Origin of the sequence: Enterovibrio norvegicus FF-33 (genome assembly GCF_000286835.2) — a bacterium.
In the GTDB taxonomy this organism is placed as follows: domain Bacteria; phylum Pseudomonadota; class Gammaproteobacteria; order Enterobacterales; family Vibrionaceae; genus Enterovibrio; species Enterovibrio norvegicus_A.
Map to the genome: position 1 here is coordinate 230,686 of NZ_AJYD02000038.1, position 100,660 is coordinate 331,345.

55 protein-coding genes (1 of these 55 cut by a window edge) are annotated in these 100,660 nt (G+C 46.0%); 36 read left to right on the forward strand and 19 right to left on the reverse strand.

The features are described from left to right. Together A1OO_RS09475 and A1OO_RS09485 are read right to left on the reverse strand one after the other, a co-directional pair. On the reverse strand, positions 1-102 hold the 5' portion of the coding sequence (locus A1OO_RS09475; RefSeq protein ID WP_017002861.1) for a hypothetical protein. Its footprint begins 738 nt before the window's first position; the window shows 102 of its 840 coding nt (coding positions 1-102); the start codon lies at positions 100-102; the stop codon falls past the left edge of the window. 227 nt (positions 103-329) lie between these two features. Beyond that, entirely contained in the window at positions 330-722 is a 393-nt protein-coding gene (locus A1OO_RS09485; protein WP_017002863.1) for a hypothetical protein, read from the reverse strand. Positions 723-1,099: 377 nt separating this feature from the next. On the opposite strand from A1OO_RS09485, the gene A1OO_RS09495 reads away from it, so the two are divergent. The 6 genes from A1OO_RS09495 (at position 1,100) to A1OO_RS09520 (ending at position 6,321) form a co-directional block, all read left to right on the forward strand. Next, on the forward strand, positions 1,100-1,759 hold the full coding sequence (locus A1OO_RS09495) for a helix-turn-helix domain-containing protein (RefSeq protein WP_017002865.1): 660 nt from the start codon (positions 1,100-1,102) through the stop codon (positions 1,757-1,759). A 184-nt stretch (positions 1,760-1,943) separates the two neighbouring features. Next, positions 1,944-2,321, forward strand: a complete 378-nt coding sequence (locus A1OO_RS09500; RefSeq protein ID WP_017002866.1) for a hypothetical protein — start codon at positions 1,944-1,946, stop codon at positions 2,319-2,321. 15 nt (positions 2,322-2,336) lie between these two features. Next, positions 2,337-3,215 (forward strand): RecT family recombinase, encoded by an 879-nt coding sequence (locus A1OO_RS09505; protein WP_017002867.1) that lies wholly within the window; start codon positions 2,337-2,339, stop codon positions 3,213-3,215. Beyond that, a complete protein-coding gene (locus A1OO_RS09510; protein ID WP_017002868.1) occupies positions 3,212-4,765 on the forward strand; it encodes a YqaJ viral recombinase family protein in 1,554 nt (517 codons plus the stop codon). The genes A1OO_RS09505 and A1OO_RS09510 overlap by 4 nt, the downstream gene beginning before the upstream one ends. A gap of 163 nt (positions 4,766-4,928) precedes the next feature. Further along, complete coding sequence (locus A1OO_RS09515) at positions 4,929-5,168, forward strand: excisionase (protein ID WP_017002869.1); 240 nt, start codon at positions 4,929-4,931, stop codon at positions 5,166-5,168. Next, on the forward strand, positions 5,158-6,321 hold the full coding sequence (locus tag A1OO_RS09520) for a phage integrase Arm DNA-binding domain-containing protein (RefSeq protein ID WP_017002870.1): 1,164 nt from the start codon (positions 5,158-5,160) through the stop codon (positions 6,319-6,321). Before A1OO_RS09515 ends, A1OO_RS09520 begins: the two co-directional genes overlap by 11 nt. A gap of 302 nt (positions 6,322-6,623) precedes the next feature. Here A1OO_RS09520 and A1OO_RS09530 read toward each other — a convergent pair whose 3' ends face one another. The 6 genes from A1OO_RS09530 to A1OO_RS09555 form a co-directional block, all read right to left on the reverse strand. Continuing rightward, positions 6,624-6,860: a hypothetical protein gene (locus A1OO_RS09530; protein ID WP_026023793.1), complete on the reverse strand. Its 237-nt coding sequence runs from the start codon at positions 6,858-6,860 to the stop codon at positions 6,624-6,626. Between the two features lie 13 nt (positions 6,861-6,873). Further along, positions 6,874-7,197, reverse strand: a complete 324-nt coding sequence (locus tag A1OO_RS09535) for a hypothetical protein (RefSeq protein ID WP_017002872.1) — start codon at positions 7,195-7,197, stop codon at positions 6,874-6,876. A 141-nt stretch (positions 7,198-7,338) separates the two neighbouring features. After that, the gene (locus A1OO_RS09540; protein WP_016962209.1) at positions 7,339-8,214 is read right to left on the reverse strand and encodes an aldo/keto reductase; all 876 of its coding nucleotides are present in this window, start codon (positions 8,212-8,214) and stop codon (positions 7,339-7,341) included. A 275-nt stretch (positions 8,215-8,489) separates the two neighbouring features. After that, entirely contained in the window at positions 8,490-9,608 is a 1,119-nt protein-coding gene (locus A1OO_RS09545) for a lipocalin-like domain-containing protein (RefSeq protein ID WP_017002873.1), read from the reverse strand. Continuing rightward, positions 9,608-12,067: an ABC transporter permease gene (locus tag A1OO_RS09550; RefSeq protein WP_017002874.1), complete on the reverse strand. Its 2,460-nt coding sequence runs from the start codon at positions 12,065-12,067 to the stop codon at positions 9,608-9,610. The genes A1OO_RS09545 and A1OO_RS09550 overlap by 1 nt, the downstream gene beginning before the upstream one ends. Continuing rightward, entirely contained in the window at positions 12,048-12,719 is a 672-nt protein-coding gene (locus A1OO_RS09555; RefSeq protein ID WP_016962212.1) for an ABC transporter ATP-binding protein, read from the reverse strand. The genes A1OO_RS09550 and A1OO_RS09555 overlap by 20 nt, the downstream gene beginning before the upstream one ends. A gap of 350 nt (positions 12,720-13,069) precedes the next feature. Between A1OO_RS09555 and A1OO_RS09560 the strand changes: the two genes are divergently transcribed. Next, positions 13,070-14,533: a DUF2867 domain-containing protein gene (locus A1OO_RS09560; RefSeq protein ID WP_017002875.1), complete on the forward strand. Its 1,464-nt coding sequence runs from the start codon at positions 13,070-13,072 to the stop codon at positions 14,531-14,533. A 61-nt stretch (positions 14,534-14,594) separates the two neighbouring features. Here A1OO_RS09560 and A1OO_RS09565 read toward each other — a convergent pair whose 3' ends face one another. The 3 genes from A1OO_RS09565 to rsuA all read right to left on the reverse strand — a co-directional run bounded on the left by A1OO_RS09565 (position 14,595) and on the right by rsuA (position 17,502). Further along, positions 14,595-15,248, reverse strand: a complete 654-nt coding sequence (locus A1OO_RS09565; RefSeq protein ID WP_016962214.1) for a DUF2913 family protein — start codon at positions 15,246-15,248, stop codon at positions 14,595-14,597. Positions 15,249-15,252: 4 nt separating this feature from the next. Next, positions 15,253-16,452, reverse strand: a complete 1,200-nt coding sequence (locus A1OO_RS09570) for a Bcr/CflA family multidrug efflux MFS transporter (RefSeq protein ID WP_016962215.1) — start codon at positions 16,450-16,452, stop codon at positions 15,253-15,255. 345 nt (positions 16,453-16,797) lie between these two features. After that, entirely contained in the window at positions 16,798-17,502 is a 705-nt protein-coding gene (gene rsuA / locus A1OO_RS09575) for a 16S rRNA pseudouridine(516) synthase RsuA (RefSeq protein ID WP_017002876.1), read from the reverse strand. A 231-nt stretch (positions 17,503-17,733) separates the two neighbouring features. Here rsuA and A1OO_RS09580 point away from each other — a divergent pair, with 231 nt between their 5' ends. The 3 genes from A1OO_RS09580 to rplY all read left to right on the forward strand — a co-directional run bounded on the left by A1OO_RS09580 (position 17,734) and on the right by rplY (position 20,541). Then, on the forward strand, positions 17,734-18,201 hold the full coding sequence (locus A1OO_RS09580; RefSeq protein ID WP_016962217.1) for a GNAT family N-acetyltransferase: 468 nt from the start codon (positions 17,734-17,736) through the stop codon (positions 18,199-18,201). A gap of 74 nt (positions 18,202-18,275) precedes the next feature. Beyond that, positions 18,276-20,051, forward strand: coding sequence for a DEAD/DEAH box helicase (locus A1OO_RS09585; RefSeq protein ID WP_016962218.1), 1,776 nt, complete (start codon positions 18,276-18,278; stop codon positions 20,049-20,051). Between the two features lie 211 nt (positions 20,052-20,262). Beyond that, entirely contained in the window at positions 20,263-20,541 is a 279-nt protein-coding gene (gene rplY, locus A1OO_RS09590; protein WP_016962219.1) for a 50S ribosomal protein L25, read from the forward strand. A gap of 185 nt (positions 20,542-20,726) precedes the next feature. Here rplY and A1OO_RS09595 read toward each other — a convergent pair whose 3' ends face one another. Then, on the reverse strand, positions 20,727-20,990 hold the full coding sequence (locus A1OO_RS09595; protein WP_017002877.1) for a DUF1289 domain-containing protein: 264 nt from the start codon (positions 20,988-20,990) through the stop codon (positions 20,727-20,729). 309 nt (positions 20,991-21,299) lie between these two features. Between A1OO_RS09595 and A1OO_RS09600 the strand changes: the two genes are divergently transcribed. After that, entirely contained in the window at positions 21,300-21,611 is a 312-nt protein-coding gene (locus tag A1OO_RS09600) for a hypothetical protein (protein WP_017002878.1), read from the forward strand. Between the two features lie 63 nt (positions 21,612-21,674). Here the strand turns inward: A1OO_RS09600 and A1OO_RS09605 are convergent, their stop codons facing one another. Next, entirely contained in the window at positions 21,675-24,038 is a 2,364-nt protein-coding gene (locus tag A1OO_RS09605) for a DNA polymerase II (RefSeq protein WP_026023794.1), read from the reverse strand. Between the two features lie 182 nt (positions 24,039-24,220). Between A1OO_RS09605 and A1OO_RS09610 the strand changes: the two genes are divergently transcribed. The 6 genes from A1OO_RS09610 to A1OO_RS09635 all read left to right on the forward strand — a co-directional run bounded on the left by A1OO_RS09610 (position 24,221) and on the right by A1OO_RS09635 (position 31,508). Further along, positions 24,221-24,955 carry a winged helix-turn-helix domain-containing protein gene (locus A1OO_RS09610; RefSeq protein WP_016962225.1) on the forward strand — a complete coding sequence of 245 codons (735 nt, stop codon included), beginning with the start codon at positions 24,221-24,223 and terminating at the stop codon, positions 24,953-24,955. 8 nt (positions 24,956-24,963) lie between these two features. Beyond that, complete coding sequence (locus A1OO_RS09615) at positions 24,964-27,516, forward strand: hybrid sensor histidine kinase/response regulator (RefSeq protein WP_017002880.1); 2,553 nt, start codon at positions 24,964-24,966, stop codon at positions 27,514-27,516. 100 nt (positions 27,517-27,616) lie between these two features. Further along, positions 27,617-28,654 carry a sugar ABC transporter substrate-binding protein gene (locus A1OO_RS09620; protein WP_016962227.1) on the forward strand — a complete coding sequence of 346 codons (1,038 nt, stop codon included), beginning with the start codon at positions 27,617-27,619 and terminating at the stop codon, positions 28,652-28,654. Between the two features lie 75 nt (positions 28,655-28,729). After that, positions 28,730-29,785 (forward strand): ABC transporter permease, encoded by a 1,056-nt coding sequence (locus tag A1OO_RS09625; RefSeq protein WP_016962228.1) that lies wholly within the window; start codon positions 28,730-28,732, stop codon positions 29,783-29,785. Continuing rightward, positions 29,782-30,597: an ATP-binding cassette domain-containing protein gene (locus A1OO_RS09630; RefSeq protein ID WP_016962229.1), complete on the forward strand. Its 816-nt coding sequence runs from the start codon at positions 29,782-29,784 to the stop codon at positions 30,595-30,597. Before A1OO_RS09625 ends, A1OO_RS09630 begins: the two co-directional genes overlap by 4 nt. Then, positions 30,594-31,508, forward strand: coding sequence for a substrate-binding domain-containing protein (locus A1OO_RS09635; protein ID WP_017002882.1), 915 nt, complete (start codon positions 30,594-30,596; stop codon positions 31,506-31,508). The genes A1OO_RS09630 and A1OO_RS09635 overlap by 4 nt, the downstream gene beginning before the upstream one ends. Positions 31,509-31,675: 167 nt before the next feature. Here the strand turns inward: A1OO_RS09635 and A1OO_RS09640 are convergent, their stop codons facing one another. Continuing rightward, positions 31,676-32,584, reverse strand: a complete 909-nt coding sequence (locus A1OO_RS09640) for a DMT family transporter (protein WP_017002884.1) — start codon at positions 32,582-32,584, stop codon at positions 31,676-31,678. Positions 32,585-32,797: 213 nt separating this feature from the next. On the opposite strand from A1OO_RS09640, the gene A1OO_RS09645 reads away from it, so the two are divergent. Continuing rightward, positions 32,798-33,487 carry a DUF2786 domain-containing protein gene (locus A1OO_RS09645; protein WP_016962233.1) on the forward strand — a complete coding sequence of 230 codons (690 nt, stop codon included), beginning with the start codon at positions 32,798-32,800 and terminating at the stop codon, positions 33,485-33,487. Between the two features lie 317 nt (positions 33,488-33,804). Then, positions 33,805-34,791, forward strand: coding sequence for an OmpA family protein (locus A1OO_RS09650; protein ID WP_016962234.1), 987 nt, complete (start codon positions 33,805-33,807; stop codon positions 34,789-34,791). A 75-nt stretch (positions 34,792-34,866) separates the two neighbouring features. On the opposite strand, the gene A1OO_RS09655 is transcribed toward A1OO_RS09650, so the two are convergent. Beyond that, positions 34,867-35,433: a gamma-glutamylcyclotransferase family protein gene (locus A1OO_RS09655; protein WP_016962235.1), complete on the reverse strand. Its 567-nt coding sequence runs from the start codon at positions 35,431-35,433 to the stop codon at positions 34,867-34,869. Positions 35,434-35,728: 295 nt separating this feature from the next. Between A1OO_RS09655 and A1OO_RS09665 the strand changes: the two genes are divergently transcribed. From A1OO_RS09665 to A1OO_RS23265, 3 genes are all read left to right on the forward strand, one after another. Next, positions 35,729-37,219 carry a carboxypeptidase M32 gene (locus tag A1OO_RS09665; protein WP_017002888.1) on the forward strand — a complete coding sequence of 497 codons (1,491 nt, stop codon included), beginning with the start codon at positions 35,729-35,731 and terminating at the stop codon, positions 37,217-37,219. A 706-nt stretch (positions 37,220-37,925) separates the two neighbouring features. After that, complete coding sequence (locus A1OO_RS09670) at positions 37,926-39,728, forward strand: DCC1-like thiol-disulfide oxidoreductase family protein (protein WP_017002889.1); 1,803 nt, start codon at positions 37,926-37,928, stop codon at positions 39,726-39,728. An 89-nt stretch (positions 39,729-39,817) separates the two neighbouring features. Further along, positions 39,818-39,973 (forward strand): hypothetical protein, encoded by a 156-nt coding sequence (locus tag A1OO_RS23265; RefSeq protein ID WP_347230845.1) that lies wholly within the window; start codon positions 39,818-39,820, stop codon positions 39,971-39,973. 12 nt (positions 39,974-39,985) lie between these two features. On the opposite strand, the gene A1OO_RS09675 is transcribed toward A1OO_RS23265, so the two are convergent. Then, a complete protein-coding gene (locus tag A1OO_RS09675; RefSeq protein WP_017002890.1) occupies positions 39,986-41,239 on the reverse strand; it encodes a Y-family DNA polymerase in 1,254 nt (417 codons plus the stop codon). Continuing rightward, positions 41,227-41,634, reverse strand: coding sequence for a LexA family protein (locus A1OO_RS09680; RefSeq protein ID WP_017002891.1), 408 nt, complete (start codon positions 41,632-41,634; stop codon positions 41,227-41,229). Before A1OO_RS09680 ends, A1OO_RS09675 begins: the two co-directional genes overlap by 13 nt. A gap of 167 nt (positions 41,635-41,801) precedes the next feature. On the opposite strand from A1OO_RS09680, the gene A1OO_RS09685 reads away from it, so the two are divergent. Then, positions 41,802-42,086, forward strand: a complete 285-nt coding sequence (locus tag A1OO_RS09685; protein ID WP_241819082.1) for a hypothetical protein — start codon at positions 41,802-41,804, stop codon at positions 42,084-42,086. Between the two features lie 48 nt (positions 42,087-42,134). Here A1OO_RS09685 and A1OO_RS09690 read toward each other — a convergent pair whose 3' ends face one another. Further along, positions 42,135-43,052, reverse strand: a complete 918-nt coding sequence (locus A1OO_RS09690; protein WP_016962272.1) for a mechanosensitive ion channel family protein — start codon at positions 43,050-43,052, stop codon at positions 42,135-42,137. A gap of 242 nt (positions 43,053-43,294) precedes the next feature. On the opposite strand from A1OO_RS09690, the gene A1OO_RS09695 reads away from it, so the two are divergent. The 12 genes from A1OO_RS09695 to A1OO_RS09750 all read left to right on the forward strand — a co-directional run bounded on the left by A1OO_RS09695 (position 43,295) and on the right by A1OO_RS09750 (position 93,225). Continuing rightward, complete coding sequence (locus A1OO_RS09695; protein ID WP_016962270.1) at positions 43,295-44,161, forward strand: urea carboxylase-associated family protein; 867 nt, start codon at positions 43,295-43,297, stop codon at positions 44,159-44,161. A 1,129-nt stretch (positions 44,162-45,290) separates the two neighbouring features. After that, positions 45,291-51,656 carry a non-ribosomal peptide synthetase gene (locus A1OO_RS09700; protein ID WP_017002893.1) on the forward strand — a complete coding sequence of 2,122 codons (6,366 nt, stop codon included), beginning with the start codon at positions 45,291-45,293 and terminating at the stop codon, positions 51,654-51,656. 53 nt (positions 51,657-51,709) lie between these two features. Further along, entirely contained in the window at positions 51,710-61,633 is a 9,924-nt protein-coding gene (locus A1OO_RS09705) for a non-ribosomal peptide synthetase (protein ID WP_017002894.1), read from the forward strand. A gap of 2 nt (positions 61,634-61,635) precedes the next feature. Beyond that, a complete protein-coding gene (locus A1OO_RS09710; RefSeq protein ID WP_017002895.1) occupies positions 61,636-62,889 on the forward strand; it encodes an MFS transporter in 1,254 nt (417 codons plus the stop codon). A 33-nt stretch (positions 62,890-62,922) separates the two neighbouring features. Continuing rightward, on the forward strand, positions 62,923-63,807 hold the full coding sequence (locus A1OO_RS09715; protein WP_016962258.1) for a CPBP family intramembrane glutamic endopeptidase: 885 nt from the start codon (positions 62,923-62,925) through the stop codon (positions 63,805-63,807). An 11-nt stretch (positions 63,808-63,818) separates the two neighbouring features. Continuing rightward, complete coding sequence (locus A1OO_RS09720; RefSeq protein ID WP_016962257.1) at positions 63,819-64,667, forward strand: CPBP family intramembrane glutamic endopeptidase; 849 nt, start codon at positions 63,819-63,821, stop codon at positions 64,665-64,667. Positions 64,668-64,724: 57 nt separating this feature from the next. Continuing rightward, positions 64,725-82,346 carry a non-ribosomal peptide synthetase gene (locus tag A1OO_RS09725; protein ID WP_017002896.1) on the forward strand — a complete coding sequence of 5,874 codons (17,622 nt, stop codon included), beginning with the start codon at positions 64,725-64,727 and terminating at the stop codon, positions 82,344-82,346. A 21-nt stretch (positions 82,347-82,367) separates the two neighbouring features. Next, positions 82,368-87,227, forward strand: a complete 4,860-nt coding sequence (locus tag A1OO_RS09730; RefSeq protein WP_017002897.1) for an HAD-IIIC family phosphatase — start codon at positions 82,368-82,370, stop codon at positions 87,225-87,227. A gap of 30 nt (positions 87,228-87,257) precedes the next feature. Further along, entirely contained in the window at positions 87,258-88,043 is a 786-nt protein-coding gene (locus A1OO_RS09735) for a thioesterase II family protein (RefSeq protein ID WP_017002898.1), read from the forward strand. Next, complete coding sequence (locus A1OO_RS09740; protein ID WP_026023796.1) at positions 88,018-88,779, forward strand: 4'-phosphopantetheinyl transferase family protein; 762 nt, start codon at positions 88,018-88,020, stop codon at positions 88,777-88,779. The genes A1OO_RS09735 and A1OO_RS09740 overlap by 26 nt, the downstream gene beginning before the upstream one ends. A 254-nt stretch (positions 88,780-89,033) precedes the next feature. Next, the gene (locus A1OO_RS09745; RefSeq protein ID WP_017002900.1) at positions 89,034-90,305 is read left to right on the forward strand and encodes an acyl-homoserine-lactone synthase; all 1,272 of its coding nucleotides are present in this window, start codon (positions 89,034-89,036) and stop codon (positions 90,303-90,305) included. Next, a complete protein-coding gene (locus tag A1OO_RS09750; RefSeq protein ID WP_017002901.1) occupies positions 90,298-93,225 on the forward strand; it encodes a hybrid sensor histidine kinase/response regulator in 2,928 nt (975 codons plus the stop codon). The genes A1OO_RS09745 and A1OO_RS09750 overlap by 8 nt, the downstream gene beginning before the upstream one ends. A gap of 56 nt (positions 93,226-93,281) precedes the next feature. Here the strand turns inward: A1OO_RS09750 and A1OO_RS09755 are convergent, their stop codons facing one another. Beyond that, positions 93,282-95,237 carry a RecQ family ATP-dependent DNA helicase gene (locus tag A1OO_RS09755; RefSeq protein WP_017002902.1) on the reverse strand — a complete coding sequence of 652 codons (1,956 nt, stop codon included), beginning with the start codon at positions 95,235-95,237 and terminating at the stop codon, positions 93,282-93,284. A 1,005-nt stretch (positions 95,238-96,242) separates the two neighbouring features. Here A1OO_RS09755 and A1OO_RS23430 point away from each other — a divergent pair. After that, positions 96,243-100,660 (forward strand): S8 family serine peptidase (locus tag A1OO_RS23430; RefSeq protein WP_017002903.1); only part of this gene is annotated, 4,418 nt, incomplete at its 3' end.

A 100,660-nucleotide genomic window follows, 5' to 3' on the forward strand; every position in this document is an offset into this window, starting at 1 on the left:
CGACAACATACCCATCGCTTGAAAAGACAATTGCCCATCGGCATATACTTGATTGCTAATTACTGTGAAGTTTTGGGCACGTTTCGCCCTTACGATACTCATCAATGAAGTCCATCATGTTCAGGTCTGTATGTATCCTCAGGCCCCAAAATTTCAGGGTCTCCCATCACCTGTAGATTGAACGAACAACGCACTTGATCAGGCCGAAGACCGCGACGCTGCGCGATCTTCTTAATGACCAAATCACAAAACTCGTTGCTCCACTTTAATTCTTCTGCGGAGCACTCGCCCCGCTCCAACTTAGCCCATAGAAGATTCACGGATGCCTCCTATTTATTCTCCAACATGAGCGAAACTGAAGGCTTCACGAGACAATACTCACCTTCAATGGGTTCTTCCGGTCGTGGAGCGCGTGCATGGATTTCAGAAAAGAAGTCGAGCGAAGGAAGGGATTGTTCGGACCAGGCAGCCATAACCTCGCTACACAATTGTTCATCCGTAGAGAGAAGATCAATGATGGCGTCTATCAGCAGGACGTTGGATAGCACAGCTTTTGGTTGCCCCAGTTTTTGGGAAACAAGCGCCAATAGGTCCGACTCGTGCTCAGTGAATCGGACCTTAACCTGAGAATCACGAACCTGATCAATCGATAAACCAGGCTTACCGATCAAACGGTTTTGCTCCAAGCGGTCAAGCCGCTTCTGAATATACGGATTTGTCATTAGCTATTTCCTCAGAAGTGACCGTTTGGTCATCGGTTGGCTTCACTAAATTAAGTCCCAGGGCCTTCTCATCTTTTCCAAAAGCGCTAGGGTCATAGGTATAGGGGATTTGACTAGAGATATGACACAGCAAATGAACATATTCAGGTATGCCTCTGCTACGCCATTTAAGGACAGCTGTTCTACTAACACTGAACGTCGTAGCGACTTTCTGAACGCCGCCCAGCGATTTAACAATCAGGTCTACGGTAAGCATAATTTGATACCTCCCGTCACAAATGATTACACTTAGAACATTATTCTGCAAGTATCAAATTGTTCTTAAAGTGTCGAGAAAGGAGTTATCATGGATATATAGCTAACAAAAAGAGTCACTTATGAAGACAGAATTGGCATCTCGATTAATCCAGCGACGTAAGGACCATGAACTAACTCAGCACGATCTTGCATCTTTATCAGGTGTTAGCCGGATGGGTATAGCGAAAATCGAGTCTGGCAGAACCCTGAATGCGAGAGCAGACACCTTGTTCTATATCGCGAGAGCGTTGAAATGCGACCCTATATGGTTGCTAAATGGTGAGGGCTCGCCTGATTTTAATGCCAATTCATCAAATGATTTCCGTCCAGGTCTTGCCATTGAGCAACGGGTTCCTGAAATCTCTTGGGAAGAAGCCAAAACATGGTCTGACACCCACAGTCTTAATGATAAGCAGAGCTATCCACTCCACCCATCTCCTGTAAAATGTTCGCCAGGAGCTTATGCTTTAAGAGTTAAAAACGAGTCGATGAAACCTAGGTTTGATCTGGACGATCTTATTTTTGTCGACCCTACAATGACACAACCTATAGATGGGAAATATGTTGTTTTATCAACAGATAAAAGCTCCCAAGCCACGTTTAAACAGGTGCAAATTATCGACTCTCAAGTGATGTTGAAATCACTCAATCCCGATTTCCCACCTGATATGCGCTTCACAAGGCTTGAGCATGAATCACAAGTAATCGGCACGCTTGTGAGTCATGTAAAACCAGTCTAGCTAAAAACATTTATCTACACAAAGCTCGGATTCCCGGGCTTTTTTTGTGTCTCAGCCGAGAAAATGTGAAAAAAGTTATCATGATTTATTTGACAAAGTAATGTGACAGTAATTATCTTTTGATTACTAAAAGAACAATTTATTTAGTTCTAAAAGTAGCTAAGTCACTTACAAGGAGATTGTCATGTACACGCCATCTGATAACTACTTGAACAACGCAGAAGCTAAAGAATCACGCCGCTTATCAAAACAAGACGCACGTGAAGAAGCCCTCAACACATTCATGCAAGAAGGCAAAGAGCACCTCCTCCGTTCCCGCGAATTCGCTGGCCTGAAATTTCGCGACTTCGCCACCTACTTTTTTGCTGACTTCCATGAAGGGAAAAGCGCTGACCGGCTCGTGTTAGTCCTCTGCCATTTAGAGTCCAACAAGGGTTTGGATTCTGTCCGCAACTTACTCACTTACGAAGAAATCATGGACCAAGCCATGAGTGCCTTCTTACAGCGAAACATCAACATCATCACATCAGCTTTCGATGCTGAACAGCATCAAGCAGCTTAACGAGGTAGCTTTCTCATGACTGATCTTATGACAGCAGAACAAAGCACCGTCGTTGCCCGTCCTGACTCGTGGATGAATACTGACACCCTCACCCACCTTTGCCGCCTAGCGGAAATGATGGCTGGCAGCAAAGTGACCGTCCCAAATCACCTCGCAGGCAATAACGGCGACTGTTTGGCGGTGTGCATGCAAGCGATGCAATGGGGAATGAACCCGTTCGCCGTCGCCCAAAAGACGCACCTCGTACAAGGCAACTTGGGTTATGAAGCGCAGCTGGTAAACGCCGTCATCACTGCGATGGCCCCGACTAAAGACCGACTCGAGTTCGAATTCTTTGGTCCCTGGGAACGCGTGATCGGCAAGTTCAAAATGGAAAACAGCCCGAAAGGTGCGCGTTACGCCAAGCAAAACTGGACGGACAAAGACGAAGAAGGCGTTGGGGTGAAAGTGTATTCCACGCTTCGCGGCGAAGACAAACCGCGTTCCATCGATATCTTACTGATGCAATGCTGGCCGCGTAACTCGACACAATGGGCGACCGATCCGCAACAACAAATCACCTATGTCGCCGTTAAGAAGTGGGCCCGTCGTTACTGCCCCGATGTCATTTTGGGTGTGTATACCCCCGATGAGCTGGAAAACAGCAATGTCGCTTTGGTTGAGCGCGACATTACGCCTGCTGAGCCAAAGACAGATGCAGAGCTAATCGAAGAAAAACCCGCCTACCCCGAAGACCAGTTCAACATCAATTTCAAAAAGTGGGCAATCGCGATTCAGAGCGGAAAGAAAACCGCCGAGCAAATCATCACCACGGTTGAAACCAAAGGCCGACTGAATGACGTCCAAAAGACCGCGATCCGTAACGTCACCATCAATGAGGAGAAATCAGCATGAATGTCGTCCAAGCAATTCAAGGTTCAAAAGAATGGCATGAACTACGCGCATTGCATTTCAATGCCTCAGAAGCCCCCGTCATGATGGGAGACAGCAAGTACCAATCTCGTGGGGCGCTACTACGCGAAAAAGCCACGGGTGAAACCAAAGACGTCAGCCCCGCACAACAACGCATCTTTGATAAAGGTCATGCTGCGGAAGAAGGCGCCAGGCCGCTTGCGGAAGTGATCATTGGTGAAGAGCTCTACCCCACCACGGCGACACGCATGGTTGAGGGTTTACCGCTTCTCGCCTCCTTTGATGGTATTACCGTACTTGATGACATTGTCTTTGAGCACAAACTACTGAACGCCAAGTTGGTTGAACGCGTGAAGGCCAATGACTTAGAGCCACATTACTTCTGGCAGATCGAGCAACAACTCTTGGTGTCCGAAGCTGAGCGCGTCATTTTCGTGTGCAGTGACGGGACCGAAGATAACTTTCACTATTGTGAGTACATCTCTCTCCCTGAACGTCGCGACGCACTCATCGCAGGATGGGCGCAATTCGCAAAAGATTTATCGCAGTACCAAGTGAACGATGTTGCGGTTGTCGAGCCAGAACCTGTGCTGGGTTTGCCGACGATCACTTACCGCATGGACGGTCTCTCTTTAACGTCCAACCTCGACGCCTTTAAAACGGCAGCGATGGCGCTGGTAGAAGAGTCAAAAAAGCCCATCGAAACCGAACAAGATTTTGCCGACGCGGAATCGCAAGTGAAGATCTTCAAAGACACGGAAGACAAACTCAAAGCCCTTCAAGAACAAGTACAAGGTGAAGTGGTAGACGTCGACACCTTCGTCAAAGATCTCAAGTTCATCGGTGAGCACATTCGCCAGGCTCGCCTTGCGACAGATAAGCAGGTGCAAGCCCGTAAGGATGAGATCCGCCAACGCATCCAAGACAAGGCCAACGCGACGATCGCGGCCCATGTCAAAGCGCTCGGGTCTGAAGTTAACGCCCCGCTCCCTGCCCTGTCTGTTTCGGTTCAACACGCCATGAAAGGTAAGAAGAGCCGGACCAGTTTGCAGGATGCGGCAGACACCGCCATTGCAAAGGCAAAAATTGAGGCTGATGCTTTGGCAAAAGTGGCACGCGCTAACGCGGCCAATCTCAACACGCTCGCGAACAGCCATCTGTTTTTGTTCAACGACTGGGAGCAAATTGCGTTCAAAGCCAATGAGGATTTTACCGCGTTGGTCAAAGCGCGGATTTCAGACCACGTCGCCAACCAGAAAAACCGTCAGGATGAGGAGCAGAGCCATGCAAACCAAAAGACTGAGGCGAAATCGCTACAAGCAGAAAAGAGTCCAGGCCAAGCCGCGACACCTCCACGACGAAAAGCGATGGTGGCTGAACAGCTAGACGAAGGCATGGTGTCGATCTCGATGCGCGAATACAAACACCTTCTCGAACGAAACAGTCTGCTGACAGCCCTTGAGCAACAAGGGGTCGATAACTGGGAGGGTTACAGCGAAGCAATGTCTCTCATCCCTGACAAAGCGGCGTAGACAAAGCCAATCCTGGCCCCTTCTAAAAACCGAATGGTTCGCTATCTTCAATCATGGAGGTAGTCATCCGCCCTAAGGTATTTCCAGTTAGCATGGTTTTTAGATTTGTAGCTACCCGCGTCTACTTTCTTTTGCTAAGAATTGAACATCTTCGGAGGCTCAAATGAACGAATATCAATTTATCCGTCTGTCTGATTGGGCTGCTATCACCTTTCCTGGAGAGCAATATTCTCCAGCTACAATGTCTCGATGGGTGAAAACACACCAAATCAAACCCTGTCCTGTCAAAGTGGGCGGCCGCTGGATGGTTCAAAAAGATGCCCGTTTCATCGGTCTTTCTGCCGCCAATGAAGGCCCTTATTCAGACCCAATGGTTGAAAGGATCATGAACTATGGCCGCTAGACCGAGAACGCACGCCATCGATGTACCTAGTCTTTATCAGAAGCTTGATAAGCGCACTGGCAAAGTCTACTACCAATACAGAGACCAGCGCACAGGACGCTTCCACGGATTGGGTACTGATAAGAAACAGGCGATAAAAATTGCTAAAGAGCTTAACGACCGTATCGCCAAACAACTGATCGATCACTACCAGAATATCCTTGACGAAAATGCCCCTAAAGTGGCTAGGCAAGGTATCAGTATCAAAAGTTGGTGCCAGCGATACATGAAGCTACAGCGCGAAAGGAAATCAATTGGAGAAGTATCAGAGAATACCGTTAAACAACGCGGTTACTGCGTAAAGGTGCTCGAGGATCGCTTTGGTCAAACCGGCATTAAAGACATCGATACGAAGTCGCTTGCCAAGATCATTGATGAGTACAAAGCCCAAGGCAAAATGCACATGGCCGCACGCCTTCGTTCAACCTGGATAGACATGTTCAAAGAAGCCTTGCATGCCGGTGAAATCGAAGGCGGCGTGAACCCAGCTTCAGCGACGAGGACACCACGATTGAAAGTGGCGCGTAATCGACTCACCAAAGACGACTGGCCTGCTCTCGTCGCATCGGCCAATAAGCAGATCTTTCCTTATGCCATCAATTCGCTGTATCTCGGCTTAACAACCGGCCTTAGGCGGCAAGACTTGTGTGAACTGAGATTCGCTGACGTCAAAGACGGTCATCTGCTAGTCAGCGTCAATAAAAGCCGAGGCAGAACCAAACTCGCATTTCCGTTGTGGCTCACCAACCCGCTCATTGGTATGTCCTTAGGCGAGATCATTGAGCAATGCCGCGCTTCTGGTGTGGTCAGTCGTTATCTTCTTCACTTATCGACCAAGTATGCGCCAACCAGAAAAGGCAGCCCTGTCAGCGCCATGTCTCTGAGTAAATCCTTCCTGAAAATTCGTGATGAGAGTGGTCTCGTTTGGGATGAAGGTTCCGCACCGAGTTTTCATGAACTCCGCTCACTTGCTGAGCGCACCTATTCAGAATTGGGATACGACACCCAAGTGCTGCTCGGTCACAAGAGTCGGAAAATGACTGACAAGTATCACGACGAGCGAGGCAGTGAATACGTGTTTATAAAAGCCCCCAAGCAAAACGTGACACCGTAATGCATAACTCATTTTTAGGCATGCCACACTCTATTCACCCAGAATTCGCTGTCGTTTTGGAGGGAAAGTTTTGGAGGGATTTTGGGGAAAGCATTTTGAGAAAGTGGGCGGGAATATCTACCAACAATCCAAAAGTGACAATCTTCGACCTATATATGCAGAAAAACATGAGAGAAAAATCAGAATTTAAGTTAGGCACTATTTATATAATTCAGTTAGATAAGATCACTAACCTTCCTTTATAAACGAAAAAGCGCCGACAAATGCCAGCGCCTTTTAAAACCAACACCTAAGTGGGCAAATTACTTCGCAATATTGAAGAAAGCACCATCTTTACACGTAAACGTATAGTATTTCTCGCGCTCCATGTACTTCTCGAAGCCTTTACCTTCACAGTAGGTGGCGTTCAGGTCTGTCGAAATGTTCAATCGACTGTCAACAACACGTTGATCAGGGTTTGGCATAGATTCTGCCGTTTCAATCGAAGAGCAACCTGCCATTGACGCGGCAATGACCGCCATCACCATTATTTTTTTCATTGTTATTCTCGCTTTATAAAACGTAATTGGAACCATCGCTACAAGAGAGTTTCACTTCGCCAGCTTCGCTCGACACAAAATCACGAATGCCCATGCTTGAACAATACACCCTGTCCATTTCGACTATGTCATCCAGAGAAATGTCACCACGAATGATGTATGAACTTCCGCTATGACACATTACACGCAGGCCATCAACGGTTTGTGAAAACGCTTTGGCGCTGTCGCTATGACAAAGCTTTATCGCTGCTTCAATACGTTCGTCTACAGGATCCGGTGACGAAGTGCAGGCCGCAAGCGACAAAGCAAACCCTAAGGTTAGAATTGGCTTAATCATTAGACTATTTCCATGTTTACTTTATTGTCCGCCGTGACGACATCACAACATATTCAACACATTAGCACAGCCTAACTGACGGATGTACCCCTACATCCTATATATCCCTGAGTAACGTTAAGATCGGGGTTAAGCGCTCTCTTATATAGGAAGAAGCAACTGAAGGTTAGACTTAAGCCTTTCTGGCGTTGACGCTGCCGTGACGGGTGTTATGCCGTAATCAGCAATGGTTTTCAACACCAGGGCTGAAGGCGTTGAACCATTCCCTTCAGCTTGCGCTTGAATGTCGTCAAGCATGGCGCAATTCAACAAGTTGTCGTAATTCTCTGGCAGATCGTCTGCGGAGAATTCGTAGCATCCATCCAGTAAAGGGCTGTAGCCAATAATCTCTGGTTTAACAGCCAGTCGCTTCAATGCGCCAAAAAGATGTTCATTGAGGATCACTTGCGGACCAAAATCTGCGCCTGCGTTTGGTGAAATAATCGAGTATCGATATTGAGCATAATCGAAAGGCCTAAGTTGATGTTGTTCAATCACATCAACGAGCTCTAACACCCGCGATTCTTTATAGTTTGAAATGCCCAACTGTCTGACAATCCCCTCGTCCACCAAGGATGACAGTGTTTTCCAAGTATCGAGTAATGGCACGTTTAAGTCATCCACGTGCGCGTACAACACATCAAGATAATCGGTGTTGAGTCGTGTTAGTGTTTTGTCCAATGAGCGTTTGATATTGTCGGGAGAAAGACCGTCTAATTTGTCATAAGTGAATCCATCGACGGATTGAGCCCCTATTTTCGTCATCACCTCTACACGCTTTCTGTCTTTGCCTTGCAGCCATTGCCCTAATACGGTTTCGCTTTCGTCCCCTTTCCCATCGGGGTGCCAACACGCATAGTTATTGGCAGTATCTAAGCGACTGCCCCCCATTTCCAGAAAAGCATCAAGAACCGCGAAGCTGTCGTCTTTATTGGTGTAGGTACCGAATTTTGCCGTACCTAAAATAATGGGAAACATTCTGCCACATCCTCCACAGCCCATACTCACAGTGAACATTGAGATAGGCATGTTGCACTATTGTTAAATTTCCTTATAACAATAGCCTTTGTCTGTGTTTACAACCATTGAACGAGTCGATATTCATTCTAATCTCCGTCTAAAACAACAGATAAACGCGATAAAGAGTGATATTCAGATGATGATGAAGTGGTTAAATATGAGGGATGAACTGTGCGATTCTTGAGATCAGATATTGGAAGATAAGTGCGCCCCGCTTAGCGCACACCTGCATGCTAATAGCCCGTTGCTTCCATGAACCCGACGCCTGTCGAAGAGCCCAATACATTAATGGGGCCTTCCCAGTATGGAAAGGCGAACGGCAACCAATTGTTAGCGTTCACCGGAGACGTGGTTATTGTCATGTCTACGTCCGCTATCTGAATTTGCCACTCGGTTGGCAAATGGCGCCCGGTAGGCATTTTTGAGAACGACGTAGGCACCATGTTGATGTCATCATGATCCAAAGTACGCGTACTGCCATCAGCGGCAGTTAGTGAGCCAAAACGATACGGTCCCTGCTCACTTCGTACCTGTACCACCATCAACGACTGGCCATCGTCCAACTGGAGTGAAAACCAATCCCAGCCTCGCTGATCATCACTTAGGGCTTGTGTGCTCCACTCGCGATCTACCCAGCCTTTTCCGCTGACCTCGATATTCTCGCCATTAATGGTCACTGTGCCCTCAAATACCACAGCAGGAACACTGAAGTAGTAAGAAGCAACATCTTTTGTCGCATGCTTTCGGCTATAACCTTGGTCGCCTTGCATGATTTCAGCTTGGCTCTGAACCATATTAAGATCAAAACTGAAATCATCGTCTTGTGCGGTGAGCTCTGCAGGAAAAGGGGCGGCTGTTTGACTGCGCCATTCCCAGTTATCGAGCCAAGCATTGAACGGTTTGCTGGTCACACCTGTTTGACCAATGCCCCCTCGCGCAAATCGCTCAGCGGCAAACGTCTCAGTTTTTGTCGTCAATACCGCATGGGCCATAAACACATGTGTATTATCCCATCTATCGCCTTGCTGTGCTGACAGCGCCGTGCGAAACAATGTCCACTGGACACCGTATTGGTTACCTTGCTTGTCACTTACGTTCGCGGTGACATACCACCATTCTTGTCTAAAATCGTCATGCTTGCCGTAGTCAGTTGGAAATGACAGACGACGCCCCGGTTTAACCGTTGAAAAACCGTCGCCGTCGCTCGCCACCAGCATATCAACCGCCAAACTATTTGGCACGTCGTCATGAAGGAGTACAGAGCCAAACAATGCCAGTACACACAGTAAAACCACCGAACTCCAGCCGATGATTGTCAGCATAAAAGGTTGAGGTTTATCATCATCCCGCATTACTGTGCGTCCCTGAATGAGAGAATGGCAGACCGCTTGATGAGGCGCCAAACTGGCCACCCTCCAGCGACGAGAAGCGTTAACAACGCCCCGCCAAGTGTGGTCATATAACTAAACGGAAAATAGGACACTGACATTGTCCAGCCAAATGAATACTTCAGCACAATGTTGATCAATACCTCTGCGATAAGCAGACCCAATGGCAAGGCAAACAACGCAGAGAACAAGCCAATTAACATTAACTGGCCGCCACCTAAGAACGCCAATTCTCGGCCAGAAATCCCCATGTATCGTAGAAGCGAGTATTGACGCTGTCGTGACAGTTCGGTGGCTAGCGTGGAGAAGAATAGGCCACAAATAGCGATGATCAATGTCAGGGTACATAGCGTGTCCGTGACAAGGAACGTTCTATCGAAAATACGCATGGCCCTTGCCAAAATTTCACGCTGATTACTTACCTGCGTTTCCTGCAACCCAAATTGGTTTCGCATGTTTTCGACCAACTGTGTTTCATCAACACCGTCTTTAAGCAGCGCTGCAACGCCAACCCGCCCTTCTTCATGCATCCAAGGAATTAGTGACGATCGGTTTGAAATCATCACTTGGCTGTATGGGTTACCGTAATCAAAATAAATACCTGCAACCTTCCAACCGTCACCAAATGGCGTTGGCAAGTTAATGCTATCGCCAGGGTGAACATCGAATTTCATCGCCAACGATTCACTCAACAGAATTCGTTTACTTTGATGCAGATGAGCCCAGTAATCCGGTATTGCTACTTTCAGTGCAAGCGCTTCACGTTCTTCCTTGCTGGTGCCAATGGAGTAAATTTCTACTACACCTTGAGCGGTATCAATTTCATGTCGCCACTGCACCAAGCTTTGATCAACATCCTCTTGGGCTTCAAGCCACTCAGACAGTTGTTCTGCGACCACTTTATCGGGGCGGATATAGATATCAGCAGCTAGACGTTGCTGTAACCAGCCTTCAGTTGTACTCCGAAAGCTGCCCACCATGGTTTCCATACCAATATTGGTCGCAATGGCCATCATAAATGCCATGGCAGCAATACCACGATAAGTGAGGCTTGCTGATGCATCCGACAAGAACCAACGTAGTCGGGCAATCTTGATTTTTTCAGAGATCAGCACGAAGGTTTTCCACATCAAAAATGGCAACAACAAACCGCCACTGATGAGGATTAAGGCTATTAGCGTAAAACCTTGAGCCTGACTTTGAGGGGCACTATAAACCCCTATAGCCACGACGATGAAAATGGCAGCAACAATGGCTTGCCAACGGAATTCAGCGTTGGAAAAACGCACCAATGACATACGCTTAGAAAGACGAGCAGGCGGCGTGGTTAGCAAGCGATATAACGGCCAGCCTGAGGCCAGAATGAAGCCGCAAACACCGAGAAGGAAGCTATAGAAGCCCCACTCCCATTGCCAATTCAATGTGAGGTCAACGTTAGCACCATAAAGATCGCTCAGTGTCGTTGCAACGGTGGGGATAAGCTTTTGAGCAAGAAATAATCCAACAATGTTACCGCTGATCAAGCCCAGCATTAGCCAAACGAGCATTTCCCCGGCAACGACCCAAGCCAGTGATTTTCTACCAACACCTAGTTGGCGCATAATGCCAACCAAAGGCTGACGCTGTGCCATCGACAACGATATTGCTTGATAGAATATAAACAAACCCACCACGAATGCTAACAAGCCCATGGCAAACAAATTAAGGTGGAACGCCCGCGTTAATGGACCAAGCTCGGCGGTTTCGGTACGAGAGAGCGTCATGGTTGGCGGCAAGAATTCACGCAACTCATCACGCTTGGCTTTGTCCATTTCACCGCAGTAAATCAGCGCAAAACCCGAGTGATCAGATAACTGGCGAATAACCGAGATATCACCCAAAAGCCGTGTACCTGCACCGATTTGGCCGCCGTCCATCATTTTAAGGGGGCCAATTTCCTTGCCGTCTTGCAAGACCAGCTTCTGGCCTTCAGTCCAACCAAAGTGATTCGCCAATTCACGGCTTACCCATTGCACGCCCATTCCTTCAGTAAGAGGTAAGGTACTCAAGGAAGACGTTGGATTGGCGGCATTGAAAGCAAACATCGCAATGGTATCGACACCCATTAGTTGAATGTCTTGGTCATCCTCTGTGGACGTTCTATGAAGATCGACGGGGACACATTGATTAAACCCTTCTTTTCGCATTGAAATGTAGAGTTGTTCATCAATGCGTTTTCCACGCTCACGGTGATGCAACACATACGGGAAAGGATTGGTAAAAAGGTTAGCGCCTTTTTTGTAACTGGTCTGTGCATGCTGGTTTATCGACATGACGCCCACCAACAAAGCGACGCCTAGGGTTAGCCCTAGCCATACCAATAAAACCTGAAACGGATGACGGCGATAATGCCCTATGAGTGCTTTAGCTACGGGTACGTACATTCAACACGCCCCCTTGCAGCGTGACACGCTGCCCTAAATAATCCGCCACTTTTTCACTGTGGGTGACCACCAATAACGTGCAATCCAGTGTTTTGGTAAGAGTCGTAAGAAGGCGCATTACTGCATCGGCGTTGCGTTCATCCAAGCTGCCGGTAGGTTCATCAGCCAGCAAAATTTTAGGTTCCATGTACAAAGCACGGGCTATTGCCGCGCGTTGCTGCTGACCACCGGAGATTTCTTCAGGATAACGCCCCAACAAGGGCATAAGATCTAGCGCTGAAATGATTTGACGCCAAAGACTGTCGTCTTCATGCAGGCCTTTTAATTGACGACAAAAGCGAATGTTATCCGCTACCGTCAAGGTAGGAAGAAGGTTGTATTGTTGGAATACCATACCGATGTAGTGACGCCGGTAACGTGTACGTTCGCTTTCTGACAAAGCATGAATGGCTGCGTTATCAATCCAGACTTGTCCCGAGTCGGGGTTGTCTAAGCCACCAATCAGGTTAAGCAAGGTACTTTTCCCCGATCCACTTTCGCCCATCAGCGCAACTTGGTCGTTGTTCGCTAAAGACAACTCAGCGCCTTGCAAAACAGGATGGAACTCTCCCCCATCAAGGTATCCTTTGCAAAGTCCAAAAAGCTCTAACATTTAAACCCCTAACAATGTCCATTTATCGACACACGGACGAGACCCGCAACGATTGGTCAAGCAATTTACCCCAATATCAATCGTCAAGAAAGTTATTTGAATCAAGTGCTCACTTTGACAAACAAACTCTCACACAGATCGAACAGTTTCATTCAACATTCTTTCAATGCCCCTTCCTGCCTGCGTTTAGGGCAATGAAGCGCTGCCACGTCTCGTTTGCGAGGCAATTGAATGATATGGTTATTTCCCTGACACTTCTCTGACATTACCGAGTAACAAAGGGGATTCGTCACTTCTCATATCAAGTGAGAAATATTTTTTGACATTCCAACACTAAGACTAGGGGTAGCATGCAAGCGGTCACGGGAAAAATTCTGGTTCTTGGTGCAACGGGATACATTGGCCGTCATTTAGTCTCGGCACTACTCAGTCAACAATACCCTGTTGTAGCAACAAGTCGTGATTTATCGAGTCTGCAAAATATTCCATGGTCTGGGCACCCCAATCTCGAACTGCATCAAGTAGACCTGCATGATAGCGGCGATCTTTCATCGGTATTAAGCGACGTATCTACCGTGTTTTATCTGGTACACGGCATGGCATCTGGCTCTGATTTTTATCAGTATGAGTTAGACATGGCGCACCACATGTCACGTGCCGTCAGTAAAAGTGATGTTGAGCGGGTGATTTACCTCGGTGCGACCCAGCCAGACAACGTATCATCCAGTCACCTTGCCGCGCGAAAAGCGACGGGAAACATACTCAGAGACTCAGGCAAACAAGTTATTGAACTTCGGGCGGGGATCATAATTGGTTCAGGCTCTGCGGCATTTGAAGTAATGCGAGATATTGTCTCTCACCTCCCTGTCGTCACGGCTCCTGCATCGATTCGTTCAGCATCATGCCCTATTGCGCTCGAAACCATGATTGGTTATCTGACCAAGCTGGTATCTCTTCCCGTTGATGGCTCTCCGACATTTGATGCCCGAGGGCCTGAAACTATCAGCTACGAAGATCAAATGCGCCGATTTGCGCGTATCATTAATAAACGCGTCGCCATCTTCAAAGTGCCTCTTTTGACGCCACGTATTGCGACGCATTGGTTGAGCTTAGTCACCACAGTTCCCAAACCCATCGCCCAGTCATTAATACAAGGCTTAGAGTACGACTTGGTGCCAACTGGCGAAGACATATCTTCCCTCATTCCTTCCCCGCAAATCAGCTTCGAGCGCGCCGTCGAATCTGCATTAGCCGAAGAAAGCGATGTGGTGAGAAACGATCTCTGGGGATTCGACCCTGATGCTGTTGCTCGCTGGCACAAAGGTTATGGCTACTACCCAAAACAAGCAGGATTCACTGTCGACACGGATGCATCTGCACACACTTTATGGCAAAAAATCTGCAATGTAGGCGGCGATGAAGGCTATTTCTTTGGGGATGCCTTATGGACGCTGCGCGCTTACATGGATGCTGCCATTGGCGGTGATGCCCTCAAAAAACGACGCCCTGATGGTGAAACGCTAAAAACTGGCGACTACATCGACAGCTGGAAGGTCATCAAGTGCGAAGAGAATCGTCACTTATCACTGTTGTTTGGCATGAAAGCTCCCGGACTTGGCAGACTCGAATTTACGATTGTCGATCACGGGGAACATCGAAGCTTGGATATTCGTGCGTGGTGGCACCCTGCCGGTTTTAGCGGCTTGCTTTACTGGTTCGCCATGATGCCCGCCCACCTGTTTATCTTTCGCGGTATGGCGTTTGCGTTAGCAAAGAAAAGCGGCGCAAAGGTGACAACACCTTCACGCCGCTAATTAAGCCTTTTCTAGTTTCTAGTTTCTAGTTTCTAGTTTCTAGTTTCTAGTTTCTACAAGATTAAGGCTTCAAGCTTTCTGGCAACACCACTAAACAATCGGCCTGATTTCGAGGCCAGATCTTATATTCACCGTGGTATTTGATGATCGATTTGTAATCGGTCACCTTAGTGGCGAGCAAGCCGTTAGCCAAAAAGGCTTCAATGAACCAAGCTTCTGGACCGCGGACATAGAGGCTCATCGGCTTCACTAGCTCCCCTGCTTCGTTGAAGCTTTTTTCCACTGCAGCACTATTTGCCACAAAGGAATGCTGCCCATCAGAAATGACCCGCATCTTGCGGCTTATCTCTTGATCGGTATGCACCATCCAATCATTCTTTTCCAGCTCGGTAAGCAAATCATCAAACTGAGCAATCGTGACAGCAACATGCTCATCGCCATCAGGAAATTGATGATGATATACCGAAGCAATATGCAGCATTTGGCCTTTAAGATTGGCGTGTTTACCCATACTGCGACCTTGCTGAACCCAACGCGTCAGATCTTTCAGCACAACGTTGTCAAAACGCTGTTTCTTGATCGACTGCGCCACCCAGCGACAAAGAAAAGAATCTTCACTCACTGGGTTGTTTTGTATTTTTCCTGCCGCTTTCGCGTCGTTAAGTTCGCTTAACGCTGAATCCACTACGGATTTGATTTCTTTTATGTAACTCATGTTCTTATTTTTTCGCTAAACCCCAGTAAAACAGGGCGGATAAAATCGCACATGCAGCCATAGCACCGGTCATGGGCCACGCTGAATGCACAGGAATGGAGGCGACTATACCACCAACAATAGTACCGATACCAAATCTCATTGTGCCTGCTAATGAAGAGGCTGTACCCGCCAACTCAGGGTAAGCACTCAGCACACAGGCCATGGAATTACTGCCAACAATGGAAATCGTACCGACAAAGAGCATTACCGGAATCACTGTTCCCCATAAGCCCAAACCGAAAACCTGACCGACGATCAACCCAATGCCAGCGAAGAGTTGGATCATCAAACCGATTTTCAGCATATTCTCGCTGCCCACTTTGCGCACAAACTTGCCATTCAGCATGGTAAACAGAATCAAGCACACCACGTTAAGGCCAAACAGGTAACCGAAGTTTTGGGTGCTGACACCGTAGTAATCGATGTAGACAAAAGAACCTGCCGTTAAAAAAGAGAACATGCCTGCAAACGAAAAACCAGAAGCCACGATGTAGCCAACAGATTGCTTGGTGCGCAGAATTTTCGCGTAATTACGCAAGGTCGAACCGATACGTAGCGGCGGGCGGCGATCAAGCGCCAACGTTTCAGGGATCATTGTCACCACGAGCACAATCACCAGTGCGGCGAAACCTGCCAGTACCCAAAAAATCGAACGCCATCCAAACCAAACCGCCAGATATCCCCCCATCATAGGCGCGGCCAAAGGTGCAACCGTCATGACCAAGGTAATAAACGACATGGTGCGGGCGAAATCTTCTTTATCGAACATGTCGCGAACCAGCGCTTGAATCACGACTGCAGCAGCAGCGCCACAGAAACCTTGCGCAGCACGAATATAAGTCAGAGTTTCAATATCAGTGGCGTTGGCACTCACCACTGCGCCGATCAAGAACATGATGACGCCGACGATCAATACGGGACGACGACCATAACTGTCTGAAATTGGGCCGTGAATCAACTGCCCCAGAGCAAAACCCGCGGTATACGCCGCGAGTGTACGCTGAACAAGCCCCGGCGCGACACCCAACTCCCTCGCGATATCAGGCATGGCGGGTAAATACATATCGATAGCCAACGGCGTCAACGCCGCAATCGCGCCAAGGACGAGGATCAAAAGAAAGGTCAGCTGTTGAGCTGGCTGATGTACCGCATTCGTTGTCATGTACGCCTTAGAAAGAAAAGGTGAAGAAAAAAGATGCACAGTTCAAAACTGTGTCTGGCTCACATAATAGCACTATGATTAATTCCCTTGAGGAAATAATGACTTTCTATTCAGACACAAACGGAATCGCTAGTAAATTGCAGATAATTAAGCATAAAAATTCATCATGACAATAAAATATCTCGTCTATCGGCTTGTAGCATCTATACATGAGACTTCACCGTCGGGAAACCGAGCACAAAAAAACGCCGCGGAACAAATGCCCGCGGCGTTTTCAATCAAGATGGTTTAGTTGAAGGTGCTGACTAGCGCACTTCTCGTCTAAGACATCCGATTTCGATATGATTATTTGCGAGGCATAAAGAGTGCGATTTCTTCTGCGGTTAGTGCACGGTATTGCCCAGGCTCCAGTGAATCGTCTAGCACTAATTCACCCACTGATTCACGGTGAAGGCCGACGACTCTATTGCCGACAGCAGCAAACATACGCTTCACTTGATGGTATTTACCTTCGTGAATCGTCAGTAGTGCTTCCTTCTCGCTCACTTGCTCTAGCTGTGCTGGTAGCGTGTCTGTTTTTTCTCCACGAAGCAGAAGACCTTCAGAGAACACATCCGCCGTCTCTTCTGAAATCGGATCATCCAGCACAACACGATACACTTTATCGCACTTGTGTTTAGGCGATGTCACACGGTGAGACCATTGACCGTCATCAGTCAGCAGAAGCAAGCCTGTTGTGTCACAATCTAGGCGACCTGCAATGTGCAATTTATCCGCACCGACTTCGTCTACTAGGATAAACACGGTCGGGTTATGCCCGTCTTCATGAGAGCACACATAGCCTTCAGGCTTGTTCATCATGATGTAACGCGGGCCAGACAAATGCAGTGAAGCGCCATCGAATTCGACATCAGCATCTTCTGCAATTTTCAATGAGCCGCTCTTAACGATGTCACCATTAACTGTCACGCGTTTTTCTTTGAGTAATCTTGTTGCTTGGGTGCGGGTAACACCTACCGTTTCACAAAGAAATTTGTCTAGCCTGATCATTGTATTTTGTCCGTGATGTTCTCGATGGGCGCATTATAGGAAGTTCACGTTAAAGGTACAGCGAAAAACGTTTTATCAATCTCATATTGAACCGATGAAATTGCACTCTCGTTTCTCATGTCTATAACTAAGAGATGGCGAACTTAACAAATTCGTTACAGTCTAATCCTGTGCCCTTGGATTTATGATTATAATCTCGCACTGGTTAACATGTTGATTAGGGAAGCATTTATGAATATTACGCTGCAATCACCTTCCATAGAGTCAATGCCGCGTCTCCTCGAACTATCAAAGCAACTGCATGATCACGAGGCACTTTCTTTTGATGTGGCACATGTGACGTCTGCGTTCAATTTCTTGATTGCCCATCCCGCACATGGCGATGTGTTTCTCATCGAGCTTGATAAAAGTGAGGAACAAGAGGCGATCGGCTTTGTTGTGCTTTGCTACAGCTTTAGCATTGAACTGGGTGGACGCATCGCAGTCATCGACCAGATATACTTGTCACATGATTGGCGACGCCAAGGGGTGGGTTCTCATGTCCTACCCAATATCGAATCTCATGCACAAGCGAGAGATTGTCACGCAGTCATTCTTGAAGTAAACATCGGCAATAGCGGCGCACGTGAGTTCTATGAACAATTCGATTACATGCCTCGACGTCAACACTGCTTAATGACCAAGCGATTGTTGCGCTAATGAACTCGCCCGCTAGCTAATTATTCTGTGCCTCGCTACACTGGGCGGCCTTAAACGGCTGCCTTATTGATCGCATGTATACCCTTCGACCTTACCAAGCAGACACGGTGAAAGCCGTCGTTCACTATTTCCGTCGCCATTCTACGCCCGCCGTTGCTGTACTGCCTACTGGCGCGGGTAAAAGCTTGGTCATCGCCGAGCTAGCAAAGCTTGCCCGAGGGCGAGTATTGGTGCTAGCCCACGTTAAAGAGTTGGTGGAGCAAAACCACGAAAAATACGAAGGGTACGGCCTAAAAGGCGGTATTTTCTCAGCCGGCTTAGGCCGCAAAGAAAGCGCAGATAAAGTCGTGTTCGCCTCGGTGCAATCCATGGTGCGAAATCTTGACGAATTCAACGATCAGTTTTCCTTGCTCGTTATCGACGAATGTCACCGTGTGCCAGACAACGCAGACAGCAGTTACCGCAAAGTTATCTCTCATCTACAGCAGGTTAACCCCGGCATTAAAGTGCTTGGTTTGACCGCAACGCCCTATCGCCTCGGCATGGGTTGGATTTATCAGTTTCATACCGCAGGTCGTGTGCGAAGTGAAAAGCCGCGCTTCTTCCATGACTGTATTTTTGAACTTCCGATCCGATTTTTGCTTGATGAAGGCTTTCTCACTGAAGCCAAGGTGCTGGATGCGCCCGTACTGAGTTATGACTTCTCGCAGCTCAAAGCCTCAACGACAGGGTTTTACAAAGAAGCTGACTTAGACCGTGTTATCGAAAATGCCCCTCGCGCGACGCCACAGATCGTCGATCAAGTCATGCAATACGCGAAAGACCGTCACGGCGTGATGATTTTCGCCGCCACGGTGAGACACGCTCAGGAAATTCTTGGACTTTTGCCACCCGCTGAATCCGCGCTGGTGATTGGCGAAACCGCGCTGGACGAACGAGACAGCATTATCCAGCGCTTTAAAAAGCGAGAAATAAAATATCTGGTTAACGTATCGGTGCTGACTACAGGATTTGATGCGCCGCATGTTGACCTGATCGCCATTTTACGACCAACTGAATCAGTTAGCCTGTATCAGCAAATTGCAGGCCGAGGCTTAAGACTCTCCCCAGGCAAGAAGGATTGCCTGATATTAGATTACGCTGGCAATGTTTACGATTTGTATCAGCCTGAAATTGGCGACCCTAAACCTGACAGCGACAGTGAAATCGTCACGGTTCCCTGCCCCGCATGCGGCTTCAATAACAATTTCTGGGGTAAACTAGACGACAATGCATTTCTGATTGAGCACTACGGACGTCGTTGCCAGGGCTTTTTTGAAGACGAGGATGGCGAACGAGAAATCTGTGGTTATCGTTTTCGCGCCAAGTATTGCAGCGAATGTGGCGCAGACAATGACATTGCTGCTCGTCGCTGCCATCAGTGCGACCATACCCTTGTCGACCCTGACAAAAAGCTACGAGATGCATTAAAGCTCAAAGACGCCATGATCATGGCATGCGCCGACATGCGCTTGGAAGCGGGTAAAAACAAATTCGACAAGCCACAACTTAAAGTGACTTTTGTGGGACACGACGGCGCCGAGATCCACGAAGTCTGGCCGCTTTCCACTAAACGACAGAAAGATGATTTTCTCGCAAAATTCATCAACCCGCATTTGGTTGACCGTCATCGCCCGTTTACCGATACCGCGCCTTCCAAGGTTGTCAGAGCTGAGCATCGCTTACGATTGCCAGATTTTGTCGTGGCGAGGAAGAACGGTCGATTCTGGGCGATCCGCGATAAAATCTTCGACCTCGACCAATTTGCGTCACAGCAAGAAGTGAGCGACATGATCAACAGCGCAGCGTGAAACAACGTGGAACCAAAACTTGTAAATTGATTGCCATAACGTGCATAACGAACAGTAATCACTCAACGAGCCACCAAATGACGTATAACGTCCTAGTTTCACTTGTGATCCCACTATCTGGGTGGTAGTATCCGCGCTCGATTTACTCGTATCTAGATTGGTCGCATTCTGGATACATATTCTCAACTCTCTATTTTAAAGAGTATATATTATGAAATTCGAAGCAGTAGTACGTACTGAGCAGGGTAAGGGTGCGAGCCGCCGCCTGCGTTTGACTGACCACTTCCCAGCTGTAGTTTACGGTGGCGAAGCCGCTCCAGTTGCTATCTCTCTTGAGCACGCTAAAGTGATCACTCAGATGGATAAGCCTGAGTTCTACGAAGCGATTACTCTAGTAATCGACGGTCAAGAAGTGAACGTTAAGCCACAAGACATCCAACGTCACCCGTTCAAACCAAAAGTTATGCACATGGATTTCATCCGCGTATAATTGCTTTTGCAGTTTGACGGCTCTTCGCTTCGCTAAGAAGTGAATGAGACGAAAAAAAGCGCCGACTATCGGCGCTTTTTTTGTGTCTGTTATTTTAGGTATTATTCTTTCAATGCCAAACTTGGCTAATATTCATCACCAAGCTCACCTATTTCCAATCTTTCTGGTTCTAGTCGCTTTTGGTTTTAGTCTTCATCACCAAACAAGGATTGTTGAGGATTGGTTTCTTCGACAGCTTGCATGGCTTCTTTCGCCAATTTCGCCTTTATAACACGCGTATAGCGCTGCTTACATAACCGCACGACATTGCGTCGCTGTTCGCTGCTAAAGTCATTCCAATGGAAACGCTCATCCCTGCTGCGTAAGCAACCTTTGCAATACCCCTTATTGTTCACCTGACAAACACCAATACAGGGGCTGGGCACCGTAAAAAAATCAAGTTGCTCCAACTTTGCACCTCATTGCCGTTAAGCTATTCATTTCATTCAAGCGACTTTCCGATCGAAAAGCAAATTTCAGCAGATATCAAACGGGATCAAGTAACAGAGTGAGTAATCGTTCCATGCGAATACCGCCCGCTACATTCACTTATCTACCTCTTTTTATGACAACCACATAGTAGGTGAATTCACCTACATAAAAGAAATATCATTGCGTTTAGTGGTCTGAATTTGTTACTTTTACCACATAACCTTTCGGGTTATCGTCATGAATCGGAATAAGTGACGAGAAGAAATGAGTAATAAAAAGGAGTAGTTATGTCGTTTTTTGTACCCGCTGCAGAATCCCAAGAACACGCAGAATCTATTTATACTGCGATAGCCAAGCATATTGATGCTCCCATCAACGACGCACGTATTGCAGCCCTGACATGGAAACATGAAGGTCAGGAAGTCATTGCCAAGGTAGGACAGGCCCTGCCAACGTGTTTTGGCTCAGACGATGAAGTTATTCTCGCCATATTTGACTGTGGTGATGTATTTAAAGTCTGCACCCCAAACCGTGGTGCGGTCTGTTTTGACCCAGTAGTCGCTTCACGCACCAACGTTTCGAACGTTGATCTCTTCTAGTACCGACGAATTTTCCAATAAAAATACCGGGGAATACCCCGGCATTTTTTCTCTGGATAAAACTTAGAACAACCCCAACTGTGGCATCGACAAGGCATCAAAGCTCTTGCCGACAAACGGTAAAATACCGTCTGCAATAGGTTTTAACTGCTTATCAACGTAATGCTGGTAATCATATTGGCTAACCAACGCTTCTAATGGCTCAGGGCCATTTAGCGTGATCACATACTCAATCCAACCGCCATGCTGGTATTGCAGCGCTCGACCGAGTTTTTCATTCACAGCATCGGCCTTACGGGCGGCTCTTACATGCGGCGGAACATTTTTCTCGTAATCAGACAGCTTGCGACGCAGCCTCTTTCGGTAAATCAACTTTTCATTATTGTGACCGCGTAACGTATCTTCGACCATGGTACGAACATAATCATCAATGTCTTCACCATCGAAAACCCGTTGATACAAGGTCTGCTGAAACTCCTGCGCCAGCGGCGTCCAGTCGGTTCTGACTGTTTCTAACCCTTTGTAAACAATGTGTCGCTCACCTTGCTTGTCGACCAAGCCGGCATAACGCTTTTTGCTGCCGGTATCTTGGCCTCGAATCGTCGGCATCAAAAACTTCTGATAATGCGTTTCATACTCAATTTCGAGCGCCGAAGGGATCTGATATTCATCCAGAAGGTGCTGATCCCACCACTGATTGATATGTGCCACCAGCGATTGCCCTACTGCGTCCGCTTCTTCGTGACTGTATTGACGCCCTAACGACACAAAGGTCGAATCAGTATCGCCATAAATAACGTTGTAGCCTTTCGCTTCAATCAAATCACGTGTCAGCTTCATGATTTCATGCCCGCGCATAGTGATTGACGACGCTAAACGGTGGTCGAAGAAACGACAACCCGATGAGCCCAGCACACCATAAAAAGAGTTCATGATGATTTTTATTGCCTGCGAAAATGCTTTTTCGCCCTGCCGTTTGGCTTCATCGCGCGCTTTCCAAAGGTTTTCAATCATGGCAGGAAGAAAGTGCGTCTCACGGTGGAAAACACCACCACGAAAACCCGGCACAGTCAGGCTTGGATCGTCCTGTTTCAGCCCTTCGATCAAACCCAGCGGGTCAATCAAAAACGTACGGATAATCGACGGGTACAGCGATTTGAAATCGAGCACCAGCACAGAGTCATACAAGCCAGGCTTACTGTCCATGACATAACCGCCGGGGCTGGCAATCCAGTTTTCACTGGTCAGTGTAGGCGCGACATAGCCAGCTCGGTGCAACCTAGGCATATACAGGTTGGTAAACGCTGCAACCGAGCCGCCAATGCGATCTAGCTCAATGCCAGTTAGGCGGGTGCGTTGGATCAGAAACTCCATCAAATGGGTGTCCGCAAAAATACGATTCACCAACACACAATCTTGTAAGTTATATTTCGCCAATGCGGGCTTGTCGTCCCGAAACATGCGATTGATTGAATCCATACGATCATAGGGATTATCAATCGCTTTCCCTTCACCAAACATTTCTCGCGACACCGACTCCAACGACCAAGAACGAAAACTGTATGTCGCCGTTTTCAAACCATCAATGCCGTCAATCACCACCCTTCCCGGTAACGTAATAAAGCCTTGGCGACTGTTGTTGGAATCACGCCAATGCGCTTTTTCAGCACCTCGGCCCAAGCGCAAATCGATTTTGTTAAATGCCGCGCGTTTAATCAGTAAGCGAAAATCGAAATCGACAACGCTCCAACCCACGATCACATCGGGATCAAAGCGAATAAACCATGCATTAAGAGCTTTCAATAGCTCGAGTTCGTTATCGACCCAGTCAATCCAAGGCATCTCTTCTGCATCATCAGGTGTTGGTCCAACCATGATGACGCGGCTGTCCATCTCACCGTCTAAGCCAATGGAATACAAAACGCCCTTTTCAGAACACTCAATATCCAATGAAACACGCGACAATGAGGTCGAATAGTCAGACGCTTTGGCTTTCACATTACGGTATTCGACAAAACCATTTTTCTGCTTTGCTGTACCCGTAAAGGTTAACCCGCCGCAAATAAAGCGCTCCATCAAGTAACGGTCGGTTAATCGCACGTCTGCTTCATAGGGTTCAAACTCTTCGGCTTGCAACAATCGACTCGCGCGAGTGGCATCAGAAATGGTATTGAAGTAGAACCCCGTCATCTCACGATGCAGAAAATCACACAACGCGAGTGCTTTGCAGTGAAAACGAAAGGCAGCCTCGGTCAGAGTTTGTTGCGCTGCGGACACCCGTTCGTTAGCAACAAAGAAAACTGGTTTCTCGCCTGTTATCACCAATTTTGCAGGGCCAGTATTTGTCTGCACCCAAAAAACAAGTTCGGTGACATCACCGATATCTCGGCCATGGCGGCTGATGATGAATCCTTCTTGATATTGCAAGGCGGCCTCAGAGGTTAAATTGACGCTGGCAGTATACCCAAACTCGAGCATCATCCGTTAGGTATGCTTTCGCAGACAAAGCACTGTTGAGGCCACACTCTTGGTCGCTCCTCCTTCCTTTGAACTTGTTATTGCTAGACTCATTATCTATTGATAGAAATACCAACACTCAAGGATGAACCATGAATAGTCGCGTCTCTCACATTGTGGTCGTTGATGATGAACATGATGTTAGGACAGTTTTGACCGATGCATTACGCCAAATAGGTTACACCGTCACGCCCGTATCCACTGGTGATGAGCTCTACGCGGCAGACAATGTCGATCTTGCTGTTATTGACCTGCGCCTTAACAACGAAGATGGTCTTCAACTTGCCCGGCAACTTCGCGAAAACAGTGACATACCGATCATGATGTTGACGGGGAAAGGCGACGAAACAGACAGAATCATCGGCCTCGAAGTGGCTGCTGATGACTACATGATGAAGCCGTTTAATCTTCGTGAGTTCACGGCCCGCATTAATGCGCTTTTACGTCGAAGTCAAAACGCCGGCACAAAACGAGTGTCCGTTGAAACAAACGAAACGGTTTACCAGTTTGACGATTGGACGTTATATCTCTCGCGGCGATTGCTTCAGCATGCCGATGGGCGCACACCAGATCTCACTTATGGCGAGTTTTCGTTGCTAGAAGCCTTTATCTCCTCACCGCAGCGGGTATTGACGAGGGAACATTTGATGGAACGAACCCATGGCTATGATTCTGACTCTCTCGATCGCACCATAGACGTGCTTGTGGTGCGTCTTCGCCGCAAAATCGAATCCAACCCTCGAATCCCTCGACTCATCAAGACCGAACGCGGATTGGGGTATTGCTTCGATGCTTCCGTCACCAAACTCGTTCCACAACCTCACTGAGCCATCCCATGAACGGAAACAGCATTCGCCCTCACTTAATGTTGACGCTTTCAGTCTTGCTTGCGCTGACCACACTCATGGCTGGCTTTTCTTTGTTCACGCTGTGGCAGAACCAATATCTGCTCGACAGAGTCACACAAACTACGCTCGCAGATACTCAGACCGCATTGAATTTATCCCAAGGTGTTGCCCAGATTGCCGCGTTGGCACCTTATACGGCCGCTTCAGCAAGGCCTCACCAAATCCAAAACGAGAAGAAACAACTTCAAGCGAGGGCAGCGACGTTAAACGACGACGCCCTAAAGCTCACCACACCTTCATACGCCCACGAGTTGGGTCAGCGCATTGGCGAAGTTGACGTGACCCTGCAAAAACTCATGTCGAACGTTGAGCGAGAATTGTATATCCGAGAAGATTTGATGGCACAGCAGTTTGCACTTGATGAGCTAGACGCCTACCCATTTGGCGCCCTTTTTATTCACGCTTTTGCGAAAGATCCTACCCGCATTTCGCAAGGCTGGATTGACCAAATCACCAATATGCTAACGAGTGACCCAGTCGCAAACGAACGAATCGCCCATGATGTAATGCCTGTTTTAGCGTCATTGACTCGAAGTAATACACATATCAACGTCCTGCGTTCAGAAAATGCCTTCCTGCTTGCTTCAATCCGCGCACAATCAGATCGCATGACCGACTATGTGCGTGAAATCGTCGCTATTCATCAGCAGGAGGTAAGCGAGCAACAACGCCTAGCTAAATCAGCGATTAATCGTGTGATGCTACTGATGGCTATGATTCTACTTTCTTTGGTGGCGGGCGTTTACTACCTCTACCGATTCAACGATAAAATGGCCAAAGATCTCCTAAGCGTAACGGATGAGATGCTAAATCTAGCTCAAGGCAACACCCAGCAAGCGCCCGTTAAGCTCGAACGAAAAGATGAAATCGGAAAACTGGCCACCGCATTCTCGGCATTTCAGCGAAATGCCATAGAAAAAGAGCGCGCGACACAGGATCTTTTCCAGCAAAACGTACTCCTTGAAACCATTTTCCATGAAATGCAGGATGGCCTAAGTGCCTTTGATGCCGACAACCGCTTGCTCGCGTGGAACAGCAAATATGCGTTCCTATTAGGTATTGATGAAAACCAACTGGCGTTCGGCATGACCATTGAAGATGTGCAGGAAAAGCTTTCACTTCGTCTTCAGTCTTCCGCTGAACATGCACAGCAAAATGAAACCTACACCTCGCTAAGGCACCTTCAGCCCTTGCTGTTTGAAAGACAGTTCAAAGATGGGCGTATTATCGAATATCGTAGCCAGCCCATTCCTTCTGGCGGATTTATCACCTTGTATCGCGACCTAACAGAAAAGCGCCAAATCGATCTCGCGCTCAAACAAGCACAAAAAATGGAAACACTGGGACAACTCACTGGCGGGATAGCACATGATTTCAATAATCTACTCTCTGCCTTGAGCGGAAATTTAGAGTTATTGGATATGACTAGCACGCTCGATGACACCAGCAGGACCTATTTAAACCGCGCACTCTCTGTGACCGAAAAAGGCAGCCAGTTGATTGAGCGCCTGCTTGCTTTTAGCCGGACCCAACCCCTCCACCCCGAACCTGTCAACGTCGAGCAAACCTTGGATGAGTTGTCCGATCTTATGGAGTACTCGTTAGATGGCACAAGTCAGTTACTGATGCATACCTCGCCACAAGACGCGCTTATCTTTGCGGATAAAAGTGGGCTAGAAAATGCGTTGATGAATTTACTTCTCAATGCCAATGCCGCCATGACACAAGCAGGAAGAGTTATCGTCACGACACGCCCATGCTGCCTACTTCACGACAAGAAAGCAGCTGTAATTATTGAGGTTGAAGACTCAGGCAGTGGTATTCACCCTGATGACATCGATAAAGTGATGGAGCCATTTTTCTCGACCAAAGAAAAGGGCAAAGGCAGCGGATTGGGTTTGAGCATGGTATATGGGTTTGTGGAGCAATCTAAAGGCGAGATTGTGATTGATTCAACTGTGGGCAAAGGCACGGCTATCAGTATGATCCTTCCTTGTTACGAGCCTGAACACCTCGCTTCAACCACGGAAAAAACCTCAATGACTTCTCTCCCAGATGCTACCAATACAACTGCACCTGCTGCCACCAGCACTATGCAAGCGCTTCACCTTGAAGGCATCACCATTTTGCTGGTTGATGACGACAATGATGTCGCGCTACCGATAAAGCAAATGCTAGAAACACAAGGTGCCTCCGTAACGCTTGCAACTTCAGCCAAAGAAGCCATCAAGCTCAGTGAAGCGACAAAGCCGAACTATGTCATCAGTGATATTAACCTTGGCAACAAAGAAACTGGCGTCTGGCTCAAAAACACGCTGCACGTTATACAACCTAAAATACCAGTGATCTTGATGTCAGGATTGCCCAAAGAACAGCTTAGTCAGCAGTTTGGCTATCAGTCAGATTGGGACTTGATCACAAAACCCGTCACTCGTCATGCGCTGTCAGCGGCACTGCTTCGCCTTATATCAATCGGTTAGCGCCTTTGTTTCAATTGTGAATGAAATATCTTTCCGTTTGAAACCGACCATTCGTTTTTGTTTGTCAGTCTGTAGATGTCAATTCACAAGGAGATTTGCTATGAATTCGCTTTTACGGAAATCGCTCTTAAAAAAATCACTGCTGGCCGCCATGATTGCATCGCTACCGATGGCACAAGCCACAGCAGAAGAAGTGCTCATCGGTCTCATCACGAAAACTAACACCAACCCTTTCTTCGTGAAGATGAAGGAAGGCGCACAAGAAAAAGCCACGGAGCTTGGCGCAAAAGTGAGTTCTTTTGCCGGCCGTTTTGATGGCGATACAGATTCACAAGTTCAGGCCATTGAGAACCTCGTGGCGGCTGGCGCGAAAGGCATACTGATCACACCGAGTGACCCTCAAGCACTCGCGCCTTCGGTCAAACGTGCTCAAGATGCCGGTGTATTGGTGATTGCGCTGGACACCCCTTTCACACCCCCCAATGTGGCTGACGCCACCTTCGCGACTGATAACTTCAAAGCCGGTGAATTAATTGGCGAATGGGCGAAAGCGCAAATGGGCGATGAGGCCAAAAATGCCAAAATTGCACTGCTTGATTTGAGCACAGCCAATATCTCTGTCGATGTTGCACGTAACCAAGGTTTCCTGACAGGCTTTGGCATCGACACCAAAAACCCTAACATTAACCGCGATGAAGACGACCCTCGCATTGTGGGTAACGACGTGACACAAGGTTCTGAAGAAGGTGGCCGTCGCGCCATGGAAAACTTGCTGCAAAAAGATCCCAGCATCAACCTCGTATATACCATCAATGAGCCCGCAGCGGCTGGTGCGTATGAAGCGTTGAAAGCACTAGGCCGACAAGATGATGTGATGATTGTTTCTGTTGATGGTGGCTGCCCAGGGGTCGATAACGTTGAAGCAGGCGTCATTGGTGCAACCTCTATGCAGTTCCCTTTGCAGATGGCTGCGCTTGGCGTAGAAGCTGTCGTTGAATACGCGAAATCTGGCGTCAAACCAGGCGCAACGCCAGGTAAAGCTTTCTTCGATACGGGCGTAGAGCTGATCACTGATGAGCCCGCAACTGGCGTGGCTTCATCAACATCTAAGCAAGGTAAAACTAAGTGCTGGGGCTAATCCTCTAATGCGATAGAGAGGGCGAGATGCCCTCTCTCACTTTCTTGCGAGCACGGACGCACTCGGGAGCGCGTAATGTCATCACCACAAAATCCCTCACCTAGCGGCAACAGGCTCGCGGGTGACCAGCTTTCGAACGAAACCTTTAGTCTCGTTCAGCGCATTCAGCTTTATCTTCACAATCACCCCACAGCAGTACCCTGCCTGGTGCTGATACTTGCGGTCGCTTTTTTCTCTACCTTGGTTGGCGATAGATTCTTCCATCCGTTCAACCTGTCATTAGTGCTCCAGCAAGTGACGATTATTGGCGTGATTGGTATTGCCCAAACGTTGATTATTTTAACAGCAGGCATAGACCTTTCTGTCGGCGCCATTATGGTGCTGACCTCTGTTGTAATGGGCCGATTTGCCATCGACTTTGGGCTGCCCGCCCCTGTCGCGCTCTTTGCCGGGCTGCTTGTGGGCGCGTTGGCAGGCCTAATAAATGGCCTATTGGTGGCAAAAATCAAGCTTCCCCCGTTCATTGCGACCTTGGGGACTTGGAACATCTTTTTTGCTCTTAATCTGTGGTATTCAAACAGTCAAACCATTCGCTCTCAAGTCATCGACCAGCAAGCGCCGCTGTTACAGTGGCTTGGTAATACCGTCGAAGTGTTTGGCGCTCGCATCGCCTACAGTTCCCTTTTTATGTTCGTTTTGTTCATCGTGTTTTGGTATGCACTCAATTGGACGGCTTGGGGTCGACATGTTTATGCCACAGGCGATGATCCTGATGCAGCGCGCCTCGCAGGCATTAGAACTAAACGAATTCTGCTGTCGGTGTATATCACCGCGGGCGTAGTTTGTGCCTTAGCGGCGTGGGTATTAATCGGTCGCATCGGCTCTGTCAGCCCGCAAGCAGGCTATACCGCCAATCTCGATTCCATAACCGCAGTGGTCATCGGTGGCACCAGTCTTTTCGGCGGGCGTGGCTCCATTTTTGGCACACTTATCGGCGCCCTGATCGTGGGAATATTCCGAAATGGCCTTGCGCTAATGGGCGTAGACGTGTTGTGGCAGGAGTTTACTGTCGGCGTATTAATCATTGTTGCGGTCAGTATCGACCAATGGCTGCGGAGGGTATCGTCATGAGTGAGTCAAACCAAGTACCTGTTCTACAAGCGCGAGGGTTGGTTAAACGCTACGGGCGAGTCACCGCGCTAGACGGTGCAGATTTCGACTTAATGCCAGGTGAGATACTCGCCGTCATTGGAGACAACGGCGCGGGCAAATCTAGCTTAATCAAAGCACTTTCTGGCGCACTGATCCCCGATGCAGGAGAGATTACCCTTGACGGTAAGCGCGTGAATTTCAACAACCCGATGCAAGCGCGAGAAGCAGGTATTGAAACCGTATACCAAAACCTTGCTGTTGCCCCTGCTCTAAACATTGCTGATAACCTGTTTTTGGGCAGAGAGATAAGACACAATGACTGGCGCGGTAAATGGTTTCGTATGCTGGACAAAAAAGCCATGCGAGACAAAGCCAAAGAGAAACTCACTGAATTAGGATTAATGACCATTCAAGATATTACGCAGGCCGTCGAAACCCTATCAGGCGGTCAACGCCAAGGGGTAGCGGTCGCTCGCTCAGCGTTATTTGGGTCTAAAGTTGTGATCATGGATGAGCCCACCGCGGCACTTGGCGTTAAAGAGTCACGGAAAGTACTCGATTTGATCCTTGAGGTGAGAAATCGCGGCATGCCAGTGGTACTGATCAGCCATAACATGCCTCATGTATTTGAAGTGGCCGATCGGGTTCATATTCATCGCTTGGGTCAACGTGTGGATATTATCTCACCCAGCACCCACACCATGTCAGATGCTGTTGCCATCATGACGGGCGCCATGGAGCCCGGCACTTCAGAGTCTGGTACTTCAGAGCAAGCAAAAGCCCCTGCATGAAAACACTGAATGCCCTGACACTTTACCTCGTCTGCTTGTTTCCTTCATGGTCTCAGGCAGCCATCACGGCAGGTGTCAGCGTGTCAGATCTCACCAACCCCTACTTTGTTACCATGGTGCGAAGCCTTCGCGATGAACTACAAATAACGTTTGGCGATGATGTTCGCCTACTGGTTCGTTCCAGCGCTTATGATCACCCTCGCCAAGTGAGACAGCTTGAAGAATTTGTCGCCGAAAAGGTTGACGTTATTTTCCTCGTTGCGTCCGACGAACACAAAATCGGCCCTACGGTTGAACGTATCGTGACACATGGAACACCCATTTTTGCTATTGATGTACGCGCTAAAGGAGCAACTGCGACCATTACGACTGACAATGTTCAGGCCGGACGCATTGCTTGCAAAGGGCTAGCGGAATCACTGAATGCCCGCGGAAATGTAATCATCATTAACGGCCCCCAAGTTTCTTCTGTCATCGAGCGCGTGACCGGATGCAAACAAGCGCTGGTGCACTATCCCAAGATAGTGGTCATCAGTGATCAATTGAACGGCACGGCAAGTATTGAAGGCGGATTGGAGAGCATGGCGTATGCACTACAAGCGTACTCAGGGATTGATGGCGTGTTTGCGATTAACGACCCGACAGCTCTTGGCGCAGAGCAAGCCATCGTACAAGCCAACGCCAACGCGCTGATCATGTCTGTAGATGGAAGCCCTGCTGGACGTGATGCCCTACTTCAAAGGCGAAAAGGCTGGATAGGCACAGCAACTCAGTTTCCAGATGTCATGAGTCGCGAAGCTGTCAAAATCGCTGATAAATGGCTCGATGAACATAAAGTCGATAGCACAGAAGTGTTAATACCCACAAAACTAATGAATCAAGACAATGCCGATTCATTTAGCGCATGGTGAACAGTGACGACGAATAAGGACATGGATCGGCGCTTTACACAAATAGTGAGGGGTCGTGTGTTAGGCGCTTTGTGCTAGGGTCGATGTAAACAAGAGAAAAGCACTGAACCGATGCTTAGAGCGTTACGCTTCGTTTTCAACCAGACCTAAGCGGTACTCATTCTGACCTAAGTCACTGGCGACTGTTTTCGATCCCTGCCAACGAATGTCACTGCAATACCAAGTAATATCACAGACGCAGAAATCATCATTCGCATCGAGATAGACTCAGACATCAAAAGGTGACCCGCAAATGCTGCCATCACAGGAACTGACAGCTGCATCACCCCTGCTTGTGTCGCTTTAAAGTGCTGTATCACGCCGTACCATATGGCGTAGCCAATCGCGGAAGCAATGGCACCAGAAGCAATGGCCAGCCAAACACCCTCTTGAGAAAGCGTATTCATTGGAATATTGAGTAAGAAAAATGGAATAACAAAGAAAAGACTTAGTCTAAAGTTAATACAGTTAGCTTTGAGTTGTGGCACTTTCATTTCTTTACCCAGCACGCTATACGCGCCCCACGCCACACCTGAAATCGCCATCAATATACATCCCCACACATTTGGAGAATTTACACCAGGTGAAACAAGGTAGCCCAAACCACAAATGGCCGTTAACGCACCAATGTATTCCATGCCACTTGCGCCACCTTCGCGATAGTGACCGTAAGCAAACATGGTTAGTTGAACAAAGGCAAACAAGATAAGTGCCCCCATTCCGGTATCAAGGTAGAGGTAAGCAAACGAAAACGTGGCGGCGTACAGAAACAGCATCGCTGCCGCCAACCAATGCTCAATCGCACTATGGAGCAATTGGCAATTGTCTTCCGGCGTGTTGCGCTTTGCTGCGACTAAAGAAGAAAGCAAAAACAACATCGCGGCACCAGAAACCAGCCGGATTGAAGTAAATGAAGCGGGATCGATATCCGTGTCAGACAAGGCCATACGGCAAAGCACAGAGTTTGCTGCGAAGAAAATCAACGCGAGAATCGCCATTGTTATGTTTTTAATAGAAAAAGATTCTGCTCGCAACATAGTTCCATTCACTGTAGTGACACGTGCCAATATTGACCGTGTAGCTTCTACATATCTTTCACACCTTTGAGAAAAATCAGATTTTTTGTTTGGTATGTTGAACTTTGTCAAGACTCATAGAATGAATATAATGGGCAATATCTCAACAATGTCGTTTGGAAATTCGACGTTGAGAAGGTAAAATATCGCTCCTGATTTTTAGTGGTGAAGTGAATGTCTGACGCTAAACGCAAAGCGCTTAAAAAGATTGCAAAATGTTTGGAGCTGAGTAACTCATCCAACATCAATGAAGCTGCCGCAGCGATAAAAATGGCACAGAGCCTGATGAAGAAATACGGCTTGGATCAAGACGATATTGATTTCATCCGTATGGGAAAAACCACATCAGCCACCCTGCTACCCACCTCGATCAGCGACGCTGTTCTCAAAATAATTCGAGGCATTAATACCCGCTTTGGCGTCGAATGTGTGCTAACGAACCACAAAGGGCTTAAAAAAGCAGAATTCATTGGCGATGCCGATCGCGCCATTTTCGCCGCCTTCGCATTTGATATTGTCTATCGTGAAATGAATGAACACATTGGACAATTCCGCAATAGCTTCCAAGGTTCAGGCACATCGCAAACAGAGATCACTCGCAGAATGGGTTCGTTCACGTTTGGCTGGCTTGATGGCGCATTAGCAAAACTGCCTAACATCGCGCCTGATGGCGATGCAGACAAAAAAATCAAAGACTATATCGACAGCCAGTTCAAGAACATCGACCGTGAAACCTTTAAGCAACAATTGAGAGATGCGATGAAGGGGATCACAGACGATTATGAGAAAGGCATGAAAAAAGGAAAACAGATTTCCGTCAGCCGCCCAGTGTCTGGCAAACAAGCAGCAAAGCGCCTCTACTAGGCGCTTTTTCATTTAATCCCAACACTGCGACAACGTCACTTACCCCCCAGTTAGCCCCAGTTAATTTCACGCAAGCCACTGAATTAACAATAATCCAACAAAAAACCTCTTTTTTTGAACAGTGTTGTATTAAAAAAGCCTGAATTTCTGTCCTGCCTATTGTATTGCGCGCTTTCCCCGCCTAGCCTAGCTTATTAAATCACCACATCAGTTGGTGATTGAAAAGATTTGCGAAAAGCAAACTTGTGGTGGTGACTTGTAACGTAGTACTGAAGTCTCTCTTACCAAACCCTCTCTAGAAGGAATGGAGAAAACAAATGAAAAAAGCAGTGATAAGCCTTGGATTAATTGTGGCCATAAGTCCATTGGCAAGTGTATACGCTCAAGATGATTCAAACTTTTACCTCGGTGCTCGCGTCGGTTCTTCAACACTTTCAGACGCTTGCCAAGTTGGCAGTTGTGACGACAACGAAGTCGGCGGCGGCTTAATTGGTGGTTACGACTTCGGTAACGGTTTCTCAATTGAATCAACCTATGATTACCTAGGCCATTTCGATGCAAGCTATAGCCCAACACCTGGCGCTATTAGTGGCGATCTGACCGCATTGACCTTGGCGCCAAAACTGGGCTTCGGTATTACTGACCAAACTGAGCTTTACGGTAAAATTGGTGCCGCTTGGTGGGATTGGAACAGCAACGCAGGCGACCAAGACGATATTTCTCTGCTAGGTGCAGTAGGTCTTGATCACCGTGCAAGCGATCTGGTTAATGTTCGACTTGAATACCAATACATCCACGACATGGATGAAGGTTACTTCAACGCCGATAATCACCTGATCAGTGCTGGTTTGACTTTCCACTTCGGTCGTACCTCTGAGCCAGAACCAGTTGTCATGGTAGTTGAAGAAATTGTTATTGTTGAAACAGTCGCAGAGCCTAAGAAATATGTGTTCTCTGAAGCCGATGACGTAGAACTGTTTGCGTTTGGTAAAGCAACCTTGTCAGATGGTGCTTCACAGCAACTAGGCCCGATGCTTAAACGCCTACAAGATTTTGATACCTCAACGGCTATCATCGTCGGTCACACTGACAGTGTCGGTTCAGAAGCATTCAACCAAACGTTGTCAGAAGAACGCGCACAGACTGTTGCAAACTACTTCGTCGATAACGGCATCAGTGCAGACCGTCTGAGCGTTGTTGGTGCAGGCGAAAGCGATCCTGTAGCGTCTAACGACTCTTCAGAAGGCCGCGCTAAAAACCGCCGCGTTGAAATTGAATCACCTGAGTTTGTTTACGAAGAGTAATCACACCGAGTGATGACACGCCAATGACCAGAGCCACGTCGTAATGACGTGGCTTTTTAGTTCATGTGGACAGAATCAAACGCCAGCAGTTGGTTCCCAGCCCACAAGCAAAGCATCAATAACCGGACGATCTTCGCTTCGCACACCCGCAACGCGCTGATAAAGCGGACGAGAACGATCATTCAAACGGGGATATTGCCAACCGTGGGTGGTTGTAACAAATGTTTGGGCGAAATCCGCAGAGTACCGCAGGCAACCTGCCATCACAGTATCAACGTAACTCTGCACCACTGGCTGAACGGTACACGGCGTAATCACCTCTTCTGTCACGTATACATAAACAGGCCCATCAATAACAAACGCATCGTCCAATACCTTAACGCGTTCACTGTCTAACAATATCCGCTTATAACCTGCCTCACGAATATCAAAAACATCGAGCGCCGAGTCGTCAATGTGAATCAATACGCCATTGCAATAACCATTCCCTTCACGAACAACAAGTGGAGACATCTTGGCTGTACTCACTTTACTCCAATGACGTTGCAAGCCAGACACCAGCGCTGGAAACGCTTTCCCAGTCTCACCCGTCAATCGTCTAGATTCGTCATTAATCAAACTGCCATAACCAAAAATGTACATAAACCCACTTCTTCTTTGTATTTCCTACAGAATACTCGACAAACGCGTGCTAATGTCAAACGAACGAGGACATCGCTTGGCACTAAACAAGAGTAAAACACCTCAAGCGCCCTCTCAATCGACGCTTTTTCAACCAGATAACGTTTGATTGCGTCATCATCATCGAAAAATTTAAGCTCAATAATAACAACGCCTGACAACAGCATTATCATCGTCCTGATGAGCCTACCATGTTGAAATGGTAAGAATGGAATCATTCACAGCTCACGGTTGAGATACGAGATGGAATAACACTATGAAAGCGATAGAAAAAATCGAAAAACAGTTTCAAAAGCTCTCCAGCTATTCGCATTTAGCCGCGATTTGTGGCTGGGACCAAGCTACGATGATGCCAGACGGCGGCAACGACGCACGCTCAAAAGCCATGAGCGACCTCGCCGTGCTTTGCCACGAAACACTCACAGACTCACGCATGGGTGAATGGATAACAACAGCAGAAAGTGATACGTCACTCACTAACGAACAACGAACTAACCTTCGTGAAATTAAACGCGCTTGGACTCAAGCCACGCAATTACCGTCAGAACTGGTTGAGAAGAAATCTCTGCTTGGTTCAAAATGCGAACATGAATGGCGCAGCCAACGCGGCAAAAACGATTGGCCTGGATTCGCAGAGAACCTGAAAAAGGTCGTAGAGGCGTCTCGAGAAGAAGCTAATACCCGCGCCACTCAAACGGGTGTCCGCCCTTATGACGCCATGCTCGACCTTTATGAACCCGGTATGACCACCGAAAAACTCGACATACTGTTTGGCGATCTTAAATCATGGCTGCCAAACCTGATTCAGAAAGTGCTCGAAAAGCAAAAATCGACGGTAATCACCGAGCCAAAAGGCCCTTTTGACACCGACAAACAAGCAGCTCTCGGCAAGCAGATGATGGAAATCCTCGGATTTAATTTCAATCACGGACGACTCGATGTCAGTGTTCACCCATTCTGCGGGGGCGTACCTTCGGATGTTCGTATTACCACCCGTTACGACGAGCAAGATTTCACGTCTGCGATAATGGGCGTGGTTCATGAAACCGGACATGCGCGATACGAACAAAGCTTGCCAAAAAGCTACGCAGGCTTTCCCGCTGGCGAAGCCCGCTCGATGGGGATTCATGAAAGCCAAAGCTTGTTCTTTGAAATGCAACTGGGTCGACATCCGTTCTTCGTTGACCACCTCGCCACACTATCCGCAGAAGCCTTCGACAAACAAGACGACGCTGCATTTGGCAGAGAAAACATCAACGCCCTCTACCAGCGCGTCCGACCTGGCTATATCCGTGTTGATGCAGACGAAGTGACCTACCCAGCACACGTCATTCTTCGCTTTGAGATCGAACGCGACCTAATCGAAGGAAAAATTGAAGTCGATGACATTCCAGCCTTGTGGAATCAGAAAATGCAGGAATATTTGGGTCTCTCAACCGACGGCGAATACACTAACGGCTGTATGCAAGATATTCATTGGACCGATGGAAGCTTTGGGTACTTTCCAAGCTACACACTAGGCGCCATGTATGCCGCACAATTCATGCATGCCATGCGTAAAACCGTCGATGTGGATGCATGCTTAAAGAACCTAGATTTGGCGCCGGTCAGTACATGGTTGGAAGAGAACATTTGGTCAAAAGGCTCAACGCTCTCCACCGATGAATTGGTGATTCAGGCGACGGGCGAACCACTCAACCCTGAGTATTTCAAACAGCACTTGATTGCGCGTTACTTGATTGATTGATTAACTACCAGCGCGGCCGAGTGCTGCGCTGACATTTTCTGGACAGAAACTGCTGAAAATTGGCGTTCTAAATCGTTGAGTATCAATAAAGTGAGCTTGGGCAAATTTCGCTTTTAACAAACTATATTCTCGTGACTATTTACTGCGAAATTCTTACACGTTACTCAACGAGTAATACACCACCATTTCTAATACCTTGATGAAGCTCTCCGTTTCAAAAAAAACAAGGCATACTGAAAAATCCAAACAGAAAATGCCTTAATAAAAAGTCAGTATGTCATATTGATTTTTACGTATTATATGTATTAGCCTCGCTTCTCAATAAAGTAGGAAGCGTTGGCCTTTAGCTGCCTATGGCTATTATTCCACTTCGCAAAGACTCACCGTTCATCTTCAACCAACACATTGAGCATACATCCACATAGCCATGAAACTGAAAAGCTTATACCTTTTGCAACGTGTATAGCTTGGTTGCCCATCTCTGGCTATCACTCTGATGAAGTCACGTAATCAACAACACCGAGTGAAAGTATTGAAAATTGGAATAATAAAAATACACCACAGCGTCACAAGCAAATATAAGATCAAGCACATAAAAGCAGATCAGCAACAACTATAATAAATACCATTATTAAGAGTGATACTTTGGTTATGTCCATTTTTATTTACTCAACGCATGCATAACTGGTAAGCATTGGAATTGTTGATGAGTTCTTTTAAAACAGTATTCGGTATCGACTTACGTACATTGGCATTGTTCCGTATCGGTCTCGCCTTAATGATTCTGGTTGATCTGATCAGTAGAGCGCGTGATATCTCTGCGTTTTATACTGATGACGGGCTGCTTAGTCGCACCGCGTCCATGGCGCTTTCCTCAGAGTATCGACTTTCACTTTATTGGATGAATGGTAGTGAATGGTTCGTCACGTTACTTTTTGTCATTGCTGCGTTCGTCGCTATCTTGCTCCTCATTGGCTACAAATCCAGAACCATGGCGTTCATTAGTTGGATTTTTCTTTTCTCTATCGTAAATCGAAACAGCATGATTGTAACCGGCGGTGACGTACTGCTCGTGGTTATGTGTTTTTGGGCAATCCTGTTACCTATTGGTGCAAGATTTTCAATAGATAGCTCGCTAAATCGTCGATATAAAACAGACGAAAATGCAGTACCTGATGACCACAGATACTTTTCAGTTGTATCGGTCGCCGTTCTTCTTCAGGTGATGTATTTGTATTTTTTCACCGCATTATTGAAAACGTCAGATGACTGGCAAGTCACCATGGATGCCGCATACTACGCCGTTCATATCGAACAACTCGCCACCGTATTTGCCGTTTGGATGAGAGGTTTTCCTGAACTGTTAACCTTTGGTACTTACTTTGTTTGGTATCTAGAAATCATTGCAATATTTCTGGTTTTCTCTCCTATCTTCCACGTTCAATTGCGATTATTCACACTTGCACTGTTGATCGTCATGCACAGCGCCTTCTTTCTGTCTCTCCACATCGTGCTTTTCCCATTTATCGACTTTATGTCGCTGAGCTTACTCATTCCGGGAGTGTGTTGGGACTGGTTAGCCAAATTCAATGCCAAACCCAAACGGAGAGACATCGTTATTTTCTATGATGAAGGCTGCGGATTCTGCAAGAAAACCTGCCTAATACTGCGAAACTTTCTTCTTCCTGACAGAGTAAAACTACACCCTGCGCAGCAGAACCCAGACATTTATCCGATCATGGAACGGGAAAACAGTTGGGTACTTCGCGATCATCAAGGTGGCTTACACACTCACTGGAATGGCGTTCAATATCTGTTTAAAGTGTCGCTACTTTTTAGGCCCATCGGCATTGTGATGGGATGGAAACCCCTGTTAGGGATCGGAAATAAACTCTACCGTTGGATCGCGGATAATCGAGACATGATGGGGCGAATAACGGAACGATTTCTGCCTTATAACGACCCAAAAGACCATGCTGGGTACGTGGAAAATTGTGTGGCCTTGGGTGCACTTTATATTGTGACCTACTACAACGTTAGCGGTGTTCAGCAGTTTCAAATTAAACGCCCTCAACATGTATCAATACCCGCTAAAGTACTTCGCATTGATCAACACTGGGGTATGTTTGCTCCTTCCCCCCTTAAATTCTCTTTGATGCCCGTCATCGAAGGTAAAACTCGAGGTGAAGACGTGGTTGACGTTTGGAATATGAATGTTGAGCCACCTAGCCGAGTGATACCTGAACATCTATCTACTGAGTTCAAAAATTATCGTTGGCGCAAATACTTTGGAAGGCTGCATTCAAATCGTAACAAGAAAGTACTCGCAGGTTATGGTGGCTATTTATGCAAGCAATGGAATAACGAAATCTTACCCAAAAACAAACAGTTGGCATCTTTCACAATTGAATTTGAACGACTAAGAACCATGCCAAATTATAGGCCGCGTAAACCCTCAACAATAAGGGTGTGGACCCATTGGTGCTTCAAAGAATACGCAAAAAAATAGGTTTATCTGTTGCAGCAACATCTGTAGTAGACGTTTTAGGCTAGAGCGATGGATCATTTGGGTACTTACCAAGCATCGCACTAGGTGCCATTTATACCGCGAAATTCATGAAAGCCATGCGTAAAACCATGGACGTGGGTGGATGTTTAGAGAACCTAGATTTAGCGCCGCTCAGTGCATCGTTGGAAGAGAAAATTTGGTCAAAAGGCTCGACACTCTCCACCGATGAATGTTTATTCAAGTGACGAGTGAAGCGCTCAACACCTCACCACCGGCACATCGCCCCACCGCGTCGTATACTGGGGCGACAAAAATTCACGCCGCATGCCCCACTTCGGATCGATCCCCTGCGCAGCCATAAACACCGCGCCCGTACCATAACGCTGATTCAATCCATCAAACGCCTGCATCAACGCTGGATTCCCAGGCTGAGTGTTAAACAAGTCTGGCTGCACGTGCTTGGCGTTAACCAAATCAAGCAACCCGACACCCACTTTGTAATACCGCACACCTTCTTGAAACAGCTTCGGTACCATAGCCGCTACTGCCGATGTGATCACCGCCGTGTCATCCGCTGGAAACGCAAAGTGCACCATCTGCTTAAAGCTTTTTGGTTTTTCATCAAACGGAGAGTTACCCGCAAACACCATCAACACCGAACACAAAGACCCTTGTACACGCATTTTTGCTGCTGCAATTCCCGCGTGTTTACACAATGCCTGGCGTAGCGATTCTTCATCCTGAATCCGCTCACCCATCGAACGCGTTGAGAAGATCTGCTTCTTGTCAGCGCGGGCCACGTCCCACCCTTTGCAGACCTCCCCGTTTAGCTCCCTGACCGTGCGTTCCATTTCAATGTTGAATTCCTTACGCGCAAGGCCAAGTGGCATGCGAGACAACTGCAGTGCGGTATTCACCCCTTGGAGCTTCAACCGCGCGGCAATTTTACGGCCGATGCCCCACACATCCCCCGCTTCCATGTGCGAAAGCACCGCAATACGCTCGGCTTCCGAGTCCAACACACAGACACCGTTGTAACCCTGTAACTTTTTCGCTGCATGGTTAGCCGCTTTGGCCAAGGTCAAGGTTGCCCCCATACCTACCCCGACCGCCAACCGACACTCTTTCCATACTGCATGACGCAGTTCCTGCCCTTGCGCACGTAAATCAAGCACCGCACTGCAGCGATGAAACGATAGGAACGATTCATCGATCGAGTAGACATGCTGCTCAGGCGCAAAGCGACCGATCACCTGCATCATGCGATCAGACAAATCGCCATAAAGCTCATAGTTCGACGAACACACAATCACCCCTGCCGCCTCACAACGGGCACGAACCTGAAAGTACGGTTTGAATTTCTCTATGCCTGCCTCTTTCGCCTGTCGGTTCGCCGCGACGACACAACCATCGTTATTAGAAAGCACAATGACTGGCTTGCCACGCCAATCAGGCCTAAACACCTGCTCGGCACTGCAATAAAAGGAATTGGCATCCACTAACGCGTACACAAAAGCGGACTCTGGCGGTGACAGCGGATAGAGCGGATCACAACACCCTCAATGGTAAAGGTGTCGTGTTGAGTGATGGCCACAGAGGAATACTTGTCATTGGCCGAGAGCAAAAGGCGACGCGAAACATCAAGTAGCTTACAGATAAACTCGCCGTTTAAGTTTGCCACAATCACATCACCATCCCTGGCGGTAACGTGCCGATCGACGATCAAAATGTCGCCATCGAAGATGCCCACGCCCTGCATGGAATCACCCGACGCTTTACCAATAAAGGTCGCGCTTGGATGCTCGACAAGCAGCTCATCAAGGCTCAAAGGCAATTGGCGATAATCGCCCGCTGGCGACTCAAAGCCAGTAATACCGGCACTAGCAAGAATAGGGATAATGGTCATAAAATATACTGTTTATATATACAGTATTCATTTTAGCGCTTTTCGTCTTACAAGCAAGATTCCACGTTTCTGACAGCCGGAAATTTGAACAGGACTAACACGCAGCAGGGGCACAATCACGCAAAGATAGTTGAAACCGTAAATGCCATTGAAGCAGCTGAGGCTGCTTGGAAGGCGCCAAGAGACACGTGCTGGGCGACGGTTTCTATAAACCTACCGTGCTGGCAGATATGGGTCAGGATATGGCCGTCGCAAGCGAAAGCACCGACTCAGTCACCCCCTCCTCCCACAACACCCCCATCATCAAAGCCATGCTCGATGTCATTAGATGGCCACAAAGGATGACGAAACAAGAAGAGAGCGCCAGCGCCAAGACATACCAACCGCTAAAGCCGCAGGCAATGACAAAATCAGCGACAATCAACCCGATACAGAACGGCATCAGAACGTGAAAAACCACAGAGAGAGGAAAGACAACACCTAAACCGTTTGAGTAGACATCAAGAACCGTTTAGTGCGTGGATCTTGGATTCATGCTCGGCATGCCCATCATGTGGCGCCATCTTGACCTGAAAATTGTGCGCCTTAATTCCCGCAGCCTGAAAACGTATTGCGATTCCCGTACGAATATCACTGGCGAGATTCCAAGCTCTGGAAGCTGAATTAGTCCAACCCGCCACCCAGCATTGATAAGCATCTTTATCGAGATCCATGACCCAGAATGCAGGCGCATCCTGAGAAATAAAATGCTGACTGTCCTCCACTGCCTCAATAGCCATCTGTCGTACTTGCTCTAAATCATTTTCGTAAGAAGTATAAAACTCCACATGAACCCAAATGTAAGGATCGTTGTAAGAGAAGCTTTCCAACTCCAGAGACAGCATTTTGTTGCTGGGAATGATCAACCGCTTCCAGTTCCAGAGCTTAATAATCGTGTGGTTTAGGCTGATGTCCTCCACGGTACCGTATTGGTTATCAACCACGACGGTATCCCCGACCCGGATAGCCTTGGAAAGAGAAAGCACGACACCAGCAATAATATTTTCGATAACAGGCTTCGCTGCAAACCCCAGAACCGTGGTAGAAACAGCAACAACAATTGAAACCAAAGCAGCAGGTATCGAGTTTAGAAAAGGAAACGATAACGCGATACCAAAGACAACAAAGATAAAGAAAAAGGCTATCTTGCTGATAATGGAAAAACGATTCTCAATTTTCTCTACCGCCGCATCAATTTCTGCGGGTTGTCCTGGTACTTTAGGAGAAGTAGTCTGGACGCTGTTGAAGTTTTTAAGACGCCGGAGCCTTTTTTCACGGTTTGATTTTGATTTTAACAGCGCAGAAGCCGCCCACCAGATAACAACTACCCCAATCAGGCAGACTGTACCAAGATAGATATAAAGATTGTCTATCGTCATACCCGCACCATTTCCTATTTATAGCCCAAACACAAAGACGCCAAAACCTTTGGTTTCATGGTAGACACCTTGCACGACAAACTCCACGACCAATAGAAATAATCTGGGTGTTATGAAGCGTTTATTTCAATATCCAACAGCTTCAGATTGACTAGATATGGTACTAATGACCCGCTTCTGAAACCTCAATATTGAAGAGATCGGATATACTTACTTCATCGTGATGGCATAGAGAAAATAACATGACGAAAAACAGAAAAAGTGAGGGTGTTGCAAGTGTTTCACCAACGGATGCACACGAACGCCGCGCAGCTAAAGCCGTTGTCTGTTACGCCACAGATTCTCTGCCTCCCTTTGATGCCAATTTTTATCACACAGCAAGAGTTTCATCCACTCGCACTGCTTTACAAGAGATCCCCCCAAGGGAAGCACGCTGCTTTGTCGTTCCTGCTGGGTGTTTTTTCCGGATTTCCTGCCAGCATGGGTCACAGGTTGGGGACTTGAATCTCTGGCAACGAGATGATCTCAGTGAACACTTTTTCAGTGGAAAAACCCGACAACTGCATGCCACCCATTTAACAACCGGTGACAGATTGTGGAGCAACATGCCTTATTTAAGGCCGATAGCAACGATTACAGATGATTCATTGAGCTGGTATGGATGGGATCAGGATGGCGCGGGTGTACATGATGTCATTGGCACGCGTTGCGACCCCTACACACACAACCGACTCCATGGAGAAAACTACCATCATTGCTGCCACTCTAACCTCACCCGTGCACTGGCGGATACACGAGGCGTCAGCCCAAAAGACGCAGAAAAACACATTCATGATGTATTAAATGTGTTTATGTGTACGGGTTTCACCAAAGATTCGCACCAATATTTTATGAAAGCCAGCCCAGCACGCAAAGGGGATTATATTGAGTTCTTTGCCGAAACCGATTTGCTTGGAGCGCTTTCAGCATGTCCAGGGGGAGATTGCAGCAGCACCCATTCCAGTGATGGCGCGCAGTGTTTTCCGCTGACGGTAGAGGTTTTCACCCCAGAGAAACAAACGCTTGATACGTGGCAACCCTTCCAACGTAGTGAGTACATTGCTAAATAGCTCACGTTAATCCTTGGTACAGCGAGTGGAAACTGCCGAATTTACCACAATGCGTATTTACATTGATGTAACACTTATTTATCGACGCATAAATTTACTTAGACCATGGTCGTTCTGGTCAGAAGAGACACTCTTTGTGTCCCCCTTGAGATCACCGTTAACTTCCTAACATTTCATAACTTTATTAAATCACACTAAAAAACAAACCAAATGCAGATGCCCCCAAAAAAAACATTAGGCATTCACATCGACACTTATGTTTCAAATTATATTTAGAAAAATGATACATTCATTACTTTGTAGAAAAAAATAAAGCAACGAAAGGCACCATAGATCTCATGGAAAAATGAGAATCAAAATCACATCCCAAATAGAAATAGCGTTTATAACAGCACAAGTGAAAAAATTAGGCGTCAATTTACTGGATAAAATTGACTCTTTCCGAGGAAAGATCGCAAGTGGATATATGCTATAAATGTTCAATGCCTACGCGCACAAGCCTGTGAATCAATAGGTTAAATAATCAACAACTTGGACTGATTTGGGTAGCAACTTATTGAGTAATTACTTGGTTAAATGAAAGGACAACCATTGGCCTGAACATAAAATACTGATGTACATTCACGTGAAATCACACATCTTTTCCTAGCGTCGATCATCCAATATATACATCACCCCATGTAAACTGCGTCTCAAAAAAATGTAACGTCTCTAGTTTCTGCGAAAAAAAACACAGTATATGGCTCGTGTAATAAACGCTAATTTTCTCTTAAAAAATCGACAACCCAAGACACCCTTCACAAAGTCACAAAGACCAGAAATCACAACACACACAACATATAATCTCAAAATACAACAATCCAGCAGGCATGACGCAACTCACTCCACCCATAAAAAAACAAGTGAATTTATAAATGTAACACTAAAAATCAATTAGTTATGCTGTCATTTTCATTGTAATGAAAATTCACACTTTTAGCATATATACGCATTTCCCATATTTTATGATTAATGAGAGTCCTCTCGCGGCCTCACCCGAAAAACATAGATTACTAGACACTTTAAGTATTGAATCTCGATTCTTGTAACTGTCAGTTCTGCTCATTGCAATACATTCAAGGTAGGGATCATGTTTTTCCAATTTAGTACTCTGGTTGATGTTCTCGATAAAGCGAGTCAACAAAGCACCAAAGGTATTTACTTCTCCCACCACAAAAATCCGGCGGAATTTTTAAGCTATGGCGAGTTAAAACAACAAGCACTCGCGGTCTCCGAGAATTGGAAAAATATAGGTGTCAAACCCCAAGATAAGATCATTCTCCAAATTGAGGACAATGAATCATTTGCCATTGCCTTTTGGGCGTGTGTATTTGGAAGATTCATTGCTGTCCCCTTAGCTTTTGGCACAACACAATCACACAAACAAAAATTGGCAAGCATCGAAAAAACGCTTATCACACCATGGATAGTGATTGAAGATGCCAATCGAGATCATGGCTGTGCTATTGATGACGATAGAGTGCTCTTACTTAAAAAGCGCCAAGATGTCCTAGAAATAGAACCCTCTCGAATAGATTCAAAACCAGATGACATTGCATTCATTCAGTTTTCTTCAGGTTCAACTGGTTCTCCTAAGGGAGTGACCCTTACCCATACAAATATCATCACAAACAACATATCTACAATTGAAGCCACAAAAACGACTTTAAACGACACCACTTTTAGCTGGATGCCACTGACTCACGATATGGGACTCATCGGCTTTCACATCAATCCAATGATGGTTGGCTGTGATCAATACTTGATGCCAACAGCAAGTTTTATACGAGACCCATTAAGTTGGCTGAAGAATGCATCAGACGTCAAAGCAACCATTCTTTCTTCGCCTAACTTTGGCTATAGCTATCTACTAAAAAAACTAAACAACTCCCGAAAAACCCCTGAATGGTCTCTCTCTAATGTGCGCCTCATATTTAATGGTGCAGAGCCGATTGATGCCGCATTGAGTGAAAAATTTACTGCCGATTTGGCAAAGTTTGGCCTCAAAAGCAACGTGATGTTTCCAGTATATGGGTTGGCAGAAGCCACGTTAGGCGTCACGTTTCCTCCCGCTGGCCGACATCTCAAAACGATTTTCGTAAACAGAGACCATTTAGGTATTGGCGCAGAAGTCGATGTACAGCCTCATGGGCTGCAGTTTGTTGCTTTAGGAAGGCCGATACATGACATGGACGTTGATATAACGCTCAACGGTCAACTCTGCGACGAAATGGTCATCGGAGACATTGAGATAAGAGGTGGCAGTGTTACAAAGGGGTATTTCAATGACCCAGACAAGACAGCTGCAACGATCTCTAATGATGGATGGCTAAAGACTGGGGATCTTGGGTTTTTCAAAGATGGTGAGCTTTACGTAACAGGGCGAAGCAAAGACCTAATCATCATTAATGGACAAAATATTTACCCCCACGATTTGGAGCAAACCCTCGCTAATGCCGAGGGAATTTCACTAGGCTCTGTCGCTGTGACTTCGATCGACTCACCCAGTCAAGCAAATCCATTACTCGCTGTTTTCGTCCAGTATCGTGGAACACTCGAAAGCTTCATCAGTATAAAAAAATCCGCACAGACCCTTTTGCTCGCACATCATCAACTCCATGCCGATATCGTTGTACCTGTAAAACTTATTCCCAAGACGACCAGTGGAAAGATCCAACGCTTTCAACTCAAAAGTAGAGCAGAAGATGGAGAGTTCACTCATGTGTCATCAGACATTGAGGCACTCGAGTTCGGGCAAGCCAGCACCCAGCCACTGTCTGAGACAGAAAATGAACTCGCCGCACTGTGGAACGACATTTTGCATTGCGGAAAAATAACCAAATCAGACCATTTCTTTGCAAAAGGCGGCAATTCTCTCGACGCACTTTATCTACTTCAGCAAGTAAAACATTCATTCAATGTTGAAATCTCTCTGACTGATGTATACGACTATCTGACTTTAGAGGAAATGGGGCGAGCCATTGACCACGCTCGAGCGTCGGACTCATCCAAACGCAGTATCATTAAAAAAGCCAATCGCGATGTATATGCTCTAACGGCTTCGCAGCTTTCCATGTTTGCGCTCTGCCAAAGAGAGACCGGCACGGCTTACAACGTGTCCGCTGCAGTAGAACTAGATGCAAGGTTTGATGACAACAGTATACAAAACGCGGCGCATGAGCTTATAAAGTGCCACAGGGTACTTAGTACCAAAATCCAGTGGCATTCAGACAAGCCGTGTTGGGAATATGACGCTCGCACCGATAGCTCTGAATTCATTCATCATATTGAGCTAAACGACCAAACTGACCTGTTGGCTCAATTGGAAACCATTGCTGCTGCGTTTAATGTCAATACTGACAACCTGATACGTTTCTATTATGGGAGTTACCGCAATAAGTCTGTACTGGTTATCGATTGCCATCACTTGATTTGTGACGGCCTATCACTGCCTATACTCTTTGACGAGTGGGTTTCTGCGATAGAAGGAAAAAGCCTTGTATCACAAAGCGCCGAGCAGATTGATGCACTAGATATCTATGAAAACCAGCAATCTGTCTATGTAGATGGTGAAAAGCAAAATTATTGGCGAAGTGCGCTTGGCAACCTTCCGAGCGAACTTGTTTGGCCACAACAAAATAGACGACTTCCATTGCAAGATTTTTGTGGCGGTGCCGTCCATAAACCACTGCCCTCTGATCTGTTGTCAAAACTCGAATCATTTGGCCTAGATCAGAACACCAGCATACAAAATGCACTGTTAAACTTTTTCCAAATTTGGGTTGCACAATGTTGCAACCAAGACACATTTTCTGTCGGCATACCTATTACGCAAAGAAATGCAGACTCGATTTCATTGCCCGGAATGTTCGTTGACAGCGTCCTACTTACACCGACGGTTGATTTGTCTAAATCCGTTCATGAAAACCTGTCAACGCTTTCCATCCATGTCAAATCACGTCTTCAGAATCATATTGCTTTTCATGAGGTTGTTAACCTATCCGAGAATAGCTTATCTCAAAGCCGCAATGCGTTGTACGACATCATGTTTGTTTACCAACCCATGCCGCGCACCCTCTCGTCTGCCCGTTACAAGCACATTCCATTTCACAATGGAGGTGCAAAGTTAGACCTAACGCTGTTCATCCAACATAGCATTGACGGCCACCTTCAAATCACGCTTGAAAGTGCTAAGTCTTTGTTTTCCTATGAAGACCTTTCTTCAATGCTCAACAGTTTTGTTGAAATGATGAAGGAAATGCTTGATGCACCTGAGATCGCTCTAACGACACTCTTTGGCAATACTCAGCAAGTCGCTCCAATCACGTTCTCTCCAGTGGTGTACGACGATAAGAAGACCATTAGCCACTTATTAGATGACGCGGCACAAACAGTGCCAGACAAGACTGCGTTAATCAGTGCGGCAACATCTCTATCTTATCGCCAGTTATTTCAAGCTAGCTGCCGTGTTACCACTGCACTAAAAGGTTTAGGTGTTAACAAAGGCGATCGGGTCGCTGTCATCAGTCCGGCTTCAATTAATCTACTGGCTCTCCTTAGCGGGATAAACCGCCTTGGTGCTTGTTATGTGCCTATTGACCAAGACTTACCTACGACCCGAAAAGAGCGAATCCTGAGTACCGCAAAGCCAACTATTGTTGTTTACCAAAGCCTCCATGATCAAGATTGTGTGCCTCAATGGCTAAGACAACAATACGTAACAGTCGAATCAACACAATTGTTATCAACTGCTTCGGACGACATTCACTGTGATAACCAAGCTGAGCCTGATGACCTTGCATACATCATTTTCACATCAGGCTCTACTGGTGAACCTAAAGGTGTAAAGATCACCAACCGTGGGCTCACTAATTATCTTAATTTTGCCAAACGGTATAACCAGAATAATCCCATCCACTCGGCATTGTTTACGAGTATCTCTTTTGATTTAACAGTCACAACATTGTTTGCGCCACTGACCTCATACGGAACATTGCTGATACCCGGCGCAAGTCAACTCTACAGCCAACTCGAATCACTGCTATTGGATGCGCGAGTCAATACGCTCAAAATTACGCCAGCCCATTTAGACATACTGACCACAATGGCGGAAATACAGGATACCTCTAACACTCACCTCACTTGCTTCATTGTGGGTGGTGAGCAGTTAACGACAAACCTTGCCAGTCGAGCACAGCGCGCATTCCCGAACGCAAAGATCATTAATGAATATGGACCCACTGAGACCGTTGTTGGTTGTATTACACATACATTTAATGAACACAACGATACGCATCATGTTGTCCCTATCGGAAAAGCGGCCGATAACGTAGACGTTTATCTTTTGGATGATTCCATGCGTCCGGTTAATTCAGGTCAAATGGGAGAAATATGGATAGGCGGTGATGGCGTCTCCCCTGGGTATTTTGAAGACTCAAAAAACACTTCATTATCGTTTGTAGACAGTCCATTTGGCGCACGATCAACGCTATACAAAACGGGTGATATTGCACACCAGAATAGTGAAGGAAACCTCATATATCAGGGACGAGATGGTGACCAAGTGCAACTTCGAGGCTATCGAATCGAAGTCACGGAGATTGAAAGTGCGCTACTAAAATACGATGGCGTTATATCAACAGCGGTTCGCGTTTTCGAACAGCACGGTGCCAAGCACTTATATGCATTTTATGTGTCCTCAAATGAACTCATTGATCCAAACCGGTCTCTGTCATCTGAACTACCAGATTACATGCTGCCTCAATTCTATATTCGCCTCGATACCCTTCCATTAACGCCAAATGGCAAGGTCGACACGCAGGTATTGCGTCAAATCGCAGATGAAACATCGGCACAAAAACAGTCGGAGAACAGCAATTCAAATGAAGAACTGCCTCTCGGCGACAAAGAGCTTGCCCTGCTGAATGCTTGGAAGAAAACGCTCAACGTTGAGCTTATTTCTTCTGATTCCAATTTTTTCCAAATAGGCGGGGACTCCATCAAAGCACTGCAAATCGTGGCACATTTGCGGTCGGAAGGATGGGCTTTAGACACTAAAGAAATATTACTTCATCCAACAATTAAAGAGTTGACGAACAAGCTGTCCAAATCAGCCAGTGCCCCAGCATACTCTCAAGCGCCGCTTGAAGGTAAAACCACAATGACGCCGGCAATGAATTGGTTCTTTGACCAACAATTTACTCATCCAGGTCATTTTCATCAGTCAGTTCTATTGGATCTCTCTCTAAACCTATCTGCTGAAACCATTGAGCAATCCTTAAAAGCCATACTTGTGCAACATGATGCCTTGCGATTGAGTTTTTCTCATGGTGAAGCTCATTATCAGCACATAGATATTGCGAATGAATTTGTGTTGGAACGTGCGCCAAAAGACAAAGCGTTGTCGTTGGAGCAATTGGGATTATCACTAAAACAGAACATATCCCTCGATGACCGTCTCCTTTTTAAAGGTATATTCCTCGAAGGCGATACTCCTCAATTGTTGCTGATTGCCCACCACTTACTAGTTGATGGTGTTTCATGGCGAATTATCCTGGAAGACTTAGCGTCAGCATGTCGTTCAGTTGATGCGCGAGAACACATCAAATTGATGCCAAAATCGGCGTCTATTCAGGAATATACTGACCAGCGATTCGAAGATAGATCGACGACCAATGATCTTTCTACCAATCAATATTGGCATCAATCCACATCTGAACCACTTAGATTGCATCAAAGTCATCAGCGACCAAACGATATGATGCTGACTGAACGCCTAACGGCTAAACACGGCATCTTAGACAAGCTTTTCAGCAATGTTCACGACGTTTTCAATACCAAGACTCAGGACTTATTGCTTGCCGCGTTGACCCTTTCATTGAAAGCCCATACTAAACAGAAGCAATTTAGCATTGATGTTGAATCCCACGGACGGCAGACCGAGTCAATCGACCTCTCTCGTTCCGTAGGATGGTATACCGCGTTTTACCCCGTACATTTCACCAATGTCGAACAACCGGATAGTGTCATTCGTGATGCCAAGGAAGGAACACGAAATGCCCCTCACCACGGGCTTAGTTTTGCCGTTAGCCCATATCGAGATACTTATCCTGTCAAACCTGCGTGCAGATTCAACTATCTGGGCGATTTGAACGTCAACAATGAGAGCGATTTATTCTTGCTCAACCTTACAGATACAGGGCCAGATTGCAGTCAACTAAATGCAACCACTGCGCACTTTGAATGTGATTGCTGGATATCTGGAAATGAACTGATTCTACAAGTCAAAGTCATGGGGCAAAGCGGAGATAAAACAGCGAGTGAGCTGCTGCGACAGTGGGAGGACAATATCGAACAGTTGCTAACCCACTTACTTAGCGCAAATGACATTCATTTCACACCATCAGACTTCAGTGATTCAGGTCTTAGTCAGCAAGATTTAGACGCGCTTTTTTAGTCAAACGTACGGAACACCCTTCTAGGGCAAGCACACAAACAAGGACAATAGAAATGTCAGGGATTGACAAGAGCAATGTTTCAGCGATTTTACCGCTTCTGCCACTGCAGGAGGGCATGTTATTCCATCATATCGCCGAACCTGACAGCCAATTGTATTTCGAGCAGATCAGACTCAATATCAGCGGCGTGCTTGACACTAGAACGTTGCAATCCGCATGGGATAAAGTCGTCATGAACAATGACGCCTTACGCACTGTTTTTCGTTGGAAAGGCATCGACAACCCTGTTCAAGTTGTCCTTAAAAAACGTGAACTGAACTTAGACGTTTATGACAGCACTCTGGATCACCCCAGCCTACTTTCAACCCTTCGTAGTCCTAACAATATTTGCTTAGAGTCGACACCTATTCAGCTTTCTGTTCTAAAGCACAGTGAATCGAGCTACACCATCATCCTTTGCTTTCACCACATTATTTTAGACGGTTGGAGTAGCGCTCTACTATTGAAGTCGCTGTTGGATGTATATAAAACGCCAGATGCGACAATGCCACTAACAGCGAGCACCAGCGAGATTGTTGAGGGATGGAAGAAAACCGACTCAGATAAAGCGACGACTTGGTGGCGAGAAGCGGTGACATCGGCAGAAGTTAACCGACCTCTGCCTCGTAGCACGGAACTTACAGACGAAAGCAAAGCAGTACAAATTACCGAGAACAAAACCGTACTCACGCTGCCACAAAACACATTAGAAGCCATCAAAACGTTCAGCGAAAAACAATCAGTCAGTGCTGCAACCATTTTTCATGCCGTGTTTGCGCTCACACTGCGCTTTTACCAAAATCAAAAGAATCTGACCTTCGCAACAACCGTGTCTGGTCGTCACCTTTCCGTGCCCCATATTTCGCATACCGCAGGGTTATTCATTAATACTGTGCCTTTTTGTGCATCGCTCAATTTAGAACAGTCTTTTAACGATTGGGCGCACCACGTTCAAGGCTACCTTGCAGACATCAATGAGCATGGGGCATTCGCACTTAAAGATATCCACGGTTTAACATCACTGCCTCAAGAAGCTCGGATGTTTGATAGCTTATTAGTCGTCGAAAACTACCCCTTAGACACGACGATCGCTCAAGGCACCGGTTTTACGATTAACACTTTAGAAACAGACGAAGAAACAGATTTTGATCTCACGTTAGCAATCACACAACTTGAAGGATTTGAGTGTAACTTGATCACCAAAAAAGGGCGATTTGAGTCATCATTCAGTCACAGCTTCCTTGCGCATTTCTCATCAATTCTTGAACGTTCTCTACAGATATCAACCGCTCCCATGAAGTCGTTATCACTTCTTAGTGTGCAACCGTATACCCTCGCTCCCTCAAAACCTGAATATAAGAAAGATCTCATTTCTTTGTTTAAACAAACGGTTTTACGTTTCCCAGAGAAATCAGCGGTTTCATCAAATGACACCTCATTGACTTATCAGAAACTGGATAACATCAGCGACCAAATCGCCGCGTCTTTAGCAAATAAAGGGGTCGAAAAAGGAAGTATCGTCGCGCTGAGAACGCCACAGAATATCGACATGATTTGCGCCATATTTGGCATTTTGAAAGCAGGGGCGACTTACCTTCCTCTACTTCCAGATTTACCGGCAAAAAGATCTGAATTTATGCTGGAAGATACAAGTGCACACTGCTGCATTACTTCCGACGAGGACAAGTACACCTCAGCGATTCCAACGTATAAAATCTCAGAACTTATCGATGGAAGCCAACCTGCACCGAGTTTAGATCTCAACATAAACGATATTGCATATATTATTTACAGTTCTGGCTCGACAGGCATACCTAAAGGGATCTGCACACCACACGGCGCGGTATCGAGCTTCGTCACATCACCGACTTATGTTGATATTTCTCACGATGACAAAGTGCTGCAGCTATCATCCTATGGTTTTGATGGTTCGATTTTCGACATCTTCACAACCTTGTGTAACGGTGCGGAACTGGTCCTCGTTGATAAAGAGACACAAGAAGACCTTACCGCCCTTTCTCGCCACATTGAAACTGCTGAAATCTCGGTGTTTTTTGTCACTACAGCACTGTTTAACGCCTTGGTCGATGTCAATCTCAGCGCCCTCTCTCAAGTCAGAAAAATATTGTTCGGCGGTGAAAAAGTCTCAGTGCCTCACGTACGAAAGGCATTTCGTTCCATGGGGCCAGGCCGCCTTGTTCATGTATATGGCCCGACAGAAACGACCGTTTTTGCTACGGCTTATGCCGTGGATACCAGTGCACAAACAGCTGGCACCTTCCCTATCGGCAAAGCCATTAATACCACTGAAGCCTACGTTATCGATATTGATGGACTCCCTTGTCTTCCCGGCGTCCCAGGCGAGCTATACATTGGTGGTGATGCACTGGCAAAAGGATACTTAAACCGTCCTGATCTCACATCTCGCCAATTTATCGTTTTACCTGGGTATCAAGGGCGCCTCTATCGCACTGGTGATGAAGTTATCGCATCACCTGATTCTACGTTGACATATGTGTGCAGACTCGATGCGCAAGTCAAGATTCGCGGTTTGCGCATCGAACTAGGCGAGATTCATACTCACCTTATTGATATAACGGGTGCTTCAGAAGCGTTTGTCTCAGTTGTTGGTAACGATGAAGGCAACGGCTCTATTATTGCTTACCTCTGTCAGTCAGAGCTATCTGACCAAAACGCCATTAGTCAGAAATTGGCTGAGTTTTTACCTCGCTACATGCTTCCTCAATCATATTTCCATTTAGACCGTTTACCTTTAACGGCGAACAACAAAGTAGACATTGAAGCACTGCCCACGCCTAACACGGAACAAAAAACAAGCCGCGCCCAGCCCGCCAGCGCGACAGAAGAAAAAATGCTTGAAATATGGAAGCGGATTTTGGCTCAACCAAATCTATCCGTAAACGATGACCTATTTCGCTTTGGCGCAAACTCGCTAGCCATTAGCAGAGCGTCAGCACAGATTCAGAAACACCTAAGCAAGCATCTCGATATTAAAACGCTTTTTGCTACACCTACAGTGCGCGAACAAAGTCGCCTTTTAGACAAAAAAGCAGATGAATCTGACGTTAGCGACATTCAGCCCGCCAATGACTTAACGGCATTCCCCGCCACGCCGATGCAAGAAGGCCTATTCACTCAATCTCAAATGTTGCCGGAAAGCACTGCATACAATATGCCTTTGGCTCTCAGATTAAGTGGCAATGTTTCACCTGATCATATTGAACAGTCTTTTAAAGGTGTCATGAAAAGGCATCCTATCCTCTGTTCTCGCTTTAAATACAACGCAAGCACACTATTTCAGGAAGTCGTCGAGCCAACAGTTCATGCTGAATGGTTTGATAGTGGCACTTTGTTATCAGATTGTTGGCGTTCATTTGTCAGGCCGTTTGATCTAACTACGGGGCCGTTGTTTCGCCTTGGGATTATTCCTGAGCAAACGAGTCATATTCTTCTCCTAGACATACACCACATTGCCAGTGATGGCGTGTCTCTCATTATTATTCTCAATGAGCTTTTAAAGGTGCTATCTGGCGAAGATGAGCAACTAGCCACGCCAGAGGTTTGTTTTGGTGATTATGCACATTGGTTAACGACCGAAAGCCAACAAAACAAGCTAAAAGAACAGGCTGAATTTTGGGAAAAAGAAATCAAGTCTTTACCGCCAAGACTTGATTTCATTACTGACCACCCTAGACCGGAAACGCCTTCATTTAAAGGCGCTCAGGTACGGATTTCACTTGGCAATACTGTATCCAATGAAATAGATGAACTCGCTAATGCCAGTTTCTCTGCAAACACGATCCTTTTTACCGCTTTCCACTTAGTACTGGCTAAATACAGTCAACAAATCGAATTTTCTTCATCCATTCTCTGCGCAGGAAGAACACAACATCAAACGGAAAATATGGTAGGAATGTTTAACAACTTTCTTCCTATTGCTTTCCATTGTGAACCTAACCAGAGCATTCAAGAGCTTCTTTGTGCACAGCACACACGTTTAATCAGTGTGTTGAACAACCAATCATACCCTTTTCACGAAATGGTTAATCAATGGGCAGACCAAGAGCCGGGTAGAAATCCAATTTTTGATAGCATGTTTATTTTCCACAACCAATTCGCTCAGGCTGAAACCATTGCGTTGAATGGGCTGACACTTGAGAATTTAAATGTTCCATCAAATAACGCCAAACTCGACATAAAGCTAGATATCTATCCGTCTGTTGATAACGGCTACCAAGCGATATTTGAATTCAGCACTGACCTTTTTGAAATACAAACGATTGAAGTAATGGCGAACCATTTTGAACATGTGGTTCGAAATATGCTCGCTAACCCACTGACGCTCGTCAATGACATTGCGCTCACTACAACGGATGAATCAAATTACATTTTGTCCGAGTTCAATGACACGCAAACAGCCAGCAGTTCACTTCTATCCCTCAAAGAAAGGTTTGAAGATCTCGTTGAAGCTCAACCTGGCGCAATAGCCATTTCATCGAAAGACAGTGCACTCACCTGGGCGGCTTTTAACAGAAAAGTAAACCGTATGGCTCACTATCTTATTGAATCAGGTGTTGGGCCAGAATCCATTGTTGCCATTCAAATGCCTCGAAGCATAGATATGATGGTGACACTGTTCGCTATCACCAAGGCTGGCGGCGCTTGGCTCCCAATTAGTGTCGACAACCCGGAAAAAAGAACGCATTACATACTTGAGGATTGTGGAGCAAGTCTTCACCTCCATGGTGAGAAACCCGCCAACAATGCGCTTTGTCAGTCTGTTGATGTGACGACACTAGACACCTCTCGCTATAGCACCGACAACCCCAAAACGGCTCATTCACCGACGAATCTAGCATATGTGATTTACACCTCAGGCAGCACTGGTGAGCCTAAGGGTGTTCTGATTGAACACCATTCCTTGGTCAACCGACTTGAATGGATGCAGAAAAAGTACCCATTGTTTAAATCTGACATTGTTTTGCAAAAAACGCCCTACACATTTGATGTATCGGTTTGGGAACTCATTTGGTGGTCATTCACGGGGGCAAGCCTTCACCTTCTTGGCCACGGAGAAGAGAAGGAGCCATCAAAGATTCTTTCCGTCGTTGGGGAGCAGGGTATTACCTGCATGCATTTTGTTCCCTCGATGCTGTCTGCGTTTTTAACGGCTCTAACACCGAAAGACGCCAAGAATATGAAGAACCTTAAGCAGGTTTTTGCAAGTGGAGAGGCGCTCACTTACCAACAAGCCTGTATGTTCCAAACCCAGCTTCAAGAAACCAATGGAACGAAACTTCACAATCTATATGGCCCTACAGAAGCCACAATCGACGTGTCCTACTTCGATTGTTCAGTTGCCAATTTGCCCAACCCAATTCCGATTGGAAAGCCTATTGATAACACCACATTACTTATTTTGGATCTTCATGGTCAGCCCTGCCCAATTGGCATTGCGGGCGAACTCTTTATTGGAGGGGTAAACCTTGCTCGCGGTTATCTCAACAAGAAGAAACTGACCGCTGAGCGATTTATAAACAACCCGTTTGGTGAGGGGCGTCTTTACAAAACAGGCGACAAGGCTCGCTGGAAACGCTGCGGAAATATTGAATATTTGGGGAGACTAGATCAACAAATAAAAATCAGAGGCCAACGTATCGAAACAGGCGAAATTGAGCATGAGCTCGCTAAAGTCACGTCGGCTTGCCATGTCGGGACATACCTTGATAACAACGATGAAATATCGCTAGCCGCTTGGGTCGTTCCAATCGATGAAGAAAACGATCATATTTGCGCACAACTACGCCAACATGTTCTTGATGCATTACCGTCATACATGGTGCCTTCTATATTCGTTTTAATGAAAGACATGCCTTTAACGGCAAACGGTAAGCTGGATCGTAACGCGCTTCCAAAGCCCGAAGCAAAAACACGTTATTCTGCGCCACAAAATGATACAGAGCTTCGGTTAGCAAACATCGTAGAAGGCATTCTCAAGCGAGACAACGTTAGTCGAGATGATAATTTCTTCTTAATTGGCGGTCATTCTCTATCCGCAACACGACTAATGGCTAACGTGCGTGAACAGTGGAAAGTTGATCTTCCCCTGCGTGATATTTTTGCTTCTCCCCTTATTAAAGAGCTTGCGTTAATAATATCAAATAGCGCTCCATCCGCTTATTCAAACCCTGTTACAAAAACAGAAAACACCCATAAACCGTTGTCATTTGGGCAACATCGTATGTGGCTTATCGACAAAATCGACCATACAAAAGGTCGTTACAATATTCATACAAATTTGCACATCCAAGGCTCGATTGATTATCTGGCGCTTGAGAAAGCGATCAATATAACCATCATGCGCCATGAAATCATTAGAACGACCTACTCTTCTGATGGTCATTCGGTGAGTACTTCGGTATCCCAGAATGTGGACCTCGACATTGTGCATTTCGACCACCAGGAACTTTCTATAACCGAGAAAGAATCTGCATTAGCTTCGCTTACTCAAGAAATGAGTCATTTCCCATTCGATTTGAGCAAAGACTTGCTGCTGCGCGCTCATCTCATAAAGCAAGATGCCAACAATCATATTTTGCTACTCACCATGCACCACATTGCGTCTGATGGCTGGTCTCTTGCGGTGCTCACTCATGAACTTAGTACCTTGTATCGTGACTTAACAAGCGGCAATTCCCCTTCCCTGCCCCCTATGGATATTCAATATTCAGACTATGCAACATGGCAGCGAGATTTTGAAAAAACCGACGCTTTTCAGCAGCAGAAACTTTTTTGGACGAGTGCGCTGGAAGGGCTCCCTGAATGTCACCAACTGCCGTTGGACTGCCATAGACCCGCGATTCAATCGTACAAAGGCGCTAGGACTACACAATACCTGAGTCCATCGTTAACAAGCGCACTTAAATCGCTCTCAATGGAGACAGGAACAACGCTATTCATGGTTTTTCAAACTGCATTTAGCCTGTTCCTCAGCAAATATTCTAACGAGTCTGACATTGTCATGGGAACGCCTATCGCTAATAGAGAGCAACCCGGCATTGATTCACTGATTGGTTTTTTCGTTAACACTCTGATTGTACGCTCGAACATCAATCAATCCGATTCTTTCGAAAACCAGCTACAACAGAATCGAAGTCACTTGCTTGCTGCGTATGCTCACCAACAGTATCCGTTCGAACAGCTTGTCGAGGCGTTGTCCCCAACACGTAACCTCAGCCATCATCCCCTGTTTCAAATCATGCTAGTTATGCAAAATCAGGATATTTCGATCCCGACTATCGCTGGCTTAGAGATTAAACCACTAGATGTCACTCCCACTACCGCTAAATTTGATCTCTTGCTAGACATTGCGGAAACCGAAGACAGCCTGAGACTCCACTGGGATTTCGACGCTGATCTGTTTACACACGAAACCCTACAACAGATGACTACGCGCTTTGAGAATCTGTTGCACTCAATCGTCGCGCATCGCGAAAAACCTCAATGTTTACTGAGCCTTATTAGCCAAGAAGAACAAATAGAAATAGCGCATGAAGCAAGATCGTCGACAGTTTTGAGTCATCTTTCGACCGATACGATTGTGACGCGTTTTGAAGCCATGGCACTGAGGTATCCCGAGAATACGGCTATTTCGTATCAAGGGAACGAATGGAATTACCAATCCCTCAATGAACGCGCTAATCGACTTGCACACCTTTTAAAAGCCAGAGGTGCCAAGGAAGAAGTGAAAATAGTACTCGTCGCAGAACCTTGTTTCGAAATGCTAGTCGCCATTCTCGCCATCCTAAAAACAGGCGCGGCCTATGTACCCGTTGACCCAAACTCCCCACAAAAACGGGTGCAACATATTCTTTATGATTGCGGCGCAACGATATTGGTCACAGCAACAAGTCACGATGTCTTGCCAGCAGAAAGTGGCGCGTTAAATCTATTTTCCGAAAACACGCAACTGGCACTTCAAAGCCAGCCTACTACGTTTTGTTCTCAGGTTAGCCATGACAACTTGGCTTATATCATTTATACGTCTGGATCTACCGGTATTCCCAAGGGTGTTCAGGTTGAACACCGCCAAGTTGTTCGACTTTTTGACACCACCGAGGCCAAATTTGGTTTCACTGACGACGATGTGTGGACGCTCTTCCATAGTTTTGCTTTCGATTTCTCCGTTTGGGAAATCTGGGGAGCATTGCTTCATGGTGGAAAACTAGTCGTTGTGCCACCGCTGGTAGCAAGATCTCCAAATGATTTTTGTCAGTTACTAAGCAAAGAAAAAGTCACCGTTCTCAACCAAACACCTAGCGCTTTCTATCAGCTTTCTGAAATGGAAAAGAAAACCAATCATCCACTGACACTGCGTTACGTGATTTTTGGTGGAGAGGCATTGACGTTTAGTGCACTTCAATCATGGATTGAAAGGCACCCTCTCAATCAAACGGCGTTAATCAACATGTACGGCATCACTGAAACGACCGTACACGTTACTTATAAGTCCTTAACCGCGTCAGACATTCACAATGCACACCGAAGCCTGATTGGACAGCCTATTGATGACCTCTATATCTATATCATGGGCGAGGCCAATACTATTCAGCCGGTCGGTATTGCTGGGGAAATGTACATAGGCGGTGCTGGCATTACCAGAGGCTATTTAAACAGGGATAGTTTGAACAGAGAGCGTTTTGTCGAAGACTCCTTTTCACCCGAGCAGACACTTTATCGCTCAGGCGACATTGCGCGCAAATTGCCCAACGGAGAGATTGAATATCTCGGACGCGGAGACGAACAAGTAAAAGTTCGAGGTTTCCGCATCGAATTGGGCGAGATAGAACATCAATTGCAAGCCATCGACGATATTTCTGAAGCCGTTGTTGTTCCACATGGTCAGTCATTGGCTGCATTCGTCGTATCTTCATCATCAAGAACGCTGAATGAATACCGCGCCTTGCTTGAACAGCACCTCCCTAACTACATGATACCTTGCAGTGTGACAGAAATTGACCATATTCCCCTGACAACTAACGGAAAAACAAACAGAGAAGAACTTCTCAACCGACAAGCTCCCGTGATGACGGGGAGTAAGCATACAAATGCTCAAACCGATACAGAGCGAAAGTTACTCGACATATGGGAGACGCTGCTCGGTGCAACCCGTATTAGCGTCACAGACAATTTCTTTGATATTGGTGCTAACTCTTTATTGATCGTTCAGGCACACGCCAAGATTGAATCGACCTTTGCAGGCTCTATTCGAGTAACAGATCTATTCAACCACACCACAATTCGAAAACTTGGCCAGTTGATAGACGCCAACAATACCCACATTCAAATCCAACCAACACGGCTTCCAGATTCGTTCTTTTCACCAAGAACTGGGCGATCAATGGTCACACTAAAAGCGTCCTACGACATACACACATGGGCAAAATTCATTGCTGCTATGCAACGTTGCGACACCCCTGTTCTTCATGGGCAGGTAGCCATTTTTGCCTACCTCATTGCCCAAGTGAATAAATGCCACGATGTTAACTTTACCTTCGCTGCGAAAGATGGATTGATCTCGCCGTTCTCGATAGACCTGTCGAATGCAAAGTCAATTTCGGAAATGGTTGCCAGCACCCAAGCTACGTTGGTGGACGCAGAGAAGTCTCCAAACATCAGCACGTCCGGACATATTGACAATAAACACACTCAAATTATTGTTCGAAGCCAGGAAGATAGCCTAAAGCAAGACGTAGAGCAGCATTTTGATTTAATGCTCTCACTACCAGAAGGTGGTGGTGCAAATGAACTGAGGTTACACGTTAATACAGGCACGCTACGAAAAGACCAAATCAACACACTACTTGCTATGTACTTAAAGCTTTTTGCTTACGTTACCCACGAGCTAACGGAGTGAATATGATGCTAAGCAACAGAGTGATTGTAAGTGTGGGGCTTCTCTCTTCTCAAACCGCGACCGGAAGTTTGTCCTTTGCCATCAGTTTGTACCTGTTGGACATAACAAAATCCGTCTCTCTATTTTCGCTAGCTGTCGCACTGTCTTTTGTTCCTTCAGTGGTAATCAGTCTGCTTAGCGGGGTTTGGGTGGACCGATGGGCAAAGAAACGGGTAATTTGCCTTAGTGATCTCTTCACAGGGCTTTTTACCATTGGCTTTGTACTCACGGTAGATTGGAGTACTACGCTAAACGCGCTTCTTTTTTATATCGTCATCATTGCAGCTATTCAGTCTTTGCTAAACCTGAGCTTTAATGCTGCTCTTCCCGAACTATTTGCTGAACAAGAACTTCCTGCGGCAAATGGGCTCATCCAATCGGTAACAGCCGTTACACGCATTGTTGCGCCAATCACTGGCGCCTTACTTTATGGATATGTAGACCTCTTCACAATCTTCTGTTTATCGGGCGCAACATATTTCGCTTCATCCGCGATCCAGACACAACTTCAAATAAAGAAACAGGTCAATAAAACACCTGCTGATGAAATCAGTTATTTTTCTGCACAAAAAGAAGTGTTTTCATATATCAAGGAACATCGCTCCATTCGTTTTTTCTTACTTTATGAAGTTCTACTCAACAGTATCTACCTTCCATTTATTCTTGTCATGATGCCGTTTGTTACTTACCAAGTTTGGGGCGTTTCACCATTTCAACTGTCGCTGATTGAAGCATCCATTGCTATCGGTACTATTTTGGGCGCGGTAATAGCAAGCAGGACATGGATGCAAAAGCGACTAATACGCTACTTCTGTCTATTGCTGATACCACAATCAATGATACTTATGGTGTGGGGATACCCATTTGGTGAAGAAAACAACACCATAAACATAACCGCAGTATTCTCAGGACTGCTTTTAATCCTAGCGATCCTAAATACCATTCAAAACATACCTGTACTATCACAATTCCAACGAACGGTACCACAACACATGCTTGGCCGCCTTTTCGGGATATTTTTTGCATTCTTAAATCTGGCCGTTCCTGCAGGAGTTTGGATTTTAGGCAGCATGTTATCAAGAGAGAATTGGCAACAATTCATTATGTTTGGATCCGTCTTTATGATCGGAATATCTCTACTTGGAAATAAGAACAAAAGTTTTAGATCTTTTGTTAATGAAAACCTTAGCAATACCACCGTGAAAGTAACGGTATAAAAATATTTAAAAACGTGAATCAAAAGGAACTGTATGAACAACCATATGGAAGCAGAAGCGGCGCCTAGAGACGTGCCGTCGGCGTTCAAAAAGATCTTGAGATCTGTCAGTTGGACTGCCGTACATTCAATTATATATTTCGGCGTACTCATACCGCTAATTATGCTTTGGTATAAGGTAATGGGAAACCACGCCCAATATGGTGAGTGGTTTAATAATAATGGCATTGTCATGATTGTCGTCAATGACATCATCCAGATAACCCTTTTTTACGGTTTCATCCGTATAGCGAAGAAGGAAAACCTGTTCAAGCGATGCAATTTTGTGCGTATTGAACCAACCAAAATATACTTAATCATAGCGCTTAGCTTAGCTGCTGCAGTCTTTACACATACGCTTTTCGCATTGCCCTACCTAAAGAGCAATTTTGGTGGGTATGAGTCCGTAATGGCATTTTTGGTCGATACGCCAAGCGGGTGGTCATTCTTACTTTTCTTATTAATTGGTTCTTTTTATAAGGAAATATTTTTCCGCGGTTTATTGTTCAACGAACTGCGCAGAGGGCTATACCTCCCAGTATGTTATTTGCTGCTTTGTGTCATCTATACCTACTACTTCGAACTCATGCGCGATGTTCCACTTATGCTATACGCAGCAGTGGGAACATGCTTATTCACGACGCTTTATCTCTGGACTCGTTCAATGTATTCAGCGGTCATCATGCAGGTGCTTTCCACCGGTGGTATTTACGTGCTGCGCCACAATGCCATGATTGAGCAATATCATAACGGTTACCACAACACCCTACTGGTCTTTACGTTCTCAATCATCATTTTCTGTTTATTCAAACTCCGTGCTCTTTGCCAAACCCCATCGGCATATGAACACGAAGATTTCAAAAAATACGCTAAACAATAAAGGTTATTACTATGAGTATGGATACTACAATTGCGTCGACACGCATGGAAGAAAAGACGCAAACAGCATGGGGGAAGGTTATTGGCCTAACCTTAGGCTATCTTGCGGTTTATGTTGGTTTGGGATACGCGCTGATATTCCTTTTATTCGATGTTTTACTCGATGTAAAACCTCTGCAAGAGGCATTCTACAATCTACCTCTTTTAACAGCACTGCTCTATTTTACTTTGTGTGTCATTCTTTCCGACTTATTCTTTCGAGTAAGAGGCAAGAGCCTCATTCAAGCTTGTCAGTTTAGAAAAATTGATAAAACCACCATATTCCTGACGGTTTTCGTTGCCGTTTGTATGTCTATATTCACAGTCACTGTCGTCAACTTTAGTAGTGTAAAAGCAACGCTTCCCGAGCTAGATAATTACATGGCTTGGATCATGGACAAAGAAGCTGCCCCACTATTCCTACTTTTCTCTTTGGCAATAATAGTGCCTTTCGTGGAAGAAATCGTTTTTCGCGGCGCCGTATACAATGACTTGAAAGATTACAGCAACATCACCGTTGCGATTCTTCTGCAAGCATTAGTTTATGCCGTGATGCAATTTGAGCTCATTGTTGGGATATATTCTTTTGTATCTTCCGTATTCTACATCATGGTCTATATCTGGTTCCGCTCTCTGTGGGCATCAATTCTAATCCAAGCATCAAGCCTAGTCTGCGTTATAAGCTGGAGACGCTTTGGACTCAAAGATCAACTTGTCACTTGGGGTGATGACATTATGTACCTCGTGGCGGCACTGGCATTCACATTAATGATTACTGGCTATTTTTTCCTATGGAAACACTACAAGCGTAAATATGCATAACATCTGGCTTTAAAAATAGCACTCCCCCTAGGATAAGTTGTCACTAAAGGTTTTAAAATGGACTTAAATATCATCGACCAAATTGGCTTTTCAAACGAATCGTCTGACCATATTGAAGAAGTGAACAGCAACGATATTGCTGTTATAGGCATTGAAGTGAATTTGCCGGCTTGCAGCAATAAGTATGACTTTTGGTCAATGCTGAAATCAGAAGAACATGGTGTATCGACGTTTCCCTCTGATCGCCAAGTTGACACCGATGCATACATGCGATTTAAGCATCCAAACCTTTCTCCGGCTTATCGAACTGGGGGGTATCTTGATAGTGTCGATAAATTTGACCCCGCCTTCTTTGGCATGTCTCCAAAAGAAGCGGCCCTTACGGATCCCCATCAAAAACTGTTTCTACAGACTGCTTACCATGCTATCGAAGACGCTGGTTACACAGGAAAAATTCAAGATTCTGAAACAGGCATTTATCTCGGGTACGCCCATGATGCACTCTATCGACAATATATTGATGATGTCGCTCCAGAGCATAAAGCGTCGTCAACGTTAGGTAACCTTGCCTCAATGACAGCTAGCCGTCTTGCATATTTACTTAATCTGCAAGGGCCATCAATGGTCGTCGATACCGCATGCTCATCGTCTTTAACTGCTTTGCATCTAGCCTGTCAGGGGCTACGTAATGGTGATTGCGAAACCGCTATTGTCGGTGCCGTCAACTTAATGCTGTTACCCATTGAAACCGGTGACAAAATTGGTATCGAGTCAGTGGACGGTTTTACCCGCACTTTTTCAGATGACAGCTCAGGGACAGGGCTTGGAGAAGGTGTCATAGCATTGCTGCTTAAGCCGCTCACACACGCTATTGATGACAAAGATAACATTTGGGGTGTTATCAAAGGCAGCGCTATAAACCAAGATGGCCGCTCCGCAGGCATCTCTGCTCCCAATGGTGACGCACAGCAAAAGGTATTGGCAAAAGCCTGGAGAAATGCGGGTATTGACCCTCGAAACCTCAGCTACATGGAGGCACACGGAACGGGAACAAAGCTAGGAGACCCCATTGAAGTGTCTGCTATCAATGCCGCTTTTCGTCAGTTTACATCGGACACCGGTTTTTGCCCTATCGGCTCAGCAAAAACAAACTTAGGGCACCTTGATTCTGCGGCAGGCTTGCTGGGCATAGTTAAGACGCTGCTATGCCTAAAAAACAACCTTATCGTCCCTTCTCTATTTTTTAACGCCCCTAATCCAGCCATCAGCTTTGATGGAGCAGTCAGCGTAGCGACAAGCAAACAAAAGTGGGAGGGAGAAAATAGACTTGCTGGTGTCAGTGCCTTTGGTTTAAGTGGCACAAACTGTCACGTTGTACTTGAATCTGCGCCAATTCTAGACGCTTCCATCGATGATCAGCTAGCGCAATATCCATTTTTCCTTTCAGCAAAAACACCTTATGCACTGACATTATTGATACACAAAACTATCGAATGGTTAAAGCAATCACCTCGTTGTTTTAGCCAAGACCTTAGCTACACAAGCATCGCTGGTCGTGCTCATTTTGATTTCCGTATCGCAGTGAACTTTACCGACGCTACGTCGCTCATTACTGAACTGGAAAAGGCTATCAATGATAATAATGCCATCGACATTAATAACGTTGATGACGTTGACAGCCGATCTCAAGAAACCAATATCACCACAAACTTTTTAGCGGGTAAAACGTCCTTCAATGCGTCTGAGATTCCCTTTTCAGGACACCGCATTTCCATGCCAGGTTACGCTTTCGAACCTCAACGTTGTTGGACGCCGGTACCAGAGAGTTCTGCAGATACCATAGAAACACCTCCAACTCTCGAACCTGAAGTTTCTTCCATTGTTCTTCCTGAAGTAGAGCTTGAAGGTCAGTATGTGTCGGATACTGCGCAAATTGTCGCTAACATTTGGGGCTACACATTAGATATAGACACACTGTCTCCAGACGATGATTACTACTTGCTTGGGGGAGACTCCATTTTTGCTCTGGATGTCCAACAACTCGTCAATAGTGAGCTCAATGTGAGTATTGAGCTTCATGAACTGCTTGAACACAGTGTCCTCTCTGCATTCACACAACTCGTTGAATCAAGACTCCACACCGAAATCACAAACAGCCATTTACCTGCTTCGCATGACAACGAGATTTCACCGTTGAAATCACCACTTTCATTCGCCCAGAAACGACTTTGGTTTCTTGAACAGCTAGAAGATCTGGGATCTGCACTCAATCTGCCAACGGCACTTGAGATAAAAGGCAATTTGAATGTTGAATCGTTAACGAAAGCAATAGACCTAATTGCTCAACGCCATTCAGCACTTCGCGCGCGCTTCTCCACAGATGACAACGAAGTAACACAATCGTTTGATGCTTCTCTTTCTTGTTTTGAACAACGCTATATAGCTGAAAACGATCTCTCCTCGACGCTTGAGGGCTTAGCCAACCAGCGCTTTTTACTAACAGAAGGCAAGCTGTTCAAAGTTAGCCTCGTTACGCTGTCAGAAACACGCCATATCTTGCTCATTAACTGCCACCACATCATTGCAGATGGATGGTCGATTTCACTTATCATTCGAGAGTTAAGTGAAGGATATGCACGCATAGAATCCGGAACAACACCGAGTGTTCAGCCACCGCGCGCATTCTCTGATTATGCCTTTTCCCAACAAGAGGTAGTGGCAAATTCAGAAGAAGATGCTTTCTGGTGTAACTACCTAAGCAATTTACCCACAACACCTTGGCTACCCACTGATTTCCCTCGACCAGAAAAACAAAGTCACGCTGGCGCCTCTTTTGAACTGGCACTAAGTGATACGCTGAGTACACAAGTAAAACAATGGAGCAGAGAGCAAGGACTAACACTTTATATGTCTCTCAAAGCCGCATTTGATATTACGCTGGCTTTGTATAGTGGACACTATGACATCGTTGTTGGGACACCCGTGTCCGGCAGGGAAAGTAATAAAGGGGAAGATTGGCGACAAACAGTAGGTCTATTTATCAATAACTTGGTTTTGAGAAGCCAAGTATTGCCTGAGAAAACCGTCTCGACATTAGTAGCTGAAGTCAAACAGGACTGCTTAAGAAGCTTTGCACACCAAGCTATGCCATTTGAACGCCTGGTTGAGCTCCTTCAACCTGACCGTGACCTTTCTTCAAGCCCGCTTTTCCAAGTGATGTTTGCCCTACAAAATGCACCTGTCGACACTGTCGAATTGAATGCTTTAACGTTGCGGATTTTGCCTCCCCTCAAACAAGCGAGCCAATATGATCTCACTTTAAATCTGTTTGACGCCAATGACGGCATTGCCGGTGCATTTGAATATTGTAGTGATCTTTACACGAAAGAATCCGTCGAAAGCCTATCCACATTATACCGTGATGTCCTTGTGGCGATGGTCAACAACGCAGACAGGAAAATCAGTGACCTTCTTGAAAATCAAACTAACGACGTGACAAAACAGCCTGAAAACACATCTGATTGGCTCAGCGCTATTTCATCGATTCGCGAGATGCTACCCGAAGCTGTCGCCTTCGAATATAACGATAAAGCAGTAACATATAGAGAGTTTACCGACAACGCGCAGCAACTCGCTCATACACTCACAGACCACAACTGTGATCTATCAATGGTCGCGGTGGCGGCACGAACGCCTGAAGAACTCGCTACTGCGACTCTTGCCAGTTTCATGGCGGGAGGATCGGTTTTGGTACTCGATGGCGAAAACTCGCATGCTTACCTAACCACGATGATGGAACAATCTGGCGCCACAGTCGCCATCGTTCCGACCCCATTAGAAACGCTAGATACCATACCTCAATTCACATACGGCGACCGTCGTATCCTATCGAAAAACACACCTGTTTCGTCACATGACCGATGTGGTGATATTTACCTTTGGGATGGCGAGGCGAAGACTCTTCAGTGTGTCTGTAGACAGAAAATTGCGAGTTGGCTAAATCACCTGAAACAAGAGCTCCCTCTTCAATCTGAAGAGCGCTGGGCGACCTCTGCGCATGATTCTATTGCTCAACTCATTGTTGATGCTTTTTACCCAACGTCTCAAGGAGGAAAAGTAACACGTCTCGACGTGGCATCCACGCTCCCTAAAAGGAATATAGAGGCTTCACTAAAAAGCGCATTGACGTTGGATCTGCCAGCTCACATGATCCCATCAAGTATTATTTCGTTAGCTAGCTTTCCAACCACGCCCAATGGAAAAATAGATCGCAAAGCTCTCCCTGCACAAAACGCATTCAAAACAGAGTCTGTTCAAGAACATGACGTATCTGAGGATATTGCAGTCTGGGTTGACATGCTTCGAGATGCGCCAATGCTTCATAGTATTCCTCTCGATGGCACCAGAACTGCGGATTCCTTCAACCGCCAAAGCCAACTTTCATGCATGCCTCCCAGCACACATGAAGGCCTAAGGTTACTGTCCCAAAGTAACAACATAGAGAACCACTGGCTGGCGCTATCGTTACTCACTGCCGCTATATCTTATCGTGGCTATGAAGCGTCGCTGGTCATTAACATATGCCATAACGATGAAAGAAAGCCTGTTGTTATTCCGTTCGATACAAACCAGACGATCTTGTCACTCGCGTTCGATCTTAAGCGCTTGTGGGAGTCACTGCCGTCATGGAGCGCTGTTAAATACAACGATGAAATGATGCTCTCTACAGCCATATTCAACCCAGTTTACCAAATTGAGTTTGGCTCAACCGTCAGTGAAGAACCGACTGATATTGCTTTGCAATACGATGACAATGACAATTTATATTGGCATTACAACTCAACCGTTTTAACTAGCACGACAATCGGTCTTCTTGATGCCGCTTTTGAACAGTTAGCCAGTGAGTTCATCGCTCACCCCGCTCAATCGCCAAGCGAATATTGTCTGGTCGATCAGAAAAGCGTTGAGTATTTGCAGAATTGGAATCCTCAAATCGAACCTGAGGCCAGCAATGGGCAGCTAATCTCGCTTTTTGAAAATGCCGTTAATCAATTTACGTCTAAAACCGCATCGAAATTCATTGCTAATGATGGGGATATCAAAGACCGCAGTTTCGCAGACCTCGATCAGCAGTCGGATACCTTAGCAAAACACCTTGTTGAATCAGGCGTAAACAAAGGTGATTTGATTGCGCTTTATCTCCCACACTCTGACTCGCTCTTAATTGCCCTATTGGGAATACTCAAATCTGGCGCAGCATATGTACCACTAGACCCTTCGCATCCCGCGGCTAGAAACACCGGTATACTGAATGACACTGAGTGCAAATGGATAGTGACAGATTCTGTCTTACGCACACAACTCCCCAACACCCTTGCTCATCCTGTGTGTATCGATGCCTTACCCGCAATGAAACATGACACCTTGTTGCCATCGATCTTGCCCAACGACACTGCTTACGTCATTTTCACCTCAGGCTCTACAGGTAAACCCAAAGGGGTGATCATCAGCCACGGTGCTGCTTTCAATTTTATTAATGGCATGCATGACTCTTTACCGACAGCCCTCAGAACACATTGGTTATGGCTAACCACTGTGAGCTTCGATATCGCATTATACGAATGGCTCGGATGTCTAAGCCTTGGTCAATGTTGTGTGATCCCTTGTAGCGAAATCATCGCAGACGCACGTCGCATCAACACATTAGTGTCTGATCAGCACATTGACCTCATACAAACAACGCCATCGAGATGGAAACTATTACTGGATAATGAGCTGCCAAAAAGTGGATCTTTATTAGCACTTTGCGGCGGCGAAGCATTGCCAGAGCAAACGAAAGATCGCCTTGTCACTCATTTTGATGAGGTATGGAATTGCTATGGCCCCACTGAAGCAACTGTATGGTCATTATTAGCAAAATGCTCGCTGAATGAGCCAGTGTCACTGGGGCAGAATTTACCAGGATACCAACACTTCATCCTGTCTCAAGAAGGTCAAATACTGCCTTATGGCGCTGTGGGTGAACTATGTATCGGCGGCGTTAGCCTTGCTGAAGGCTACCTGAATCGTCCAGACCTGACGTCAAAACAATTTGTGAATTCAGAGGCCGGATATGTGTATCGCACGGGCGATCTCGCCACATTAAATCACGATGAGTCAATGGTTTACATTGGGCGAATTGACGATCAAATTAAACTACGAGGTCACCGCATAGAACTGGGTGAAATTGCCAACAATCTTAAAGCACAAGACGAAGTGTCCGATGCCATTGTCATCGCCCGTGATGATCGACTCATCGCATATGTGGTCTCAAATACAGCAGAGTTACCAGACCCATTGGATCCAATTGCACTTGATTCAACGTCATGGGTTCACCTAAGCAAGAAACAAGTGAATGCTAGTGATTCAATCCGTTGCAATAAAGACACTGCAACTTATTCCCTGCTTGTATCCGGTGACCTTATCGAGTCATCATCCTTACAAAAACTCGACTCTTCGCAGCATGTCACGATGCTACACAACGTGACACTGGGAGCATTCGATGGGTTCATTCACGCCAATACTCGACATGACTTAGGTTGGAAATTCCTGCCGCTTGGCTCGCCTTTGTCTTCTGACATCACAACAAAGAATGCCACCAAAGGCCAAGGGGTCAGTGTTACTTCTGTAGGTTTTGGCGGCAAGGAAAAACCACAGATATTGGTCCGCGGCGACACACTTCGTCCTGTGTTATCTCAACCCTATATCACACACTACCAAACACAACATTCAGCCTTGCTTGAAAAATCTCTACTTGGCATCGAAAATGTGACGGCGTCACTTGTAGCGCGTAATGAAGACAACACCCTCATTGCTTTCTTTGCTGCATCATCCGAACATATCAATACAGCATCGGTACAAAAAATACTGGAACGCAAATATCCAAGGCAAGACCTACCAACCGCTATCTACATGTTGAGCGAGGAAACTATTCATCGCTACTACCATTCGCCTTCAACGCTACTTGAAAGAGCGGAGGCACAAAGACAGCTAACGGATACAGAATTAGCGCTCAAAACAATATGGCAAGATGTACTAAATATCGAAGAGCTTGGCCTTTCTGACAACTTCTTTACCGTCGGTGGGCATTCGTTACTGGCAGCAAAAATCATCACCAGAGTTGAAGAAACGTTCAACCTTAGACTGCCCCTAAAAACCGTGTTCACACACTCAACGTTAGCACTATTTTCTTCAGAAATTGAACAAAGTACTCGCAACGTTGCGGATGTCGACAAACCTGTCACTCCCGTGTCGCGAAACCAGCTTCTACCGCTTTCATTGACTCAGCAACGATTGTGGCTAATAGAACAAATCGGTGAGCAATCAGCCGGATACAATGTATACGATGGCTACGTTCTCGAGGGTAACCTGGACAACGGCGCATTAAATGATGCTTTCACAACCATTGTTTCACGCCACGAAGTGTTCCGTAGTCGCTTCCCTACGGTAGACGGTGAACCGATGTTAGTCATTCAAGACCAATTTGATCTGGAACTACGCATCGAAGATTGTGACGAATCCCAGTTAGATGGCTTATTAAAACGTGATGCTCTTGCGCCTTTCGACCTCGAGCATGGTCCACTATTCAGAGTTCGTATTTTCAAACTATCACGTGATAAGCATGTCCTTTGGATCAACATGCATCACATCATCACGGATCTATGGTCAGTCGGCTTACTGATGGACGAAGTCATTTCACTTTATACATCTAAACTCGCAGGACACACCTTAGATCCAACGCCACCAAGACTTCAGTACGCTGACTATGCTGTCTGGCAACGTGACCATGTCAGATCAAATACCTTTAATATGGAAGTGACATACTGGCAGAAACAATTAAAAGATCTTCCTCCATTGCTAGAGTTGCCAACTGACTACCCTCGGCCCGTTGTTCAACGCTTCGAAGGGGAAAAGATCACCGTTCAATTGTCGTCATCTTTAACATCACGAATCAAAGCACTCAGCGAAGATCAGGGAACAACGCTGTTTAATGTCTTGCTCTCTGCATATCAAATCCTCCTGACTCGGTATGCCAATACCGACGACATTGCGGTTGCCTCACCAAATGCGGGCCGTACTCGCTATGAAGTTGAAGAAATGCTCGGTTTCTTTATCAACACACTCGTTTTACGTTCATCGGTTGACAGCAAGCAACCATTTGTTGAATTTCTACATCAAGTCAGCAATATGGCCGCTGAGGCTCAGACCAATCAAAACGTACCTTTTGAGCATTTAGTTGAAGTGCTTCAGCCCGTGAGAAATACGAGCCACCAGCCTTTGGCTCAAGTATCGATTGCCCTTCAAAATGCCGTATCTAGTAACTTAGCACTCGACAGGCTTCAACTCCCCGATCTCTCTTTGCAACCCATTGATGTTGATGCCAGTGTCACGAAGTTCGACTTAACGCTTTGGGCTTCTGAACAACAAGACAAACTGACCACTGTCTGGGAGTTCAATACTAGCCTCTTTGATCGACAGACCGTTGAAGAGATGGCATCACACTTTACCGTATTGCTTGAATCCATTGTGTCGCGCCCCGTCGAGCAAATCGGCCGCCTCGAATGGTTAACCTCGAATGAGTGGAAACGTCTAGTCCACGAGTGGAACCAAACATCTGACGAGTATGACCAACAGCAAACGCTGCATAGATATTTTGAATCACAAGTTGCTCAACAGCCTAACGCTATTGCATTAGTCGACTGTGATGGTGACGAAATGACTTATCGGGAATTGGACGCGCGCGCAAACCAGTTGGCAAACCAGTTACGAAATCAAGGCGCAAAAACGGGCTCTCTCATCCCAGTGTGCTTAGAGCGAGATACCAATACCGTCGTCGCAGTCATGGGCATAGTGAAAGCGGGAGCCGCCTATGTACCAATAGAAATCAATTCTCCAAGATCGCGAGTTCGGAACATACTCACTCAAATTGGTCAGGCTAATGACGTTAATATCATTGTTACTTGCCAGTCCCAGTTATGTGCGTTTAGGCAAGCCAAATGGCTAGATACTCAGATTGACAGCTTCATTGTGATGGATGCATTGAATGAACACGTGCAGACTGAATTAGGGCGTTTTTCAGACACTCGAGCCATGTTCGACCATATTGCGGAAAACGCAAATGATGAAATCACCGCAGGTGGCTTTACCAGCATTTATAACGGTAAATGCTTCGCCCAGGATCAGGTAGACAGATATCGCGACCATGTCGTGAATCTATGTGAACCCTTCATGCACAAAGATGCCACAGTGCTTGAGATTGGGTGCGGATCAGGGATCATTTCTTTTGAGCTCGCCAGCCAAGTAAAGCATTACTATGCTATCGACCCATCAGAAAAAGCACTTGCTGCAAACCGACTGAAACAAGCAAGCAATCTACCTGGCCTGAGTTTTCATCAGGGGTTTGCGCACGAATCAGTTCCCGTTGAACTGGGTAGTGTTGACGTTATTTTACTGGCTAGTACCGCTCAGTTTTTCCCTGGTTATCGCTATACAGAATCAGTCATCGATGCTCTGACACCGTTGCTTAAGCCTAATGGTAAGCTCGTATTTTGTGACCTACCTGACCTAGCGAAAAAGGGAGAGTTGGAGTCATCTATTGCTTCTTTCTCCGACAATAACCCGGATTCAATCAACAGCGCATGGCGACAGGATTTAGAAAAGCCACTGTATTTCCATTCTGAGTTTTTCGAGGAAGTTTCTCGCTCAACGGCGATCTATAAAAATCCAACCATCATTTCTCGATCAGCGTTGTTTGATGACGAACTTCAGTATCGTTTTGACGTTGTTCTTGATAGATGCTCGCCACTCGCTCCGACTGACCCATTGATTACCACCCAGTGGCATCAAAAACAACAATCAGCAGACAACGAAAACAGACATATTCCATCTGATTCCACTGCTTATATCATATTCACGTCTGGCACCACCGGCACCCCAAAAGGTGTTGAGATGCAGCATAGAGCCGTCTATAACACGCTAAATTGGGTTAATACTTCGCAGAATGTCGACAAGCACGACAGGCTCCTTTTTGTTACTTCATTGTCATTCGACCTGTCTGTGTATGACATCTTTGGTGTATTAGGCGCAGGCGGGAGTATTCGGATTGCTTCAAATGATGAATGTAAAGATCCTGAAAAACTGGCCAATATTCTCCTTCGAGAGCCTATTACATTCTGGGACTCTTCACCGGCTTACATGAAGCAACTTATGCCGCTAATGGAAGGTCTGATATCAAAATCCGGTGCGGATAATTCACGCCTCAAGCGAGTGTTCTTCAGTGGTGACTGGATTGGTCTCGCTCTTCCTAAGCATGTTGAACGGTATTTCCCAAATGCTGCCATACTCGGACTTGGCGGCGCTACTGAAGCGGCTATATGGTCAAACTTCTACCCCATTTCGGATATCAATCCAGCGTGGGTAAGTATTCCCTACGGCAGACCAATCGCAAACGCGCAGTATTATGTGCTTGATGAACTTCTCTCTCCTTGTCCTGTTGGCGTACCAGGAGACCTATACATTGGCGGGGACTGTTTAGCAAAAGGGTACTATGACGATCAAGTCATGACTGATCGAAAGTTCATTGCTAATCCATTAAGCGACACGCCTAGCGCTCGCTTATATCACACCGGAGACAGAGCCAGATGGATGCGTTCAGAGTCTGGTGTCTTAGAGTTTCTTGGGCGAGAAGATTTCCAAGTAAAACTTCGAGGTTTTCGTATTGAACTTGGCGAGATCGAATCCAAACTACTCAGTCATGAAAAGATAGAAGAGGCCTTCGTTCACCTCCGTCGAGATCCGGATGGTAAAGAAGCACTGGATTGCCTTGTCGCTTATCTGATTACATCAGCAGATGATCACGTATCAACAGATTCCCTAAGACGCTTTTTGTCGACACATTTACCTGAATATATGGTGCCGACATTCTATGTGGAACTTAGCGCTTTCCCTGTGACTTCAAACGGTAAGCTAGACCGCTCAGCACTGCCCGACCCACAAACAGAATCTAACGCGCTATCTAGCATTGTTTTACCTGAAACCGATGAAGAAACTGCGCTTTTGGTATTGTGGCAAAGCGAGTTATCTCGTCAATCAATCAGTACAAACGATGATTTTTTCCACATTGGTGGAAACAGCATCAGCGCCGTAAGGCTCATCGGTGCCATTCAGAAAACGTTCGGTCTAACCGTACCTTTACGTGTTGTTTTTGAGCATCGAACAATTCAAGCAATGAGTGCAGTGCTGGCTGAAATAAAAGCCAGCAATCAAAGCCCACGGGTTTCTCCATCAGCAATGCAAATCCCATCCGAACCGGACCGAAAATTTGCGCCACTAACTGCCGCACAGGCAGGCATCTTTTTCATCGACAGATTCGAGGAAAACTCATCGGCCTATCATATTCCAAGCTTGGTTGAGCTAACGTCATCGGCTGATATAGCGGCCTTAAAACAAGCTTTGGATGCAGTTGTTCAGAAGCACTCAATCTTAAGAACACATTTCTCCCTGAATAGTGAGCATGTACCTGTTCAAGAGATCATGGAAAAGAGAGAGGAAATTACCACTTATACAGAACACGATAATGTTGAACTGGAATCTTTAATCAGATCCCTAGCAACCAAAAAGTTTGACCTCTCACAAACCGGACCGGTTCGTTTTGCATTATTCAACAATGGAGAAACCAACCTTCTGCTAATGACTTTCCACCACATTGCCTTTGATGGTTGGTCAGCCGATATCTTCCTCAAAGATTTGGCCGTCGCCTACTCACAAGTCACAGCAGGAAAGGCAATAGACTTGAAACCTGCCGCTAATAGTTTTGCAGATTACGCAGCGTGGAATGAGAAAGAGCTTAGCAATGGACGAATGGACGTCCTCAAGCAATATTGGATACCCCAATTATCAGGCTATCAAAATCTAGCCATCCGAAATGATTACTCTCGCCCGTCAGTGTTTAACTACGACGGCATTGCGTCTTCATTCTCATTGAATACCAATGAGTCGCGAGCCTTAAGAGCATTGGCAGAGAGTCATGATGTCACGCTCTACACTGTTATGATGGCAGCCCTTTACGTGACATTGTCAAAGTTATCGGGACAAAATGATGTCGTGATAGGAACACCATCCGACAATCGAAACAACGCTGATACACAAGAGATTATTGGACTCTTCGTCAACTCCCTTCCTATTCGGCTAAGTTGCAACGAAACCCAAAGCGTATCGTCGTTATTCAACACAACAAACAAATCACTACTTGATGCAAAAGAGCATCAAGATATGTCGTTTGAAACGTTAACGCAGTTGCTTGATGTCCCAAGAGACACCTCTAGGCACCCTATTTTCCAAGTTATGTTTAGTGTGCAGTCATTTGCGACAAACAAAGATCATGCTGAAGAACTTCCATTTAGAGTCCCTTCGGGTACATCGGCGAGTTTATTCCCCAAAACAGCCAAATTTGACCTCAACATGTTCATTGATGACAGCGCTGAAGAGATTTCTGGCGAATTGACGGGGGCAGCATCACTTTATTCCACTCAAACTCTTGAGCGTATCAATGAGCTATACACTCACGTTCTTGAGCAATTTTCTTCTATTGCTGACCTGCATCTTCAGGATATAGATGGATTGACAGCCCAAGATAAGCTATGGCTTTCGAATCACAGTAAAGGAAGCATTGTTGAGATCGACTACTCGGTGTCACTGGTGGATCTATTCGAACGAAGAGTTAATGAGTTACCCGATCACATCGCATTAAAGCAAGACAATGAAAGCGTTACCTATGCAGAGCTAAATACCCAAGCAAACAAATTAAGTCATCTTTTGGTTCAACAAGGGATCACTTCAGGCAACAGGGTCGGCATTCATTTACAACGTAGCATTTCAAGCACGATCGCTATTCTTGCTACGTTAAAGCTAGGTGCAACGTATGTACCACTGGATCCTGCTTACCCAGAAGCACGACTCAATTTTATGGCTGATGATGCATGTATAAATGTGTTATTTAGCCATAGCTCCCTTTCACCACTTCAGCTTCGTAATGGGGTAACAACCCTTCATATTGATGCGATTAATCTTGAACTACTGGCTAGCGATAACCTCAACATCACTCAAACAGATACGCCTATATATGTCCTCTATACTTCAGGCTCGACTGGCACACCTAAAGGGGTTATGGGCACTGAACGAGGCCTGTTAAATAGATTGCACTGGATGTGGTCCAAGCATCCATTCAATATTGATGACGTCAATTGCCACAAAACATCACTCAATTTCGTGGATCACGCATCGGAGCTATTTGGGTCACTTCTCAATGGTATAACCACACTTATCATTGGCAATCATGATGGCCAAGATCTCCTGAAAATGAGCACACGAATCTCGCACCACAAAGTGAATAGACTTGTGCTTGTTCCATCCTTACTGGACGCCATCCTAAGCCTGCCAGAACAGCGCCAGAGTGATTTTGATAGCATCACGTTGTGGACGTGTAGTGGAGAAACACTCACACCCAATACGGTACGCAATTTCTATCACTGTTTTCCTAATGCAACACTTTTGAATATCTACGGCTCTTCGGAAGTCGCGGCTGACGTGACGTGTTTTGATACTCGCAAAACCATCAATACCGACCGCATACACAAAGGCATTCCTCTTGGACAGCCTATATCCAACGTATCAACTTACATCCTAGATTCAAGCTTGAAAGATGTACCGCTAGGCGCGACCGGAGAGCTATACATTGGCGGTGATTGTTTGGCCAAGGGTTACACCCAAAAGCCATACACAGACGAGCGATTTACGGCACATGTTCAAACAGGAGATCGTCTATTTGGAACAGGCGATTTAGTCAGATGGAACACCTACGGTGAACTGGAGTTCATCGGGCGTAACGACTTTCAGGTTAAGGTTCGTGGTCACCGAATTGACTTAGCCGAAATTGAAGAAAACCTCATGCTATTCACCACGATTCAACAGTGCGTAGTGACTTGTATTCACCAAGGCGAAAACAAAACACTTGCAGCGTATATCGTTCCTGAACAAAGCGGTGGGATTTCCAGTGAAGTAATTCGCCAATCGCTGCAAAAACAGCTACCTGAATACATGATACCTACGTTCATAGACATTCTCGACAATTTGCCACTCACTCCAAACGGGAAAATTGACAGACAAAAACTTCCTGAGCCAGTGATGACATCAATAACATCGGAGACATCTTATATTGCACCTCGATCAATGAGGGAAAAGCAATTGGCCGAAATTTGGAAAGAGATGTTTAGCCGAGACCGTATCAGTATCGACCAGAGTTTCTTTGCGCTTGGAGGAAATTCTATTTCAGCCGTTCGTCTAATGGCCATCATTGAAGAAAACCTCGGCTTGTCATTGAGTCTTCAGAATCTGTTCCAACTTCAGACCATAGAGGGGATGGCGGCTGCGTTAAATGATGACCTTCAAGACAAAATACCATTGAGAAAAGAAACCCTAGCACCTCTTTCTTTTGCTCAAGAAAGATTGCTCTTTATTGAGCGTTTGGAGCAAGGAACGGATGCCTATCACTTACCAACCCTCCTACAACTCAACGATGACATAGACCTTGGCATTCTTTCCAAGGCGATTAATCATGTCATCGAAAGGCATCATGTTTTAAGAACCCTATTCGTTCCTGACGAGAATGGTGTCGATTACCAAACAGTGATTGATACGCCTAATATTATCGAAAAAATCACAGTTAATGATGACAAAGATATTGAAAGTGAGGTTAAGCTCCACATCGAAAAACCATTTAATTTCTCTATTGAATGTCCTCTTCGAGTAACGATGATCGAGCAAGAAGCTCAACAGTATCTGTTATTTGTTTTCCATCATATTGCTGTTGATGGATGGTCCACCGATGTGTTTTTGAGCGAAATGATAGCGTCTTATCAAGCATTTCAGAAAGGCACAAAACCTAAGTTACCTGCCTTACAAATACAGTATGCTGATTACGCAGCTTGGCAAAAAAATACGCTAAATGACGTCGAAATAGGCAAGCAGATATCATTCTGGAAAGGTCAACTTGATGGGGTGGAAACACTTACCCTCGCAACTGACAGAGCAAGGCCTAGCTCCATAGATTATCGGGGTAAAGACATTGCATTTACGCTAAATGAAGCGTTGTCTGAAAAACTCAGAAGTTTAGCCATCAGCAACAATACGACGCTTTACACTGTTTTACTGGCCGGATTTGCAAATGTGCTTAGCACCCTTTCAAGCCAATCAGACTTTGTTATAGGTACACCGTCTGACAATAGAGAGAATCCACAGCTTCATAATTTAATAGGCTTTTTCGTCAACACGTTGCCACTTAGGATTTCTATTGAGCAAGATCAAAATGCTGAATCGCTGATTGAGACGCTCCATCGCACTCTCACCGACGCTAAGGCTCACCAGACGTTGCCATTTGAAAAGCTGGTCAGTTCTCTAAATGTACCTAGAGATACGTCACGGCATCCACTATTCCAAATCATGTTTAGCTTACAAACATTCGGCGCGAGTCATGATGACCATATGGACAATGATTTTGGAAGCATCATTTCGAACGGACCAATGGCGGAAACAGCGGCAAGATATGATCTAAGCCTGCAGATGGACGACAGCAATAAAGAGATCCGAGGGAGCATCAACTACGCACAAGCTTTGTTTGATCATGACACCATTGCTCACTTTAATGAGCTTTTGGAACTGTCATTTATTAATATTACAGACAATCCCGATGCACGTTTGATAGAGCAACACTTAGTCACCGAATCAGACGAACGAATTATCAATAAACAACACGGCTCTACGCAGGTTATTAGTGAGTTATCACTGCCTTCGGTCTTTGATGCCATCGTTAAAAAGCAACCTCTGGATTGTGCCGTTATCACTGACGGATATACTCTCACTTATCGAGAGTTAGATCGAAAAGCAAACCAGCTTGCAAACACGATCATTGAAAGTCTGTCGCTCGTTGAAAATCCCAGCAAACTCATCCCGTTGATACTCACCCCAGGCATCGACATGCTTGTCAGCATCATCGCTGTCCTGAAAGCAGGATGTGCCTACGTTCCAGTGTCACCAGCATATCCGATAGATAGAATGATATACCTCCTTGAGGACACACAAGCGAGTTGCATTATCAGTCATTCTGAATGCGACAACGTATTGGCGTCACTCCAAGAGCATAAGACAACACGACCAACTGTACTAAAAGTGGATGATGATAGTGTTCTCTCTGCACCGTCAGAGGCTCCACTCGTAGCAATTAGCCCTAACGATTTGGCCTACGTTATTTATACCTCGGGCACCACCGGTCAACCCAAAGGCGTAATGGTAGAACATGGAAACATCACCAACTACCTTAACGCGGTGTCCTCTTGGATGGCTGACGTTAACAATGTCGACTTCTCAACAAATTATTGCTTTGACTTAACGGTAACCACCACGCTAATCCCGTTACTAAGCGGAAAATGTGTGTGTGTATACGATGGCGACATATTGGATGCGGTGGCTTACTCACAACACCTCTCCGACAAACATGTTGATATGGTCAAAACGACACCAAGTTTAGCCAAAGCACTATTGACGTCGAACGATGGCATTTCGCTTCAATTGCTAATACTAGGCGGTGAGGCATTAGACCCCGCAACTATATCCACGCTCCGCCCTATCGCGAAAGTAATTGTTGATGAGTACGGGCCAACCGAAACCACCGTTGGTGCCATGATTGCGCAAGTTCATCCAAGTAAAGACCAAGGGATTGGTTTCGCCTACCCAAATACAACGCTGTTTAACCTATCTCCATCAGGGAAAAAGCTTCCTGTTGGAGCGCGTGGCGAGCTATATATTGGAGGCTTATCCGTTGCGCGTGGTTACTTAAATCAACCATCACTAACAGAAGAAAAATTTGTTAATGCCCCATTGGGAAAAAATGGAGAGTTAGTTAGGCTTTATCGAACCGGTGATGCTGTGTCTTGCTTTGGTGATGGCTCGCTGCGCTATCTGGGGCGCATAGATGAACAAGTCAAACTGCGAGGATATCGTATTGAACCCGCTGAGATCGCCGCACAAATACAGGCGATTGATGGCATTGCCGATGCTGCTGTACTCCCTGTTGGTCAACCCGCAACACATTTGATCGCCTATGTGGTTTCAACACCGGATTTCGATAGTGCTACACAGGATGTGAAACAGACACTAAGGGGGTCACTGCCAGAGTACATGATTCCTACCGCCATTATTGCATTGGAAACATTGCCTAAAACGGCGAATGGTAAACTAGACAAACAAGCGCTTCCTGCCCCAGATCTTTCTGTAAACAACGAGTTCGTCGCACCACAAACGCCGACAGAAAAGTTAATTACCCCTATTTGGGCAGAACAACTCAAACTGCAGGAACGTGAATTGAGTGTTACGGCGAATTTCTTCGAGCTAGGAGGGCATTCACTCTTGGCGGTCCAATTAGTCAACGAGATCAATAAAACACTATGTCTAACGCTATCTGTCAGAGAGTTTATTGAGCGACAAACATTACAAGAAGTGGCCAAACGCATAGATGAAATGCAGTTAGCAAACGCACTGGATCAAGACTTGACCAACGAAGATATTTTCTCTGAAGAAGATTTCTTCTAAGCACACATTTTAGGGTTAGATATGGATATTGCTCAACGTATTAAATGCTGGCACGACTCAGGCATTGTATTGTTTGTCAAAGAAGGAAAATTGGCCGCCCGCTCGAAACCGGGAGCGATGACACCCGATATTTCAAAAGAAATTAAATCTAACAAGGAAGCCATTATTCAATGTCTTAGTGGCCTTCATGCTGAAAAAGAACAGAGTTGGCTCGCTTCCGGTGAAAAAGATGCTCTCGCGTCTTTTGCGCAGCAGCGTTTCTGGCTACTGCATCAAATCACGGGGGGTAGTCAGCATCACAACATGATATTCACACTCCCCTTACCAGCCAATACAAAACTGCCCTTGCTGCAAGAAACAGTTGATATATTGCTGAACAGACACGAAGGTCTAAGAACACGTTTTTATTCAATAGAAAATCAGTTATTTCAATGTATTGATGACTCAGTTCGCCCAACAATAGCGATCAATGAAGTCAACGACATGACAGTCCAAAGCGCTATTTTGGAGCATCACGAAACACAGTTTGACCTGAGTAAAGCACCTCTAATCAACATTGCAGTCTTCATTTCTACAGGGGGCTCCATCACCCTCTCTGTAGTGATGCACCACGCGATCGGAGATGACTGGTCAACGGCGATACTAGGCCGAGAATTTCTATCGATCTATCAATCGCTCGAAAAAAACACCCAACCTCAGCTCGCTGAGCTGCCATATAGCTACATCGATTTCAGCTTGTGGCAGCACAAAACGCTTTATCAGAACGGGATTGCAACAGAAAAACTAAAAGCAGACTTGGCCTTTTGGCACGCTGAACTCAGTGATGCACCGAGGGAAATACCCTTTCCAATATCTAAACCTTCTAATACAACATCGTCATATATCGGTGAGCGTCAATTTCTTCAATTACCGAATGACCAAGCGGCACGAGTTCGAGATTACGCAAAACGCAAACAAGTCAGCATGTTTGAACTGATGCTCGCGAGTCTTAATACACTGATGTTTAAGTGGGCTAGCACAAACGATGTCGTCATCGGCACGGTGGAAGCGGGTAGGGAAAAACAGGAAGTTAATAATATAATTGGCTGTTTCGTTAATTTTCTAGCCATTCGAGGCCAACTATCGAAAAATGACAGCTTGGCCTCTCAACTTGAAAAAGTGCAAAGAACATTTTCCAACATTCGCGCACATCAAAGCTGCCCGTTTGATTTTATCGTAGATGAAATCAAACCAGCTAGAGGCAACAAAAGTCCTCTTTACAATGTCTCTCTGCGATACCAGAACATTCAATTGCTCGAAGATGCGTCTCACGATGACGCTATCCTGAATGAGCTCATTCCCGACACGGTAAACGCACAACTCGATCTTATGTTTTCCTTCATTGATGTCGGCGACAGCACGGCTCTTTGTCTTGATTACGACGCATCAATGTTTGATGCACCACTCGTCAAATCGCTACTCAACGAGTATTGGGACGTCGTGCTTGCTTTTGTCAACGACGAAACGACAAAAGTGATCGACTTAACGCTTAGCCGAACACTGGCAAAGCACAATGAACCTGTCGATTATATTCTTGCCAATTTCTCTGTCGAACCAATGGATCCAGTGCTGACATTCTGGAATAGCCAACTCAGCTTTATGCAGCCTTGGCGATTTGCTCCGTTTAACCAAATCCAACAGCAACTGCTTGAAAACAGTAGTTCCGTATATACGGAATCAATTGAAAATATTGCTGTTATCATTAACTGGGACAGCTGGCTTGTTGGAGAGCATCCGCTTATATTTGCCAAAGAGCAAAGCCTCCAACTATTAAAGATATTAATCGAAAAAGAGCCATTAATTCGTCCATGTACCATTATTTTTTGTCCTATGTCTCCAGAACATGAAGAGATGTATGGCGAGAGAATCTCGTCAATTGAAAATGAATTTTTCAATTCATTTTCAGACTCAAAAGTCATCTCAGTCACACCAAGCTTTATGGTCAAAGCACGTTATTACACAAATAACCACTTTGACATTAACAGCTTTCAGTCGGCACACATCCCCTATACCGATGAGGGATACGCCGCTATAACAACAGCAATGCTCCGATCAATTTATCGACCAAAGAAAAGCCAATTTAAAGTGCTGGTTTTGGATTGTGACAATACTCTCTGGCAAGGCGTCGTCGGAGAAAAAGGGACAAAAGGCATCAACGTTTCAGATACATTTAAGGCGTTTCAGACACTCGTGCTGAGCCTTAAGCAAAAAGGAGTATTACTGACCCTATGCAGCAAAAATGAAGAAAATGACGTTTGGGATGCGATTGAAAATAATCATGACATGATGATAAAAAGAGAGGACATTGCAGCCGCCAAAATTAATTGGCATCGTAAATCAGATAACATTCACTCACTCGCTGAAGAGTTAAACCTTGGGTTGGACAGCTTTATTTTTATTGACGACGACCTCGTTCAGTGTGCAGAAGTGCGCGCCAACTGCCCAGAAGTGTTAGTGATTCAAAAACCCAAGATTGAAGATATGCATGATTGGTTGAATAACATTTGGGTTTTCGACCCGATTCTTACTGCCAATAAGGCTTCAGACAGAACACATCTCTATAAACAGAATAAAAAACGAGACCTACATAAAGCATCTACAACCACGTTTGCTGAGTACCTCTCATCATTAAATACTGATGTGACTTTTTCACCCATTAACGAGAATAGCTTATCCAGGGTGTCTGAAATTAGCCTGCGAACAAACCAATTCAGTACCACGCTTAAACGTTATGATGAAGAAACACTTTTATCCCTCTTTACCAATAAAGAATTATTTGGTTTTACGGTACAAGTTACTGATATATTTGGTGACCTTGGCATTGTTGGTGCGGTGTTATACAGCGAAAAACAAGACCTTGCCTCATTGGAAGGGTTTATGCTCAGTTGCCGGTCAATGGGGCGAGGCATCGAGTACGAAATGATGTCACACCTCGGCAACGTTTTAGTCGTTGAAAACTGTGAAATTCCAACAGTCATCGGAGAAAGAAACACTCCCGCGAGGAATTTCATCAAGGAAATTGGCAGCATTTCAAATCCACTTGTGATGTCAACATCTGCGCTTTCTAACGTTCGTTTTACCCCAGAAAAAGCAACACAAACCAATGAAAGAAAAATCAATAAACGTCAAGATATCAACGCATCAACAGTACAAGGTATTCCTTTAACGGCCTGGTCATCGACGTCAAACTACTTTACGGCGGAAGCGATCGCAAATGCGTCGAAAACCAGCCAATTTCCAACTAAATCATCAACTATCTATGTCGCGCCCGTAACCGATAACCAACTCCTACTTTGTAACGAGATCGCATCTTTGCTAGGTCGTTCCGCAGTAGGAACCAAAGATAATTTCTTTGCGCTGGGGGGGAATTCAATTCAAGCCGTACGGCTTCAGTCTATTCTGACCAGAGCAGGTAAACAGCTGCCTCTTCCTTTGCTATTTAGTGAGCACAGTATTGAGCACCTTGCGTCAAAGCTTGATGTCTGCACGTTGAACGCTTCCGCTAAATCTATTGAAAACCACCACCCCTACCCAATCAGTTTTAATGACCACTGGTTGTTGGAACGTCCACAGCCTAACCATTGGAATGTATCAGAACTATTCAAACTCAAGCCCGAATTTGACAGCGTATTAGCGAAAGAAGCCGTGAGGTATATCCTTAAACACCACTCTGGGCTCAGGCGTGTCTGGCGTAAAAACGATGGGAAATGGAACCAACTCTATCTCCCACTCGAGTCGTTATCAGACTGGTGGGTGGAATTTCATCTTGATGAAAAAAGCGACACTGATAAATCAGCAGAAGTTGAACGTATCTGTGCCGAGCTGCAAACTCAACTCGATATTGGGGAGAGGCTCTTTTACATTGCGTTTTTCTCTTTTGGAAAAGGACAGCCTGGTCGTCTGTTCATGGTATTCCATCATCTGATCGTTGACGGTTACTCACTAGGTATATTAAAAGAAGACCTGTCTCTCGCCTACCAACAATTACAATCTGGAGAGACCGTTAAAGTACCTGAAACTCATGTACAACTTAATGAATTTTTCAAACACCAATTTGAGAGCGCTAAACAATCCTCCATTCACGACATAAATGAATGGTTAGATAAATGCTGGGAGAACTGTGCTGATATTTATCAGAAGCTTTTACTTTCAAGTTGGCCAATCGAAGATACACTCACGGAACCTCAATTTGTTAAACGTCCAATCGATAACAAAATAAAAGTACTTTTAGACACATGTAATGATATTTCTAACTTTGACACTGAAACACTCTTTATCGGCGCGTTGGAGTCGGCTTTCAAAAGTTGGTACCATGGTAAAAATGCGTTTTTGTGTATTACCCGAAACAATCGCGCCCACAAAGACTTCAACCTAAGCAGAACAATCGGCTGGGTTTCACGCTATGATTTCGTTTATCTCGACCAACCGAATAACCACTCTACTCAACAGTATCTCGAGTCCATCAAACTTCGACTGAAAGAGGCTCCAACCTCAAGCCAATCCTTGCAATATTTAAGGTTCAAAAGCCCAGATCAGGGAACAACAATTTCGCATATCCCGAAACATAACCTCGAATTTAATTATGTGCCTGATGCTCCAGATGCAGCAGAAATGCAGGAAAACTCAGCGCCAGAGTACAAAGGTCGCGAAGAGGGAATGCACCCTATTCGATTCGCGCCTTTTGGCAAGCTTAATACGGACAACAACCAACTCAATCTCACATGGGGGTACAGCCCTGCCATGTATAGCGAAGCGGAGATGGACAATTTCCTCGATCTTCAGATCGAACATCTTGAACATTTAACTAAATGTCTTATCGCGGAAATTAATAACCCAGTTTGATAGAAAGTGAAATACATGGAGTTTTCACCAATGAACAAAATGAAAAATAGTGATTGGTTTGTGATACCTGCCCCTAATGCCCAGGCCAAGATGAGGCTATTCTGTTTTCCATATGCGGGAGGCAACGCGGCAACATTTCAAGCATGGACACAAGTATTACCGACATTCGTGGAGCTAGTTATTGTACAGCCTCCAGGTCGAGCCTCTCGACTTTTAGAACCCGCAATTAACAATATGCATGAAATGACCACAGAGTTATTGAAATTCTCAAAAGACATAACATCTCTACCCTATGTTTTACTTGGACATAGCTTAGGTAGCAGAGTGGCTTACCAATTGGCCGTAGAGTTAATTGAACAGCACTATCCATCACCTATTCATTTCATTGCATCAGGAAGCAGAGCCCCTCACACGGTAAAGACAAGTGAGAGGATATGCGATTTGCCAGATAAGCTCTTTTTGGACAAAATCGCTGCAATGAATGGAACGCCGAAAGAAGTGATGATGAATAAAGAGCTTATGGAACTACTTCTACCAATGCTTAAAGCTGACTTTTCCATTTCCGATAATTATCAAGCATCACAATCTCCGCTTCCTTGTGACATTACAGCCCTTGCAGGAACAGATGATGAACAAGTCAGCGAAAAACAACTTGTGGCTTGGGCAGAGCTGACATCCACAGAGTTTAAGAGTATGCACTTTCATGGCGGGCATTTTTTTATCGACACATGTGCATCCCAAGTCACTGATGCGATTAGTTCGTTGCTCCACCTTCTAGTAAGTGAAAAAAGTGTTACTCAGCAAGCCACATATTGAAAAAATGCGTCTCAGGTTTTCACCCAGTGGGCACCTGGAAACAGATAGCAATCGTTTTATATCAGACGTTGAAACTTCCAAAGAGCATGCTTTTCCAAGCGTGCTACTTTGTCGGTGCCAATTTGATATCAGTCAGATGTCCAACCAACTTAAAGAGCACTATGACATATCAGTACCAAATGACATTCAGCAAGCCGTAACTAAGAGAAAAGCCGAATACTTGGCTGGGCGAGTTGTTTCAAAATGGGCCCTAGAACGTATTGGATCTAAGTCATTGCATGTAGGCCGAGATGAAGACAGGAAACCAATATTCCCTATAGGGTTTTCGGGTTCAATTTCGCATAGCCAGAATACGGCAATATGCGTGGTAACAACTAACGAACATATCAAATATGTCGGTATCGATGTCGAAAATACAGTGAGCAACAAAGTAGCGAATGAGTTGAAGCACCTAATTGCCAGCAATCATGAATTTTCTCTATTAAGAAATTCAGGGTTGTCAATCAACCAGAAAGTTACACTTATATTCTCGGCAAAAGAGAGTCTTTTTAAAGCCATTTACCCCTATGCCAATCAAATATTGGGCTTTGATTCCTCTTCAATAATTTCGATAAAAAATAATTCCTTGGAACTGAAATTGAGAAATGATATTGCCGATAAAATACAAAGCCAAAGTGTCTTTAAATGTGAATTTATTGTCGAACGAGAAGAGGTGACTACGCTTGTTCTAAGCTAAAGTCACTGTCTACAAAAACGGCTCCTTTAAATAATACCGCGAAGGCGTGAAATTGATTCACCCCCACACAAATAACCTTCGCCACAAGTTTTCTTCGCGAAAAAACCATATTTCTGTCAGGGCGACTATTGAGTTCCCTGACCTACCAAACCGCTTTTCTCAAAATAGCGTCACAAGCCAACAACGATAAATAGTCGCCATACATAGATCGTACACTTATCTGGACTTCAACAATCAATGTCGAGGATTTCAGTATGTACGACACTATGGCGACACAAACCCCCGCAACTTCAAAACTATCAGTTCAATGCCAACTTGAGAAGATGGCAACGCTTTCGCCTTCCGAGCAAAATAATCATGCTTTTTTGGAACTGGTTAATGACTATATGTTTTCTACTAATCAATTCGATCTCTTCGAGAGAATCGTTTCATATCGCTCAAACGAAATCACTAAAGCACTTCCAAGTACTCAACCGAGAGGAAACCTTTTCACGACGTTGACATGTGACACCGCGAGATCCATCACTGGCGTCACACCGTTTCGTAACCTTCCCGAGATATTCCTCTCCATCGAGAGAATTGCCCTTGCTTTTTATGGCGACATCCTAGGTTGTTGGGCAGCATTTAAAGTATCCCAGCTTATTTCAGAAGCAGAAAACCATCTCGTAAAGCACTCTTCTATGCCAAGGGGGAAATTGCACACAGCGCCAGACAATGATCGCTATCGATACGAAGTGGTTACCGATATTCGAGATGATCAACGCCTATTCCTGACCAATTATTCTCCTGTTCCAATGAAACTATCATTGGCGAACGTACTGATAAATTTAGAGACTTTTGTCAAACAGCAACACTGGTACGAGATGCTTTACTACCTTGATGTCTCTTCATACGGTGAGCATTTCATTCTTTATCAAGAGAATGACAATTCCCCCCCCTTACTCCTTTCAACAGCACTTATTCAACGATGGCAACACCGAGATAACTGGCTAACATTCGATCCATTTTTCCAAACAGAAAGTTGGACACTGATCGCATCTAATGAGAAAATCCAAACATTGGAGAGATCAGGGATATTCCATAAGCCACTGAAAAACAAATTAAACCTTGGCTCTGTTGCAGCGTTTGATTATTCGCTATTGCAAACCATCACACAAAAGCGAGCAGTGTGTGAAATCATCCGAATGGCGATCGGGGGTCCACGAGAGAAATTGAATCACATTCTCTATTTAACCCTTAAATATCTGACAGTTAAATTGGCTGATATCGGTTTGGAAGCGGCTTATACCATTGTTGAACAGCCATCGATATTGGCTTTCTATGGGTCGGTTAACAACGACAGTAAAGGGACACTGCCTTACGTTTCTATATGTCAGCAAAAGGTCGAGGGAACAGACCTTACAACATATCAAGGAATCGTTTTTACAGGGCCAATGAGCCAAGCCTTTGAACACTGTAGCTTCAGAGACTACAACAAGAGAATTATAAAAATGCGTAGACAGGCGAGAACGGCGGAAAATGCCTAACCTTATCAACATAATGTCTAACAACTTCATTGCGATATTTCTCGTCGCGATTGCTGTTGTCGTTATGCTTTGGGCGGTCCACTTTGCCAGAGCATTAACGAAAAATCGGTCGGGTGTATCCCGACCGATTTACCTTCCCTATACGCTTTACACTGTTTTCATTTCGTTATGGATACTGTCTAACGCCTACTTTCAATCAGATCTATTAGTCGCTTTGGGAAGCGGAACAGCCACTATCATGGCGCTGTTAGCCAATTTGTTCTCTGGGCTTGCCTTTGCCTTCGCGTTCCTATTTTCATGTCGATTAGTATCAGAGCGTAACGCATTTCAGCTGAGTACTTGGCAATGGATACTCTTTGTTATTGCCTGCGCCATTACATTAGCCACCAATGTCATTCCAGGAATGAATGTGAGAACGGTTGATGTCTCTGGCATTGGCAATTTTGTCATTCACTTTGGTCCAGCCAGTGGCGCTTTTTTTGGCATCCTATTGCTTCTTGTTGTGCTCACACTGGTCAATTTCATTCGATCCAGCAGAAGTACAATTCGACTCAAACAGGTCAAGGCCACTTACATGGTCATGGGTATGGTTGGATTTATTCTTTCAACCTTCCTTGCGCATTTTTTGATCCCAATATTGCTCAATGATTTCTCCAAAGCATGGTTACCACCTGCACTATCAATCATTGAAGCCGTTCTTGTGGGTTATGCACTGCTTCACAATCGCTTTTATAGCAGCCGCTATATGGTACTGATCAGTTTCAGTTTTATTGCTAACGCAGCGCTTTATATCATCCCTATCGTAGTGATTAGCGTTCAGGACGCTTCGAAAACATCTTTGCTGTTTGCTCTTTGGACGCTGGTTACCGGTATTTTCTGGAATAAATCTCATGCAATGATTCGCCGAGGGGCTAACCGACTTCTATATAGAGAAAAAGGCAACCCGGTCGAAAGTATCTGCAACTTGATAGGCGAATTTCGCTACTCGACCGACGAAGCAGTGGTGAAACTCAATCATGTGTTGAATGCCAAATCAGGTCGTATACAAAAAGTCGCTAACAACGCGGAAACGAACGTGTATTTGTCATGTTTTGAAGGCGACCGCTCTGTTCTTGTTAAGGAAGAACTTGAATATCAACTTAAGCACGACCGCCCAGAAGATCCGGAATACCTTCGATCTGTCGCTCGCGAAATGATTAGCGCGGGTACATCGCTCGTATTGCCCATCACCAATGACAAAAGTGAAGTCACTCACCTCTACATGGTGTCCAAAGAAAACGAGAGCGACCTGTTTTCCAGCGAAGAAATCATGGGCTTACAGCGCCTGTTCGACGAAGCAAACCGTTTTATCGTCACCGAAGACAAAATTCGTAAATCACAGGTTCTGGCTGGCTCCATTGCCCATGAAATTCGTAACCCACTGACCAAAATCAAGTACCACTTCGAGCGTATTGATGCCGATATGTTTGGTGTGGAAAACGCCTCTCTCAGCCCCTTTGCGTCTCAAGATATGAAAAAAATCTACCAAGAGCTGGCGGAAGGGAAAAAAGCCGTTCAGCTCGGAACACGATTTATAGACGCCATACTCGATGAACTGCGCGGAGATGGGATCAGTACAGAACTCTTTGAACACTACTCTGCCGTTGAATTAACGAAGCAGGCGCTAAGAGATTTCAGCTTTTACAGCGACAACCACAAAAACAGGATTAATATCAATACGCACGATGATTTCCTTTTTCGTGGCAGCGACACACTTTACAGTTTTGTCTTATTCAACTTGCTAAAAAATGCGATTCATTACTTTGATGCCTTCCCCAATAGCCGTGTGAATATTCATTTTCGAAAATCTACCGACTATAACGAAATTCATCTCATTGATACGGGTCCCGGTATTTCAACTGAGCACCAAGCACACATTTTTGATGAGCTCTACACCAAAGGCAAAGATCAGGGTAACGGGCTGGGGCTTTCTTACTGTAAGCGAGTTATGCAATCTTTTGGTGGTGACATTACTTGCCGATCGTTAGCCGGAAAATTCACAGAGTTTGTTCTCTCTTTCCCTTCGATCGACCAACAAGTCCATGATGATAAATCCGTGGCAATACTTACCGATTATATGATGGGTAAATCGTGCCTTGTTATTGGCAATATGCAATCACAGGCTTGGCTCACTGCAGCGTTAGAAATACTCGGTGCAGACGTCATTCTCGCGCAAAATATCAAACTTGGATTTAGTAATCTTTGTCAGCAACCTGTTGATTTCATCATGATGGATCGCATGTTACTCGAGCGAGACATTGACTTGGTCAAGGCACTCCGAGCAGGAGATCTCGGCTACCAAGCCCAAGTTACCCCCATTTTGATCTACCACACCCCAGAGAATGAAGACTCTGAACCCCCAACAGGTATCTATGCGTCCAATTTGGTTCAAGGGCATTTAGACGGCATTAACCAAAGCCCGGCATTCCATCGTTCACTCGCGTCATTGATCGATGAAGGCAGCTTGGTGAAATTGGGAAGTTTGATGGGAAAGCGAGTATTGGTTGTGGACGATATGCAAGTTAACCGCTTGCTGGTTCAAGCTTACCTCACCACCGAAGGGGTTACAGTTGTTCAGGCGGCATCTGGCGAAGAAGCCATTCAAAAAATCACCAACGAGCCTTTTGATCTCATCGTGATGGATATTCACATGCCAGGAATGGGTGGTATTGAGGCCACAAGGGAAATACGACGATTACGACATGACATTCCAATCGTGGCACTTTCCGGTGAGTACAGTGAAGAAGCAATCATCGAGATTCAAGAGACCATGCACGATCACCTCGTTAAGCCAATCACTAAACAGCAATTGATCAAGATGCTGACAACCTGGTTAGTGCAAGACACATCAAGTAATAAAAGAGCCAAGACGCTGAACTAAATGTATCAGCGCTCATGACACTCGCTTTACTCAAGATTTTATAAGCAAATCGACGGTTACCCAGGTTTGATCTGCTCACAAATCGCTTTAACGTCGGCAAACGGATACTGACCAAACTTACCAAAACCTGCTGTTTTACCTAAACGAAGCCGCCCTGTCAGTGGCGTCGCGATGCCGCATAGGTATCTCGCAATGGCGTGAGAAGTGACAGCGTCATCTTCCGCAGCATTGAGTAACGGCTGACTTGCACGTTGGAGATCAGATAACTCCAATGGCAACAATGCTGAAGCACTCGGTAGCGTCGCAATTTGGCCTCGGCACACAGAGCAATGTCCGCATTGCTTCGGCGCATGCTCATCTGCAAAGTAACTTGCCAGTCGATGACTCAAGCAGGTCGTGGTTTCAAACAGTTCGAGCATGGCATGAACACGCTGAATCTCACTGTGCTCCTTGGCCTGAAACATATCGTGTATTTTATCGCTTAGCTCAGCAGCGGGTGTTCCCGTCAATGCCTCAGGACGACACACACGGAAAACGTCTGTCATTTGTTTGCTTTCCAGCTCAATCCAGCCCTTGTCGGCAAAGTAATCCAACGCCGTGACTGCACGGTTGCGGTCAGCATGAAACCCCTGCCAAAGCGCCTCAAAATCAACCGTATGCCAAGTGCGAGATTTTGGCGATGCTGCAAACACGGCTTCGACAAACTGCTTACGCTCTCCATCAAAATGCCCGATGATTTGCTCAACACTTAATAACGTTTTAAATCGATAGTCCGCAAAATAGCTGTATTGAGGCTCAATCACCCCTTCTAATTCGAGGTAAACCAGCAAGGTTTTCAGAGGAAGCTGTCGAATGTTGCTGTCACGTGAAAGGCGATTCAACATCACTTCCCAAGAGCTGCCTAACGGTGTTTTGCCAACCTCTTCAATCACCGAATAAATAGCGACGCGGTCTGGTGTGTCACCATAAACAAAGTTTTCCAGTACGCTCAGCGATTCTCGGTTGGCAAGCACCGAGCACGTCGACGTTTGCCCATCGCGCCCTGCCCGACCAATTTCCTGGCTGTAGTTTTCTATCGATTTAGGCAAATCGTAATGTATCACGGCGCGAATATCTGACTTATCAACACCCATACCAAAAGCAATCGTCGCGACAATGCAGTTGATCTCACCTTGCATAAAACGGTTTTGAATTTTCTGTCGTTCATCATTTGGCATACCCGCGTGATAGGCATGAGCAGGCAGCCCTTCATTCCGTAAAAAACTTGCGACCGTTTCAGCCGTGTTTTGTAAGGTGACGTAAATAATGGTCGGGGCTTGTGATGCATTTTTTAGCTGGGTAAGTAAGGTGGCCGCTTTATCCTGCTCAGGGCATGCAACCACGTTGAGATCCAAATTGCTGCGATAGAAACCGGTTACCACAATGTCTTGCGAAGCAATACCGAACTTGGTTCCCATGTCTGCAATGACTTGGGGTGTTGCGGTAGCCGTCAGCAATAGTACTTGGGGGATATTGAGTTGCTTACAATAAACGGGCAATTTCAGGTAATCTGGGCGGAAATTATGCCCCCATTCCGATATACAGTGCGCCTCATCCACCACGAGAAGCGACAAAGAAACGGATGAAATGAACTGTCTGAATCGTTCATTTTTAAGGCGTTCGACTGAAATCATCAAGATCTTCGTCTCACCCGCTTTTACCGCTCTCATTACTTCTCGTGACTCATCATAGGTCAACGTAGAATCAAGAGACGCGGCGGGTATCCCTTTGCTTTTGAGAAAATCGAGCTGATCTTTCATCAATGCCAGTAAAGGCGATATCACGAGTGTTAAGTGAGGAAGATGAAGCGCGGGGAGCTGATAACACAATGATTTACCCGATCCAGTAGGAAATATCGCCGCCGAGGAGTGCCCCGAAAGCACTCTCTCAACCACTTGCTGCTGACCACCTCGTAAGCCTTCAAATCCGAAAACCTGTTTCAACGTCTGTAAATAGGTGGTATCAGTGCTCATTTCCGCCTCGGCAAATCAATAGAATCAAATGATGCTGAAGTCTACACGTCCGCTAGACAGGCGACGAGTGTAAAGAAAGGAAACTCGGGAAATCCCGCGAAATTAAGTAAGTATGGGGTTGCTCAATATTGGCCAACACGACCGTCCAAAAACAGCAAGGCGTGGGTGTTACTAGGTATTAATTGAAAAATAGTGCATTTTGCCATCAGAAGCCCTGAATCATTCGTAGCTGACAAATGCAGTAGTTCGATTTACACGCAGCAAAATATGATATGGCTCCGGCAAAAAAGATTCAAATGGAAGAACACCTTAATCTCTTTACCCGCACAGTAAACGCTGAATAAAAAACCATAGAAAATTTGAAATAAACTAAAAACCCGTCAATTTTAAATCAAAAAACCTCCAACACATTGATAATTATTTTCACACCTAAACCTCGCCACTATACGCCACCAATTGAACAGGTCGGAATTAGATATGGATATAACCGAAATCATCAATCACAAATATCACAAACCTTGTTTCAACACGTTATGAACGAAGTGCATTTTTCTTTGTTCACCACAACGTAAGTGCGCAGCGTGAAACGACACATCTCATTGCGCTGACTCTTATTTCCCTCATCAATTCAGAAAGATACAACCAATGAGCAGTCTTATCTAGTAAATAAGTTTTAATACTTTAGATGTACACCCACTCACTAAATTAGATATCCCTCAATATATAAGTAATCCCATGTCTGCTACAAGTCATGAGTAGCAATACAGCTAATGTCACTAGTATGCGAACAATATCCTTCTCACTTTCAATTGATATGCACATTCATTAAATACCACTCAGCAGTGACTGACAAAACCATATAATTACATAAACAAAAGGGTTATTACTGTGGCCGCATCCCGTAGAGATTCATCAAGAGACAAACAACAAAATACCAAGCAATGTATTAACCATACAGACAAAGGAAAATCGATAAGAAAGCGATTGCTTACTCTTGGCGTTTTCATGTTAACTGCTTTTTTTGTTGTGGGAGCACTTCAATCAGGCCACTCTCTATCGGCTGCCAATACGGCTAAAGGCTTATCACCGCTGATCGCAATCAACGATGACGGCGCGGTTCAATCAAGCCCAAATACATCGGGTGCACCCACATCAATAAGCATTCCATTTGAAGAAAGCCTTGCCGGTCATGGTATTGAAGGCAAGCCGAATGCCGAGCGCCCTTGGTTGAGTGCATCACTTGAAAAACGTCCTTTTAGTGATTATTGGCGCAAGCAAGTTGAGTATCACCTTGCCCAGCCTCGCACACCGGGTTGGGTCAAATTCGAAAGCTATCATTTCAACAAAGGCAGAGATCCTCTCCAGTTACCTACTTTTGCTCGCATGGTTGAATCTAAGCATGTTCCCAACGTACTGACCGTGCGAATTGTTGATGGCATTGATAGCAATACCGCACTATCTGATATTGGTTTTAACCATAAGCAATCACTCGACCCAGCGGCTAAAAATTCACGCGTTCATGTCTATCAGATCCCTTCAGAGATGGCATTTGAGCTCGCGCTCGAAACCGTCAATGCGCACCCTAATGTCGCATTTGGTGAGCCCGATTATTTGATTGAATGGGCACTTGCTCCCAATGAATCCAATGGTGGTATTAGCAATGGCACCGCTTGGTGGCTCAATCAATTGAATGCCTATGAAGCATGGGAAACCACCACCGATGCAACCGCCATTGGGCCGATTGCTGTTTATGACCAAGGTGTACTTCGCAGCCACGAGGATCTAAGAGAAAACTTTTGGGTCAACCCAGACGAAATCGCAGGAAATGGTGTCGATGACGATAACAATGGCATTGTCGATGACATAAATGGTCGCACCAACACAGTATTTGGCTCCCATGGCACACCCGTGGCAGGAACCATCTGTGGAGAAGGTAATAACGGCATTGGGTATGTCGGCAGTGCATGGAAGTGTCAATTAATGGATACCGGTGGCCCACTGAGTTTTGCCGCCGCCGTATCAGATGCAATGGCATCTTTGCGTTATGCGACGTCAAAAGGTTCTCGGATTTCGAACCACAGTTGGGGTATCAGCGGTGACTACAGTCAAGCCTTCAAAGATGTGATCACGGACATTGAGAGTGATGACCACTTAATGGTGATTGCATCACACAACTTTAATTCCAATATCGACAACAGCCCCGTCTACCCTGCTTCTTACGACAACGACAACATTTTAAGTATCGCGGCATCCAATCAAAGCGAAGGCCGGATCAGCTATTCAAACTATGGCGCAGTCAGTGTTGATATTGCGGCACCAACCGAATTTATCACGGCCAATTCCTCGGGAGGATATTCAGGCTTTAGTGGCACATCACAAGCAACGCCTGTTGTGACTGGTGTGGTTGCGCTTGCTTGGGCGATGGACCCGTCCATGAATTTCAGAGAAATAAAACAATTAGTCATGGACACTGCTCGCCGTGTTCCAGCTTGGAATGGCTTGACCGTTTCTGGCGGGATTATCGACATGAAAAATCTAGTGGAATCCGTGATCGTCGATACAGATGGTGATGGCATTCTCGACGATGTCGATCCCGATGATGACAACGATGGCGTATTAGATGAAGACGATGCCTTCCCTAAAGACGCGACGGAGACAGTAGATACTGACGGCGATGGTATCGGCAATAACGCCGACAATGATGATGACGGCGATGGCGTCAACGATGAAGACGATTGGCGTCCACTTGATCCTAACGAACAATATGACACCGACGGTGATGGTGTAGGTAACACTCAGGATGATGACGATGACAATGATGGCGTTTTAGATATTGACGACGCCTTCCCGCTAGATAATACAGAGACCACGGACACTGACGGCGATGGCGTGGGTGATAACAGCGACCAATTCGTCAATAACCCGAATGAATGGGTAGACTCAGATGGCGATGGTGTCGGTGACAACAGTGATATAGACCGTGATAACGATGGCTTAAGTGACGATTTAGAATCACGCACATCTGCGCTAGTCACCAATTGGCCGACGTTAACGGGTAGTGCTGTCTTTACCGATGGCGTCTTAACGGCGAACGGCGGAAGCTGGGGACAGCAAGCCAATTCCGATAGTTTCTCTCAATATGGATTTAGCGACAACTATCGCTTGAGCTTCACCATTGACGCACTTGGCACCTACAACATGATTGGGCTAGGCAGTGTCGAAAGCTCCGCCAGCTATACCGATATCGATTACGCTTTCTACTTGACGGGCGGCTCTCTGAGCGTTTACGAAAGCGGTGCTAGCAGAGGTAGTCTGGGCAGTGTTTCCGTAGGCGACACGCTGACTATTGAAGTCAATACAAACACCATTCGATACCTCCGAAACAACACCGAGCTTCGCGAAGTCACCTACAGCGGCGATACCCCTGACTTCTACGTTGACTCCAGTTTCTATAGCGGCGCGATCCGCCTTAGTAACATCGAATTGACGCCGCTCTCGGGCGCAGGCTTGTCGGCCGATGCAGATAACGATGGCGTGACCAACGATGTCGATCTCGACTCGGATAACGACACCATCCCGGATGTGATTGAAGCTGGTCTGGCAGACAGCGATGGCGATCTCAAGGTCGATAGCATTGACCTGCAAGCCAGCGTTGATCCCGCCCCCGATTCTGACGGTGACGGCATTCCTGATTACCTCGACTTGGAAAGCCAAAACGCAGAGAACGACGGCACGGCCTTTGACATGGCCGCCAGTGACTTTGCGGCGTTTGATTCCAATGGCGATGGCATGCTCGATGGCAATGACGAACTCGGCGGTCACGACGTCAACAACAACGGGGTCGATGATCGCGCCGAAGATGCAGACGGCGACGGCCTCTCGAACCCGAACGATGACGACGATGACAACGACGGCACGCTCGACGTGGATGATGCGTTCCCGTTCGATCCAAATGAAGACACTGACACCGACGGTGACGGCGTCGGTGACAACGGCGATGCTTTCCCAACAGATGGCTCTGAAACAACAGATACAGACGGCGATGGCGTCGGCGATAACAGTGATGCGTTCCCAACGGATGCGTCGGAGACCACCGACACCGACGGCGATGGCGTCGGCGATAACAGTGACGCTTTCCCTGAAGACGCCACCGAGACCACCGATTCCGACAATGACGGCGTGGGTGACAACAGCGACATTGACCGTGATAACGACGGCTTAAGTGACGATTTAGAATCACGCACTCACGCTGATGTCACAGACTGGCCGACGCTTTACGGCGCCAGCTTCTCGGATGGCGTACTCAGTGCCAACGGCGGCAGCTGGACTTATCAAGCCAATTCAGCGCGTTTCTCCACCTACGGCTTTAACGACAACTACCGTTTCTCGTTCCGAGTCGATGCACTGGGCAGTAACAACATGATGGGCCTGGGCAGCGTGGAAAGCGCCGCCAGCTATACCGACATTGATTACGCCTTCTACCTCGTGGGCTCCACACTGTACATCTATGAAAATGGGGCGTATCGCACCAACTTTGGCGCGGGCAGTGTCTCTGTGGGAGACACAATGACCATCCAAGTCAATGCGGGCACGGTCACCTACTTGCGTAACGACACAGCGCTTCGCGAAGTCACCTACTCCGGCGATACCCCTGACTTCTACGTCGACTCCAGCTTCCACAGCGGCGCGATCCGCCTGAGCGAACTGGCGGTCACTCCCCTGTCTGGCGCAGGCTTATCGGCCGATGCAGATAACGATGGCGTGACTAACGATGTCGATCTCGACTCGGATAACGACACCATCCCAGATGTGATTGAAGCTGGCTTGGCCGATACCGATGGCGATCTCAAGGTCGATAGCATTGACCTGCAAGCCAGCGTTGATCCCGCCCCCGATTCTGACGGTGACGGCATTCCTGATTACCTCGACTTGGAAAGCCAAAACGCAGAGAACGACGGCACGGCCTTTGACATGGCCGCCAGTGACTTTGCGGCGTTTGATTCCAATGGCGATGGCATGCTCGATGGCAATGACGAACTCGGCGGTCACGACGTCAACAACAACGGGGTCGATGATCGCGCCGAAGATGCAGACGGCGACGGCCTCTCGAACCCGAACGATGACGACGATGACAACGACGGCACGTTAGATATTTACGATGCGTTCCCGTTCGATCCGAACGAAGACACCGACACCGACGGTGATGGCGTCGGTGACAACGGCGATGCCTTCCCTACAGATGGCTCTGAAACAACAGATACAGACGGCGATGGCGTGGGCGATAACAGTGATGCCTTCCCTGAAGATGCGTCGGAGACCACCGACACGGACGGCGATGGCGTCGGCGATAACCGTGACGCCTTCCCTGAAGACGCCACTGAAACCACCGATTCCGACAATGACGGCGTGGGTGACAACAGCGA

Bases quoted from the DNA above. Each gene is read 5' to 3' on its own strand.
- A1OO_RS09500 (WP_017002866.1), top strand. From the start codon at position 1,944: ATGTACACGCCATCTGATAACTACTTGAACAACGCAGAAGCTAAAGAA.
- A1OO_RS09670 (WP_017002889.1), top strand. From the start codon at position 37,926: ATGAGTTCTTTTAAAACAGTATTCGGTATCGACTTACGTACATTGGCA.
- A1OO_RS09745 (WP_017002900.1), top strand. From the start codon at position 89,034: ATGTACGACACTATGGCGACACAAACCCCCGCAACTTCAAAACTATCA.
- A1OO_RS09720 (WP_016962257.1), top strand. From the start codon at position 63,819: ATGAGTATGGATACTACAATTGCGTCGACACGCATGGAAGAAAAGACG.
- A1OO_RS09645 (WP_016962233.1), top strand. From the start codon at position 32,798: ATGTCTGACGCTAAACGCAAAGCGCTTAAAAAGATTGCAAAATGTTTG.
- A1OO_RS09495 (WP_017002865.1), top strand. From the start codon at position 1,100: ATGAAGACAGAATTGGCATCTCGATTAATCCAGCGACGTAAGGACCAT.
- A1OO_RS09570 (WP_016962215.1), bottom strand. From the start codon at position 16,452: ATGACAACGAATGCGGTACATCAGCCAGCTCAACAGCTGACCTTTCTT.
- A1OO_RS09750 (WP_017002901.1), top strand. From the start codon at position 90,298: ATGCCTAACCTTATCAACATAATGTCTAACAACTTCATTGCGATATTT.
- A1OO_RS09610 (WP_016962225.1), top strand. From the start codon at position 24,221: ATGAATAGTCGCGTCTCTCACATTGTGGTCGTTGATGATGAACATGAT.
- A1OO_RS09600 (WP_017002878.1), top strand. From the start codon at position 21,300: ATGTCGTTTTTTGTACCCGCTGCAGAATCCCAAGAACACGCAGAATCT.
- A1OO_RS09515 (WP_017002869.1), top strand. From the start codon at position 4,929: ATGAACGAATATCAATTTATCCGTCTGTCTGATTGGGCTGCTATCACC.
- rplY (WP_016962219.1), top strand. From the start codon at position 20,263: ATGAAATTCGAAGCAGTAGTACGTACTGAGCAGGGTAAGGGTGCGAGC.
- A1OO_RS09635 (WP_017002882.1), top strand. From the start codon at position 30,594: ATGAAAACACTGAATGCCCTGACACTTTACCTCGTCTGCTTGTTTCCT.
- A1OO_RS09485 (WP_017002863.1), bottom strand. From the start codon at position 722: ATGACAAATCCGTATATTCAGAAGCGGCTTGACCGCTTGGAGCAAAAC.
- A1OO_RS09510 (WP_017002868.1), top strand. From the start codon at position 3,212: ATGAATGTCGTCCAAGCAATTCAAGGTTCAAAAGAATGGCATGAACTA.
- A1OO_RS09705 (WP_017002894.1), top strand. From the start codon at position 51,710: ATGTCAGGGATTGACAAGAGCAATGTTTCAGCGATTTTACCGCTTCTG.
- A1OO_RS09565 (WP_016962214.1), bottom strand. From the start codon at position 15,248: ATGAGTTACATAAAAGAAATCAAATCCGTAGTGGATTCAGCGTTAAGC.
- A1OO_RS09690 (WP_016962272.1), bottom strand. From the start codon at position 43,052: ATGACGATAGACAATCTTTATATCTATCTTGGTACAGTCTGCCTGATT.
- A1OO_RS09650 (WP_016962234.1), top strand. From the start codon at position 33,805: ATGAAAAAAGCAGTGATAAGCCTTGGATTAATTGTGGCCATAAGTCCA.
- A1OO_RS09715 (WP_016962258.1), top strand. From the start codon at position 62,923: ATGAACAACCATATGGAAGCAGAAGCGGCGCCTAGAGACGTGCCGTCG.
- A1OO_RS09695 (WP_016962270.1), top strand. From the start codon at position 43,295: ATGACGAAAAACAGAAAAAGTGAGGGTGTTGCAAGTGTTTCACCAACG.
- A1OO_RS09655 (WP_016962235.1), bottom strand. From the start codon at position 35,433: ATGTACATTTTTGGTTATGGCAGTTTGATTAATGACGAATCTAGACGA.
- A1OO_RS09505 (WP_017002867.1), top strand. From the start codon at position 2,337: ATGACTGATCTTATGACAGCAGAACAAAGCACCGTCGTTGCCCGTCCT.
- A1OO_RS09725 (WP_017002896.1), top strand. From the start codon at position 64,725: ATGGACTTAAATATCATCGACCAAATTGGCTTTTCAAACGAATCGTCT.
- A1OO_RS09640 (WP_017002884.1), bottom strand. From the start codon at position 32,584: ATGTTGCGAGCAGAATCTTTTTCTATTAAAAACATAACAATGGCGATT.
- A1OO_RS09530 (WP_026023793.1), bottom strand. From the start codon at position 6,860: ATGAAAAAAATAATGGTGATGGCGGTCATTGCCGCGTCAATGGCAGGT.
- A1OO_RS09555 (WP_016962212.1), bottom strand. From the start codon at position 12,719: ATGTTAGAGCTTTTTGGACTTTGCAAAGGATACCTTGATGGGGGAGAG.
- A1OO_RS09585 (WP_016962218.1), top strand. From the start codon at position 18,276: ATGTATACCCTTCGACCTTACCAAGCAGACACGGTGAAAGCCGTCGTT.
- A1OO_RS09615 (WP_017002880.1), top strand. From the start codon at position 24,964: ATGAACGGAAACAGCATTCGCCCTCACTTAATGTTGACGCTTTCAGTC.
- A1OO_RS09625 (WP_016962228.1), top strand. From the start codon at position 28,730: ATGTCATCACCACAAAATCCCTCACCTAGCGGCAACAGGCTCGCGGGT.
- A1OO_RS09535 (WP_017002872.1), bottom strand. From the start codon at position 7,197: ATGATTAAGCCAATTCTAACCTTAGGGTTTGCTTTGTCGCTTGCGGCC.
- A1OO_RS09710 (WP_017002895.1), top strand. From the start codon at position 61,636: ATGATGCTAAGCAACAGAGTGATTGTAAGTGTGGGGCTTCTCTCTTCT.
- A1OO_RS09665 (WP_017002888.1), top strand. From the start codon at position 35,729: ATGAAAGCGATAGAAAAAATCGAAAAACAGTTTCAAAAGCTCTCCAGC.
- A1OO_RS09735 (WP_017002898.1), top strand. From the start codon at position 87,258: ATGAACAAAATGAAAAATAGTGATTGGTTTGTGATACCTGCCCCTAAT.
- A1OO_RS09700 (WP_017002893.1), top strand. From the start codon at position 45,291: ATGTTTTTCCAATTTAGTACTCTGGTTGATGTTCTCGATAAAGCGAGT.
- A1OO_RS09560 (WP_017002875.1), top strand. From the start codon at position 13,070: ATGCAAGCGGTCACGGGAAAAATTCTGGTTCTTGGTGCAACGGGATAC.
- A1OO_RS09630 (WP_016962229.1), top strand. From the start codon at position 29,782: ATGAGTGAGTCAAACCAAGTACCTGTTCTACAAGCGCGAGGGTTGGTT.
- rsuA (WP_017002876.1), bottom strand. From the start codon at position 17,502: ATGATCAGGCTAGACAAATTTCTTTGTGAAACGGTAGGTGTTACCCGC.
- A1OO_RS09755 (WP_017002902.1), bottom strand. From the start codon at position 95,237: ATGAGCACTGATACCACCTATTTACAGACGTTGAAACAGGTTTTCGGA.
- A1OO_RS09580 (WP_016962217.1), top strand. From the start codon at position 17,734: ATGAATATTACGCTGCAATCACCTTCCATAGAGTCAATGCCGCGTCTC.
- A1OO_RS09520 (WP_017002870.1), top strand. From the start codon at position 5,158: ATGGCCGCTAGACCGAGAACGCACGCCATCGATGTACCTAGTCTTTAT.
- A1OO_RS09550 (WP_017002874.1), bottom strand. From the start codon at position 12,067: ATGTACGTACCCGTAGCTAAAGCACTCATAGGGCATTATCGCCGTCAT.
- A1OO_RS09540 (WP_016962209.1), bottom strand. From the start codon at position 8,214: ATGTTTCCCATTATTTTAGGTACGGCAAAATTCGGTACCTACACCAAT.
- A1OO_RS09730 (WP_017002897.1), top strand. From the start codon at position 82,368: ATGGATATTGCTCAACGTATTAAATGCTGGCACGACTCAGGCATTGTA.
- A1OO_RS09545 (WP_017002873.1), bottom strand. From the start codon at position 9,608: ATGCGGGATGATGATAAACCTCAACCTTTTATGCTGACAATCATCGGC.
- A1OO_RS09680 (WP_017002891.1), bottom strand. From the start codon at position 41,634: ATGACCATTATCCCTATTCTTGCTAGTGCCGGTATTACTGGCTTTGAG.
- A1OO_RS09620 (WP_016962227.1), top strand. From the start codon at position 27,617: ATGAATTCGCTTTTACGGAAATCGCTCTTAAAAAAATCACTGCTGGCC.